The sequence below is a fragment of the Streptomyces sp. NPDC020780 genome, from assembly GCF_044334475.1.
Lineage (GTDB): Bacteria > Actinomycetota > Actinomycetes > Streptomycetales > Streptomycetaceae > Streptomyces.
Map to the genome: position 1 here is coordinate 1 of NZ_JBIRTB010000019.1, position 109,943 is coordinate 109,943.

The 109,943-nt window shown below is 71.9% G+C and carries 91 protein-coding genes, 1 pseudogene and 1 riboswitch; of the genes and pseudogenes, 40 read left to right on the top strand and 52 right to left on the bottom strand.

The annotated features are described in order from the left end of the window. Positions 1-419: 419 nt before the first annotated feature. From ACH4VO_RS28425 to thyX, 3 genes are all read right to left on the bottom strand, one after another. On the bottom strand, positions 420-2,105 hold the full coding sequence (locus ACH4VO_RS28425; protein WP_360994464.1) for a ribonuclease J: 1,686 nt from the start codon (positions 2,103-2,105) through the stop codon (positions 420-422). Between the two features lie 130 nt (positions 2,106-2,235). Beyond that, positions 2,236-3,135: a 4-hydroxy-tetrahydrodipicolinate synthase gene (gene dapA / locus ACH4VO_RS28430; protein ID WP_360994467.1), complete on the bottom strand. Its 900-nt coding sequence runs from the start codon at positions 3,133-3,135 to the stop codon at positions 2,236-2,238. A gap of 151 nt (positions 3,136-3,286) precedes the next feature. Then, positions 3,287-4,024, bottom strand: coding sequence for an FAD-dependent thymidylate synthase (gene thyX, locus ACH4VO_RS28435; RefSeq protein WP_360994470.1), 738 nt, complete (start codon positions 4,022-4,024; stop codon positions 3,287-3,289). 175 nt (positions 4,025-4,199) lie between these two features. Here thyX and ACH4VO_RS28440 point away from each other — a divergent pair, with 175 nt between their 5' ends. Together ACH4VO_RS28440 and ACH4VO_RS28445 are read left to right on the top strand one after the other, a co-directional pair. Continuing rightward, on the top strand, positions 4,200-4,439 hold the full coding sequence (locus ACH4VO_RS28440; protein ID WP_069170374.1) for a hypothetical protein: 240 nt from the start codon (positions 4,200-4,202) through the stop codon (positions 4,437-4,439). A 93-nt stretch (positions 4,440-4,532) separates the two neighbouring features. Then, on the top strand, positions 4,533-5,084 hold the full coding sequence (locus ACH4VO_RS28445) for a hypothetical protein (protein ID WP_360994473.1): 552 nt from the start codon (positions 4,533-4,535) through the stop codon (positions 5,082-5,084). Between the two features lie 50 nt (positions 5,085-5,134). Here ACH4VO_RS28445 and ACH4VO_RS28450 read toward each other — a convergent pair whose 3' ends face one another. The 6 genes from ACH4VO_RS28450 to eccD all read right to left on the bottom strand — a co-directional run bounded on the left by ACH4VO_RS28450 (position 5,135) and on the right by eccD (position 12,185). Next, positions 5,135-5,587 carry a hypothetical protein gene (locus ACH4VO_RS28450; RefSeq protein ID WP_360994476.1) on the bottom strand — a complete coding sequence of 151 codons (453 nt, stop codon included), beginning with the start codon at positions 5,585-5,587 and terminating at the stop codon, positions 5,135-5,137. 13 nt (positions 5,588-5,600) lie between these two features. Continuing rightward, entirely contained in the window at positions 5,601-6,353 is a 753-nt protein-coding gene (gene dapB, locus ACH4VO_RS28455) for a 4-hydroxy-tetrahydrodipicolinate reductase (RefSeq protein ID WP_360994478.1), read from the bottom strand. A gap of 22 nt (positions 6,354-6,375) precedes the next feature. After that, positions 6,376-7,755, bottom strand: a complete 1,380-nt coding sequence (locus tag ACH4VO_RS28460) for a pitrilysin family protein (protein WP_069170378.1) — start codon at positions 7,753-7,755, stop codon at positions 6,376-6,378. Continuing rightward, positions 7,752-9,968: a polyribonucleotide nucleotidyltransferase gene (locus tag ACH4VO_RS28465; protein WP_360994693.1), complete on the bottom strand. Its 2,217-nt coding sequence runs from the start codon at positions 9,966-9,968 to the stop codon at positions 7,752-7,754. Before ACH4VO_RS28465 ends, ACH4VO_RS28460 begins: the two co-directional genes overlap by 4 nt. A gap of 272 nt (positions 9,969-10,240) precedes the next feature. Next, positions 10,241-10,531, bottom strand: a complete 291-nt coding sequence (rpsO, locus tag ACH4VO_RS28470) for a 30S ribosomal protein S15 (RefSeq protein WP_003965855.1) — start codon at positions 10,529-10,531, stop codon at positions 10,241-10,243. A gap of 178 nt (positions 10,532-10,709) precedes the next feature. After that, entirely contained in the window at positions 10,710-12,185 is a 1,476-nt protein-coding gene (gene eccD, locus ACH4VO_RS28475) for a type VII secretion integral membrane protein EccD (RefSeq protein WP_360994482.1), read from the bottom strand. A 186-nt stretch (positions 12,186-12,371) separates the two neighbouring features. Here eccD and eccCa point away from each other — a divergent pair, with 186 nt between their 5' ends. Then, entirely contained in the window at positions 12,372-16,328 is a 3,957-nt protein-coding gene (eccCa, locus tag ACH4VO_RS28480; protein ID WP_360994484.1) for a type VII secretion protein EccCa, read from the top strand. Positions 16,329-16,508: 180 nt separating this feature from the next. After that, positions 16,509-16,742, top strand: coding sequence for a DUF397 domain-containing protein (locus ACH4VO_RS28485; RefSeq protein WP_014048676.1), 234 nt, complete (start codon positions 16,509-16,511; stop codon positions 16,740-16,742). Between the two features lie 78 nt (positions 16,743-16,820). On the opposite strand, the gene ACH4VO_RS28490 is transcribed toward ACH4VO_RS28485, so the two are convergent. From ACH4VO_RS28490 to eccB, 4 genes are all read right to left on the bottom strand, one after another. After that, a complete protein-coding gene (locus ACH4VO_RS28490) occupies positions 16,821-17,126 on the bottom strand; it encodes a WXG100 family type VII secretion target (protein WP_069170383.1) in 306 nt (101 codons plus the stop codon). 56 nt (positions 17,127-17,182) lie between these two features. Beyond that, positions 17,183-17,533 (bottom strand): hypothetical protein, encoded by a 351-nt coding sequence (locus tag ACH4VO_RS28495; RefSeq protein WP_360994488.1) that lies wholly within the window; start codon positions 17,531-17,533, stop codon positions 17,183-17,185. A 225-nt stretch (positions 17,534-17,758) separates the two neighbouring features. Beyond that, a complete protein-coding gene (mycP, locus tag ACH4VO_RS28500) occupies positions 17,759-18,988 on the bottom strand; it encodes a type VII secretion-associated serine protease mycosin (RefSeq protein WP_360994490.1) in 1,230 nt (409 codons plus the stop codon). Between the two features lie 47 nt (positions 18,989-19,035). Continuing rightward, positions 19,036-20,583: a type VII secretion protein EccB gene (eccB, locus tag ACH4VO_RS28505; protein ID WP_360994493.1), complete on the bottom strand. Its 1,548-nt coding sequence runs from the start codon at positions 20,581-20,583 to the stop codon at positions 19,036-19,038. Between the two features lie 227 nt (positions 20,584-20,810). Here eccB and eccE point away from each other — a divergent pair, with 227 nt between their 5' ends. From eccE to ACH4VO_RS28545, 8 genes are all read left to right on the top strand, one after another. Then, positions 20,811-22,160 (top strand): type VII secretion protein EccE, encoded by a 1,350-nt coding sequence (eccE, locus tag ACH4VO_RS28510; protein WP_398441631.1) that lies wholly within the window; start codon positions 20,811-20,813, stop codon positions 22,158-22,160. After that, a complete protein-coding gene (locus tag ACH4VO_RS28515) occupies positions 22,160-22,882 on the top strand; it encodes a hypothetical protein (RefSeq protein ID WP_360994499.1) in 723 nt (240 codons plus the stop codon). The genes eccE and ACH4VO_RS28515 overlap by 1 nt, the downstream gene beginning before the upstream one ends. Before the next feature lie 446 nt (positions 22,883-23,328). Continuing rightward, positions 23,329-26,367: an SCO5717 family growth-regulating ATPase gene (locus ACH4VO_RS28520; RefSeq protein WP_360994502.1), complete on the top strand. Its 3,039-nt coding sequence runs from the start codon at positions 23,329-23,331 to the stop codon at positions 26,365-26,367. Between the two features lie 197 nt (positions 26,368-26,564). Next, positions 26,565-28,442 carry an ABC transporter substrate-binding protein gene (locus ACH4VO_RS28525; RefSeq protein ID WP_360994505.1) on the top strand — a complete coding sequence of 626 codons (1,878 nt, stop codon included), beginning with the start codon at positions 26,565-26,567 and terminating at the stop codon, positions 28,440-28,442. Positions 28,443-28,445: 3 nt separating this feature from the next. After that, positions 28,446-29,537 carry an ABC transporter permease gene (locus ACH4VO_RS28530; protein WP_360994508.1) on the top strand — a complete coding sequence of 364 codons (1,092 nt, stop codon included), beginning with the start codon at positions 28,446-28,448 and terminating at the stop codon, positions 29,535-29,537. Then, positions 29,534-30,457, top strand: a complete 924-nt coding sequence (locus tag ACH4VO_RS28535) for an ABC transporter permease (protein ID WP_360994510.1) — start codon at positions 29,534-29,536, stop codon at positions 30,455-30,457. Before ACH4VO_RS28530 ends, ACH4VO_RS28535 begins: the two co-directional genes overlap by 4 nt. After that, positions 30,454-31,515 carry an ABC transporter ATP-binding protein gene (locus ACH4VO_RS28540; RefSeq protein WP_360994513.1) on the top strand — a complete coding sequence of 354 codons (1,062 nt, stop codon included), beginning with the start codon at positions 30,454-30,456 and terminating at the stop codon, positions 31,513-31,515. Before ACH4VO_RS28535 ends, ACH4VO_RS28540 begins: the two co-directional genes overlap by 4 nt. Then, positions 31,512-32,516: an ABC transporter ATP-binding protein gene (locus tag ACH4VO_RS28545; protein ID WP_360994516.1), complete on the top strand. Its 1,005-nt coding sequence runs from the start codon at positions 31,512-31,514 to the stop codon at positions 32,514-32,516. The genes ACH4VO_RS28540 and ACH4VO_RS28545 overlap by 4 nt, the downstream gene beginning before the upstream one ends. Positions 32,517-32,794: 278 nt before the next feature. Here ACH4VO_RS28545 and ACH4VO_RS28550 read toward each other — a convergent pair whose 3' ends face one another. The 10 genes from ACH4VO_RS28550 to rimP all read right to left on the bottom strand — a co-directional run bounded on the left by ACH4VO_RS28550 (position 32,795) and on the right by rimP (position 46,134). Continuing rightward, positions 32,795-33,910, bottom strand: coding sequence for an XdhC/CoxI family protein (locus tag ACH4VO_RS28550; RefSeq protein WP_360994519.1), 1,116 nt, complete (start codon positions 33,908-33,910; stop codon positions 32,795-32,797). A 236-nt stretch (positions 33,911-34,146) separates the two neighbouring features. After that, positions 34,147-35,100 carry a bifunctional riboflavin kinase/FAD synthetase gene (locus ACH4VO_RS28555; protein WP_360994522.1) on the bottom strand — a complete coding sequence of 318 codons (954 nt, stop codon included), beginning with the start codon at positions 35,098-35,100 and terminating at the stop codon, positions 34,147-34,149. 43 nt (positions 35,101-35,143) lie between these two features. Next, positions 35,144-38,845 (bottom strand): serine protease, encoded by a 3,702-nt coding sequence (locus ACH4VO_RS28560; protein ID WP_360994524.1) that lies wholly within the window; start codon positions 38,843-38,845, stop codon positions 35,144-35,146. Between the two features lie 213 nt (positions 38,846-39,058). Next, complete coding sequence (truB, locus tag ACH4VO_RS28565; protein WP_360994527.1) at positions 39,059-39,964, bottom strand: tRNA pseudouridine(55) synthase TruB; 906 nt, start codon at positions 39,962-39,964, stop codon at positions 39,059-39,061. Next, on the bottom strand, positions 39,961-40,425 hold the full coding sequence (rbfA, locus tag ACH4VO_RS28570) for a 30S ribosome-binding factor RbfA (protein WP_360994530.1): 465 nt from the start codon (positions 40,423-40,425) through the stop codon (positions 39,961-39,963). The genes truB and rbfA overlap by 4 nt, the downstream gene beginning before the upstream one ends. 15 nt (positions 40,426-40,440) lie before the next feature. After that, positions 40,441-40,740 (bottom strand): DUF503 domain-containing protein, encoded by a 300-nt coding sequence (locus tag ACH4VO_RS28575; protein WP_069170401.1) that lies wholly within the window; start codon positions 40,738-40,740, stop codon positions 40,441-40,443. A 171-nt stretch (positions 40,741-40,911) separates the two neighbouring features. After that, entirely contained in the window at positions 40,912-44,022 is a 3,111-nt protein-coding gene (gene infB, locus ACH4VO_RS28580; RefSeq protein WP_360994534.1) for a translation initiation factor IF-2, read from the bottom strand. A gap of 140 nt (positions 44,023-44,162) precedes the next feature. Continuing rightward, the gene (locus ACH4VO_RS28585; RefSeq protein WP_360994537.1) at positions 44,163-44,450 is read right to left on the bottom strand and encodes a YlxR family protein; all 288 of its coding nucleotides are present in this window, start codon (positions 44,448-44,450) and stop codon (positions 44,163-44,165) included. Positions 44,451-44,593: 143 nt separating this feature from the next. Beyond that, entirely contained in the window at positions 44,594-45,634 is a 1,041-nt protein-coding gene (gene nusA, locus ACH4VO_RS28590) for a transcription termination factor NusA (RefSeq protein WP_360994540.1), read from the bottom strand. A 2-nt stretch (positions 45,635-45,636) separates the two neighbouring features. After that, on the bottom strand, positions 45,637-46,134 hold the full coding sequence (gene rimP / locus ACH4VO_RS28595; RefSeq protein ID WP_360994542.1) for a ribosome maturation factor RimP: 498 nt from the start codon (positions 46,132-46,134) through the stop codon (positions 45,637-45,639). Positions 46,135-46,305: 171 nt separating this feature from the next. Between rimP and ACH4VO_RS28600 the strand changes: the two genes are divergently transcribed. From ACH4VO_RS28600 to ACH4VO_RS28610, 3 genes are read left to right on the top strand one after another with little or no spacing between them, the layout of a single operon-like run. Beyond that, positions 46,306-46,830: a hypothetical protein gene (locus ACH4VO_RS28600; protein WP_360994543.1), complete on the top strand. Its 525-nt coding sequence runs from the start codon at positions 46,306-46,308 to the stop codon at positions 46,828-46,830. Further along, on the top strand, positions 46,827-47,330 hold the full coding sequence (locus tag ACH4VO_RS28605; protein WP_360994546.1) for a ferritin-like domain-containing protein: 504 nt from the start codon (positions 46,827-46,829) through the stop codon (positions 47,328-47,330). Before ACH4VO_RS28600 ends, ACH4VO_RS28605 begins: the two co-directional genes overlap by 4 nt. Before the next feature lie 28 nt (positions 47,331-47,358). Continuing rightward, a complete protein-coding gene (locus ACH4VO_RS28610) occupies positions 47,359-48,279 on the top strand; it encodes an aminoglycoside phosphotransferase family protein (protein ID WP_360994549.1) in 921 nt (306 codons plus the stop codon). 71 nt (positions 48,280-48,350) lie between these two features. On the opposite strand, the gene ACH4VO_RS28615 is transcribed toward ACH4VO_RS28610, so the two are convergent. The 11 genes from ACH4VO_RS28615 to ACH4VO_RS28665 form a co-directional block, all read right to left on the bottom strand. Next, positions 48,351-50,051: a proline--tRNA ligase gene (locus ACH4VO_RS28615; RefSeq protein WP_360994552.1), complete on the bottom strand. Its 1,701-nt coding sequence runs from the start codon at positions 50,049-50,051 to the stop codon at positions 48,351-48,353. A gap of 96 nt (positions 50,052-50,147) precedes the next feature. Next, positions 50,148-50,720 carry a GNAT family N-acetyltransferase gene (locus ACH4VO_RS28620; RefSeq protein ID WP_360994555.1) on the bottom strand — a complete coding sequence of 191 codons (573 nt, stop codon included), beginning with the start codon at positions 50,718-50,720 and terminating at the stop codon, positions 50,148-50,150. A gap of 29 nt (positions 50,721-50,749) precedes the next feature. After that, complete coding sequence (locus tag ACH4VO_RS28625) at positions 50,750-51,595, bottom strand: GNAT family N-acetyltransferase (protein WP_360994558.1); 846 nt, start codon at positions 51,593-51,595, stop codon at positions 50,750-50,752. Positions 51,596-52,039: 444 nt separating this feature from the next. Further along, entirely contained in the window at positions 52,040-53,197 is a 1,158-nt protein-coding gene (gene ispG, locus ACH4VO_RS28630) for a flavodoxin-dependent (E)-4-hydroxy-3-methylbut-2-enyl-diphosphate synthase (RefSeq protein ID WP_360994560.1), read from the bottom strand. A 182-nt stretch (positions 53,198-53,379) separates the two neighbouring features. Next, positions 53,380-54,690, bottom strand: coding sequence for a site-2 protease family protein (locus tag ACH4VO_RS28635; protein WP_360994563.1), 1,311 nt, complete (start codon positions 54,688-54,690; stop codon positions 53,380-53,382). Beyond that, positions 54,687-55,949, bottom strand: coding sequence for a 1-deoxy-D-xylulose-5-phosphate reductoisomerase (gene dxr, locus ACH4VO_RS28640; RefSeq protein WP_360994696.1), 1,263 nt, complete (start codon positions 55,947-55,949; stop codon positions 54,687-54,689). The genes ACH4VO_RS28635 and dxr overlap by 4 nt, the downstream gene beginning before the upstream one ends. A gap of 376 nt (positions 55,950-56,325) precedes the next feature. Then, a complete protein-coding gene (gene aroA, locus ACH4VO_RS28645) occupies positions 56,326-57,567 on the bottom strand; it encodes a 3-phosphoshikimate 1-carboxyvinyltransferase (protein WP_360994566.1) in 1,242 nt (413 codons plus the stop codon). Between the two features lie 78 nt (positions 57,568-57,645). Beyond that, a complete protein-coding gene (locus ACH4VO_RS28650) occupies positions 57,646-59,595 on the bottom strand; it encodes an acyl-CoA dehydrogenase family protein (protein ID WP_360994569.1) in 1,950 nt (649 codons plus the stop codon). 183 nt (positions 59,596-59,778) lie between these two features. Beyond that, positions 59,779-61,224 carry an aldehyde dehydrogenase family protein gene (locus tag ACH4VO_RS28655; protein WP_360994571.1) on the bottom strand — a complete coding sequence of 482 codons (1,446 nt, stop codon included), beginning with the start codon at positions 61,222-61,224 and terminating at the stop codon, positions 59,779-59,781. Between the two features lie 153 nt (positions 61,225-61,377). Further along, complete coding sequence (locus ACH4VO_RS28660) at positions 61,378-62,976, bottom strand: PucR family transcriptional regulator (RefSeq protein ID WP_360994574.1); 1,599 nt, start codon at positions 62,974-62,976, stop codon at positions 61,378-61,380. A gap of 103 nt (positions 62,977-63,079) precedes the next feature. Beyond that, a complete protein-coding gene (locus ACH4VO_RS28665) occupies positions 63,080-65,497 on the bottom strand; it encodes an ATP/GTP-binding protein (protein WP_360994577.1) in 2,418 nt (805 codons plus the stop codon). Positions 65,498-65,742: 245 nt separating this feature from the next. Here ACH4VO_RS28665 and gabT point away from each other — a divergent pair, with 245 nt between their 5' ends. After that, a complete protein-coding gene (gabT, locus tag ACH4VO_RS28670; protein WP_360994580.1) occupies positions 65,743-67,083 on the top strand; it encodes a 4-aminobutyrate--2-oxoglutarate transaminase in 1,341 nt (446 codons plus the stop codon). A 411-nt stretch (positions 67,084-67,494) separates the two neighbouring features. Next, positions 67,495-68,046 carry a phosphatase PAP2 family protein gene (locus tag ACH4VO_RS28675; RefSeq protein WP_398441641.1) on the top strand — a complete coding sequence of 184 codons (552 nt, stop codon included), beginning with the start codon at positions 67,495-67,497 and terminating at the stop codon, positions 68,044-68,046. On the opposite strand, the gene ACH4VO_RS28680 is transcribed toward ACH4VO_RS28675, so the two are convergent. From ACH4VO_RS28680 to ACH4VO_RS28715, 8 genes are all read right to left on the bottom strand, one after another. Beyond that, complete coding sequence (locus tag ACH4VO_RS28680; RefSeq protein ID WP_360994583.1) at positions 68,031-69,860, bottom strand: glycoside hydrolase family 18 protein; 1,830 nt, start codon at positions 69,858-69,860, stop codon at positions 68,031-68,033. The genes ACH4VO_RS28675 and ACH4VO_RS28680 overlap by 16 nt on opposite strands. A 99-nt stretch (positions 69,861-69,959) precedes the next feature. Beyond that, a complete protein-coding gene (locus tag ACH4VO_RS28685; protein WP_360994586.1) occupies positions 69,960-70,430 on the bottom strand; it encodes a hypothetical protein in 471 nt (156 codons plus the stop codon). A gap of 130 nt (positions 70,431-70,560) precedes the next feature. Continuing rightward, positions 70,561-71,976, bottom strand: coding sequence for an FAD-dependent oxidoreductase (locus ACH4VO_RS28690; protein ID WP_360994589.1), 1,416 nt, complete (start codon positions 71,974-71,976; stop codon positions 70,561-70,563). A 25-nt stretch (positions 71,977-72,001) separates the two neighbouring features. Continuing rightward, positions 72,002-72,802: an ABC transporter permease gene (locus ACH4VO_RS28695; RefSeq protein ID WP_360994591.1), complete on the bottom strand. Its 801-nt coding sequence runs from the start codon at positions 72,800-72,802 to the stop codon at positions 72,002-72,004. Continuing rightward, positions 72,802-73,731, bottom strand: coding sequence for an ABC transporter permease (locus ACH4VO_RS28700; protein ID WP_360994594.1), 930 nt, complete (start codon positions 73,729-73,731; stop codon positions 72,802-72,804). Before ACH4VO_RS28700 ends, ACH4VO_RS28695 begins: the two co-directional genes overlap by 1 nt. Beyond that, the gene (locus tag ACH4VO_RS28705) at positions 73,728-74,879 is read right to left on the bottom strand and encodes an ABC transporter ATP-binding protein (protein WP_360994597.1); all 1,152 of its coding nucleotides are present in this window, start codon (positions 74,877-74,879) and stop codon (positions 73,728-73,730) included. The genes ACH4VO_RS28700 and ACH4VO_RS28705 overlap by 4 nt, the downstream gene beginning before the upstream one ends. Before the next feature lie 50 nt (positions 74,880-74,929). After that, positions 74,930-76,177: a spermidine/putrescine ABC transporter substrate-binding protein gene (locus ACH4VO_RS28710; protein ID WP_360994600.1), complete on the bottom strand. Its 1,248-nt coding sequence runs from the start codon at positions 76,175-76,177 to the stop codon at positions 74,930-74,932. Between the two features lie 47 nt (positions 76,178-76,224). Continuing rightward, entirely contained in the window at positions 76,225-77,739 is a 1,515-nt protein-coding gene (locus ACH4VO_RS28715; RefSeq protein ID WP_360994603.1) for a gamma-aminobutyraldehyde dehydrogenase, read from the bottom strand. Between the two features lie 202 nt (positions 77,740-77,941). Between ACH4VO_RS28715 and ACH4VO_RS28720 the strand changes: the two genes are divergently transcribed. Next, on the top strand, positions 77,942-78,496 hold the full coding sequence (locus ACH4VO_RS28720; RefSeq protein ID WP_360994606.1) for an NADAR family protein: 555 nt from the start codon (positions 77,942-77,944) through the stop codon (positions 78,494-78,496). A gap of 54 nt (positions 78,497-78,550) precedes the next feature. On the opposite strand, the gene ACH4VO_RS28725 is transcribed toward ACH4VO_RS28720, so the two are convergent. Then, positions 78,551-79,201: a DUF4190 domain-containing protein gene (locus tag ACH4VO_RS28725; RefSeq protein WP_360994609.1), complete on the bottom strand. Its 651-nt coding sequence runs from the start codon at positions 79,199-79,201 to the stop codon at positions 78,551-78,553. 118 nt (positions 79,202-79,319) lie between these two features. Here ACH4VO_RS28725 and ACH4VO_RS28730 point away from each other — a divergent pair, with 118 nt between their 5' ends. Both ACH4VO_RS28730 and ACH4VO_RS28735 read left to right on the top strand, forming a co-directional pair. Then, a complete protein-coding gene (locus ACH4VO_RS28730; protein WP_360994611.1) occupies positions 79,320-80,354 on the top strand; it encodes an adenosine deaminase in 1,035 nt (344 codons plus the stop codon). A gap of 23 nt (positions 80,355-80,377) precedes the next feature. Next, the gene (locus tag ACH4VO_RS28735; RefSeq protein WP_360994614.1) at positions 80,378-81,136 is read left to right on the top strand and encodes a glycerophosphodiester phosphodiesterase; all 759 of its coding nucleotides are present in this window, start codon (positions 80,378-80,380) and stop codon (positions 81,134-81,136) included. A 199-nt stretch (positions 81,137-81,335) separates the two neighbouring features. Here ACH4VO_RS28735 and ACH4VO_RS28740 read toward each other — a convergent pair whose 3' ends face one another. Continuing rightward, positions 81,336-81,875, bottom strand: coding sequence for a hypothetical protein (locus ACH4VO_RS28740; RefSeq protein WP_360994617.1), 540 nt, complete (start codon positions 81,873-81,875; stop codon positions 81,336-81,338). Between the two features lie 128 nt (positions 81,876-82,003). Next, entirely contained in the window at positions 82,004-83,443 is a 1,440-nt protein-coding gene (locus tag ACH4VO_RS28745) for a gamma-aminobutyraldehyde dehydrogenase (RefSeq protein WP_360994620.1), read from the bottom strand. Positions 83,444-83,621: 178 nt separating this feature from the next. On the opposite strand from ACH4VO_RS28745, the gene ACH4VO_RS28750 reads away from it, so the two are divergent. The 5 genes from ACH4VO_RS28750 to ACH4VO_RS28770 all read left to right on the top strand — a co-directional run bounded on the left by ACH4VO_RS28750 (position 83,622) and on the right by ACH4VO_RS28770 (position 88,735). Continuing rightward, positions 83,622-84,113, top strand: coding sequence for an Lrp/AsnC family transcriptional regulator (locus ACH4VO_RS28750; RefSeq protein WP_069170433.1), 492 nt, complete (start codon positions 83,622-83,624; stop codon positions 84,111-84,113). Continuing rightward, positions 84,098-85,477: an aspartate aminotransferase family protein gene (locus tag ACH4VO_RS28755; protein WP_360994623.1), complete on the top strand. Its 1,380-nt coding sequence runs from the start codon at positions 84,098-84,100 to the stop codon at positions 85,475-85,477. The genes ACH4VO_RS28750 and ACH4VO_RS28755 overlap by 16 nt, the downstream gene beginning before the upstream one ends. A gap of 216 nt (positions 85,478-85,693) precedes the next feature. Then, positions 85,694-86,431: an ATP-binding cassette domain-containing protein gene (locus ACH4VO_RS28760; RefSeq protein WP_360994626.1), complete on the top strand. Its 738-nt coding sequence runs from the start codon at positions 85,694-85,696 to the stop codon at positions 86,429-86,431. Continuing rightward, positions 86,413-87,576 carry a hypothetical protein gene (locus ACH4VO_RS28765; RefSeq protein WP_360994628.1) on the top strand — a complete coding sequence of 388 codons (1,164 nt, stop codon included), beginning with the start codon at positions 86,413-86,415 and terminating at the stop codon, positions 87,574-87,576. The genes ACH4VO_RS28760 and ACH4VO_RS28765 overlap by 19 nt, the downstream gene beginning before the upstream one ends. A gap of 34 nt (positions 87,577-87,610) precedes the next feature. After that, positions 87,611-88,735 carry a Rossmann fold nucleotide-binding protein gene (locus tag ACH4VO_RS28770; protein ID WP_360994631.1) on the top strand — a complete coding sequence of 375 codons (1,125 nt, stop codon included), beginning with the start codon at positions 87,611-87,613 and terminating at the stop codon, positions 88,733-88,735. A 140-nt stretch (positions 88,736-88,875) separates the two neighbouring features. Here ACH4VO_RS28770 and ACH4VO_RS28775 read toward each other — a convergent pair whose 3' ends face one another. Beyond that, positions 88,876-90,018, bottom strand: coding sequence for a glycosyltransferase family 4 protein (locus ACH4VO_RS28775; protein WP_360994634.1), 1,143 nt, complete (start codon positions 90,016-90,018; stop codon positions 88,876-88,878). Next, complete coding sequence (locus ACH4VO_RS28780; protein WP_360994637.1) at positions 90,015-91,271, bottom strand: hypothetical protein; 1,257 nt, start codon at positions 91,269-91,271, stop codon at positions 90,015-90,017. Before ACH4VO_RS28780 ends, ACH4VO_RS28775 begins: the two co-directional genes overlap by 4 nt. Before the next feature lie 143 nt (positions 91,272-91,414). Between ACH4VO_RS28780 and ACH4VO_RS28785 the strand changes: the two genes are divergently transcribed. Together ACH4VO_RS28785 and ACH4VO_RS28790 are read left to right on the top strand one after the other, a co-directional pair. After that, the gene (locus ACH4VO_RS28785; RefSeq protein ID WP_360994640.1) at positions 91,415-92,641 is read left to right on the top strand and encodes a sensor histidine kinase; all 1,227 of its coding nucleotides are present in this window, start codon (positions 91,415-91,417) and stop codon (positions 92,639-92,641) included. Beyond that, the gene (locus tag ACH4VO_RS28790) at positions 92,635-93,309 is read left to right on the top strand and encodes a response regulator transcription factor (RefSeq protein ID WP_360994643.1); all 675 of its coding nucleotides are present in this window, start codon (positions 92,635-92,637) and stop codon (positions 93,307-93,309) included. The genes ACH4VO_RS28785 and ACH4VO_RS28790 overlap by 7 nt, the downstream gene beginning before the upstream one ends. Here the strand turns inward: ACH4VO_RS28790 and ACH4VO_RS28795 are convergent. The 5 genes from ACH4VO_RS28795 to ACH4VO_RS28815 all read right to left on the bottom strand — a co-directional run bounded on the left by ACH4VO_RS28795 (position 93,303) and on the right by ACH4VO_RS28815 (position 99,612). Then, the gene (locus tag ACH4VO_RS28795) at positions 93,303-94,331 is read right to left on the bottom strand and encodes an ABC transporter ATP-binding protein (RefSeq protein WP_360994645.1); all 1,029 of its coding nucleotides are present in this window, start codon (positions 94,329-94,331) and stop codon (positions 93,303-93,305) included. The genes ACH4VO_RS28790 and ACH4VO_RS28795 overlap by 7 nt on opposite strands. 2 nt (positions 94,332-94,333) lie before the next feature. Further along, on the bottom strand, positions 94,334-95,947 hold the full coding sequence (locus tag ACH4VO_RS28800; RefSeq protein ID WP_360994648.1) for an iron ABC transporter permease: 1,614 nt from the start codon (positions 95,945-95,947) through the stop codon (positions 94,334-94,336). Between the two features lie 44 nt (positions 95,948-95,991). Continuing rightward, entirely contained in the window at positions 95,992-97,086 is a 1,095-nt protein-coding gene (locus ACH4VO_RS28805; RefSeq protein WP_360994651.1) for a thiamine ABC transporter substrate-binding protein, read from the bottom strand. A 71-nt stretch (positions 97,087-97,157) separates the two neighbouring features. Continuing rightward, a riboswitch (TPP riboswitch) is annotated at positions 97,158-97,274 on the bottom strand. Positions 97,275-97,512: 238 nt separating this feature from the next. Continuing rightward, a complete protein-coding gene (gene rlmN / locus ACH4VO_RS28810; protein WP_360994654.1) occupies positions 97,513-98,619 on the bottom strand; it encodes a 23S rRNA (adenine(2503)-C(2))-methyltransferase RlmN in 1,107 nt (368 codons plus the stop codon). Between the two features lie 171 nt (positions 98,620-98,790). Continuing rightward, on the bottom strand, positions 98,791-99,612 hold the full coding sequence (locus ACH4VO_RS28815; RefSeq protein ID WP_360994657.1) for a methyltransferase domain-containing protein: 822 nt from the start codon (positions 99,610-99,612) through the stop codon (positions 98,791-98,793). Positions 99,613-99,668: 56 nt separating this feature from the next. Between ACH4VO_RS28815 and ACH4VO_RS28820 the strand changes: the two genes are divergently transcribed. The 13 genes and pseudogenes from ACH4VO_RS28820 to ACH4VO_RS28880 all read left to right on the top strand — a co-directional run. Further along, the gene (locus ACH4VO_RS28820) at positions 99,669-100,385 is read left to right on the top strand and encodes a GntR family transcriptional regulator (RefSeq protein WP_360994660.1); all 717 of its coding nucleotides are present in this window, start codon (positions 99,669-99,671) and stop codon (positions 100,383-100,385) included. A 698-nt stretch (positions 100,386-101,083) separates the two neighbouring features. After that, on the top strand, positions 101,084-101,344 hold the full coding sequence (locus ACH4VO_RS28825; RefSeq protein WP_360994663.1) for a DUF6284 family protein: 261 nt from the start codon (positions 101,084-101,086) through the stop codon (positions 101,342-101,344). Further along, positions 101,344-101,640, top strand: coding sequence for a DUF6303 family protein (locus ACH4VO_RS28830; RefSeq protein ID WP_360994666.1), 297 nt, complete (start codon positions 101,344-101,346; stop codon positions 101,638-101,640). The genes ACH4VO_RS28825 and ACH4VO_RS28830 overlap by 1 nt, the downstream gene beginning before the upstream one ends. Beyond that, entirely contained in the window at positions 101,637-101,966 is a 330-nt protein-coding gene (locus ACH4VO_RS28835; RefSeq protein WP_360994669.1) for a hypothetical protein, read from the top strand. Before ACH4VO_RS28830 ends, ACH4VO_RS28835 begins: the two co-directional genes overlap by 4 nt. After that, the gene (locus ACH4VO_RS28840) at positions 101,963-102,964 is read left to right on the top strand and encodes a DUF2637 domain-containing protein (protein WP_360994672.1); all 1,002 of its coding nucleotides are present in this window, start codon (positions 101,963-101,965) and stop codon (positions 102,962-102,964) included. The genes ACH4VO_RS28835 and ACH4VO_RS28840 overlap by 4 nt, the downstream gene beginning before the upstream one ends. Beyond that, complete coding sequence (locus ACH4VO_RS28845; RefSeq protein WP_360994675.1) at positions 102,961-103,308, top strand: RRQRL motif-containing zinc-binding protein; 348 nt, start codon at positions 102,961-102,963, stop codon at positions 103,306-103,308. The genes ACH4VO_RS28840 and ACH4VO_RS28845 overlap by 4 nt, the downstream gene beginning before the upstream one ends. Continuing rightward, complete coding sequence (locus ACH4VO_RS28850; protein WP_360994677.1) at positions 103,305-103,760, top strand: hypothetical protein; 456 nt, start codon at positions 103,305-103,307, stop codon at positions 103,758-103,760. The genes ACH4VO_RS28845 and ACH4VO_RS28850 overlap by 4 nt, the downstream gene beginning before the upstream one ends. 255 nt (positions 103,761-104,015) lie before the next feature. Then, entirely contained in the window at positions 104,016-105,773 is a 1,758-nt protein-coding gene (locus ACH4VO_RS28855; RefSeq protein ID WP_360994680.1) for a MarR family transcriptional regulator, read from the top strand. 100 nt (positions 105,774-105,873) lie between these two features. Further along, the gene (locus tag ACH4VO_RS28860; protein ID WP_360994682.1) at positions 105,874-106,605 is read left to right on the top strand and encodes a DNA methylase; all 732 of its coding nucleotides are present in this window, start codon (positions 105,874-105,876) and stop codon (positions 106,603-106,605) included. Continuing rightward, positions 106,602-107,429, top strand: a complete 828-nt coding sequence (locus tag ACH4VO_RS28865; protein ID WP_360994685.1) for a bifunctional DNA primase/polymerase — start codon at positions 106,602-106,604, stop codon at positions 107,427-107,429. The genes ACH4VO_RS28860 and ACH4VO_RS28865 overlap by 4 nt, the downstream gene beginning before the upstream one ends. A gap of 3 nt (positions 107,430-107,432) precedes the next feature. Then, complete coding sequence (locus ACH4VO_RS28870) at positions 107,433-108,917, top strand: ATP-binding protein (protein WP_360994688.1); 1,485 nt, start codon at positions 107,433-107,435, stop codon at positions 108,915-108,917. Between the two features lie 442 nt (positions 108,918-109,359). Further along, a complete protein-coding gene (locus ACH4VO_RS28875; protein WP_360994690.1) occupies positions 109,360-109,593 on the top strand; it encodes a helix-turn-helix domain-containing protein in 234 nt (77 codons plus the stop codon). Next, positions 109,590-109,889: pseudogene (locus ACH4VO_RS28880) on the top strand (hypothetical protein); the annotation flags it as partial. The gene ACH4VO_RS28875 and the pseudogene ACH4VO_RS28880, both read left to right, overlap by 4 nt. Positions 109,890-109,943: the final 54 nt, after the last annotated feature.

The window sequence follows — 109,943 nt, forward strand, 5'->3', positions numbered from 1 at the left end:
TTGAGTTCTCAAGGAACGGACGCTTCCTTCGGTCCCGTTTCACCGGGGCCCTCCGGGCGCTTCCCTTCGTTCTTGCGTTTCCGACTCTATCAGACCCTTTCGTGTCCGATTCCCGGTCGAAGCGGGTGCGCTTTCCAGTTCCTCGCTTTCGCGTTTCCCTTTCCGGCGATTCCGACTCTACCAGAATCTCTTCGTTCCGTTTCCGGTTCGAATTCGATTCCAGCGGCCTGCGGAGGGCCTTTGCCTTTCGGCGGGGCCGATTTTATCAGAAGTTCTGAGTCGGAATTCCACTCTTGCCCAGGTGCTCCCCGGCGCACACGTGCGCGGGGTGCTTCCCGTTCAGGCGGAGACGTAAACGTACTGGAGCGGGGCTCCCCGATGCAAATCGGGGAGCCCCGCTCCAGGTGCGGCCGTCGGGGTCAGACCTCGACGACGACCGGGAGGATCATCGGGCGCCGGCGGTAGGTGTCGGACACCCACTTGCCCACCGTGCGCCGGACCAGCTGCTGGAGCTGGTGCGGCTCCATCACACCGTCCTGGGCCGACTTGTTGAGGGCTTCCTCGACCTTGGGGACGACAGCCGTGAACGCACCGTCGTCGATGCCCGATCCGCGGGCCTGGATGTGCGGGCCGCCCACGATCTTGCCCGAGGAACTGTCCACCACGATGAAGACCGAGATGATGCCCTCGTCGCCGAGGATGCGGCGGTCCTTGAGCGAGGTCTCCGTGACGTCGCCGACCGAGAGGCCGTCGACGTACACGTAACCCGCCTGAACCTTGCCGACGATCTTGGCCTTGCCGTCGACGAGGTCGACGACGACGCCGTCCTCGGCGATGACGATGTGGTCCTTCGGAACACCGGTCAGGGCTCCGAGTTCGGCGTTCGCCCTGAGGTGGCGCCATTCGCCGTGGACCGGCATCAGGTTCTTCGGCTTGCAGATGTTGTAGAAGTACAGCAGCTCGCCGGCCGACGCGTGACCCGAGACGTGGACCTTGGCGTTGCCCTTGTGGACGACGTTCGCGCCCCAGCGGGTGAGGCCGTTGATCACGCGGTAGACCGCGTTCTCGTTCCCCGGGATCAGGGACGACGCGAGGATCACGGTGTCACCCGGGACGATCCGGATCTGGTGGTCGCGGTTGGCCATGCGGGACAGGGCGGCCATCGGCTCGCCCTGGGAACCCGTGCAGACCAGCACGACCTCGTCGTCGGGCAGGTCGTCGAGCGTCTTCACGTCCACGACGAGACCGGCCGGGACCTTCAGGTAGCCCAGGTCCCGGGCGATGCCCATGTTGCGGACCATGGAACGCCCCACGAAGGCGACCCTGCGGCCGTACTCGTGGGCGGCGTCCAGGATCTGCTGGATGCGGTGGACGTGGCTCGCGAAGCTCGCCACGATGATGCGCTTCTGCGCGTTGGCGAAGACCGTACGCAGGACGTTGGAGATGTCCCTCTCCGGCGGGACGAAGCCGGGGACCTCCGCGTTCGTCGAGTCGGAGAGCAGCAGGTCGATGCCCTCCTCGCTCAGCCGGGCGAACGCGTGCAGGTCGGTGAGGCGGCCGTCCAGCGGGAGCTGGTCCATCTTGAAGTCGCCGGTCGCGACCGCCAGGCCCGCGGGGGTGCGGATGGCGACCGCGAGGGCGTCCGGGATGGAGTGGTTGACCGCGATGAACTCGCAGTCGAAGACGCCGATGCGCTCGCGCTGCCCCTCGGCCACCTCGAGGGTGTAGGGACGGATGCGGTGCTCCTGGAGCTTGGCCTCGATGAGCGCGAGGGTCAGCTTGGAGCCGATGAGCGGGATGTCCGGCTTCAGGCGGAGCAGGAAGGGGACACCGCCGATGTGGTCCTCGTGGCCGTGCGTGAGGACGATGCCCTCGACGTCGTCCAGGCGGTCCCGGATCGTGGTGAAGTCCGGCAGGATCAGGTCGATACCGGGCTGCTCCTCCTCGGGGAAGAGCACACCGCAGTCGACGATGAGCAGGCGGCCGCCGTACTCGAAGACCGTCATGTTGCGGCCGATCTCGCCCAGGCCGCCCAGCGGGGTGACCCGCAGGCCGCCCTTCGGGAGCTTCGGCGGGGTACCGAGTTCAGGATGCGGATGACTCAAAAGACTCTCCTTACCACGCGCGCCACGTACCGCTGAGGGCACGTGGCGCGCATGTCATTCGTGCACTTGCTGTTGTCAGGGGCTGTTCCGGTCGCGAGTCTCCCCGCGTATTCAGTTGTGAAGTCCGTGGTTACAGATGTACCCCGCCGGCGGCGAGATCGATCTTGAGCTGGGCCGTCTCCTGCGCGGTGAGTTCCACCATGGGCAGGCGCAGCGGCCCCGCGGGCAGTCCCTGCAGGGTGAGCGCGGCCTTGGTGGTGATCACACCCTGGGTGCGGAACATGCCGGTGAAGACCGGGAGCAGCTTCTGGTGGATCTCGGTGGCCTTCTGCACGTCGCCCCCCAGGTGCGCCTCCAGGAGCGCGCGCAGCTCTGGCGTGACCACGTGCCCGACGACGGAGACGAAGCCGACCGCCCCCACCGAGAGCAGCGGCAGGTTCAGCATGTCGTCGCCCGAGTACCAGGCGAGGCCGGACTGGGCGATGGCCCAGCTGGCGCGGCCCAGGTCTCCCTTGGCGTCCTTGTTGGCGACGATCCGGGGGTGTTCGGCGAGCCGGACGAGCGTCTCCGTGTCGATCGGCACCCCGCTGCGGCCGGGAATGTCGTAGAGCATGACCGGCAGCCCGGTGGAGTCCGCGATGGCGCCGAAGTGCCGCAGCAGGCCCTCCTGCGGGGGCTTGTTGTAGTACGGGGTGACTGCGAGGAGGCCGTGGGCGCCGGTGCGCTCGGCGGTGCGTGCCAGCTCGATGCTGTGCCGCGTGTCGTTGGTCCCGACGCCGGCCACGACGTGGGCCCGGTCTCCCACGGCTTCGAGGACAGCCCGTACGAGCTGGTCTTTCTCCACGTCGCTGGTGGTCGGGGACTCGCCCGTGGTGCCGTTGACGATCAGGCCGTCATTGCCTGCGTCCACCAGATGGGCGGCGAGCCGCTGGGCGCCGTCGAGGTCGAGAGCGCCGTCCGCCGTGAAGGGCGTGACCATAGCGGTGAGGACCCGCCCGAAGGGGGTCTGCGGAGTGGAGATCGGAGCCATGGGTAACACGCTACTCGTTGCTCGGGGCGCCGGGTCCCCTCGGGGGGACGGAGAGAGGAGCCCGGCACTGCCTGCTCGGGGGTTCAAGCAGTGCCGGGTCCGTTTGATCAGCCTAGATGAACTTCTCGAAACGCCGCAATACGGACACCGCCTACGGGGCTACCCGGCCGTTTTTATTGAAGGCGGCATGAGTGAGCGGCATCAGGGTCTGCCAGTGCTGCTCCATCTGTTCGCCGACCATCTCGATCTCGCGCTGCGGGAAGGACGGGACCTTCGCCAGCTCGTGCTGGGTGCGCAGGCCGAGGAAGTGCATCAGTGAGCGGGCGTTGCACGTGGCGTACATCGTCGAGAACAGGCCCACGGGGAGCACCGCGCGGGCCACCTCACGGGCGACTCCTGCCGCCAGCATCTCCTGGTACGCGTCGTACGCCCGGCGGTAGGACTCCTCCATGACACGGCTGGTGAGCGCGTGCTGCTCCGGGGTGCCCTCGACGAACTCGTATTTGCCGGGGCGGCCCTGCTGGATCAGCTTGCGCGACTCCCCCGGGACGTAGAAGACCGGTTCGAGCTCCCGGTAACGGCCCGATTCCTCGTTGTACGACCAGCCCACGCGGTGCCGCATGAACTCGCGGAACACGAAGATCGGGGCGCTGATGAAGAAAGTCATCGAGTTGTGCTCGAACGGGCTTCCGTGCCGGTCCCGCATCAAGTAGTTGATGAGCCCCTTCGAGCGCTCGGGGTCCTTCGTGACCTCCTCCAGGGACTGCTCACCGGCCGTCGACACACGGGCCGCGAAGAGCACGTCGGAGTCGGTGGCAGCTGATTTCACCAGGTCAACGGTGACATCGCTGCGGAAGTGGGCCTTCGTGGGCTCGGGGGTGTCGGTCACCGGCGGGGGTCCTTCCAATGGCGTCGCTCGTGCGGCGTCCACTCTACGGGCCCCGGAGGGGCGCCTCCGTCAGCGGGAATTCCTGGACGGATCGGCGATTCGGGGCACCGATCGGGCTCTCCGTACGTCTGACTCGGTAGCAGTACCCGTCCCAGAGTTCAAGGAGAGCTTCCTCATGTTCCGCCGGCGTGAATCCGTCCCGTTCTCGTTCGTTGCCGAGGCCGACCGGTTCCGCAGCAATGTCACTCCGCCTCCCCGCGAACGGGCCAGCGTCTCTCAGCTGGCCGGCCGCTCCCTCGTGGGGCTCACCCTCATCGCCGGTTTCGCCGGGGCGCTGCTGTTCGGTGTCCCCGCCCTCGAGACCGGCACGGCGCCCTCCCACGGCCAGACGTCCGAGGCGTCCCAGCACCGCTGACCCGTACGGGGCCCCTGGGGTGGCCGCCCCGGGGGCTGCTCGGTAGCCTCACCGGGCACAGCAATCGAGCGTGCTTGTGAGTGAGGATCAGTCGTGCCCCTGCCCTTCCTGACGGCCGACCGCGCATTCGACGCGGGCGCGGAGGACATCGCGCTGCCGTTCGACGACCACGACAGCTGGCGGCGGCCCTACCGGCCCGGCCCGTGGCGGGTCTCGGCGGCGGCCACCCTGCTGCTGCTGGCGTCCTTCGTGCTGCTCGCGGCAATGATCATCTCGTTGGCCGGATCGCTGTCCGGCGCCACCGCCTGCTTCGCCCTCGCGAGCGTGGCGATCGTCTGCGCGCTGCGGCTGCTGCGCGTGGGCGCGTGGGTCAGCCGGCACGGCGTCCGCCGGGTGGGCTTCCTCCGCACGACCACGGTGCCGTGGGAGCGGACCGCGTCGGTCCGCACGGTCCAGCAGCCGGTGCGGTGGCTCGGCTTCCCGCGCACCGTCCAGGGCCAGGCCCTGATCGTCGTGCGGCGGAACGGCGAGCCGCTGCCGCCGCTGGTCACGGACCACAACGCCGATTTCCTGGCCCGAGCCGAGGCGTTCGAGCGCGCCACCGACACGATCGAGGCCTGGGGCGACGAGTACCGCACCGGCTGACGCCGGACCCACCCCGCGGCAGGACGTACGGCAAGCCGGTACGGCGCCTCTCAGGCCCGTACCGGCTTGTTCGCGTGCAGGGCGATGGCACGCTGCATCGCCCTGCGGGCCCGCGGGGTGTCCCTGGCGTCCTGGTAGGCGACGGCCAGCCTGAACCAGCAGCGCCAGTCGTCCGGGGCGTCCTCGGTCTCCTCGCGCCGCCGTGCGAACACCGCGTCGGCCGAGGCCCGGTCGATACGCCCGGACGGGGTGCGCACCAGCTCGTCGACGGGCAGGCCGCCCTCCGCGTCCAGTTCCGCCGCCAGGGCGTTGGCCCTGCGGACGAACTGGGTGTTCTTCCAGAGGAACCAGACGCCGATGGCCGGCAGGATCAGCACCGCCACGCCGAACGTGACCGTCAGCAGCGTGCTGTGCCGGATGAGCAGGACGCCACGGCTGCCGGCGAGGACGAAGTAGAAGACCAGGACGGCGGCGGTGACGGTGTAGGTGAGCTTTGCGCGCATGGGGGGTGCCCCGTCAGTTCAGGTCGAGGAAGTGTTCCAGGCCGAAGGTGAGGCCGGGAGTGGTCACCACGCGGCGTGTGCCGAGCAGGATGCCCGGCATGAAGCTGCTGTGGTGCAGTGAGTCGTGGCGCAGGGTGAGGGTCTCGCCCTCGCCGCCCAGCAGGACCTCCTGGTGGGCGAGGAGGCCGCGGAGCCGGACCGAGTGGACCGGGACCCCGTCGACGTCCGCGCCCCGGGCGCCGTCCAGCGCCGTGGCGGTGGCGTCCGGCTGCGGGGCGCAGCCGGCCTTCTCGCGGGCGGCGGCGATGATCTGGGCGGTGCGGGTGGCGGTGCCGGAGGGGGCGTCCGCCTTGTTCGGGTGGTGGAGCTCGATGACCTCGACGGACTCGAAGTAACGGGCCGCCTGCTCCGCGAACTTCATGGTGAGGACGGCGCCGATGGAGAAGTTCGGCGCGATGAGCACCCCGGTCCCCGGGGAGCCGGCGAGCCAGGTGTTCAGCCGCGCGAGCCGTTCGTCGGTCCATCCCGTGGTACCGACGACCGCGTGGATGCCGTGGCGGACACAGAAGTCGAGGTTGCCCATCACCGACCCGGGGGTGGTGAGCTCGACGACGGCCTGGGCGCCGGTGTCCGTGAGGGTCTCCAGACCGTCACCGCGGCCGAGTGCGGCCACCAGCTCCATGTCGTCGGCGGCCTCGACGGCTCGCACCGCTTCGGACCCGATGCGTCCCTGGGCGCCGAGAACGGCCACGCGCAGCTTGCTCATGTGCTCTGTTTCCTTACGGGGGTTAGGAGACCGCTTCGTGGAGGCGGTCGGCCTGCTTGTCCTTCAGGGGGCCGATGACCGAGAGCGAGGGCCGGTGTCCGAGGACCTCGGCCGCCACGGCGCGGACCTCGTCGGGGGTGACAGCCGCGATCTTGGCCAGCATGTCGTCGACCGACATCTGCTCGCCCCAGCACAGCTCGCTCTTGCCGATGCGGTTCATCAGCGCGCCCGTGTCCTCCAGGCCGAGGACGGTGGAACCGGCGAGCTGGCCGACGGCGCGACCGATCTCCTCGTCGCCGAGTCCGTCGCTCGCCACCCGGTCGAGCTCGTCACGGCAGATCTTGAGGACGTCGTGCACCTGGCTGGGCCGGCAGCCCGCGTAGACACCGAAGAGCCCGCAGTCGGCGAAGCCCGAGGTGTACGAGTAGACGCTGTAGGCGAGACCGCGCTTCTCCCGTACCTCCTGGAAGAGGCGGGAGCTCATGCCGCCGCCGAGCGCGGTGTTCAGGACACCGAGGGCCCAGCGGCGCTCGTCGGTCCTGGCCAGGCCGGGCATGCCGAGGACGACGTGGGCCTGCTCGGTCCTGCGGTTCAGCAGCTCGACCTTGCCGGCGGTGCGCAGGGTGCGGGTGCCTTCGCGCGGTGCCGTGGGGACGGCGTCGGTGCGGGACAGGGCGCCGGCCCGCTCGAAGGCCCTGCGGACCTGGCGTACGACGGTGGCGTGGTCGACGTTGCCCGCGGCGGCGACGACCAGGTGCGTGGGGTCGTAGTGCTTCTTGTAGAAGCGGGCGATCTGGCCGCGGTTCAGCGCGTTGATCGTGTCGACGGTACCGAGGACCGGGCGGCCCAGCGGGGTGTCGCCGAGCATGGTGTGCGCGAACAGGTCGTGCACGCAGTCACCGGGGTCGTCCTCCGTCATCGCGATCTCCTCGAGGATGACACCGCGCTCGGCGTCGACGTCCTCGGAGGCGATCAGCGAGCCGGTCAGCATGTCGCAGACGACGTCGATGGCCAGCGGCAGGTCGGTGTCCAGGACCCGCGCGTAGTAGCAGGTGTACTCCTTCGCCGTGAAGGCGTTCATCTCGCCGCCGACCGCGTCGATCGCGGACGAGATGTCGAGGGCGCTGCGCTTGGCGGTGCCCTTGAAGAGGAGGTGTTCGAGGTAGTGCGTCGCGCCGTTCAGGGTGGGCGTCTCGTCACGTGAACCGACGTTGGCCCAGATCCCGAAGGTGGCGGAGCGTACGGAGGGCAGGGTCTCGGTGACGACCCGGAGGCCGCCGGGGAGAACGGTGCGGCGCACGGTGCCGATGCCGTTGGTGCCCTTGAGGAGCGTTTGGGTACGGGCGACGGCCCGCCCCTCGGAGGAGGGGCGGGCCGTCGTCACGGAACTACGGGACGTCACTGGGCGGCGTCGTCCTTCTTCTCGTCGGCCTCTTCGCCCTCGACCACGGGGATCAGGGAGAGCTTGCCGCGGGAGTCGATCTCGGCGATCTCGACCTGGACCTTGGCGCCGACGGCGAGCACGTCCTCGACGTTCTCCACGCGCTTGCCACCGGCGAGCTTGCGGATCTGCGAGATGTGCAGCAGACCGTCCTTGCCGGGCATGAGGGAGACGAACGCACCGAAGGTGGTGGTCTTGACGACCGTACCCAGGTAGCGCTCGCCGACCTCCGGCATGGTCGGGTTGGCGATCGCGTTGATCGTGGCGCGGGCGGCCTCAGCCTGCGAGCCCTGCTGGGCACCGATGTAGATGGTGCCGTCGTCCTCGATCGTGATGTCGGCGCCGGTGTCCTCCTGGATCTGGTTGATCATCTTGCCCTTGGGGCCGATGACCTCGCCGATCTTGTCCACCGGGATCTTGACCGTGATGATCCGCGGGGCGTTCGGGGACATCTCGTCCGGGACGTCGATAGCCTCGTTCATGACGTCCAGGATGTGCAGACGCGCGTCACGGGCCTGCTTCAGCGCGGCGGCCAGGACCGAGGCGGGGATGCCGTCGAGCTTGGTGTCGAGCTGGAGCGCGGTCACGAACTGCTTCGTACCGGCGACCTTGAAGTCCATGTCGCCGAAGGCGTCCTCCGCACCGAGGATGTCGGTGAGGGCGACGTAGTGGGTCTTGCCGTCGATCTCCTGGGAGATCAGGCCCATGGCGATACCGGCGACGGCGGCCTTGAGCGGCACACCGGCGTTCAGCAGCGACATGGTGGAAGCGCAGACCGAGCCCATGGACGTCGAGCCGTTGGAGCCCAGCGCCTCGGAGACCTGGCGGATCGCGTAGGGGAACTCCTCGCGCGAGGGCAGCACCGGCATGATGGCGCGCTCGGCGAGCGCGCCGTGGCCGATCTCGCGGCGCTTGGGCGAGCCCACGCGGCCGGTCTCACCGACGGAGTACGGCGGGAAGTTGTAGTTGTGCATGTAGCGCTTGCGGGTCACCGGGGAGAGGGTGTCCAGCTGCTGCTCCATGCGGAGCATGTTGAGGGTGGTGACGCCCAGGATCTGGGTCTCGCCACGCTCGAACAGCGCCGAGCCGTGCACGCGCGGGATGGCCTCGACCTCGGCAGCGAGCGTACGGATGTCCGTGACGCCGCGGCCGTCGATGCGGACCTTGTCCTTGATGACGCGCTCGCGGACCAGCTTCTTGGTCAGCGCGCGGTAGGCACCGGAGATCTCCTTCTCGCGGCCCTCGAAGGCCGGGAGGAGCTTCTCGCCGGCGATCTCCTTGATGCGGTCCAGCTCCGCCTCGCGCTCCTGCTTGCCGGCGATGGTGAGTGCCTTGGCGAGCTCGGTGCTGACGGCGGAGGTGAGCGCCTCCAGGACGTCGTCCTGGTAGTCGAGGAAGACCGGGAACTCGCCGGTGGGCTTGGCGGCCTTGGCGGCGAGGTCGGACTGGGCCGTGCAGAGCGCCTTGATGAAGGGCTTCGCGGCCTCGAGACCGGCGGCGACGACCTCTTCGGTCGGGGCCTCGGCACCGTCCTTGACGAGCTGGATGGTCTTCTCGGTGGCCTCGGCCTCGACCATCATGATCGCGACGTCGCCGTCCTCCAGGACGCGACCGGCGACGACCATGTCGAAGACGGCGTCCTCGAGCTCGGTGTGCGTCGGGAAGGCGACCCACTGGCCCTTGATCAGCGCGACACGGGTGGCGCCGATGGGGCCGGAGAAGGGCAGGCCCGCCAGGATCGTGGAAGCGGAGGCGGCGTTGATCGCGACCACGTCGTACAGGTGGTCGGGGTTGAGCGCCATGATCGTCTCGACGATCTGGATCTCGTTGCGCAGGCCCTTCTTGAAGGAGGGGCGCAGCGGGCGGTCGATCAGGCGGCAGGTGAGGATCGCGTCCTCGGAGGGCCGGCCCTCACGGCGGAAGAAGGAGCCGGGGATCTTGCCGGCCGCGTACTGCCGCTCCTCGACGTCCACCGTGAGGGGGAAGAAGTCGAGCTGGTCCTTGGGCCGCTTGGAAGCGGTGGTGGCCGACAGCACCATGGTGTCGTCGTCCAGGTACGCGACGGCGGAGCCGGCGGCCTGCTTGGCCAGGCGGCCCGTCTCGAAGCGGATGGTGCGGGTGCCGAAGGTGCCGTTGTCGATCACGGCTTCGGCGTAGTGGGTCTCGTTCTCCACTAGTGATTTCTCCATACTCGTCGTCTTTCGTCCTGCCGCCCGTGTGACGGAGGACGGTGCGGAGAAGCGCACCGTGTGTGCGGGCCGGTCTTCGATCGAAGCTCCCGGGGTCACGCCCCGGGGGCCACTACCGAGGACCGGCGGCGGCCGTCAGGCGCCTCTCCTCGTTCTTGGGTTGTGCGTCCAGGTTACTGAGCGGATCCCTGGTCCCGCACGTACAGCAAAGGGAGCGGCCCCCTGGAACCGGGGAACCGCTCCCTCTCACAGCGTGCTTACTTGGCGCCGCCGGCCGCACCACGGCGGATGCCGAGGCGGTCGACGAGCGCGCGGAAACGCTGGATGTCCTTCTTGGCCAGGTACTGAAGGAGGCGGCGACGCTGGCCGACCAGGATCAGCAGACCACGACGGGAGTGGTGGTCGTGCTTGTGCGTCTTGAGGTGCTCCGTCAGGTCCGAGATCCGGCGGGAGAGCATGGCGACCTGGACCTCGGGGGATCCGGTGTCACCCTCCTTCTGGGCGAACTCGGACATGATCTGCTTCTTCGTAGCGGCGTCGAGCGGCACGCATACTCCTCTGGGTGTTCGATGCGCCCACGAGTGCCCCTGGTCTTGACCGCAGGGGAGCTTCCGTGACTCGGAGGCGAAGGTCCGATGAGCGCAGTCCCCAGGGATGATCCGAGAACGCGTACACAAACGGCCACCAGTCAGAGTACCAGCCGTTACGGGCCTCTCTCGACGGGTCTCAGCCGGTCATGGCCCGGGCCCGGGTGTAGACGTCGAGTACGGCCAGGCAGAGCGGGACCAGGGAGAGCAGCAGGGCGCTCTCCGTGAGGTCGAGGAGACGGCCCCAGAACGGGGAGAGGCCCTTGCGCGGGATGATCAGGCCGATCGCGGTGAGCAGGGCCGCGCCTGCCGCGACCGCTGCCGAGAGCCAGATCGTACGGATGTCCAGCGAGCCCCGGTCCCCGTAGCGCACCAGGTCGTACAGCAGGTCGGCCGGCGGGTTGAGCGAGAGGCCGAGCACGAGCAGGGCGATCGCGCCGATGCCGGCCACCAGGACGCAGGCGACCTGCGAGGAGTAGCGGAAGAGGCGGGCGCGCAGCAGCATCGCGAGTCCGGCGGCCAGCGCCAGGACCTGACCCCAGATGTTGTCGGAGAAACCGAGGACCGCGGCGGATCCCACGACCACCGCGGAGCAGCCGCCGACCAGGCCGAGGAGCATCTCGTGGCCACGGCGGGCCTGGGCGGCGATGCGGTCGGCGTCGACGGGCTCCGCCTCGGGTGCGGCGCCGGGCTCGGCGAAGGAGTCGTCGTAGCCGGCGGGCCCGGGGCGGGGGGCGGCGTAGCCGATGGGCAGCCGGGCGAAGCGGGCGGAGAGGCCGGGCAGGAAGGCGACCAGGCCGAGGGCCACGGGGGCGCAGACGGCGGCGGTCCGGGTGGCCGTGGCCTCGGTGAGGATCGCGACGAAGGTGGCGAGGGTCCCGACGGTGGCCAGGAAGGTGGCCGCGACGAAGGGGGCGTCGCCGCTGGGGGTGAGGGCGACCAGGACGACCGAGGCGAGCAGGACGGCGACGCAGCCGAGCAGGAACTGCAGCCGGCCGGGGCCCTGGCCGGCGTCGGGGCCGATGACGCCGGAGCCCGCGATGAGGACGAGGGGCAGTGCGCCGAGGCCGAGGGCGACCGCGGTGGCCCGGTCCGCGTAGACCCGGGCGCGCACGCCCGCGAAGGCGGTCAGCAGCAGGCCCGCGGAGCCGGCGATGATGCCGGGCAGGCTGTGCATGTCGTGCCGTACGGGGTCGGCGAACCAGAGCACGAAGCCCATCAGGACGAGCAGCAGAACGCCGCCCACCAGCCCGGCACCGCGCAGGAGTTCGTCGCTCCACAGGTGGCGGTCGCGGGTGACGGCGGAGGCGACGGCGTCCGAGACGTCGTCGAAGACGGCCGGCGGCAGTGACTGCGCGAAGGGCCGCAGGCTGAGGAGTTCGCCGTCGAGCACCTGCTGCGCGGCGAGTGTGCGGGCGCCGTCCAGGACGGTGCCGTCGCGGCGGACGAGGTGGTAGCCGGTCGGTGTCCCGGCCGCCTGGGTCTGGCCCGTGAGACGCAGGATCTCGGGGTAGACGTCGGCGACGGCGATGTCCTCCGGGAGGGCGACGTCGATCCGGCTGTCGGGTGCCACGACAGTGACGCGGCAGAATCCCGTCGCTGCGGTCGTACTCACGTGTCTGGGTCCCCCTGATTCGCGGTTGCGCACAGTGCGCGCGCCACCCTACCGGGAGGGGGGAAGGTGATCTGCAAGTAGGATCACCGTCGCGCGGATCCGAGTCCGCAGCAAACGCAGCCACGGGGGCGTCGGTGCGGACAGAACCGGCCTTCCGCCCGTCCGTACCGAGGGATTGATGTTCCGGTGAGCCAGATCGTCGTGAAGCGGCCTCCGCGGTCTCTGCCGCCGGAAGTGCCCGCGGAGGAATTGGTGTTGGAGGCTCCTCCCGAACTGCCCCGCGGGCAGCAGGAGGGCATGCTGATGCAGATCCTGCCGGTGCTCGGCATGGGTTCGTCGGTGGTCTTCTTCTTCTCTCCGCAGGCTCCTCCGTTCATGCGGATCATGGGTGTCCTGATGCTGGTCTCGACCGTCGGCATGGTGGTGGCGCAGCTCGTCAGGCACCGCCGCGGTACGCAGGGGCAAATGGGCGATGTCCGACGTGACTACCTGAAGTACCTGGCCCAGACGCGCCGCACGGTGCGCAGGACGGCCCGCACGCAGCGCGATGTGCAGCTCTATCTTCACCCGGCACCGGAGCAGTTGTGGTCGCTGGTGGCCGAGGGCAGCCGGGTCTGGGAGCGGCGCGTCGGCGACAACGACTTCGCCCAGGTGCGGGTGGGTCTGGGTGCGCAGCAGCTGTCGACTCCGCTGGTCGCTCCCGACACGGCTCCGGTGGACGAGCTGGAGCCGATGTGCGCGGGGGCGATGCAGCAGTTCCTGGCAGTGCACGGTTCGCTGGACGGGCTGCCGATGGCCGTGTCGATGCGGGCGTTCTACCACGTGACGGTGTCGGGCCGGCCGGAGTCGGCGCAGTCGGCGGCGCGCGCTCTCGTGGCGCAGCTGGTGACCCTGCACTCCCCCGAGGACCTGATGGTCGCCGTCGTGGCGGCGCCGGGGGCGGTGGCGCGGTGGGACTGGACGAAGTGGCTGCCGCACACGCAGGTGCCGGGACAGGTCGACGGTGCCGGTACGAAGCGGCTGTTCGGCGACGATCTGGGTGAGCTGGAGACGCTGCTGGCGAGTCGGCTGGACGGGCGGCCGCGGTTCGGCCGGGAGAGCCAGCCGGTGCTGGACCAGCCGCACATCGTGGTGGTGCTGGACGGCGGGATGGTGCCGCCCGACTCCCTGTTCGCGGCGGCCGAGGGCCTGCAGGGCGTGACGATCGTCGAGGTGGTGCCGGGCGAGCTCGACGAGCCGCGCGGCGGCCTGTCGGTGGTGGTACGGCCGGGGCTGCTGCGGCTGGAGTCCGGTGCCGGTCTCGCGTACGAGGGTGTGCCGGACAGCCTGTCGCCGGAGGCCGCGGAGGCGCTGGCGCGGCAGCTGGCCCCGCTGCGCACGGGCGGGGGTGACGACGACGAACCGCTGCTGGCCAACCTGGACTTCACGGATCTGCTGAACCTCGGGGACGCGGCCTCGGTCGACGTGGCCCGCACCTGGCGGCCCCGTTCGGTGTCGGAGCGGCTGCGGGTGCCGATCGGTGTGGGCGAGGACGGCCAGCCGGTGATGCTGGACCTCAAGGAGGCCGCGCAGGACGGTATGGGCCCGCACGGGCTGTGTGTGGGCGCGACGGGTTCCGGGAAGTCGGAGCTGCTGCGGACGCTGGTGCTGGGACTCGCGGTCACGCACTCCTCGGAGACGCTGAACTTCGTGCTCGCCGACTTCAAGGGCGGTGCGACGTTCGCCGGGATGTCGCAGATGCCGCACGTGGCGGCGGTCATCACCAACCTCGCGGACGACCTCACCCTCGTCGACCGCATGGGCGACGCGATCCGCGGCGAGCTGCAGCGCCGTCAGGAGCTGCTGCGCTCGGCGGGCAACTACGCGAACATCCACGACTACGAGAAGGCCAGGGCGGCGGGCGCGGCGCTGGAGCCGCTGGCCTCGCTGGTGCTGGTCATCGACGAGTTCTCCGAACTCCTCACGGCCAAGCCGGACTTCATCGACATGTTCATCCAGATCGGCCGCATCGGCCGTTCGCTGGGTGTCCATCTGCTGCTGGCGTCGCAACGCCTGGAGGAGGGCAAGCTGCGGGGGCTGGACACGTACCTCTCCTACCGGGTCGGTCTGCGGACCTTCTCCGCGGCGGAGTCGCGTACGGCGCTGGGGGTGCCGGACGCGTACCACCTTCCGTCGGTGCCGGGGTCGGGCTACCTGAAGTTCGGCACGGACGAGATGACCCGCTTCAAGGCGGCCTACGTGTCGGGGACGTACCGCACGGGCGGTCCCGATCTGTCGGTGGGGCAGCTGCCGATCGAGCGGCGGCCCGCGGTGTTCAGCGCCACCCCTGTGCCCGTCGTCTACGCGGCTCCCGATCCGGCGCAGTCGGCGGCCCGGGCGGCGGCGGACGACGAGGCGCTCGCGGACACGGTGCTGGACGTGATCGTGCGGCGGCTGGAGGGTCAGGGGGTGCCGGCCCACCAGGTGTGGCTGCCGCCGCTGGACCGGGCGCCGACGCTCGACCAGCTGCTGCCGGGGCTCGCGCCGACCGCGGACCGCGGGTTCACGGCGACCGAGTACACCCGGCCCGGTGGGCTCACCGTGCCGCTCGGCCTGATCGACAAGCCGTTCGAGCAGCGGCGTGAGGTGCTGTACCGGGACTTCTCCGGTGCGGCCGGGCACATGCTGGTCGTGGGTGGTCCGCAGTCCGGCAAGTCCACGATGATGCGGGCGCTGATCTCCTCGTTCGCCCTCACCCACACGCCGCACGAGGTGCAGTTCTACGGGCTGGACTTCGGCGGTGGCGGCCTCGTCTCGCTGGCGGAGCTGCCGCATGTGGGCGGCATGGCGTCGCGGCTGGATCCGGAGCGGGTGCGGCGTACGGTCGCGGAGGTGGGGGGTGTGCTCAACCGGCGTGAGGAGTTCTTCCGCGCCCACTCCATCGACTCCATCGCCACCTACCGGCGCAAGCGCGCCCAGGGCGAGCTGCCCGGCGAGGCGTGGGGCGACGTGTTCCTGGTCATCGACGGCTGGGGCGGCTTCCGCACCGAGTACGAGGGGCTGGAGCAGGTCGTCACGGAGATCGCCGCGCGCGGTCTCGGGTACGGCGTCCACGTGGTGATCACCGCGGCCCGTTACATGGAGGTGCGGGCGGCGCTGAAGGACCAGATCCTCGGGCGGCTCGAACTGCGGCTCGGCGACGTCATGGACTCGGAGTTCGACCGCAAGGTCGCGGCGAACGTGCCCACGGGTGTGCCTGGCCGTGGCCAGGTCCCGGAGAAGCTGCACTTCATGGGCGCTCTGCCGCGTATCGACTCCGTCAGCAGCGGCGACGACCTCTCCGAGGGCACCGCCGCGTTCGTCGGGGCCGTGCGGTCGAACTGGGCGGGTCCGGCGGCGCCTTCGGTACGGCTGCTGCCGCGCAAGCTGCCGGCGGACCAGCTGCCGAAGGGCTTCGAGTTCCCGGAGCGGGGCATCGCGATCGGGATCGACGAGACCTCGCTGGAGCCGGTGTTCGTCGACTTCGAGACGGACCCGTTCTTCCTGATCTTCGGCGAGAGCGAGTCCGGCAAGACCAACCTGCTGCGGCTGATCGCCAAGCAGATCGCGGAGCGCTACTCCCCCGACGAGGCGAAGCTGGTCGTCGGCGACTACCGGCGTGCCCTGCTGGGGGCGCTGCCGGAGTCCCATCTGCTGGAGTACGCGCCGATGGCGAGCGCGATGCAGATGCACATGGAGGCGCTCGCGGGGGTGTTCTCCCGGCGCCAGCCGCCGACGGACGTGACACCGCAGCAGCTGCGGGACCGCAGCTGGTGGTCGGGGCCGCAGATCTTCATCGTGGTCGACGACTACGACCTGGTCGCGACGAACGCGGGCAATCCGCTGGCCCCGCTCGCGGAGTACCTGCCGTTCGCCCGGGACACCGGTGTCCGGTTCATCATCGCGCGGAACTCGGCGGGTGCGTCGAGGGCGATGTACGAGGGCTTCATGCAGCGCATCAAGGAACTGGGCGCACAGGGCGTGGTGCTGGCCGGCGACCCGTCCGAGGGCGAGCTGATCGGCTCCGTACGCGGCCACGCGATGCCGCCGGGGCGCGGGTACTTCGCGTCGCGCCGGCGCGGGACGCCGCTGGTGCAGACGGGACGGCTGCCGGAGCAGCACTGAGGTGCCCGCACGGTCCACGGGGCTCCCGCACGCGCTGGGGAGCCCCACGGTCAGGTGTGGGAGGTGCCGATCCGGACGTACTGGCCCCGGGCGTCCGGCGATCCGGGGATAATCAGCGGCCAGGCCGTAAGCACGAACACCCGGCGGTGGGCGCTTCTCCGCCGGAAAGAAAGGCGACCGATGGGCACTCAGCAGGAGAAGGACGAGCTGTACGCACTCGACATCTCGGGGGTGGAGTGGCTGAGCGCCCCCGGCACCGAGGAGGCCGAGGAACGGGTGGAGATCGCGCACCTGCCGGGCGGGGCCGTCGCGATGCGGTCCTCACTGGATCCGGAGACGGTGCTGCGCTACACGGAGGCCGAGTGGCGGGCCTTCGTCCTGGGGGCGCGGGACGGCGAGTTCGACCTGAAGTGACCCGGACCTGAGTTGCCGTCACACGGAAGAGGGACACGCCCCGCGGGCGTGTCCCTCTTCCGTGCGCGGGCGGCCGGGTCAGTACGCCTCGTCGAAGAGGCGCGAGGCCTTGACGTCCGTGGAGCGGTAGCTGTCCTTGCCGTTCTCGATGATCTTCGCCGTCTGCTCGAGACGGTCCTTCATGTGGTCGGCCTTGCCCTTGTACTTGCCCTGGAGGACGACGTACCCGGCGTGGGCGTCACCGTCCCAGGTGTCGGTGACGACCTTCAGGGCGGCGTCCATCTCCTCGAGGTCCTTGATGATGTTGCGCGAGACCACACGGATGCGGTTCGCCATCTCCTGGACGCTCTCGTACTTGACCTTGGTGTTCGGATCTCCGGCCATCTGTCTGCTCCTCCGTGATCAGGCGTGCGGCGTGTGCGTGGGTGCGGCGGCGGGGCTCAGAGGTTGTTGAGCCCGGACGTGTTGCCCGAGGACGCCGACTCCTTCACGGCGGCGAAGGCCGCACGGACCTCGTCGTCGTTGGCGTTGCTGAGGTTCTTGGTCTGGCTCACACCGTTGAGGAGGACCTGCAGCAGGCGGCGGATCTCGTCGTGGTCCTGGTTGATCGCGATCTGTGCGGACGTGAATCCGCCGGCGCCGACACCGGTCCAGCCGGCACTGACGGTGGCGAGGATGTCGGCGAGCTCGCGGGACTGCTTGGAGACCGCCTCGGCCGTCTCGATGATCTTGTTCTTGGCCTGGACGATCGGATCGTCGGCAAGTCCGAAACCGGAACCGGTGTTGCTCATCCGGAAGTCCTCTCTCTCAGTTCCCGGGCCTGCCCGCGGGTCGCGGGCAGGGTTTCGCTGCGCGGGTTCCTAGAAGCGTCCGGCGGCGCTGACGCACCCCGGAACCGGACTCGGCCACTTCTCGTTCCCCCGTCACACACGTGAAGTCCGGTCCCACCCTAGTCATATCGTCAGCTCTCCCCAACCGGACTCCACGGAGAGAGATCCAGTTCACGGAAGGGGCGTTCAACGCGGTGCGCGCCGTCGCCGGACATCCCGGACGACCGTCGCCGTACCGGCCACGACCCCGACCAGGACCGCCGCCAGGGCGAGCGTGTAGGTGGCGTAGCGCTCGCTGCGTTCCTGCGAGGTCTCCGTCATCGCCAGGTGCGCGGGTTCGGGCGCGGGCGCCTTGGGCGGCGCCGGGTCCGGGCGTGCGGCCTGCAGCGGTACGTCGTCCTTGTCGCCCGCCAGCGCCCGTACGGGGTCCACGACGCCCCAGCCGACGTAGGGGTCGTGACCCGTGACGGAGCGTTCGGCGGTCTGCTCGATGCGGGCGACGATCTCGTGGGGCTTCCAGTCCGGGTACTTGGCGACGAGGAGGGCGGCGACCCCCGCGACGTAGGGCGCGGAGAAGCTGGTGCCGTTGTCGGTGCACTGGCCGTTGCCCGGGACGGTGGAGACGATGTCGACGCCCGGAGCGGCGACGCCGACGAATTCACCGGCCTGGGAGAAGGCGGCGCGCTCGTTGTTGCGGTCGGAGGAGGCGACCGCGAGGACGCCGGGGAAGGCGGCCGGGTAGGTCGTCTTCAGCTTGCCGTCCATGCCGTCGTTGCCGGCCGAGGCGACCACGACGATGTCCGCGGCGAGCGCCCTGGCCACGGCCCTGCCCAGCGCCGAGTCCTCGGTGAGCGGCTTGGTGGTGTCCTGGGAGATGTTGATGACGTCGGCACCCTTGGCGATCGCGTGGTCGATCGCGGTGGCCATCGTCGTGTCCTTGCCGCTGTTCTTCTCGTCGTTCTGCCGGATCGGGATGATCGTGGCCTCGGGTGCCAGGCCGACGAAGCCCGTTCCCTCCCGGGGGCGGGCGGCGATGATGCCGGCGACCTTGGTGCCGTGCCCGAGCTCGTCGGTGGTGCCGTCGCTCCTGCCGCCCTTGAGGAGGTTGCGGCCGGCGGAGGTGTCCACGGCCTTCCTGAGCTGCGGGTTGGCGTTGTCCACGCCGGTGTCGATGACCGCGACCCGGACGCCCTCGCCCTTGGTTTCCTGCCAGAGTTCGTCCAGCATGACGCGCTGGAGGGGCCAGGGACGGCCCTCGAACTGCTCCTTCATCGGGAAGGTGCATTCACCGCTGCCGTCGAGGGCCGGGCCCGCCGGAGCGCCCGGTCCCGCTGCGGCGTACGCGCCGGCCGGCCACGCCAGTGCGGCGAGTGCGGCGGTGGCGGCCGTCAGTCCGGCCGTCCTGCGGTCCATCATGTATTCCTCTCCCCCGGGTCCCGCGTGCGTCCCCGTTGTCCGCGCGGTCAGGAGCCCTGGGGCTGGCGGGCGCTGTTGGTGTCGAGCCGGGGGCCCTTGGACAGGAACTCGGACCAGGCGATGGGCACGAGCGAGGGGGTGACCTTCTCGTACCCCAGGCGGATCTGGGCCTGACTGGCCTCGGGCCTGCCGTCCTGGGCCTCCGGCTGGTCCCCGGCGCCGATGTCCGAGCGCTCGGCGTCGCTGTCGCCGTTCGCCTGCACCGCGTACCGCAGTCCCGTGTCGGTCACCAGGAAGAGTGACCCGTCGGGCCTCGTCTGCTTGCCCCGGACCTGGGTGTAGAGCAGGCCGCTGCCGGGGGTGACGTAGGTGCTGGTGCCACCGGCGTTGATGGCGGCGGGGTAGGCGGTGCCCGCCCAGGTGGTCAGGGTCGTGCGCCCCCTGTCGTCGACCTTGCGCAGCACGCTGCACACCGTGTCACGACTGCCGCCACCGCTGGTGGAGTTGACCTGCTCGGCCTTGTGCGCGGGCCAGCGGGCGGCCTGGCCGGCGAAGGTCCGCGTGTCGGGCACGAAGTCCTGCAGGCCGACGGAGCGGGCCTCGCTGTCGAGGTTGAGCGGCGCGGTCTGCGGGGAGTTGATCAGCAGCCAGGCGGTGAACTCGGAGACCGGCTGGACCGTGCCCTCCAGGACGACGTAGAAGGCCGTTCCCTCGCCGGTCCTGGTGCGCAGGACCATGCCGACCTTGTTCTCCTCGGCGGAGAGCTGGCCTTCGATGTGCGCGGGCGCGCCGACCGTACCGGGGATGCGCGGGAAGACGAGCGGGCTGCCCTCGTGCAGGGTGGCGAGCCAGTCGTCGGTGACGGGCTGCGGCCGGCGGCTGCCGACGAGCGCGTTGGTCAGGTGTCCGTCGTCGGTCGCGCTCTCGTCGATGCGGTACTTCGTGCCGCTCGCGTCGACGAGGTAGCGGGCCTCGTCCTGGCCCTGTACGTAGAGGACCTGACCGCCGCTGAGCTGTTTGCCGCCCTCGGTCAGCGCGTTGTCCCGTTCGGCGAAGACGAAGGCCGCCTTCTGCACGGAGTTGCCCTTGCCGCCGGGCTGTTCGCAGACCGCCCACCGCTTCGCGGTGCCCGCGTCCTTCGCCTCGGGAAGCCGGTCGGGGGCGTACGGGATGCCGAGGATCGGACCGCGCGGCGGCTTTCCGGCGTCCAGGATGTCGTCACCGACCTGGACGACGTCGAACTGCTGCGGAGTCAGCAGGAGGCGGGCGGAGGCGAGGTTGAGCACCGGGTGGAGCAGGGTCTTCCTCTCCTTGCCCTTGCCGGTGCTGAGCACGACGTAGCGGGTGGTGGACTTCTTGCCGACGATCACCTTGGTACCCGGCTTGTCCCAGTCCTTGGGCGCGGTGGGCTTGAACATCCCCCACGCCCCGAATCCCGCCATGATCAGCGCACCGACGATCAGGCTCGGGACGACGGCACGCAGCGGGCGCGGGGCGCCCTCCTCCGTGCCGGTGGGCGAGGGTTGGAGGAAGGCGGCCACCGTGCGCTTCTTCGCAAAGGTGTACGCGTTGAGCTCGTCCCGCCGTGATGCCATGAGTGTGTCTGTCTCCCGTGTCTCCCCGCGCGGCCCAGGAGCGTACGCGTCCCCGCCCCCTGTGCCGGACCCCGGACGCCGGACCCTGGTGCCGGACCGGCCCCCTACTATGCCTGCTGATCGCGCGCGCCTGCGGGGCGGGTAGGGTGATCCAGCCGCCGAAGCCCCGGCGGGAGCGGGGCGAGCGGGTGGAGTTGGGGCCTTATGAACGGGGGAATGCCGGAATGATGGCTTCCGCGACACGGACACGTCCGGCCGGGAACACGCAGCCGCCGAGGGGGCCCGGCGCGGGCGGCCCGGGAGGCTCCCGCCGCCGTTCGCGCACCTCCGCCGGCGGCCCGGCCGGTCCCGGCGGCGCTGCCGCACCCCGCCTGAACGGACGTGCCGGACAGATCGGTTCGTTCCGATTGCAACAACTCGTACTGATCGAAATCGCGGCCGCGCTGCTGCTCACGGCCTGGGTGATCGAGCCGCTGCTCCTGGTGCCCGCCGGTGTCGTCGCCGCGGTCCTGGTGCTGCTCGCCGTGGTCCGCAGGCACCGCCGTTCGCTGCCCGAGTGGCTGGGCACCGTCCTCGCGCTCCGGGCCCGCGGCCGCCGTGCGGCCTCCTCGGTGGTGCCCGCAGGCACGGAGCCGGGCCTGGCCCCCGCGGTGGAGTGTGAACCCGCCCTGCGCACGTACTCGTTCAGCGACCGTGACCGGCGCCCGGTCGGGATGATCGGCGACGGTACGTACCTCTCCGCCGTCCTCCAGGTCGAGTCGGACGCCACCGCGCTGCGGCCGGACCGCTCGACCCGCCCCCTCCCGCTGTCCCTCGTACGGGAGGTGCTGGAGGTCGACGGGATCAGGCTGGAATCGGCGCAGATCGTGCAGCACACCCAGCCCGCTCCCGCCCCACACCTCCCGCCGCAGTCGGTGGCCGTACGCAACTACGCGCCGCTGCAGGCCCGGACGGGTTCGCCCGCACTGCGGATCACCTGGATCGCGCTGAAGCTGAACCCCGAGCTCTGCCCCGAGGCGGTGGCCGCCCGCGGCGGCGGGCTCGTGGGGGCGCAGAAGTGCGCGGTACGGGTGGCGGACCAGCTGGCGAGCAGGCTGACCGGGGCCGGCTTCCGCGCCACGGTGCTGACCGAGCAGGAACTGACCTCCGCCGTCGCCACGTCGTCGTGCGTCAGCCCGCTGGCGATGGCCCAGGCCAGCCGTACGGAGACACCCGGTCGCCGCACCGAGGAGACCTCGCGGACCTGGCGCTGCGACGACCGGTGGCACACGAGTTACTGGGTGAGCCGCTGGCCCCACCTGGGCGGCGGCGGCGCCTCGATGCCCCAACTGGTCGCGCTGCTCACCTCGATACCGGCCCTGGCCTCGACGTTCAGCCTGACGCTGGGGCACGGCGACCGTTCGTCCGTCTCGGTCACGGGGCACGTCCGCATCACCGGGCGCAGCGACGAGGAACTCCTCGCGGCCCGTCATGAACTCGAGCGCACCGCGCGCGGTGTCAAGGCGTCGCTGGTACGGCTGGACCGCGAACAACTGCCCGGCGTGCTCGCCACACTGCCGCTCGGGGGTACCCGCTGATGTCCGCCACTTCCCCCACCCGGCCCCGGCTGGGTTTCGGTCTGATCGGACCGCGCCGCGGCCGGCACACGGTCTCGGTCGACGAACTGGCCTCGCTGGCCGTGCCCGTCGGGGACGACGGCACGGTGATCGGTGTGGACGCGGAGGGGCGGCCCGCGGTCCTGGGCATCAACCGGCCCACTCCGTACGAGGTCACGCTGATCGGCGGCCTCTGGACGGCCCAGGTGCTGGCGCTGCGCGCGGCGGCGACGGGAGCCCGGATCGCCGTGGAGACCGGACGGTCGCAGGCCTGGACGAGCCTGGCGCAGGCGGCCGGCGGCGGGCAGCCGTGCATCGCGCTGCACGAGGTGGGGCGGGTTCCGCCGCAGGGAGCTTCGGCCGGGTCCCCCGTGGTCGTGGTGCGCGACTGCGGCATGCGTCCGCCGCGCGGCCGTGTGGTGGCCGGGCCCTGGCAGTCCGTGGTCACGCTGCTGCCCTACCTGAGCCCGGTGGCCCCCCGGCTGATGGAGAAGTCGGCTCTCGTCGGCGTCCAGCGGGTCTCCCCGGACGAGGCGGCGCAGATCGGGCGGATCCTCAACCTGCCGCCCGCGGAGACGCAGGCGCTGTCCACGCTGGCCGACGGGGTCACGCTGTGGTGCGCGGGCGGGGACCGGCAGTTCGTCATGACCCAGGGCACCGACGCCGAGACGGGCCTGCTGGGCAGCGCACGCCGCATGGACTGAGCGGCCTGCGGGACGGTGGTCCGGCAGGTACGGCCCTGGTCGCACGGCACCGGCCCGGTGGGGCCGTGGCCCGGCGCACAGTCCCGGTCGCGCGGGCGCCGGTCCCGTACACGGCGCCGATCGCGCACGGCCGCCGGGACAGAGGCACCGTCGCACGGACCGGGCAGCGATTCGGTGGCGTACGAGCCTTTTTGGCTGCTTCCTTCTGTCGCGGCTGCGGCACCCGGTTCACTTGTGTGCGGCGCCTGACCTACTGGACAGTTCTTCCGGTGCGGTACGGCCTGCCGCACCGCGCCCGATGGCGATTAGGGTGGGTGGGGCGTGGCAGAGGAACCTGCGGGCAGGCACTGCGCGTCGCAAGGGGGAGAGCCGGGCGGACCGGACGACGGGAACGGTCGCCCCCACCCACCACGGCACAAGGGTGCTCGACCACACCAGGAGGCAAAGTGAACGGCGATCGGGACGAGATCCGCGGGGGATGGAACGCGCCCGCCGACGAGTCGTCCGACGCGGAACCCGTCGAGATGACGGGTGAGTTCACCATCGACTACACCCCGCCGGCCTGGTACACGCAGAACGCGTCGGGGGACTCGTCGGGCGGGGCCGGGTCGCACCTGGCGCCCCCGCCGCCGCACGGCGCTCCGCTGGCGCTGCCCGGCCTGCCGGCCGGGGGTGCTTTCGAGCCGAACTGGCCGCCGTCCGTGCCGCCCGCGTCCGCGTCACCGGAGCCGTCCTCCCCGTCGCCGTCCGCGCCTGCCGCGCCGTCCTCCGAGCCCGGGCCTGTGCCGGCCGCCGCTTCTCCGGGTCCGTCCGGACCGGTGGAGCCGGAGGCGGGGAGCGGCCCGGACGCGTACGGCGGCGGTGACCTGGAGAGCGGCGCGACGATGCGGTTCTCACCTGCCGCGCTGAAGCGGGAGATCGCCCAGCGCGAGGCCGCCGGCGCCGCGGGCAGCGCCCCGGCTAGCGCGGCGGCGAACACCCCGGACGCCGCGCCGCCCGGGTCCACCGGTGATTCCGCAGAGGATCCGGCGGCCGGGGAGAACAGTGACGCGGCTGCGTCCGCGACCGTGGACGGGCGCGGCACGAGCGGCCCCGCCGAGCGCGACGAGACGTCCCAGGAGAGCGGGAGCCCGAGCGTCCCGGACGCGGACTCCGTACCGGCCGGCGCGCACGTGGTCCCGGACTCCGCACCGGCCGACGCCGCCGACGGCGCGTCCGGGCCGGAGACCGCACCGCCGGGCGCGTCCGCCCCCGCCGTGCCGGACGCGGATCCGCAGGAAGCGGTGCCCACGGGCACGCCGACGACCGGTGCCGCACCGGCGGAGGCAGCACCGTCCGAGGAGCCCCAGGACGCCGTACCGTCTGACGTGCCGGCGCCGTGGTCTCCCACACCGCCCGCACAAGGCGCCCTTCCGCCACTCCCGCCCGCCTTCCAGCCGGCCGCGCCGCAGCCCAGCATCCCGCAGCCCGCGGCGCACTGGCCCGCGACCCCGCCCGCTCCCGCACCCGCGCCGTCCGCCGAGGCCCAGGGCGGCTACGGATTCCCCCAGGCTCACGCACCCGCACCCGCACCCGCCGCTCCGCTGCCGCCGGCCCAGGCCGACGCACCGGCGCCGCAGGGTGGTTACGGGTTCCCCCAGCAGCCGCAGCAGCAGTTTCCGGCGCAGGGCGGCTACGGATTCCCGCCCGGTCCCCCGCAGGCGGCCCGGCCGGCGCACGCCCCCCAGCCGCGCTTCCCCGCGCAGGGCGCCCCACTCCCCCCGCATGCGCCGTATCCTCCCCAGGTCCCGCAGGCCGCGTCGCCCCCGCAGCAGGCCCTGCCGGCCCCGGGTGCGCCGCAGCTTCCGGCTCCGCAGTCTCCTCAGCAGCCCGACGCCTACCTGCCCCAGCAGCCGGGCCCCCAGGCCCCGCCCGTCGATCCGCGCACGGGGGCGGCCTGGCCCACCCCGGTCACCCATGACCAGCGTGAGCGTTCGGTGCCGGGCGCACCGCTCGGCTACACGGCAGCGGTCGAGCTCTCCTCGGACCGGCTGGTCCGGGGCAAGCAGAAGGCCAGGAGCAGCCGCAACCCGTCCGGCCCCTCCCGGTTCAAGCTGGGCGGCAAGAAGGAGGAGATCGAGCGGCAGCGCAAGCTGGAGCTGATCCGCACGCCGGTACTGACGTGCTACCGGATCGCGGTCATCAGCCTCAAGGGCGGCGTGGGCAAGACCACGACGACCACCGCGCTGGGTTCCACCCTGGCCACCGAGCGGCAGGACAAGATCCTCGCCATCGACGCCAACCCGGACGCCGGCACCCTCGGCCGCCGGGTGCGCCGCGAGACCGGGGCCACCATCCGTGACCTGGTCCAGGCGATCCCGTACCTCAACTCGTACATGGACATCCGCCGCTTCACCTCGCAGGCGCCCTCGGGTCTCGAGATCATCGCCAACGACGTGGACCCGGCGGTCTCCACGACCTTCAACGACGAGGACTACCGGAGGGCCATCGACGTCCTGGGCAAGCAGTACCCGATCATCCTCACCGACTCGGGTACCGGACTGCTCTACAGCGCGATGCGCGGTGTACTCGACCTCGCCGACCAGCTGATCATCATCTCCACACCCTCCGTCGACGGCGCGTCCAGCGCCTCCACCACCCTGGACTGGCTCTCGGCGCACGGTTACGCGGACCTGGTGCAGCGTTCGCTCACGGTCATCTCCGGGGTCCGCGAGACCGGAAAGATGATCAAGGTCGACGACATCGTGCAGCATTTCGAAACACGCTGCCGGGGCGTGGTGGTCGTGCCGTTCGACGAACACCTGTCCGCGGGCGCCGAGGTCGACCTGGACATGATGCGGCCCAAGACGCGCGAGGCCTACTTCAACCTCTCCGCCCTCGTCGCCGAGGACTTCCAGCGGGCCCAGCAGCAGCAAGGGCTGTGGACCTCCGACGGCGGCAGCCCGCCGCCGCAGTTCGCCCCGCCGATGCCGGGTCAGCAGGCCCCGGGGCAGCAGCAGTACGCGCCCCATCAGCACCCCGGACAGCCGTACGGCGACAACCGGCCCTACCCGGGCCAGCCGCAGCCCGGTCAGCCGCAGCAGCCCTACCCGCAGCACTCCCAGCAGCCGTATCCGCAGCAGCCCTACGGAGGCCGGCAGCCCTCGCCACCCCAGCCGGCCGCGCCCGCACAGCCCTACCCGCCGCACCCCGGACCCGGCGCCCAGCACAACGGCTGGCAGCAGAACGGCTGGCAGCAGAACGCGGCACCGCCGAGCCCGGCGCAGCCGCACGGCGGGCAGCCGAACGGGGCTCCGTACAACGGCTGGCAGCAGTCGCCGCCCTCCCAGGCGCAGTCGGGCGCGAACCCGGCCGGACCGCCCTCGGCACCCGCCCACCCCGATGGCCGGGCCCATGAGTCCGACCAGCCCGAACTGCGGGGCCCCGTGCCGCCGGACGGGCGGCAGCAGTACCCTCCGCAGCCGCCGCCAGCGCCTCAGCAGTGAGGCAGTAGAGGTCTGAACCAATGAGGGCCCGCACCGTCCCGACGGTGCGGGCCTTTTTGCATTCCCGCAGCCCACACGCGGTTTGAGCGACCGTTGACGCGACTCGACCGCCGCTGATAGACCTTCGCTTCACCAGCTGGCGAACCAAAGATCTGCCCGCCTTCACCGTGCGAGTCATGACGCGAGGTCCACGTCCTATGGTCACAAGCTTCCCACCACGCTCCTCCCGCCCCCGCCGGCGCGTGCGCATCCTGCTCGCCTCCGGCGCCGCCGCCCTGGCCCTGGCCGCCGGTTCCGTCGTTCCCGGAAACCCGGTCGGTCCCGCCCCGCAGGAAGCACAGGCCGCCGACGGCGGGAAGTCGACACTCACGGTCGCGGTCGCGCAGAGCGTCGACTCCCTGAGCCCCTTCCTGGCGCAGCGGCTGCTCTCCACGAGCATCCACCGGCTGATGTATGACTTCCTGACCAACTACGACGCCAAGGACAGCCACACGGTCCCCGGGCTCGCCACCCGGTGGGAGCCGTCGCCGGACAAGCTGACGTGGACCTACACCATCCGGTCCGACTCCACGTGGTCCGACGGTGAGAAGGCCACCGCCGAGGACGCGGCCTGGACCTTCAACACGATGATGACCGACGCGGGCGCGGCCACGTCGAACGGCAGCTTCGTGGGCAACTTCAAGAAGGTGACCGCTCCGAGCCCGGACAAGCTGGTCATCGAGCTGAAGCAGCCTCAGGCCACGATGACGGCGCTGGACGTGCCCATCGTCCCCAAGCACGTCTGGGAGAAGGTCGGCGACTTCTCGAAGTTCAACAACGACACGAAGTTCCCGATCGTGGGCAACGGCCCGTTCATCCTGACGGACTACAAGGTCGACAGCTATGTGAAGCTGAAGGCCAACAAGGACTTCTGGCGCGGCGCGCCCAAGTTCGACGAGCTGGTCTTCCGGTACTACAAGGACCAGGACGCCGCCGTCGCCGCCCTCCGCAAGGGTGAGGTCTCCTTCGTGGCCGGCAGCCCGAGCCTGACCCCCGCCCAGGCCGCGTCGCTGAAGAGCGCCGACGACATCAAGGTGAACGACGCCCCCGGCCGGCGCTTCTACGCCCTGGCCACCAACCCGGGCGCGCGGACCAAGGACGGTAAGAAGTTCGGCGACGGGCACCCGGCGCTGCTGGACCGGAAGGTACGTCAGGCGCTCTTCACGGCCGTCGACCGCGCGGCCGTCATCGACAAGGTCTTCCAGGGCCACGCGGTCGAGGGCGAGGGCTACATCCCGCCGCGCTACGGCTCGTACTTCTGGCAGCCGTCGCCAGGGCAGAAGCTCGCCTACGACCCGGCGAAGGCCGCCGCCCTCCTCGACGAGGCCGGCTACCGGAAGAACGGGGCGGGCAAGCGGACCGGCAAGGACGGCAGGCCGCTGGACTTCCGCATCCTGTGCCACGCCACGGACCCGAACGACAAGGCGATCGGCAAGTACCTCCAGGAGTGGTGGGGCGACCTCGGGATCGGCCTGAAGGTCGACTGCCGCGACAACGTCTCCGACCCCTGGTACGCGGGCGAGTACGACCTCGCCTTCGACGGCTGGTCCGTCAACCCGGACCCCGACTTCGTGATGTCGATCCACACCTGCGCGGCGCTGCCCGCGAAGGCGAAGGAGTCGGCGGCGACGGACAACTTCATCTGCGACAAGCAGTACGACGAGCTGTACGCCAGGCAGCTGGCGGAGTACGACCCCGCCAAACGGGCTGACCTCGTGAAGCAGATGGAGTCGCGGCTGTACGACACGGGGTACATGAACGTCATGGCGTACCCGAATGCCGTCGAGGCCTACCGCACCGACCAGATCGCGTCGATCACCACGATGCCGTCCGACGCGGGCAACATCTTCGGTCAGGACGGTTACTGGAGCTGGTGGTCGGCGGTTCCGGCCGCCGGCGCGTCGGGCGGTTCGTCCGCCGGCGGCGGCAGCTCCACCGGCGTCCTCGTCGGCGTCGGTATCGCCGTAGTCGTCCTCGCCGGTGGCGGGCTCCTGTTCGCCATGCGTCGTCGTTCCACCGCGGAAGACCGTGAATAGCACATGAGCCCAGAAAGCACTCCCGCGCTCCTGACGGGCGCGGCGGGCGTGGACGCTGTGCAGGCCGACGGTCCGGCTCCGGCCGGGCCGTCGGCCCGCAGTCCGCGTGCCCGCAGCACGACCGCCTACCTCCGTTACGCGGCGGGCAAGCTGGCCGGTGCGGCCGTCTCGCTGTTCGCCGTGCTCGTCACCAGCTTCTTCCTGTTCCGGCTCATCCCCGGCGACCCGGTCAAGCAGATGACCGGCGGCCGTCAGGTCTCCACGGAGCAGATCGCCGCGATGCGCCGGGAGTTCGGCCTGGACCTGCCGCTCTGGCAGCAGTTCACCGACTACTGCGGCAAGGCCCTGACCGGGGACTTCGGTACGTCGTACCAGTTCCACGCCCCTGTCATGGACAAGATCACCGAGGCGCTCCCGGCGACACTCCTGCTCACCGGCACCGCCTTCGTGATCTACACGGCCATCGGCATCTGGCTGGGCGCCAGGTCCGCCTGGCGTAACGGTTCTGCCGGGGACCGCTTCCACACGGCGTTCGCCCTGACGCTGTACTCGGTGCCCTCGTTCTGGCTCGGCCTCCTTCTGATCATCACCCTGTCGGTCGGCATCGGCCCGATCCCCGGTCTCTTCCCGACCGGCGGCATGGAGTCCGGGAACGGGAGCGGCGTGGGCCACGTCGTGGACGTGGCCCACCACCTGGTCCTCCCCGTCGTCACGCTCGTCGCCGTCGAGTACGCGCGCACCCTGCTCGTCATGCGCTCCTCGCTGCTGGACGAGATGGGCAGCGACTACCTGACGACGGCACGGGCCAAGGGGCTGCGCGACGACCTCGTGCGCCGGCGTCACGCCGTGCCGAACGCCATGCTGCCGACGGTGACTCTCCTCTTCGTGAACCTGGGCAACACGGTGGCGGGTGCCATCCTCGTGGAGACGGTGTTCTCCTGGCCGGGCCTGGGCGGCCTCTTCTACCAGGCGCTGAGCGTGCCCGACCTGCCCCTCGTGCAGGCGCTGTTCTTCGTCTTCGCCGCCGCGGTGATCCTGATGAACACGCTCGCCGATGTGATCTATCCGCTGCTCGATCCCCGGGTGGGCCGATGACGACCACGACGACCGACACCGCGCGGACCCCCGGCCCGCGCGCCCTCGCCCGGGCCCGCAGGCGCCGTGCGGCAGCCCGTTTCTGGAGCCAGTACCGCGGCCACCGGGCCGGAGTCGCGGGCCTCGCCGTACTGGTGCTGATCGCGCTGGTCGCGCTGGCCGCCCCGCTGCTGGCGGGCGCCGGTTCGCAGAGCGTCACCGACGCGCCCGGCGGCCCCCTGGAGTCGCCGAGCGGCGCCTTCCCGCTCGGCACCGACCAGTTCGGCCGCAGTCTGCTGGCCCTGCTGGTCTGGGGCACCCGGGTGTCGCTGACCGTCGGCCTGCTCGCCGCCTTCCTCTCGGTGGCGATCGGCACCCTGGTGGGCATCACGGCCGGTCACTTCAAGGGCTGGTACGGGAACGTCGCCATGCGGATCACCGACTGGTTCCTCGTGATGCCGACGCTCGTGCTCGCCATCGCCCTGGCCACCGTGCTCTCGCGGTCCCTGTGGACGACGGTCCTCGCCATCGGCGTGACGACCTGGCCGACGACCGCGCGGCTCGTACGGGCGCAGACGCTGTCCGTCGAGTCCCGCCCCTACATCGAGCGCTCCAAGGCGCTGGGCGGCGGCCACGGCCACATCATGTCCCGGCACGTGCTGCCCAACGTGATGCCGCTGGTGCTCGCGCAGACCACGCTGGTGATCTCCACCGCCATCCTCACCGAGGCGACCCTCGCCTTCCTCGGACTGGGCGATCCCACGATCGTCTCCTGGGGCGGGCTGCTCCAGGACGCCCGGGAGGCCGGAGCGGTCAGCTCCGGCGACTGGTGGTACCTCGCTCCGCCCGGACTCGCCATCGCGGTCGTCGCCCTCGCGTTCACGCTCTGCGGCCGCACCATCGAGTCCGTGCTCAACCCCAAGCTGGGGGTGAACCGTTGACCGCCGTGAAGACGGAGACCGTGCCGGAACGCGGGACCGGGCAGCCGTTGCTCGAAGTCCGCGACCTCCATGTCACCTACGGCTCGGGGCCCCTGGCCGTCCCGGCCGTGCGGGGCGTCGACCTGCGGGTCGACGCGGGGCAGAAGCTCGGCATCGCCGGGGAGTCCGGCTGCGGCAAGTCCACGCTGGCGCTCGCGCTGCTGCGGCTGCTGCCCGCGTCCGCGACCCTGAGGGGCGAGATCCTGCTGGACGGTGAGGACGTCCTCACCATGAAGTGGGGCCGTCTGCGGGCCGTGCGCTGGGCGGGGGCGTCGATCGTCTTCCAGGGCGCCATGCACTCGCTGAACGCCGTGCACCGCATCGGGGACCAGATCGCCGAACCCATCCTGCTGCATCGCCCGTCCACCCCGGCCGCCGCGCGGCGGCGGGCCGGGGAACTGCTCGAGCAGGTGGGGCTTCCCGCGGCGCGGGCCGCCGCCTATCCGCACGAGCTGTCGGGCGGGCAGCGCCAGCGCGTCATGATCGCCATGGCGCTGGCCTGCGACCCGCGGCTGATCATCGCCGACGAGCCGACGACCGCGCTCGACGTGATGATCCAGGCGCAGATCCTGCGGCTGATCGAACGTCTCGTCGTCGACCAGGACCTCGGCCTGATCATGATCAGCCATGACCTGGCCGTCCTCTCCGACACCTGCGACCGCCTCTCGGTCATGTACGCGGGCCGGGTCGTCGAGGAGGGCCCCGCGCGGCAGGTGTACGAGAACGCCCGGCACCCCTACGGAAGCGCCCTGTCGGCCGCCTTCCCCCGCATCGGTGACCTGTCCTCACGGCACGCGCCGCGCGGCCTGCCGGGCGACCCGCCGGACCCGGCCGCCCTGCCGTCCGGCTGTACGTTCCATCCGCGCTGCCCGGTGGCGCTGGACTCCTGCGCCACCGGGGACCAGGAGCTGCGGCACGCCGGCCAGGACCGGCGAGCGGCCTGCGTGCTGGTGGAACCGGGCGCCGTCACGGCACCGGGTCCGCACGGCGGCGCCGAGGAATCGAGGAGCATCTCATGACCACCACCCCTCCCGCGGTCCCGCTGCTCAGCGCCGAGGCCCTGCAGGTCACGTTCCCCGGCCGCCGCGGGGCGGCGCCGGCCCGTGCCGTCGACGGGGTCGACCTCGACATCCGGCCGGGCGAGATCGTCGCCCTGGTCGGGGAGTCGGGCTGCGGCAAGACCACACTGGCCCGCTCCCTGCTGGGCCTCGTACCCCCCACGTCCGGCCGGGTCACCTTCGGCGGGGAGCCGCTCGACTACTCGGGCCGGGCGCTCAAGGCGTACCGCAGGCGGGTGCAGCTGGTGCTCCAGGACCCGAGCGGCTCCCTCAACCCGCGGCACACGGTGTACGAGGCGGTGGCGGAGGGGCTGCGCATCCACGGGTACGCCGGTGACGAGCGTGCGGCCGTGTCCGGTGCGCTGGCGCGGGCGGGGCTGCGGCCTCCGGAGCGGTTCTTCCTGAAGTACCCGCACGAGCTGTCCGGCGGCCAGCGCCAGCGCGTCGTGATCGCGGGCGCGCTGGTCCTGGAGCCGGAGCTCATCGTCGCGGACGAACCGGTGGCCTCGCTCGACGCGTCCGTGCGGGGCGAGATCCTCGCCCTGCTGCTGCGGCTGCGCGAGGAACTGGGCCTGTCGGCACTGGTCGTGACGCACGATCTGGGCCTCGCCTGGAACATCGCGGACCGGGTGGCGGTGATGTACCTGGGCCGCATCGTGGAGACGGGTGACGTGGAGCAGATCCTCACGGCACCCCGTCACCCGTACACCCGGGCACTGCTGTCCGTGCTGCCGGAGGCGGAGGGCGAGCCGGTGATCCTGACGGGCGAGCCGCCGGACCCCTCCAAGGTTCCGTCCGGCTGCCGCTTCCACGTCCGCTGCCAGGTCCTCGCCTCGGGCGAGGCCGAGCGCGCGGGGGTGGCGGACGCGTGCCGTACGAAGGACCTGCCGGTGCTGGAGGGTGGCGCGGAGACGCAGGTGGCGTGCCACTGGGCGGCGGCTTCGGTGGGCGCGGTCTCCTGAGGCGTCGCGACGGGGTCGGTTCCGGGCCGACGGAGTCGGTTCCGGGCCGGAGGCCTTTCCTCCGGGTGCGCTTCCGGGGCCCGCGGACGCGACGAGCCCGGGACCTCCGGCCTCCGACCCCAGGGCTCGGCCCGCCCGCGAGGGGACCCGGACGGCCGCACCGGCGGCGGCCTCCCGGCCGTGGCAGGCAGAATCCACCGGCCCTCGTCCAGGACACGCCGGGCCCCGCCTCCCCCGGCCGGTGCCGGGCCCGTCCGCGAGGTGCTCCGACCGGAAGGTCAGGCCCCGTTCCGCCGGGTCCGGTGGATGGCTCCCGTCAGCTCGCTCAGCGGGCGCCCCGTACCGCCCCAGCGGTGCCGGACGATCTCGGCGGCGATGGACACGGCCGTCTCCTCCGGCGTACGGGCTCCGAGGTCGAGGCCCACAGGTGAGGCGAGGCGTGCCAGGCCCTCCTCGTCCACCCCCGCCTCCCGCAGCCGGGCGATCCGGTCGGCGTGGGTGCGCCTGCTGCCCATGACACCGATGTACGCGGCGGGGGTCCGCAGCGCGGCGACCAGCAGCGGCACGTCGAACTTCGGGTCGTGCGTCAGCACGCAGACGACCGTGCGCGCGTCGACCTCGGTCGAGGCGAGGTAGGTGTGCGGCCACGCGCGGACGACCTCGTCGGCCGTGGGGAACCGCTGCCGGGTCGCGAAGGCCGGGCGGGCGTCGCAGACCGTCACGCGGTAACCGAGGAAGGAACCGATCCGGGCCGTCGCCGCCGCGTGGTCGATGGCCCCGAAGACCAGCATGCGGGGCGCGGGTGCGTACGACTGGACGAAGACGGTCACGTCCTGCATCCGCCGCTCGCCGTGCGGGCCGTAACGGTTCTCCGCCGTGACCCCCTGGGCGAGGAGTCCGCGCGCGTCGTCCGTGACGGCGGCGTCGAGCCCTTCGTCACCGAGTGAGCCGCTGACCCGGTCGGCGAGGACCAGCTGGCGAGCGCCCGCGGCTTTCGCGGGGGCGACCACGGTCGCGACCGCGACGCGCTCCCCGGCGGCCACGAGATCGACGAGTGCGCGCGACCGGTCCCGGTCCGCCGCCGCGACACAGGGCTGGACCAGCACGTCGATCGTCCCGCCGCAGGTCAGCCCCACACCGGACGCCTCGTCATCGCTGATGCCGTAACTGCGCAGCCGCGGGGCGCCGGTGCTGAGCACCTCGGCGGCCACCTCGCACACATCGCTCTCCACGCAGCCCCCGGAGATACTGCCCGCGACCATGCCGTCGGCGCTCACCGCCATCGTCGCGCCCGGCCCGCGCGGCGCACTGCCCCGGACCGCCACGACGGTGGCGAGGGCGTAGGCCGTTCCGTCGGTGTGCCAGTCGCGCAGCTCGGACAGTAGTTCACGCACGGTGCGGGCCTCCCCCGGCTCGTCGAGTCCTTGCTCCGACGATGCCCGGATGCGGGGCTGCGCACCACCTGGCGTGTGTCCCGGACGGAGCGCCGTCAGCCCGGTGGACGGGCCCGGCGGCGTCCGGTACGTGCGACCGCACGGCGGAGGGTCACCCCGATACCGGACGTGCCGGGGCGTCCCGACGCCGCGACGGGTGTGCGTGCCGGGCCCACGGCCGGCCGACGGGAGAGCTTTCAGGCCCGTTCGTAGGCCGCGATCAGCTCACGGGACCGCTTCACGTCGGCGGCCATGGCCACGAGCAGGTCGTCGACCGAGTCGAACTTCAGCATGCCGCGCACGTACGAGAGGAAGTCCACGGCGACGTGCAGCCCGTACAGCTCCAGGCCGACGCGGTCGATCGCGTACGCCTCGACGGTCCGTTCCGTGCCGTCGAACTGGGGGTTGGTGCCCACCGAGATCGCGGCGGGCATCGTTTCGCCGTTCGCCGTGAGCCAGCCGGCGTAGACGCCGTCGGCCGGGATCGCCGTGTGCGGCAGCGTCTCCACGTTCGCCGTCGGGTAGCCCAGCGCGCGGCCGCGCTGCGCACCGCGCACCACGATGCCCTCCACCCGGTGCGGCCGGCCCAGGATCTCGGCGGCCCCCTCGACGTCGCCCCGGGCGATCAGGCGGCGGGTCAGCGTGGAGGAGAACGGCTCGCCGCCGCCCGCCTCACCGCTCACGAAGAGGTCGATGACCTCGACCTCGTAGTCGTACGTGCGGCCGAGCTCGGCCAGCAGATCAACGTTCCCCGCGGCCTTGTGACCGAAGCGGAAGTTCGGCCCCTCGATCACCAGCCGGGCGTGCAGCTTGTCGACGAGCACCTTCACGATGAACTCGGCCGGCGCGAGCTTCGAGAAGTCGGCCGTGAACGGCAGGATCAGCACCGCGTCCACGCCGAGGTCCGCCATCAGCTCGGCGCGCCGGTGGTGCGGGGCGAGCAGCGGCGGATGCGTACCCGGGCGCACGACCTCGCTGGGGTGCGGGTCGAAGGTCACGACGACGGACGGAACGCCCAGCTCACGCGCCCGTTCCACCGCCCGGCCGACGATCAGCTGGTGCCCGCGGTGCACCCCGTCGTAGGAGCCGATGGTGACGACGCTGCGTCCCCAGTCCTCGGGGATGTCCTCCAAGCCACGCCAGCACTGCACTGTGACCGCTCCTCGCCCGAACCTGTGTACGTGTGTGTGTCCCTTACGCAGGTCTAAGACTGCCATGCTCACGTCCCGCCGCCTGCATCGGCACCGTCATCCCCGGCTGCGGACCGTCCAGGGACTCCACCGTGCGCCGGGCACCGGGGCCCACGACCACCGCCCATTCCTGGGGGGCGTCGGCCAGCCACCCGGTGACCAGCGCCGCGAAGCCGGGCACCTCGCGGGCGAGGTCGACGAGCTCGCGGTCGAAGCGCGCGGCCCCCTCGGGCGTCCGTACGAGGAGCGTCCCGGTGCGGTGCACCATGGCCCTCGTGCGCGCTTGCGGGCGCCGCTGCGCACCGGTCGCCGCGGCCCGGAGCAGGGCCGCCAGCACCTCCGGGTCCCGGCCGGTGTCCCGCTCGAAGTCCAGCAGCGCCTCCGTCAGCTCGTCCCGCACCGGCCGGGACACCGCGCTCCCCGGGGCGGAGAACACCCGAGCCAGCGCGGCGCGCACCGGGGGCGGCACGGGAGGCTCCCGCAACAGGCCGGTCACCAGGGGCCGCAGCAGCGCGCGGGCGGCGGGGCCGTGCTCGAGCCGACGTTCCACGTACGCGGCCGCCCGGTCCGCGGCCCCGGCGTCCGGGTGGGTGTCGACGTACTGCCGCAGGAGGCCGGGGGCGTGCAGGGCCAGGGCGGGGGCGTCCATGCCCGCCAGCTCCCGCAGGATGTCGTCGGCGGGTTCCCCGGGCAGCGACAGCCGGGCGTGCAGCGCGGCGAGCACCGGCTCCGGATACTCGGCGAACACCTCGGCCAGCAGGGCCACGGGCAGGCGCGGATCACCGGCGGCGAAGACCCGCAGGGCCTGGGGCAGATGGCGCCCACCGGTCCGCGGGTCCCGGACGAGGAGGGTGAGCGCCTGGGCGTGCAGGACCGCGTCCCCCGGGCGGGCGAGCAGAGTGAGTGCGGCGCCGCGCAGCAGGGCACGGTCGTCCTCCGGGAGGGCGAGGTCCGCGGTCAGCGTGGCGTGGACGGCGGCGGCTGCGCGGCGTTCGGGCCGCTCCTCGTCCCGGGCCCAGCGGTCGACGGCCCGGCAGAGCGCGGACGGCTCGTCCTCGGCGAGGGCGGCGAGGACTTCGGCGGCGCGCCGATGCGCCGTGTCGACGAGCGCCTCCGTCAGGTCGTCGACCGCGAGGTCACGGCGGGCGTACAACAGGGCCTGGGCGGCCGCCGCCACGGTGAGCCGCATCCCCGCGCCGTCCTCGGCGTGCAGCGGGGTCTCGTCGGTGAACCAGCGGCAGAGCAGGGGCTGGACGGCGCGGGGGCAGGCGGTGAGGCGCCGGGCCACGGCGTCGAGGTAGCGCTCCTCCCCGCCGGGGCGCGGGGCACCGTCGGCGGGCACGAGCCGGCGCAGGAGGTCGAGGCGGTCCGCCTCCGGAAGCCGGATGCGCCGCCAGAACCAGGGGCCGAAGGCGGCGTACGGTCCGAGCGCCCCGGGCCCCCGGCCGTCCCGGGAGCGCCGGGTGATCCGGCCGGCGAGCACGCGCAGCACGCCGAGGTAGGGCAGCGCGTCGGGCACGCGCAGCAGGCTCTCACGGAGCAGGTGGGCCGCCCACCAGGCCGCGTCGGCGCGCCGGCCGGACGGGGGGCCGCCCCGGCCGGCCGACAGGCGGTCCATCGCCCCGATCAGGTCGGCCATGCGGTGGGCCGGCGCGGCGCTCCCCCGGCGGCGCTCCAGCAGGAGCATCGCCTGGATCACCGGGCCGATGCGGTGACGCGGTACGGGAAGGTTGCGGGGCTCCGCCGGAGCGCACGGCTCTCCCGGCTCCTCGGGGCCCGCGACGGTCACCGGGCCCGTCAGCTCCGCCGGGCGCACCCGCCCGGCCGTCGGCGGCCGCACCGGCACCGCGGGGCCCGCCCGGTCCGGCGCGGCGAGTGACCACGCCGCCGTGTCCTGCCCGCCCGGCCCGTCCTGCCCCGGCCCGTCCTCCGCGTGCCAGCGGTGGACCAGCGACCGCAGCGCGGCGTCCAGATCCAGGTGGGCGCCCTGCAGCCAGTCGCCCAGCTCCTCGTCGGCGAAGCGGTATCCGGCACCCGCCGGGACCAGCAGGCCCTCGGTGAGGACGGCCGAGGCCCACCCCGTACGCCACGGGAAGATCTCCTCGAAGGCCGCCCTGTCCAGCTCACCCTGGCCGGGCCCGAGGCAGCGCCGGGCCGCCTCGTGGACCCGGCCGGCCACCTTCGCCGCCAGTCTGCGGACGGCCGTCCCCCGCAGCCGGGGTTCGGCCTGGGCCCCGACGCGGACGGCGATCCGCACACACGTGAGGTCCAGGTGGGCGGAGAAGACCTCTTCCGTGCCCGGCCGGCCGGGAACGTCGGGCGGCAGCGCCTCCCGGACCCCGGCGAGCAGGCGCAGCGTGAGGGGGTGCCGGTCGTGTCCGGGTGCGAGCATCCCCGGCGGGATGCCGTACCGCTCCCTGGCCCGTTCGGCCTGCGCGGCGGTCAGGTCGCCGAGCCGGACGGCGGGCGGCAGCCCCCGGGCGGGCCGCTCCGGGACGTGCAGAGCGCCGGGGGGATACAGGGCCCCCGCGGTCTCCCAGTGTTCGGGGCGGCAGGCGACGACCATCCGCGCACCGTGGGAGCGAAGCCACCCGGCCGTCCCCCCGGTCCACGCGACGAGCCGGTGGGCGAGCAGCGGCGGCATCTCCTCCGGTCCGTCCACCACGACCAGCAGCGGGTTGCCGGACGCGGCGGCGAGGGCGGCGACCCGCTCGGGGGTGGCCGTCGTCATGTCGCCCGGTGCGCCGGCGGCGGCGACGATCCGCGCGGAGCGGCGGAGCACCCGTGCCATCGCGTCGGCCACGCAGGTGTCCTCGGCCAGCAGGTCGGCCCCGCGCAGCCAGAGCGTGAGCGCGGGTACGGCGCCGCGGGCCCGGCGGGCGGCCAGCTCGGCCAGCTCGGTGGTGCGGCCCGTCCCGGGCCCGCCGACCAGACCGAGCACGGAGCCCGTAGCCGTGTCGAAGGCAGTGAACTCGGCACCGACGTGCGGGCGTTCCACCGGCTCCACACCGTCCGGACGCCCCGGGTGGCCGAGCGACGTGGCGGTCAGCTGCAGTGCTCCGGCGAGGTTGAGATCGCCTCCGTACCCGGGGACGCTGTGGGCGTTGCGCCGCAGCAGCTCGTCCAGTGGCCCGTGGCCCGCCCCGGCGGTGATCGGCACCGCGAGCCCGGCAGCGTCGTGCCCGGCGCGCAGCGCGGTGGAGAGGACCCCGAGGACGGCACCCGTGCGCGGATCGGTCACCGGTCCGCCGACGGCTGCCCCGCCCGAGCGCACCGCGTCGCGCCCGTCCGTGCCGAGGGCGAGCTCGAGCGCCGCCCCCAGCGCGTGGTCGCGCCCACCCTCCGTGTACGTGGCCGGCGTCGTCCCGAGCACCCGCGCCTCCCGCAGACCGTGGGCGGCGATCCGCACGTACGTGCCCGTCTCGATCCGGTCGCGTACGGCGATGGGGAGCGGTTCCACGTCCAGGATCCCGGGCCCGCCGGTGCGGAGCAGGGCGAGGCCGGACTCCGGCAGGGCGGTGATGTCGTCGGGGCCGAGGGCGCGGCTGCGGCCGTCCGCCGTGTGCAGCACCACGCCCGCGGCCGGGGCGACGGCCTGATGGCAGGTGAGTACCGTGCCGCGGTCGTCCGCGACGAACCCGGTCCCCCGCGGCCGGCCGGCCCCGTCGCAGATCCTCACCAGTGTCGACCGGTCCCCGCTGCCCATGCATAGACGGTAGGTCCCGGATGATCGGCACGCGTAACGTGCACGGCGAACGCGCCCCCCACACACCCCCCAGTCACTCCGAGCGCCCGTCCAATGGGGTGAAAGCGCCGGTATTCCTGGACAGGGATGGCGGACGGAGGGGAATCGTGGAGCGGGCATCGGGGGGACTGCCCGCTCCACGGTGGGGCGGCTGTACGGGGCTGGCGTCAGGCGTCAGGCGAAGACGGCGAGGCTCTTGGCCTTGCCCTTCTGCTCCTCGACCAGCACGAGGAACGTCCCGTCGGGCCCGAAGACCGCGACCGGCCCCGGCGGACACGTCGGCATGTCCAGCCGTACACCGTTGAGCAGCAGCCTGGCCCGCTTCTCGTCCACGTCCCACCGGGGGAACGCGGAGGCGGCCGCCTCGGCCACCGGCATCACGGTCAGCTCCTGCTGGTGCTGCTCCAGCGTCCTGGCGGCGTCGAGCCCGTACGGGCCGACCCGGGTGCGCCGCAGCGCGGTCAGATGCCCACCGACGCCGAGCCCGGCGCCGAGGTCCCGGGCCAGCGCCCGGATGTACGTCCCCGAGGAGCAGACGACCGAGACGACCAGGTCGACCACGGGCGTGCCGTCCTCGGCGACGGCCTCGCGGACGTCGTAGACGCGGAAGGAGGAAATGGTCACCGGGCGGGCCGGGATCTCGAACTCCTCGCCGCCCCGCACCCGGGCGTACGAACGCTTGCCGTCGATCTTGATGGCGCTGACCTTGGACGGCACCTGCATGATCGCGCCCGTCAGCGCGGCGACCCCGGCGTCGATGCCCTCGCGCGTCACGCCCGAGGCGTCGGTGGACGAGGTGATCTCGCCCTCCGCGTCGTCGGTGACGGTGTCCTGACCGAGCCGGATCGTACCGAGGTACTCCTTCTCGGTCAGTGCGAGATGGCCGAGCAGCTTGGTCGCCCTCTCGACGCCGAGCACCAGGACGCCGGTGGCCATCGGGTCCAGCGTGCCGGCGTGGCCGACCCTGCGGGTGCGGGCGATACCGCGCATCTTGGCCACGACGTCATGCGAAGTGAAGCCGGACGGCTTGTCGACGATGACAAGGCCGTCCGGCGTCCTGTTCTGCTTGTTCTGCGTCATGCGGACGGCGAACCCTCGTCGTTCTCGTCGGACTCGTCGTCCTCGGGCTTGCGGTACGGGTCCGCGTCACCGGCGTAGGCAGCGCCGGAGGACGCCTCGCGGACCTTGGCGTCCGAGGCGCGTGCCCGGTCGAGCAGGTCCTCGATCGCCTTGGCGTTGTCCGGCAGGGCGTCCGCCACGAAGGACAGGGTGGGCGTGAACTTCGTCCCCGCCGCCGCGCCGACCGCCGAGCGCAGGACGCCCTTGGCGCTCTCCAGACCGGCGGCCGCGCTCGCCCGCTCCTCGTCGTCGCCGTAGACCGTGTAGAAGACCGTGGCCTCCCGCAGGTCGCCGGTGACACGGGTGTCCGTGATGGTCACGTGCGTTCCCAGACGCGGGTCCTTGATACCGCGCTGCAGTTTCTCGGCGACCACCACCTGGATGAGGTCCGCCAGTTTCTTTGCCCGCGCGTTGTCGGCCACTGGTCCGTCTCCTTCTTAGCCATCGTCTTCGTCGCTGTGCAGCCGCCGTCGTACGGACAGCAGCTCCACCTCAGGCCGGTTCGCGATCATGCGTTCGCACCGGTCGAGTACGTCTGTGAGGTGTCCGGTGTCCCCGGAGACCACGGCAAGACCGATCTCGGCCCTGCGGTAGAGGTCCTGGTCGCCCGTCTCCGCGACGCTCACCCCGAACCTGCGGTGGATCTCGGCGACGATCGGGCGGACGACGGAGCGTTTCTCCTTCAGCGACCGTACGTCGCCGAGGAGCAGGTCGAAGGACAGAGTCCCCACATACATGTGTGTCCGGATGTCCCGCCGGTTCGGGGTCGTGTCCCCGCCATCGCTTGGCGGGGACACCAGAACCGTACACGGAACGGCCGGGGCCGATCGACGGAAATACGACCCGTCGACCGGCCCCGACCTCCTCGAAGGAGGGACCGGGAGTCACCCCCCGGCCCTCCCCGTGGATCAGCCTCGCGGCTTCTCGCGCATCTCGTACGTCGCGATGACGTCGTCGATCTTGATGTCGTTGAAGTTCCCGAGGTTGATACCGCCCTCGAAGCCTTCGCGGATCTCGGTGACGTCGTCCTTGAAGCGTCGCAGACCGGAGATGTTGAGGTTCTCCGCGATGACCTTGCCATCGCGCAGCAGGCGCGCCTTGGTGTTGCGCTTGACCTCGCCGGAGCGGACCAGCACACCGGCGATGTTGCCCAGCTTGGACGAGCGGAAGATCTCGCGGATCTCCGCCGTGCCGAGCTCGACCTCTTCGTACTCCGGCTTGAGCATGCCCTTGAGGGCCGCCTCGATCTCTTCGATCGCCTGGTAGATGACCGAGTAGTACCGGACGTCCACGCCCTCGCGCTCGGCCATCTGCTCGGCACGCCCTGCGGCGCGCACGTTGAAGCCGATCACGATGGCGTCGGAACCGGTCGCCAGGTTGATGTCCGACTCGGTGACCGCACCCACACCGCGGTGCAGGACCCGGATGTCGACCTCTTCACCGACGTCGAGCTGGAGCAGCGAGGACTCGAGAGCCTCCACCGAACCGGACGCGTCGCCCTTGATGATGAGGTTGAGCTCCTGGACCAGACCGGCCTTGAGCGCCTCGTCCAGGTTCTCCAGGGAGAACCGGACGCCCTTGCGGGCGAAGTTGGCGTTGCGCTCACGGGCGGCACGCTTCTCGGCGATCTGACGGGCCGTACGGTCCTCGTCGACGACCAGGAAGTTGTCGCCGGCACCCGGCACGTTGGTGAGACCCAGTACCAGGACGGGGGTCGAGGGACCCGCTTCCTGGACGTTGTTGCCGTTGTCGTCGAGCATCGCCCGGACACGGCCGTACGCGTCGCCGACGACCATCGTGTCACCGATGCGCAGCGTGCCGCGCTGGACGAGGACGGTCGAGACGGCACCGCGGCCGCGGTCGAGGTGGGACTCGATCGCAATACCCTGCGCGTCCTGCTCCGGGTTGGCCCGCAGGTCGAGCGAGGCGTCGGCGGTGAGGACGACGGCCTCCAGCAGTGCCTCGATGTTGAGGCCCTGCTTGGCGGAGATGTCGACGAACATCGTGTCGCCGCCGTACTCCTCGGCCACCAGACCGAACTCGGTGAGCTGACCGCGCACCTTGGTCGGGTCGGCACCCTCGACGTCGATCTTGTTGACCGCGACCACGATCGGCACGTCGGCCGCCTTGGCGTGGTTCAGCGCCTCGATCGTCTGGGGCATCACACCGTCGTTCGCCGCCACCACGAGGATCGCGATGTCGGTGGACTTCGCACCACGGGCACGCATGGCGGTGAACGCCTCGTGACCCGGGGTGTCGATGAAGGTGATACGGCGGTCCTCGCCGTTGACCTCGGAGGAGACCTGGTACGCACCGATGTGCTGCGTGATACCGCCGGCCTCGCCCGCGACGACGTTCGTCTTGCGGATCGCGTCCAGCAGCCGGGTCTTACCGTGGTCGACGTGACCCATGACGGTCACGACCGGCGGGCGGGAGACCAGGGCCTCCTCGCCACCCTCGTCCTCGCCGAACTCGATGTCGAAGGACTCGAGCAGCTCGCGGTCCTCCTCCTCGGGGCTGACGATCTCGAGGACGTAGTTCATCTCGTCGGCGAGAAGCTTCAGCGTCTCGTCGGAGACGGACTGCGTCGCGGTGACCATCTCGCCGAGGTTCATCATCACGGCGACGAGCGACGCCGGGTTGGCGTTGATCTTCTCCGCGAAGTCGGTGAGGGAGGCACCGCGCGACAGCCGGACGGCCTGTCCGTTGCCGCGGGGCAGCATGACGCCGCCGACCGACGGGGCCTGCATGGCCTCGTACTCCTGGCGCCTCTGCCGCTTCGACTTACGGCCACGACGCGCGGGACCGCCGGGACGGCCGAACGCACCCTGTGTGCCACCACGGGCACCCGGGCCGCCGGGACGTCCACCGAAGCCGGGACGGCCGCCGAAGCCACCGCCACCGCCGGGACGGCCTGCGCCGCCACCGCCACCGGGACCACCGGGACGGCCTGCGAAGCCGCCACCGCCGCCACCAGGACCGGCCGGACGGCCTGCGAAGCCGCCGCCACCGGGACGACCGCCGCCGCCACCGGGGCGACCGCCGCCGGCACCGGGACCACGGCCGCCGCCACCGGGGCCACCGCCGGGACGCGGACCCGCGGCGGGACGCTGCGGCATCATGCCCGGGTTCGGACGGTTACCCGAGGGGGCACCGCCCGGACGGGGGGCCTGCGGGCGGGGCATGCCGCCGGGGGAAGGACGTGCGCCACCCTGACCCTGCGGGCGCGGGGCGCCGCCGGGACCACCCTGCGGGCGCGGGGCGCCGGGGCGCTCCTGACCGCCGCCGGGGCGCGGGGCACCGCCGGGACGGGGCGCCTGGGGGCGCGCCATACCGGTGGAGCCGCCGGAGGTGAAGGGGTTGTTGCCCGGACGGGGTCCGGCCGGACGGGAGCCGCCAGGTCGCGGTGCGCCCTGGCCGGCGGGACGTGCGGGTCGCTCGCCGCCACGCTCGCCACCACGGCCGCCGTCGCGCTGGCCACCGTCACGGCCGCCGTCACGCTGACCGCCGGCCGGAGCCGGACGGGCGGGGCGGGGACCCGGGGTGGCACCCGCGGGACGCGGGGCCTGCTGGGGTGCGGCCGGCTGCTGGGCCGGGGCCGGCGCCGAGAACTCGGCGGCGGGCACCGGAGTGACCGGGGCCGGCTTCGGCGCGGGCTTCGGGCCCGGACGCGGGCCGACGGAGGGTGCCGCGGGGGTGCTGCTCGCCGGGGTCTCGGCCGCGGCCGGCTTGGGGGCCGGTGCGCCGGGCTTCGGGGCAGCGGGACGTGCCGCAGCGGCCGGGGAGGGCGCTGCGGGCTTCGCGGGCGCGGCCTTGCGAGGCGCGCCAGGCTTCGCAGCGGACTTGCCGGCGTTGCCGCCGGGCCCCTGCAGTGCGTCGGTCAACTTGCGTACAACCGGCGCCTCGATCGTCGAGGACGCCGAACGGACGAATTCACCGAGTTCTTGGAGCTTGGCCATGACGACCTTGCTCTCGACGCCGAACTCCTTGGCGAGTTCGTATACCCGGACCTTAGCCACTTCGCTCCTTTTAGGTCCGGGTTACCGCCGGACCGTCGCTACTTCATGGGCGTACTCATCGCGTACTCATCGAGTGCTCATCGCAATCTCGACCTACTTCCAACTCGCGAGGTACCTGACCGCACGGGGACCCGTGCCGTTCACTTTTCCTGCTGTGTCACCCGCTCGACGAACCGCTGCAGTGCCGCGGTGCCGAACGGCCCCTTGGCCTTGAAGGCCCGGGGGAATGCCCGGCGGCGGACCGCCAGGTCGAGACAGACGGAGGCGGGGTGCAGATGCGCACCCCGGCCGGGCAGCGTACCGCGTGGATCAGGGACGACCTCTCCCTCGTCCACCACGGTGCGCAGCAGTTCGCTCTTGGCCGCCCGCTCCCGGCATCCCACACAGGTTCGCTCGGGGCAAGCGCGGGCGTGCGTCCGGCCAGACACGGCTAAGTCTACCTCCCCGCACCGACCTCACCCCTGCGGGGCAGAAATCGAACGGATGTTGTCGTGATCTCAGCGGCATCGCGCCTCGATCTATTCCTTCGTACCCTCCCCGGGGCAGGCCGCCCCGGGGTCCGGCGTCCGGGTCAGCCGCGCTCCGCGCGCTCCCGGGCACGCTCGGCCCGCTCGCGGTCGGCCGTCTCCCGCTCGGCGTCGGTCTCGGTGTCCGGGCGGATGTCGATGCGCCAGCCGGTGAGCCGGGCGGCGAGGCGGGCGTTCTGGCCCTCCTTGCCGATGGCCAGCGACAGCTGGTAGTCGGGGACCGTGACCCGGGCGGAACGGGCGCCGAGGTCCACGACCTCCACCTTGCTCACCCGGGCGGGTGACAGTGCGTTGGCCACCATCTCGGCGGGGTCGTCGGACCAGTCCACGATGTCGATCTTCTCGCCGTGCAGCTCCGCCATGACGTTGCGCACACGGCTGCCCATCGGGCCGATGCAGGCGCCCTTGGGGTTCAGGCCGGCGCGGGTGGAGCGTACGGCGATCTTGGTGCGGTGGCCGGCCTCGCGTGCGATGGCCTCGATGACGACCGAGCCGTCCGCGATCTCCGGGACCTCCAGCGCGAAGAGCTTCTTCACCAGGTTCGGGTGGGTGCGTGACAGCGTCACGGAGGGGCCGCGCACACCCTTGGCCACCCGGACGACGTAGGTGCGCAGCCGCAGGCCGTGGGTGTACTCCTCGCCCGGCACCTGCTCCTGGACCGGCAGGATCGCCTCCAGCTTGCCGATGTCGACCAGGACGTTCTTCGGGTCCTTGCCCTGCTGGACGACGCCGGTGACGACGTCGCCCTCGTGGCCCGCGTACTCGCCGAACGTCCGGTCGTCCTCGGCGTCGCGCAGCCGCTGCAGGATGACCTGCTTGGCAGTGGTCGCGGCGATACGGCCGAAACCGGACGGGGTGTCGTCGAACTCCTTGGGCTCCTGGCCTTCCTCGAGGTCGGCCGGGTCCTCCTTCGCCCACACCGTGACGTGGCCGCCGGCGTCCAGCTCCACCCGCGCACGGCGGTGGCTGCCCTCGGTGCGGTGGTACGCGATGAGGAGGGCCGACTCGATCGCCCCGACGAGCACGTCGAAGGGGATCTCCTTGTCCTGCGCCAAGCCCTTCAGAAGCTTCACATCGATGTCCACGGCTACGCCTCCTCTTCCTTCTTGTCCTTGCGGTTGAATTCGATCTCCACGCGGGCCTTGGCGATGTCACCGAAGGCCACGCGGCGCGCCGTGGGCTTGCGGCCCTTGACGCCCGGCACCTCGAGGTCCAGTCCCTCGTCGTCGACCCCGAGGATGCGGGCGACCAGTTCCCCGCCGTCGTTGAGCGTCAGTCCGGCCAGCCGGCCGATGGCCCGTACGTAGTGGCGGTGCTCGGTCAACGGGCGCTCCGCGCCCGGAGAGCTCACTTCCAGGACGTACTCGCCCTCGCCCATCGCGTCGGTCGCGTCGAGCGTCTCGGAGAGGGTGCGGCTCAGCTCGGCACAGGCGTCGAGCTCCACGCCGTCCTCGGAGTCCACCACGACCCGCAGCACCCGGCGGCGGCCTGCCCGGGAGACCTCGATCTCCTCGAGGTCCAGCTCATTGGCGCTGACGAGCGGTTCGAGCAGCCCGCGCAGCCTCTCGCTCTCGGTGGTGCTCATCCGGGTGACTCCTCGGCCGCGTGTGCTGTTGTGGGGATCGTCGCGTGTCAGGTCAAAGGGTATCCGGTCCGCAGGGGTGTTGCCGTCCGCCTCCTGCCCGGACGCGGGTACGCTCGCCTGCAGTGATCACTTCGCGACAGAAACCGTCATAATGCGGCCCGAAGGAGACAAGTGCGGCGCACGGGGACGACGCGCAGGGGTGCGTTGACGACGACGGGAGCGCTCGCCCTGGGCGCGGTACTGACCGGTTGCGGCGACGGCGGGGAGGCGGAGGACCGGCGGAAACCGGTCGGCGCCGATGCCCGGACGGCCTCGGTCCGGGACCGGAAGGCGCTCCGGGCGGCCGCCGCCCGCGCCAGCGCCGCACTGCTCACCCGGTACGAACGGGTCGCGTCCGCCCACCCGGCGACGGCGGCCGGTCTCGCGCCCCTGAGCGCCGCCGTGCGCGAGCACGCCACGGCACTGGGCGCGCCCGCGAAGGCCGCCCCGCCCGCGCCCGGCGACCCGGCGCCCGCCGGCGACGCGAGGACGGCGCTCAGGGAACTGGCCGCCGCGGAACGGGCCCTGGCCGACGACCGCGCCAGGACCCTGCTGGACGCCGAACCGGAACTGGCCCGCCTGCTGGCCTCGATCGCCGCGGCCGGTGCCGTCCACGCGTACCTGCTGACCGAACTGGCCAAGGAGACCTCGTCATGACGCAAGGGGCCGGACAGGACGCCGACGCGTCGGGGCCGCTGCGCGCCGCCCAGGCCGCACTCGCCGCCGAGCACGCCGCTGTGTACGGGTACGGTGCGCTGGGCGGCCGTCTGGAGGGCGCCCGGCGCGCCGACGCGGCCGCCGCCCACGCCGGGCACCGGGCGCGGCGTGACGCGCTGGTGCGGACGGTGGGCGGCCTGGGAGGCAGGCCCGTGGCGGCGGACGCGGCGTACGCCCTGCCGTTCGCGGTGCGCGACCCGGCGAGCGCCATGCGGCTCGCCGCCGTACTGGAGGACCGGGTCGCGGGCGTCTACTCCGACCTCGTACGGGCAGCCCGGGGTCCGCTCAGGCAGGAGGCCGCGGGGGCGCTGCGGGAGGCCGCCGTGCGCGCCGTGCGCTGGCGCGGCAGCGGCGTAGCCTTTCCGGGGCTGGCCGAGAAGGCCGGAGCACATCCGCCGGACACCACGGCGGAGGCAGGCGCCGCCGGCGTCACGCCCTGAAACAGCCGTGAAAGGGAACAAGGCAGGTATGGGTTTCGAACCGCCGCAGCGTCTGGTGCGCGCGCTCGGCGAGACGTACGGGGAAGCGGCCGCCGCCGACTGGCTGGGCAGGCTCCCCGCGCTCACCGGGGAAGCACTGTCGGCGGTGGGACACGACGTCGCCGTGGACCGGGTGGTCGCGCCCGGCGGACGCAGCAGCCTCGTCCTCCTGGTGCACCACCGGGACGGCACACCCGCCGTGTTGAAGATCGCGCCCGCCGGTGCCGCCCCCGCCCTGGAACGGGCGGCTCTCACGCAGTGGGACGGCTGGGGCGCGGTGCGGCTCCTGGCGTCCGGGGACGGCGCGGTGCCCGAGGGCGCCCTGCTGCTGGAGCGGCTGCACCACGAGGTGTCCCTGCGCTCCCTGCCCGATGCCAAGGCCCTGCTGGAGGCGGCGGGCACGGTGCGGCGCCTGTGGGTCGAGCCCCCGCCCGGTCATCCCTACGAGTCCGTCGAGGAGCGCACCGGCCGGCAGGCCGGGCCGATGCTGGCCGCCGCCGCGGCTGATCCGGCGCTGGAGACCCTGGTCTCCGAGGCCCTGGCGGCCCGCGCGGAACTGGTCGCGTACGCCCCGGAACTCCTACTGCTGCACGGCAACTTCCGGCAGAGCAAGGTGCTCCTGGGCGAACGGTCCCCGTGGCTCGCGGTCGGCCCGGAGCCCCTGGTGGGCGAGCGCGCGTACGACCTCGCGCGGCTCGTACGCGACCGGGTCGAGGACCTGATCGCCTCGCCCGGCGGTGCGGCGACCGCCCGCCGCCGGATCAGGAAGCTCGCGGACTCCCTGGAGGTGGACCAGGCGCGGCTGCGCGGCTGGACGCTGTTCCGGGCCGTGGAGTCCGGCACACGCGCGCTGGCGGCGGGCCGCCGCCAGGACGGCGAACTCTCGCTGGAGTTCGCGGGCTGGCTCTGAGAGGGCGAGTCCGGACCGTCCGTCATGGCGGAGGCCCCCACGCGAGCGCGTGGGGGCCTCCGCCGTCCGGTTCAGACCCGGGCGGTCAGGCGGGCGACCGCCTCGTCGACGGTGAGCTCCTCGCGCTCGCCCGTGCGACGGTCCTTCAGCTCCAGGACGCCCTCGGCGGAGCGGCGGCCAGCGACGAGGATCTTCGGGATGCCGATCAGCTCGGCGTCGGTGAACTTCACACCGGGCGAGACGCCCGCGCGGTCGTCGACCATGACCCGGACACCGGCGGCGTTCAGCTTCTCGGCCACGTCGAGGGCCAGTTCCGTCTGGAGCACCTTGCCCGCGGCGACGACGTGGACGTCGGCCGGCGCGACCTCGCGGGGCCAGCACAGGCCCTGCTCGTCCGCGGTCTGCTCGGCCAGCGCGGCCACGGCGCGCGAGACGCCGATGCCGTAGGAGCCCATGGTGACGCGGACGGGCTTGCCCTGCTGGCCGAGGACGTCGAGGGCGAAGATGTCGGCGTACTTGCGGCCCAGCTGGAAGATGTGGCCGATCTCGATCGCGCGGTCCACCTGGAGCCCGGCGCCGCAGTTGGGGCAGGGGTCGCCCGCCTCGACGACGACGACGTCGAGGTAGTCGTCGACCTCGAAGTCCCGGCCCGCGACGACGTTCTTCGCGTGCGTGTTCTCCTTGTTGGCGCCGGTGATCCAGGCGGTGCCGGGGGCGACGCGGGGGTCGGCGATGTAGCGGACCTTCTCCAGGCCCTGCGGGCCGACGTAGCCGCGCACCAGGTCGGGGCGGCCCACGAAGTCCTCGGCGGTGACCAGCTCGACGACGGCCGGGGCGAGGTGCTCGCCGAGCTTGCCGAGGTCGACCTCACGGTCGCCGGGCACGCCCACGGCCACGATCTCGCCGTCGACCTTGACCAGGAGGTTCTTCAGGGTGGCGGAGGCCGGGACACCGAGGTGGGCAGCGAGGGTCTCGATGGTGGGGGTGTCGGGGGTGTCGAGCTCCTCGACGGGGCCGGCCGCCGAGGCGTCCGCTGCGGTGGCCTTGTAGGTCACGGCCTCGGTGTTGGCGGCGTAGTCGCAGTTCGGGCAGTCGACGAAGGTGTCCTCGCCGGCGGGCGCCGGGGCGAGGAACTCCTCGGAGGCGGAGCCGCCCATGGCTCCGGAGACGGCCGAGACGATGCGGTGGTCGAGGCCGAGGCGCTCGAAGATCCGGATGTAGGCGGCGCGGTGCAGCTGGTACGCCTCGACGAGGCCCTCGTCCGTGGTGTCGAAGGAGTACGAGTCCTTCATCTGGAACTCGCGGCCGCGCAGCACACCGGCGCGGGGGCGGGCCTCGTCGCGGTACTTGGTCTGGATCTGGTAGAGGATCACGGGCAGGTCCTTGTAGGACGAGCACATGTCCTTGACGACCTGGGTGAAGATCTCCTCGTGGGTGGGGCCGAGGAGGTAGTCGCTGCCCTTGCGGTCCTGGAGCCTGAACAGCAGGTCGCCGTACTCGTCGTACCGGCCGCTGGCCTCGTAGGGCTCCTTGGGCAGCAGCGCGGGCAGCAGCACCTCCTGGCCGCCGATGGCGTCCATCTCCTCGCGGACGACGCGGGTGACGTTCTCCAGGACCTTCTTGCCGAGCGGGAGCCAGGTCCAGATGCCGGCTGCGGTGCGACGTACGTATCCGGCCCGGACGAGGAGCTTGTGGTTGAGCGTCTCGGCGTCCGCCGGGTCGTCGCGCAGTGTCTTGATCATCAATCGGGACATGCGCTGGACCTGGGCCATGATGAACTCCTGCTCGCAAGGGTGATGGCCCGAGGTTAGCCGGGCGCCCCGCGCGGGCGGAAATCCATATCGCCCGGCGCCGGGGTGAAGGGGCGCTCAGCGGCGGAGCGGAAGGGGCGCGCCCATCACCGCGTACGGCTTCGGGGCTCCGGGGAAGAGCACCTGCCGGGCCAGGTCCTGGTAGCCGAGCGACCGGTACAGGTCCCGGGCCGGGCTGTCGGTGTCGATCGCGGAGAGGATGGAACGGGGCTGGTCGACGGCGTCCGTGATGGTGGTGATCAGGTTCCGGCCGATGCCGCGCTGCTGGAAGTCCGGGTGGACGTGGAGTTCGGTGATCACGAACGAGTCGTCGAGCCAGGCCTGCGAGCCGGTGGCGCGGAGGTACGGCTCGACGACCGTGGACCACCAGTGGGCACGGTCGTTCGGGAGCCCGTAGACGAACCCGACGAGCCGTCCGGCGGCGGTGGTCGCGCCGAGGGCTCGGGCCCGCGGGTGGTCGAGGTGTCTGAGGACGATATGGCGGCGCACGTCGATCTCGTCCTGGGTGAGGCCGAAGGCGCGGGCCTGCACGTCCAGCGCCTCGTCGACACGGGCGGCGAGGTCGATCGGTCCGACCAGGATGCCGGGGGCCCCGGAGCCCCTGGGGGATGCGGGGGTTGCTGCTGCCATGCCGGAACCCTACTGGCCGGGTCCCGCGGTCAGAACAGCACGCTCATGAACGCACCGGTCTCCCGGAAGCCGACGCGGCTGTAGGCCCTGCGTGCCGCGGTGTTGTAGTCGTTCACGTACAGGCTGACGACGGGGGCCACATCGGCCAGCGCGTACCGCAGGACGGCCGCCATGCCGCTCTCGGAGAGACCGCGCCCGCGGTGCGCGGGTGCGACCCAGACGCCCTGGATCTGGCAGGCGCGGGAGGTCGCGGCGCCGATCTCCGCCTTGAAGACGACCTCGCCGTCCTCTATGCGGGCGAAGGAGCGGCCGGCGGCGATCAGCTCGGCGACCCGCGCCTGGTAGAGCAGCCCGCCGTCACCGGCCAGCGGGGAGATGCCGACCTCCTCGGTGAACATGGCCACGCAGGCGGGCATGAGGATGTCCATCTCGTCCTTGCGGACCCGGCGTACGAGGGGGTCGGGCGCGACCTCGGCGGAGGGGCTCTCGGTGACCATGAGCGGCTGGTTCGGCCTGACCTCGCGGGCCGGCCCCCAGCTCGGTTCGAGCAGGCGCCACAGCTGGGCGGTCGGGCCGGCCGGGCCGACGATGGACGAGCAGCGGCGGCCGGCCCGCCGGGCCCGGTCGGCGAAGCCCCTGACGGCTTCCGGTGTGGCGCAGATCGGGACCAGGTTGGCGCCGGAGTAGCAGAGCGACGTCAGCCGTCCGTCGGCGTACCAGCCCCACATCTCGCCGCCCAGGCGCCAGGGGTCGAGCCCGGCGATCTGCACGCGGGACGTCACGAACGCGTTGTCCACGGGTTCGCTCTCGAGAATGGCGAGCGCGGCGGGGAGCTCGCCGGGGTCGAGGACCCGGGTAGTGGTCTGCGTCAACACTAGGGGGCCTCACCATACGGTCTGCTGATTTCCGCACTGTACCGAACAAGCCTGGACGACGCCGCCCGCGAGGGTGACATCCTCCCCGTACACGGCGGTGACCTGCGGGACGGGTACGGGACGCCCACGACGGTGACCCGGGAGACGGGCACCGGCTCCGGACACAGCGGTGCCCCGCGGGACGGGGACGGAAGGCACACCGCGGTGACCCGTGAGGCGGACACGGCCCGCGCGCACGACGGTGCCCCTGAGACCGGCACCGGCACGGACACGGCGATGACCCGTGGGACGGGGAGGGAAGACGCGCAGCGGGAGCCCCATGACGGGCACGGCACGCGCCCACGACGGTGACCCGAGCCCGGCACCGGCTCCGGACACAGCGGTGCCCCGCGGGACCGTGGGTGGATCTCGGGGTCCTGCGGGGCACCGTAGGGCAGGGAGAAGTCAGCCCGCGATCGAGACCTGGGGCTCGCCGGAGGCGATGCCGTCCTTCTCCATCTGCTCGGCGATCTTCAGGGCCTCCTCGATGAGGGTCTCCACGATCTTCGACTCCGGGACGGTCTTGATGACCTCGCCCTTCACGAAGATCTGGCCCTTGCCGTTGCCCGAGGCCACCCCCAGATCGGCCTCACGGGCCTCACCGGGACCGTTCACGACACAGCCCATCACGGCGACGCGCAGCGGGACCTCCATGCCCTCCAGGCCCGCGCTCACCTCGTCCGCGAGCTTGTACACATCCACCTGCGCCCGCCCGCAGGACGGGCACGACACGATCTCCAGACGCCGCTGCTTCAGATTCAGCGCCTCGAGGATCTGCAGACCGACCTTGACCTCCTCCGCCGGCGGAGCCGACAGCGAGACCCGGATCGTGTCCCCGATCCCCTCCGACAGCAGCGCCCCGAACGCCACCGCGGACTTGATCGTCCCCTGGAACGCCGGACCGGCCTCCGTCACACCGAGGTGCAGCGGGTAGTCGGACTGCGCGGCCAGCTGACGGTAGGCGTTCACCATCACGACCGGGTCGTTGTGCTTCACCGAGATCTTGATGTCCCGGAACCCGTGCTCCTCGAACAGCGACGCCTCCCACAGCGCCGACTCCACCAGCGCCTCCGGCGTCGCCTTGCCGTACTTCCTCAGCAGCCGCGCGTCCAGCGAGCCCGCGTTCACGCCGATCCGGATCGGCGTGCCCGCGTCCCCCGCGGCCTTCGCGATCTCCTTGACCTTGTCGTCGAACTGCTTGATGTTCCCCGGGTTCACCCGCACCGCCGCGCATCCCGCGTCGATCGCCGCGAACACGTACTTCGGCTGGAAGTGGATGTCCGCGATCACCGGGATCTGCGACTTCCTCGCGATCGTCGCCAGCGCGTCCGCGTCGTCCTGGGTCGGACACGCCACCCGCACGATCTGGCACCCCGACGCCGTCAGCTCCGCGATCTGCTGCAACGTCGCACCGATGTCCGACGTACGCGTCGTCGTCATCGACTGCACCGACACCGGTGCGTCCCCACCGACCGCCACCGACCCGACCTGGATCTGACGGCTGACCCGTCGGTCGGCGAGCTTGGTCGGAACGGCCGGCATTCCGAGAGAAATCGCAGTCATGCGCTGAGCATCCCCAAGGTGTGGATCGGTGTGGATCGAGGTCCCGAGAAGGGCGGACTCCGGGTTTCGAGGTTACGGCACCGGAGGAAATCCGGGCGCACCACCGTCCTCGGAACCGCCGCTTGGCGGGCGGCCGGACGCCATCCGTGTGACCGGCCGCTTCCCGTGGAACGGGTGAGACGTCAGGTGATCTTCACCGGGTTCACGATGTCCGCGACGAGGACGAGGAGCGTGAAGCAGATGAAGACGCCGGCGACGACGTAGGCGACCGGCATGAGCTTGGCCACGTCGAACGGGCCGGGGTCGGGCCGCCGGAAGACCCGGGCCACGGTGCGGCGCAGCGATTCCCAGAGCGCGCCGGCGATGTGCCCGCCGTCCAGCGGCAGCAGGGGCAGCATGTTGAAGAGGAACAGCGAGAGGTTGAAGCCGGCCAGCAGGAACAGCATCATCGCGATCTGGTTCTGCGCCGGGACGTCGAGGTTCATCACCTCGCCGCCGATCCTGGCCGCGCCCACCACGCCGACCGGCGAGTCGTCGGCGCGCTCGCCGTCGCTGAACGCCGCGTTCCACAGGTCGGGGATCTTGGAGGGCAGGGCGATGATCGAATCGACGCCGTTCTCGATCATGTCCCCCATGCGGACGACCGAGTCGCCGAAGGACAGCGGAAGGATCTCCGTCTTGGCGGCAAAGCCGAGGTAGCCGGCGCTGACGTACTTGCCGGGGACGACCTCGCCGTCGGAGTTCTTCTCGGCGACGGCGTTCTTCTTGAGTACGGCGTTCAGGGTCTGTTCCCGGCCGTCCCGCCGCACGGTGATGGTGGCCGGGCCGATGGTCTGCCGGATCCTGTCCGAGAGGGTGGCCCAGTCGTCGATCCGCTGTCCGTCGAAGGCGACGATCGTGTCGCCCTCGCGGAGCCCGGCGGCCCGGGCGGGCGAGACCGGGTCGGAGGCCTTGCAGGCGTCGCGCTTCTCGCTCTGCGCGATCACGCACTTCTGGACGCCCGCGACCTCGGTGGTCTGGGTCTGGAAACCGAAGGTCATCGCCACGCCCATGAAGATCGCGACGGCGAGCACCAGGTTCATGAAGGGCCCGGCGAACATCACGATCACGCGCTTCCAGGGCTTGCGCGTGTAGAAGAGGCGTGAGTCGTCGCCCGGCTGCAGTTCCTCGAAGGCGGCCGACCTGGCGTCCTCGATCATGCCCCGCCAGGGTGAGGTGGAGCGTGCTTCGAGCCTGCCGTCGGGACCGGGCGGGAACATGCCGATCATCCGGATGTAGCCGCCCGCCGGGATGGCCTTGATGCCGTACTCGGTGTCGCCCCGCTTCCGCGACCAGATCGTCGGACCGAAGCCGACCATGTACTGGGGCACCCGGATGCCGAAGAGCTTGGCGGTCGAGAGGTGGCCGAGTTCGTGCCAGGCAATCGAGAACAGCAGACCCACGGCGAAGATGGCGATCCCCAGGACCGTCATCAGGATCGTCGTCATACTCATGCGTGCGCCTCCGCTGTCGCTTCCGCCGAGAGCTCCCGGGCCCGGGACCGGGCCCAGGTCTCCGCTTCGAGGACGTCCGCGACCGTCAGTGAAGTTCCCGTGGCAGGGGTGCCGTGTTCGGCCACCACCGTGGTGACCGTATCCATGATGCCGTTGAAAGGCAGCCGTCCCGCCAGGAACGCCTCCACGCACTCCTCGTTGGCGGCGTTGAACACCGCCGGGGCGGTGCCGCCCAGCGCACCCACGTGCCGTGCGAGCCCGACGGAGGGGAACGCCTCGGTGTCCAACGGGAAGAACTCCCAGCTGGAGGCCGTCGTCCAGTCGAAAGCGGGTGCAGCGTCCGGGACCCTCTCGGGCCAGCCCAGACCGATGGCGATGGGGCCCCGCATGTCGGGCGGGGTCGCCTGGGCGAGGGTGGAGCCGTCGGTGAACTCCACCATCGAGTGAACGTACGACTGGGGGTGGACCACGACCTCGATGCGGTCGAACGGGATGTCGTAGAGGAGGTGCGCCTCGATGACTTCCAGGCCCTTGTTGACGAGCGTCGCCGAATTGACCGTGATGACGGGGCCCATCGCCCACGTGGGGTGCGCCAGGGCCTGCTCGCGGGTCACGTCGGCCAGCTCGCTCCGGGTGCGTCCGCGGAACGGCCCGCCGGAGGCGGTCACGACGAGCTTGCGCACGTCGGCGCGGGTACCCGCGGCGAGCGCCTGGAACAGCGCGGCGTGCTCGGAGTCGACCGGGATGATCTGCCCGGGGGCGGCCAGGCCCTTCACCAGCGGGCCGCCGACGATCAGCGACTCCTTGTTGGCGAGGGCGAGGGTGCGGCCCGCCCTCAGCGCGGCGAGCGTGGGGGCGAGACCGATCGAGCCGGTGATGCCGTTCAGCACGGTGTGGCAGTCGCTCGCCGCGAGTTCCGCGGCGGCGTCGGGGCCGGCCAGGACGGCGGGGAGCGGTTCCCCCGCTCCGTAACGCTCGCGCAGGGCCTCGCGCAGGGCGGGGGCCTTGTCCGGGTCGGCGACCGCCACGGTCCGCACCCGCAGCCGCCGTGCCTGGTCGGCGAGGAGGCCGACCCGGCCTCCCGCGGCGGAGAGCGCGGTGACGCGGAAGCGGTCGGGGTTGCGGAGCACCAGGTCGATGGCCTGGGTGCCGATGGACCCGGTGGAGCCGAGGATCACCAGATCCCGGCGGCCTTGCGCGGCGTCGAAGACGAGATGCGGGTCGGCGAGGGGTGCGGGGCTGTCGCTCATGGGCCCCATTGTCGCCGCACCGGCTGTGCGCGAGGACACGGCGTCCCGGTCGGCACGTACGTCAGGCGCGGCCGGCACGCGATCTCCTCCACCGCGGGGCCGTCACCTCCTGCGGGATGCCCGCCGGTGTCCTTCGTGCCCGGGATCTCCCCGCGGAAGGCGAGCGTGGTGGCGCCGGACCGCAGGACGGTGGGGTACTGGTACGGCTTCAGCTCCCCCTCCCGTGGAGGACGGCCGGACGGTATGCCGCGGCCACGTGGGCCCCGTCCGCGGAGGCGGGCTGCGGGGCGGGCTCCTCCTGGCGGCACTTCGCCCGTGCGACGGCCCGTTCCCGGGTCAGGCCCCGGCGGGTCCCGCGGCCCGCACCGCCGGGGAGCGCGGGTCCCTACCGGCCGGCGCTCCCGGCCGCGAACCGCCCGAACTCCCCGTGGAAGTCCGGGAACGTCTTGCGTACGCAGCCCGGGTCGTCGTAGCTCATGCCGGGCGCGCGCAGCCCCGCGACCGCGAACGACATGACGATGCGGTGGTCGCCGTGCGTGGCGATCTCGGTGGGGCGCGGGGTGCCGGGGTGGATCTCGATCCAGTCGTGGCCGGTGCGCACGGTGATGCCCATGTTGCGCAGGTTCTCGGCACAGGCCTCCAGGCGGTCGCACTCCTTCACCCGGGTGTTGGCGACGTCCTCGATGCGTACCGGGGAGGAGGCGAACGGCGCGATCGCGGCGAGGGTGGGCATCGTGTCGGAGATGTCACGCATGTTGACGGTGAGGCCCGAGAGCCTGCCGGACGACCGCACGGTCGTGGCCGCGGCCGTGGTGCGCACCTCGGCTCCCATGCGGCGCAGCACCTCGGTGAAGCGCAGGTCGCCCTGGAGCGCGCCGGTACCGAGGCCGGGGACGGTGACCTCGCGACCGGTGAGGGCCGCGGCCGCGAAGAAGTACGAGGCGGTGGAGGCGTCGGGCTCGACGGCGTAGGTGGTGGCGCGGTAGCCGGTGGGCGCGACGGTGAAGGTGTTCCCCTCCCGGACGACGTCGGCACCGAAGCCGCGCATCATGGCGAGGGTGATCTCGATGTACGGCGCCGAGACCAGTTCGGTGACGTCGATCCGGAGCCCCTCGGCGGTGAGCGGTCCGAGCATGAGCAGGGCGGTGAGGTACTGGGACGACTCCCCCGCGTCCAGGGTGAGTTCGCCGCCCTTCACGCCGGACGCCTCGATGCGCAGCGGGTGGTGGCCCTCGGCTCCCTCGTGGCGCAGGTCGACGCCGAGGGTGCGCAGGGCCTCGGTGAGCGGGGCCAGGGGCCGGCGGCGCATCTGGGCGGAGGCGTCGAAGCGGTAACTGCCGGTGGCCGCGGCGGCGGCGAGCGTCGGCAGGAAGCGGGCGGTGGTGGCCCCGTCCCGGCAGTGGACCTCGGCCTCGTTGACGGCGGGGCCGGCGGGGCGACCTTCGATGTGCCAGCGGTCCGGCTCCCGTGCCACTGCGTATCCGAGGCGGGTCAGGCCTTCGGTGAACCCCTCGGTGTCGTCCGAGTGCAGGGGCCGCAGGAGGGTGGTGGTGCCGTCCGCCGCGGCGGCCAGGAACAGGGCGCGGGCGGTGACGGACTTGGAGCCGGGGATGTGGATGACGGTCACGGGCGCCCATCCTGCCGTGCGGCGGCCACGTCTGCGGGGCACGTCCAGGCAGTGGACGCGCCCCGCGTGGGCGGCGGTTCAGCGGATGGGGCGGTGGACGTTCTCCCCGGTGGCCGGGCCGGGGGTGGCGTCGGCGATCCAGGGGCCTTCGCCGCTGGGGTCGAGGACGCCCTCCTCGAGCCAGGTGTAGGTGCCCGACAGGACGCCGTCGACCACGCGCCGGTCGATGTCGTCGGTGTTGGACCACAGCCGGTTGAAGAGTTCCTCGACGCGGATGCGGGACTGCCGGCAGAAGACGTCGGCGAGTTGGTAGGCCTCGCGGCCGTGGTCGTCGCCCGCGCGCAGGTGTTCGGCGCGGACGCAGGCGGCGCTCATGGCGAAGAGTTCGGCGCCGATGTCGACGATCCGGCCGAGGAAGCCCTGCTTGGTCTCCATGCGGCCCTGCCAGCGGGACATGGCGTAGAAGGTCGAGCGGGCGAGTTTGCGGGCCGAGCGTTCGACGTAGCGCAGGTGGGTGGAGAGGTCGGGGTGCCCGGGTACGCGGAACTCGCCGTAGGAGCTGGGGAGCTGTCCCGGTCCGCTGACCAGCTTCGGGAGCCAGCGTGCGTAGAAACCGGCGGCGTTGGCGCCCGCCCTGGCTTTGTCGGAAAGCGGCTTGTCCGGGTCGATGATGTCCCCGGCGACCTTGAGGTGGGCGTCGACGGCCTCACGGGCGATCAGCAGGTGCATGATCTCCGTGGAGCCCTCGAAGATCCGGTTGATCCTCATGTCGCGGAGCATCTGCTCGGCGGGGACGGCGCGTTCGCCGCGGGCGGCGAGCGAGGCGGCGGTCTCGAAGCCGCGTCCGCCGCGGATCTGGACCAGCTCGTCGGAGATCAGCCAGCCCATCTCGGAGCCGTACAGCTTGGCGAGGGCCGCCTCGATGCGGATGTCGTTGCGGCTCTCGTCGGCCATCTGCGAGGAGAGGTCGACGACCGCCTCCAGGGCGAAGGTGGTCGCTGCGATGAAGGAGATCTTCGCGCCGACCGCCTCGTGCCGGGCGACCGCTCTGCCCCACTGCTCGCGCGCCGCCGACCACTCGCGGGCGATCTTCAGGGACCACTTGCCGACGCCCACGCACATGGCGGGCAGCGAGAGGCGGCCGGTGTTGAGCGTGGTCAGGGCGATCTTGAGACCGGCGCCCTCGGGGCCGATCCGGTTGGCGGCGGGCACCCGCACCCCGTGGAAGCGGGTCACGCCGTTCTCGATGCCGCGCAGGCCCATGAAGGCGTTGCGGTGCTCCACCGTGATGCCTGGCGAGTCCGCCTCGACGACGAAGGCCGTGATGCCGCCTTTGTGGCCCGCGGACTCCGGGACCCGGGCCATGACGACGAGCAGGTCGGCGACGACGCCGTTGGTGGTCCAGAGCTTCACACCGTCCAGGACGTAGTCTCCCTCGCTGTCCGGCACGGCCGTGGTCGCGAGCCTGGCCGGGTCGGAGCCGACATCGGGCTCGGTGAGGAGGAAGGCCGAGATGTCGGTGCGGGCGAGGCGGGGCAGGAAGGCGTCCTTCTGCTCCTGGGTGCCGAACATCTTCAGCGGCTGGGGGACGCCGATGGACTGGTGGGCGGAGAGCAGGGCGCCGATCGAGGGACTGGCGGAACCGGCCAGCGCCAGGGCCTTGTTGTAGTAGACCTGGGTCAGCCCCAGGCCTCCGTACCGGGTGTCGATCTTCATGCCGAGCGCGCCGAGCTCCTTGAGGCCGTTCACCACCTCGTCGGGGATCCTGGCCTCGCGCTCGATGAGGGCGCCGTCGACCCGGGTCTCGCAGAAGTCGCGCAGCCGGGCGAGGAAGGCCTCGCCGCGCCGTACGTCGTCGGCGGCGGGCGCCGGGTGGGGGTGGATCAGGTCGAGCCGGAAGCGGCCGAGGAAGAGCTCCTTGGCGAAACTCGGCTTGCGCCAGTCCTGTTCGCGGGCGGCCTCGGCCACCTGCCGCGCTTCGCGCTCGGTGACTCTGGGGGCCTGGGGGGTGTCGGATGGGGCGGACATGAGGGCTCACCTCGCCGCGAGTCGGGGTAGGGGTCGGGCCGTACGCGTGCCGATCGGTACCACCTGTCCGTATCTACCCGATCCACGCCGCCCCCACCACCCTGCGAGAGGCCCCCGCGGGGGTACGGAAGCGGCCGGAGCCCCCGCACAGCGGGCTCCGGCCGGTCCGTTCGCGGGGCGTGGCTACAGGGCCAGGCCGGTGAGGACGAGGACCCGCTCGTAGGTGTAGTCCTCCATCGCGTAGCGCACGCCCTCGCGGCCCACTCCGGACTGCTTGGCGCCGCCGTAGGGCATCTGGTCGGCGCGGTAGGAGGGGACGTCGCCGATGACCACGCCGCCGACCTCCAGGGCGCGGTGGGCGCGGAAGGCGGTCTGCAGGTCGTGGGTGAAGACACCGGCCTGCAGGCCGTACGGGGAGTCGTTGACGGCGGCGAACGCCTCGGCCTCGCCGTCGGTCCGCTGTACGTACATGACCGGGCCGAAGACCTCCTCGCGGGCGATCTTCGCGGTGCCGGGAAGGTCGGCGAGGACCGTCGGGGCGTAGGTGGCGCCGTCGCGCCGGCCACCGGTGAGCAGCTCGGCGCCGGCCGCCACGGCCTCGTCGACCCAGGACTCGACGCGGCGTGCGGCGTCCTCGCTGACGAGCGGGCCGACGTCGGTGGCCGCGTCGGAGGGGTCGCCCGTCACCAGCGCCTCGACCGCGGCGACGATCTTCGGGACGAGCCGGTCGTACACGGAGGCGTCGGCGATGACGCGCTGTACCGAGATGCAGGACTGGCCGCCCTGGTAGTTGGAGAAGGTCGCGATGCGGGACGCGGCCCAGTCCAGGTCCTGCTCGGAGGAGTAGTCGCCGAGGACGACCGCCGCGCCGTTGCCGCCGAGCTCCAGGGTGCAGTGCTTGCGGGGCACCGACTCCATGATCGAGTAGCCGACGGGTCCGGAACCGGTGAAGGAGATGACCGGCAGCCGCTCGTCCCGGACGAGGGCGGGCATCTTGTCGTTGGGCACGGTCAGGACGGACCAGGAGCCGGCCGGGAGGTCGGTCTCGGCCAGCAGTTCGCCGAGGATCAGGGCCGAGATCGGGGTGGCCGGTGCGGGCTTGAGGATGATCGGCGCACCGACGGCGATGGCCGGGGCGACCTTGTGGGCGCTCAGGTTGAGCGGGAAGTTGAAGGGCGCGATGCCGAGGACGGGGCCGCGCGGGAAGCGCCGGGTCAACCCGAGCCGGCCGGTGCCGCCGGCGTCCGTGTCCAGCCGCTGGGCGTCCCCGCCGTTGAAGCGACGGGCCTCCTCGGCGGCGAAGCGGAAGACGGAGACGGCCCGGCCGACCTCGCCGCGCGCCCACTTGACGGGCTTGCCGTTCTCGGCGGAGATCAGCTGGGCGATCTCCTCGGTGCGCTCCGCGAGCCGTCGCACGACGTGGTCGAGGGCGGCGGCGCGGACGTGCGCCGGGGTCGCGGCGAACTCCTCGCGGACCGCGTACGCGGCGGCGACGGCCTCCTCGACCTGGGCGTCGGTCGGCACGGAGACGGTGCCGACGAGGCGGCCGTCCCAGGAGTTGGTGACGTCGAAGCTGTCCTCGCCGGTGGCCTGGCGGCCGGCGAGCCAGAAGGCGTGGGTGGAAGTCATGGTGGTTCCGGCCCTTCGGGGTGGTGAACGAGGATCGCGGGCACCACGCAGGTGCTCCGGGCCCCACGGTAGGGGGGCCGCGCCCGGATGGCGTTTGTCCGGTGTGGAGCGGAGCCGGGGCCCGATGCGCCGCTTTGGCGGGGGCGGGGGCGCTCAGCCGCCCGCGGGGCCCGAGGAGGAGGCGGCCGTCGTCTTCAGCGCCAGCCAGAGCTCCATGCGGACGTCCGGATCGTCCAGCGAACGGCCCAGGATCTCCTCCACGCGCCGCATCCGGTAGCGCAGGGTGTGGCGGTGGACGCCCAGGTCGGCGGCGGCGGCGTCCCACTGGCCGTGGTGGGAGAGCCAGGCGCGCAGGGAGGCGACCAGATCGCCCCTGCCCTTGGCGTCGTGCTCGCTCAGGGGGCGCAGGACGCCGTCGGCGAAAGCCCGTACGGCGTCGTCGGCGAGGAGCGGCAGGAGCGAACCCGCCGCGAGTTCCTCGTGCTCGACCAGGGCCCTGCCCCGCCGGCGGGCGACCGAGAGGGCCTGTTCGGCCTGTTTGTACGCCGCGGAGACCGCGCTCGGCCCGGCGGGCGCGGACAGCCCGACGACCACGTCGCCGTCGTCGGCCCCGGTCTCGCGGGCCGGGCGTCCGTCCTGCGCCTGCGCGTACGCCGCGCACGCCGCGACGGCCGCACCGCCGTCCGCGGCCAGGACCACGAGGCGGTCCCCCTCGGGCACCGTCAGCAACGTCTCGCCGGACCGGGCGGCGGCGGCCTCCATCGCCTCGGCGAGCGGCTGGGGCACGGCGGGGGCGGCCGGGGCGGGCGTCTCGGCGATCAGGAGCCGGAAGGGGGCGTCGAGCAGGCCGCCGTACAGGTCCCCCGCGACGGCCCTGGCGTGGTCGGACTGCCCGGCCAGCAGCATCCGCAGCACCGCGGCGCCCAGGCGCTGCTCCGCGCCCTGGAGCGAGCGGGAGCGGGCCGTGGTCAGGGTCAGCAGGGCGACCGCCGAGTGCACCGCGTACCGCTCGGCGGTGCCGGGGGCCGAGACCGTACCCACGGCCAGCGCGCCGCGGAGCCCGCGGCCGGTGCCCAGCGACTGGATCTCGACCCGGTCACTGTCGCCGGTGGCGGTGCCGACGACGACGCTGGCGGGGGCCGGCCGGTCCCGCAGGCGTTCCACGTCGGGGGTCAGGCGGGCGGCGCGGCGGGCCGCCCAGTCGGGGGCGGCGGCCACGACGGCGCCCGAGGTGTCGTACAGCGCGGCCCAGCCGTCGACCTGGGCGGCGAGCCGGGCGAGCAGTCCGGCGGGGCCGTCCCCGGCGAGCGCGGCCCGGGTCAGGTCGCGCTGGGCCTCGAAGCCGGCCGTGACCGCGCGGTACTGGTCGGCGGCGATCGCCGCCGACACGGCCTTGCTGATGGCGATGAAGGGCGTGCGCCGGGGCACTTCGAGCAGGGGCAGCCCCGCCTCGTCCGCGGCGTCGACCAGCGCGGCCGGGATGTCGTCGTAGGTGACGCCGACGGCGAACCCGAGCCCGGCGACCTTGGCGCCGGCCAGCCGCCGTACGTACCGGCGCATCGCCGCGGGGTCCTCGGCGTCGAGGTTGGTCGCGGTGACGAGGAGCAGCTCACCGCCGTCCATGTACGGGACGGGGTCGGCGAGCTCGCTGGCGTGGGCCCAGCGCACCGGGGTGTCGAGCCGGTCCTGCCCCGCGCGGACCGTGAGCTTGAGCGCGGAGTGCTGGACGAGCGAGGCGAGGGTGAGGGGCATGGGACCGCCGGAACTCTGGGAGTCGACTGCGCCGTCCCGTACAGACGGCCACCTCCGATTCTGCCAGGGAGGCAGGGTGCGCACGGCCGGCGCACGCCGGTTCTCAGCCGCCCAGGTCGACCAGGAGCGGCGGTGCGTGCTCGCCGTCCACCGTCGTCAGGGACAGCACCGCGTGTCCGGCGGGCAGCTCGTAGGCGAGCGCGGAGGCGGACCAGCGCTCGCGTTCGACCCGCCGCACGGTGACGGCCTCGGTGGTCACGGCCTTGCCGGTGGCCATCCGCCGCAGCGCGTGCAGGGCACGGGTGAGCGGCTGGTCGGCGAAGACGGTGTGCTCGGCCACCTCGCGGACGTCGACCCATTCCTTGCCCCAGGCCTCCGCGAACCGGCGGCCGTCCCAGGTGGTGATGCCGGAGAAGATCATCCCGCAGCCCACCGCGCCGAGCAGGGCGGAGTGCAGTTCCTCGGGTACGTCGTCGACGGTGCGCAGCACCAGGACGGCGCCGGCGTTGACGGACCGCAGCCGCCGCAGCCCACGCACGGTCTGCGCGGTCAGGGTGTTCGTCGCGTCGTCCAGCACGAGGCAGGTGAAGAGCGAGCGGTCGGCGCGGGCCGCGGCCATCGCGTTGAACTGGGCGAGGACGAGCCTGGCCAGCACCCGGGACGCCCCGGCGTGGGCGCGTTCGGGAAGGTCGATCCGGACCCGGAGCGGGTGCTGTTCGAGGGAGCGCAGGGAGAAGGGCCGGGCCTGGGGGCCGGTGGCGAAGAAGCCGGCGAAGGCCGGGCGGTCGAGCAGGGCGACCCGGTCCGCGAGGACCGCGGCGACATCGCCCGCCGTGCCCGCCTGCCGGGCCCGGGCGTCCAGTTCGCGCAGCATGGCGTCGTGGCCGCCTCCCCGCAGTGCCCGCACCAGCGAGGTGAGGGCCTCCTCGCCGCCGGCGAGGAGTTCGCGCAGTTCCGGTACGGCCGGGAAGTGCCCGTGGACGGCTCGGTAGGGGCCGAGCACCTGGCCGAGGGCCAGCGCCGCGCGGCGGCTGTCGAGGCCGGGAACGTCCCCGGCGAGCCCTTCCGCGAGGGTGGCCGCCGCCTCGTCGGGGTCCTCGGCGCCCCCGTACAGGTCGAAGTCGTACACCGAGGAGGCGTCGCCGGGCTTCACGACGACGTCGTAGGCGTCGTCCGGGCCGAGAGGGGTCCCCGCAGCGCAGACGGCGAGGACGGCCGACCGGCCCGCGAGCGCCTGGAGAGCCAGCGTCTCGACGACGGGGCGCACCAGCCGGGCCGTCTTGCCCGCACCGGAGGGCCCGACCGCCAGCAGGGAGGTGCCGAGGACGGCCGGGTCGAGGGCCGCGCCGGAGCCCCGGCGGTCGTAGGGGTTGCGCTCGTCGTCCACGCAGCGTCCGACCCGGACCTGCCCCGCCAGCAGATCGTGCCGGGCGGCCCGTACGGGGATGTCCCGGTTGCCCGAGGGGTGCAGGAAAGCGTCAGGGCCTTCCCGCACGACCGCCGCGGCGAAGGCCTCCGGGCGGCCCGGGGAGGTACGGGCGCGTGTCCAGGCGTGGTCGAGGCGTACGCAGTCGACGTCGTTCATGCGGCCGGCGCTCACGGCCGCGCCGAGGATGTCGGCCGCCTCCGTGAGACCCGAGGCGCGGAGCTCCGGCCACCTCGCGCGGCCGCTGCCGGGGTGGGCGGGGCGGGGAGCGGAGCCCACGGGCGAGTCCGCCGTCCCGCCCTCGCGGGCCTCGCGGATCCCGGCGCGCCACCGGCCGGCCCGCGCGAAGGGCCACACGGTCCCCACCGCGATCACGGCGTAGGCGCCGTAGGCGACCAGGGCCGCGAGGTACTTGTTGCCGCCCCCCTGGAGCCAGTCGCTCACGAGGTACATCACGGCGTCGACGAGCGGGACGTAGCCGCTCCAGACGGCCCAGAGCGCGAGGAGGGCTCCGGCGCCGGACAGGACCAGCCGCACCCGACCCAGGTGCGGGCCGGCGTGGTGGCGGACGAGTCCGGCCCAGTTGCCCAGCCGGGCGGCCCACAGCCCCGCCAGGAGGACCAGCGCCTGCAGGTACAGGGTCTGCAGGGAGTTGGCGGCCGGCGGTACGTAATCGGCGCGCAGCCGGTCGAAGGCCCACCAGTCCCCCGGGGTGAAGACCATGAACGGCACGTTCACGTAGGGGATCCGGAAGTCCATGAGCAGGCCCCAGAAGACCAGCCAGAGCGCCAGGGTGGCCAGGGGGCCGAGCAGGGACGGGTTCGGCGGCTTCCGGGGCGGCCGGGGTACGTAGGCGTACCGCCAGACGCCCGGGTCGGTGGCGGGGCGGTCGGCGTTCAGCCACTCCTCGGTGGAGGGCCCGGCGCCGGGGGGACCGACGGGCCTCGGCGGGGCCGCGGGGGGAGCGGGTACCGGCGGGGCCGCGGGCGGGGGTACCGCCGGACGGGGCACCCCGTACCGGGGCGCGCCGGGGGGACCGCCCTGGCCCGGCGGGCCGCTCGCGCCCCTCGCGTCACGCATGTCGTCGCTCTTCATGAACCGCCGCCCCCTGACCAGCCGGGTCCCGCCTTCTGCACCCGTCAATCTAGTGCCAGGGCACGGTGAGTTCAGCAAAGCGGCCGGACGGCGCGTGACCCGTCCCCCGTCGCCCGCGCCGGGCCACCTGTCCGCGGCGGACAAGGAAACACGCCCACCACTCCCGATCGGAGCATGACCCCGGCCCGCACCCGCCCCTAGCCTGCACAGGAGAGAAGCGTCCGGAACACCCCCAGGAGCCCCGCATGTCCCCCATCCCGCAGGAGCGCCGCGTCGTCACCGCCATTCCCGGCCCGAAGTCGGTCGAGCTGCAGGCTCGCCGTGTCGCGGCGGTCGCCGCGGGCGTGGGATCCACCCTGCCGGTGTTCACCGCCCGGGCGGGCGGCGGCATCATCGAGGACGTGGACGGCAACCGGCTGATCGACTTCGGCTCCGGCATCGCCGTGACCTCGGTCGGCGCCTCAGCCGAGGCGGTCGTACGCCGCGCGTCGGCGCAGCTCGCCGACTTCACCCACACCTGTTTCATGGTCACGCCGTACGAGGGGTACGTCGAGGTCTGCGAGCAGCTCGCGGAGCTGACCCCGGGCGACCACGCCAAGAAGTCCGCGCTGTTCAACTCGGGCGCCGAGGCCGTCGAGAACGCCGTGAAGATCGCCCGCGCGTGGACCAGGCGCACCGCGGTCGTCGTCTTCGACCACGGCTACCACGGCCGGACCAACCTCACGATGGCGCTGACCGCCAAGAACATGCCGTACAAGCAGGGCTTCGGCCCGTTCGCGCCCGAGGTCTACCGCGTCCCGGTGGCGTACGGCTACCGCTGGCCGACCGGCGCAGAGAACGCCGGCGCGGAGGCGTCCGCCCAGGCCATCGACGAGATCACCAAGCAGATCGGCGCGGACAACGTCGCGGCGATCATCATCGAGCCGGTGCTCGGCGAGGGCGGGTTCATCGAGCCGGCCAAGGGCTTCCTGCCGGCCATCGCGCAGTTCGCCAAGGACAACGGCATCGTCTTCGTCGCGGACGAGATCCAGTCCGGCTTCTGCCGCACCGGCCAGTGGTTCGCGTGCGAGGACGAGGGCATCGTCCCGGACCTGATCACGACGGCCAAGGGCATCGCGGGCGGCCTCCCGCTCTCCGCCGTGACCGGCCGCGCCGAGATCATGGACGCCGCCCACGCCGGCGGCCTCGGCGGTACGTACGGCGGCAACCCGGTGGCCTGCGCGGGCGCGCTCGGCGCCATCGAGACGATGCGCGAACTGGACCTGAACGCCAGGGCCAGGCGCATCGAGGAGATCATGAAGGGCCGCCTCGCCGAGATGCGGGCGAAGCTCCCGAACGGCGACATCATCGGGGACATCCGCGGCCGGGGTGCCATGATCGCGATCGAGCTGGTGAAGTCCGGCACGAAGGACCCCGACGCCGCCGCCGCCGGGGCGCTCGCCAAGGCCTGTCACGCCGAGGGGCTGCTGGTGCTGACCTGCGGCACGTACGGCAACGTCCTGCGCTTCCTGCCGCCGCTGGTCATCGGCGAGGACCTGCTCGGCGAGGGCCTCGACATCCTCGAGCAGGCATTCGCCCGGCTCTGATCCGTGCGAACGGGCCGGGAGGGCCTCAGGCGTTTTCGGGGGCAATGACCGGTGTCCGCGTGAGGGCCTGTGAAGAAGGTGTGCGGGGGCGATGGCGGGTTACCTTTGCCGCTGTCGGTCCCCCTTCCCCCTGACGTACGGTCTTCCCAGATGAGAGAAACACCCCGCCCGCAGGAGACTGCGGGCGATACCGGGCCGGAGCTTCCCCGGCACCGTCCCGGTAGTGCCCTGGCGCACACCACTGGAGCTTCGGGCTCCGGAACTCCTCACCGATCGGATGGCCGCCCGCCCCACACCCCCCGGGGCGCGCGGCACACCGGTCCGACCGGCCACCCCGGAACACTCCCCCCTGTTCCCCGGTGGCCGGTTCTTCTCGTTTCCCGGATCTCCGCGCTCCTGGCGGTCTTCGCCGTGCTGACCTGGCAGGTGCTGGCCGACGGCCCGCTCCTCGGACCCGACGAACGGCTGGGCCTCGCCCTGGCCGGACGCGGTCCCGCCCGGCTCGCCGACCTCTTCGCCGATCTCGGCAATCCGCAGGTCGCCGGCAGCGTCCTGGCGTGCGCGGCCGTCCTGGCCTGGTTCCGTGGCGCACGCCGCCCGGCGGCGTGCGCCGTCCTGGCCATGGCGGCGGTGCCCGCGCTGGTCGTGCCCCTCAAGCTGTGGACGGACCGCCAGGGCCCGCTGACCGAGGCGACCGGCTACTACCCCTCGGGCCACACGACCACGGCGGCGGTGGCGTACGGGGCGGCGGCACTGCTGCTGGCGCCGTACCTGAGGCGGCCGTGGGTGACGCTCGTCGCCGCCGCCTCACTGACGGCGGCGACGAGCGTCGGTCTGGTACTGCGTGGCTACCACTGGCCGCTGGACGTGGTGGCCGGCTGGTGCCTGAGCGCTGTGGTGCTGCTCGTGCTGCGGGCCGGCGCGAGGACCGGCCGGGCCCTGAGCGGTCAGCCTCCGAAGTAGGCGTCGAAGTTCTTCGAGAACTCCCAGTTGTTGTACCGGTCCCAGTTGACGGACCAGGTCATCAGCCCGCGCAGTGCGGGCCAGGTGCCGTGTGTCCGGTAGGAGCCGCAGTCCGTCTTCTTCGTCAGGCAGTTGAGGGCCTTGGTGACCTCGGCGGGTGAGGTGTGGCCGTTGCCCGCCTGGGTGGACGCCGGAAGTCCGATGGCGACCTGTTCCGGGCGCAGGGCCGGGAAGACCCTCGTCGCGTCCCCCGCGACCGGGAAGCCGGTCAGCAGCATGTCGGTCATGGCGATGTGGAAGTCGGCGCCGCCCATGGAGTGGTACTGGTTGTCCAGGCCCATGATGGAGCCCGAGTTGTAGTCCTGGACGTGCAGGAGCGTCAGGTCGTCGCGCAGGGCGTGGATGACCGGGAGATAGGCACCCGCGCGCGGGTCCTGGCCGCCCCAGGGGCCGGAGCCGTAGTACTGGTAGCCGAGCTGCACGAAGAAGGTCTCGGGCGCCATGGTGAGCACGAAGCCGGCACCGTACTTCGCCTTGAGGGCCTTCACCGCCGAGATCAGGTTGACGACCACGGGTGTCGTCGGGCTGCGGAAGTCGGTGTCCCCGGTGTTCAGCGAGAGCGAGTGGCCCTCGAAGTCGATGTCGAGTCCGTCGAGGCCGTAGGTGTCGATGATGCGGGACACGGAGGAGACGAAGGCGTCGCGGGCGGCGGTGGTCGAGAGCTGCACCTGGCCGTTCTGGCCGCCGATGGAGATCAGTACCTTCTTGCCGGCGGCCTGCTTGGCCTTGACGGCGGCCTTGAACTCCGCCTCGCTCTCCACACCCGGGCACTCCGCGGCGGGACAGAGCGAGAAGCGGATGTCCCCCGAGGTGACGGAGGTGGGCTCGCCGAAGGCGAGGTTGATGACGTCCCACGAGTCGGGCACGTCGGCCATCCGCGTGTAGCCGGAGCCGTTGGCGAAGCTGGAGTGCAGGTAGCCGACGAGCGCGTGGGCCGGGAGGCCGGCGTCGCCGCCGCCCCCTCCGCCGCCCGTCGCCGTGGTGACGCCGACGGCGGCGGACCGGGCGGACTCCCCCGCCGCGTTCACGGCGGTGACCTGGAAGCTGTAGGCGGTCGACGCCGCCAGCCCCGTGACGGTCGCCGAGGTCCCGGTGGTGGTGAGGACCTTCGCGCCGTCACGGTAGACGTGGTAGCCCGTCGCCCCGGGCGAGGCCGTCCAGGACAGCGGGACGGAGGACGAGGTGGCGGTGCCGGCCCGCAGCCCGGTGGGGGCGGCGGGGACGACGACCAAGTCACCGCCCGGGCCGGTCAGGGTGAGGTCGTCGGCGTGGTAGGCGGGGGTGCCGTACCAGCCGTGGGTGTAGACGGTCACCGAGGTGGTCGCAGGGCCGGTCGTGAAGGTGGTGCGGAGCTGCGTGTACGTACCGGCGGACGGGGTCCACGTGGAGACGTCGGTGGTACCGGTGCCGGACGCCCCGAGGTAGACGTAACCGCCCTGGACCCACGCGGCGAGCGTGTACGTGGACCCCGGTCTCACCGCCACGGTCTGGGAGCACCTGGCGTTGTCACTGCCGGCCGGGGTCGCCTTGAGGGCCGACGTCCCGCTGTGTACGGGGCTGCCGACGACGGCGCCGCTGCCGCCCGTACAGCTCCAGCCGTCCAGGCCCTCCTCGAAGCCGCCGTTGCGCGCGAGGTCGGCATCGGCCGCGCCGGCGGCCGGCGTGGAGGCGACCAGACCGCCGGCGGTGAGCAGTACCGCCGAGAGGGCGGCCAGAAGTCCGGAAAAGCGGACGCGTGGTCCGGTACGTTCCACAACAGCCTCCGTACGAGGGGGGAATGGGGGCGGGGAGTGAGTGGGGTCGCGCACAACTTGGTCCAGACCAATCGAGTTGTCAAGACCTCTGGCAGCGCCTCACCTCTTCTCGCCCCCACCCCCACGGGCTCCCCGTACGGCCGCGGCCTCGTGCATCGCCAGCTCCAGGACGACCGCGTCGGTGAGCGTCCCCGAGCCGTCCGGCGGGATCAGCCACCGCACCCCGCCGACCGTGCGGCCCGGGTAGGGAACCACGATCCAGGTGCCCTGACCTGCGCCGCGAACCCCGGAACCGAGCCAGTGGGCGGCCGTACCCGGAGGTACGAAGAAGCCCATGCGGTCCTCGCCGAAGTCGGCGAGGACCGGGCCCGGCCGGTCCAGCAGGCGGGTGAGCACGTCGAGTGTCGGATAGCCCAGCTCCCCCGGGAGGATCAGTACGTCCCAGCGCTTCCCCGCGGGCAGCAGCGCGATGCCCTGCGGGTCACGCTCCCACTCCCCTCGGCAGACCTCCGGATCCGGTGCCGCCGACGCCAGCCACCGGACCGCTGCTCCCGCCTCCGTGCCGGTCATGACCGCCTCCTCTTCCCGTGGGCACCGGCGGATTCCGCCGGTGTGTACACGGGAGAGAGGGAGCCGGGCCCGGATCATGACGCGGGTCCGGCCTCCCACCCACTGTGAGCCGGGTCACGCGGGGCGGCGGTCAGCTGTCGAAGCCCAGCCCCATCCGGTCCATGGCCCGCAGCCACAGATTGCGGTGCCCGCCGTTGCTGTCGGCCCGCGCGAGGGACCTCTTGGTGAGTTCGATGCCCGCCCAGGCGAACGGCTCGGGCGGAAAAGGCATCGGCCTGGAGCGGACCATGTCGAGCGCGGTCCGCTCGGTTTCCCGGCCCGCGAGGAGATCGAGCATCACCTCCGCCCCGAAGCGCGTGGCGCCGACCCCCAGGCCCGTGTATCCGGCGGCGTAGGCGACCCGGCCGCGGCGGGCCGTTCCGAAGAAGGCGGAGAAACGGGAGCAGGTGTCGATCGCACCGCCCCAGGAATGGGTGAAACGCACGCCGTCGAGCTGGGGAAAACACTCGAAGAACTGCCCGGCGAGTTTCAGGAACGTCTCCGGCCGCTGGTCCAGGGAGGAATCCAGCCGGCCGCCGTACGGATAGACGGCGTCGTATCCGCCCCACAGGATGCGGTTGTCCGCGGAGAGCCGGAAGTAGTGGAACTGATTGGCACTGTCACCCAGTCCCTGACGGTTGTGCCAGCCGATGGAGGCGAGCCGGGCGGCGTCCAGCGGCTCGGTCATCAGCGCGTAGTCGTACACCGGCACGGTGTACGGGCGGACGCGTTTGACCAGGGAGGGGAACACGTTCGTGCCGAGTGCCACGTCGCGGGAGAAGACCCTGCCGTACGGGGTGCGTACCGCCGTCCCGGCCCCGGAACCGGCGATCTCCAGGCCCCGGGTGTGCTCGTAGATCCTTACGCCCGCCTCCAGGCAGGCCCGCTTCAGCCCCCAGGCGAGCTTGGCCGGGTGCAGCATGGCGACGCCCCGCCGGTCCCACAGACCACCCAGGAAGGTCGGTGAGTCGACTTCGGCCCGCACCTCGTCCCGGTCCAGGAACTCCAGTCCGGTGAGGCCGGCGTCCGCGGCCCGCCGGTGCCAGGCCCGCAGTTCGTCCAGCTCGTGGGGCCGGGTGGCCACATCGAGCTCGCCGGTGCGCTCGAAGTCGCAGTCGATGCCGTAGCGGGCGACGGCCTCCTCGATGGCGTCGAGGTTCCGCGCGCCCAGCTCCTCCAGTCTGCCGATCTCCCGCGGCCAGCGCTCCAGCCCGTTGGCGGCGCCGTGGGTCAGCGAGGCGGCGCAGAATCCGCCGTTGCGCCCGGAGGCGGCCCATCCGACCTCGTGCCCTTCGATGAGGACGACGTCGCGGCCGGGGTCCCGCTCCTTGGCGAGCAGCGCGGTCCACAGCCCGCTGTAGCCGCCGCCGACGACCAGGAGATCGCACCGCTCGTCCCGGGTGAGGGCGGGCAGCGGGTCGGGCTTCCCCGGGTCGTCGAGCCAGTAGGAGAGGGGGCGTGCGTCGGAGAGTGCGCGGGCGGCGGTACGCATGGCGTCGGGTGCCATGGTTTCCAACTCCTTCGGGGCTTGCCTATTTTCCTGGGCTCTTCCGCCGGTGGGCGACGAGCTGTCCGACGAGCACCACGGTCACGGCAATGGCGAACATGGCCGTGCCGATGACGTTGATCTGCACGGGTGTTCCGCGCTGCGCGGACCCCCAGACGAACATGGGGAAGGTCACCGTGGAGCCCGCGTTGAAATTGGTGATGATGAAATCGTCGAAGGAGAGCGCGAAGGCGAGCAGCGCCCCCGCGGCTATCCCGGGTGCGGCGATCGGCAGGGTGACGCGCAGGAACGTCTGCACGGGACCGGCGTACAGGTCGCGGGCCGCTTCCTCGAGCCGGGGGTCCATCGACATCACACGCGCCTTGACGGCCGTCACGACGAAGCTGAGGCAGAACATGATGTGCGCGATCAATACGGTCCAGAAGCCCAGCTGAGCACCCATGTTGAGGAACAGGGTGAGCAGCGAGGCGGCCATGACGACCTCGGGCATCGCCATCGGCAGGAAGATCAGCGAGTTGATCGCGCCGCGCGCCCGGAAGCGGTAGCGCACCAGCGCGAAGGCGATCATCGTGCCGAGCACGGTCGCGCCGAGGGTCGCCCACACGGCGATCCGCAGCGAGAGCGAGAGCGAACCGCAGAGGTCGGCGACCCCGCAGGGGTCCTTCCAGGCGTCCAGCGAGAACCGCCGCCAGGCGTAGTTGAAGCGACCGTTGGGCTTGTTGAAGGAGAACACCATCACGACGATGTTCGGCAGGATCATGTACGCGAGGGTCAGCAGCCCCGCGATCACGACGGCGTTCCGGCGGAGCAGGCGCAGTACGGGCATCAGACCAGGTCCTCCGTACCGGAGCGGCGGATGTAGACGGTGACCGCGAACAGGACGACCGCCATGAGGATGAAGGAGAGGGCGGCCGCCGTCGGGTAGTCCAGGACCCGCAGGAACTGGGTCTGGATGACGCTGCCCACCATCTTGGTGTCGGTGGAGCCGAGCAGTTCCGCGTTCACGTAGTCACCGCTGGCGGGGATGAAGGTGAGCAGGGTGCCCGAGACCACGCCGGGCATGGACAGCGGGAACGTCACCTTGCGGAAGGTGGTGGCGGGGGTGGCGTACAGGTCGCCCGCCGCCTCGTGCAGCCGGCCGTCGATGCGCTCCAGCGAGGTGTAGAGCGGCAGGATCATGAACGGCAGGAAGTTGTAGGTGAGTCCGCACACGACGGCCATCGGGGTGGCCAGGACCCGGTCGCCCTCGGTCCAGCCGAGCCAGCTCGTGACGTCCAGGACGTGCAGCGTGTTCAGGACGTCGACGACCGTGCCGCCGTCCGCGAGGATCGTCTTCCAGGCGAGGGTGCGGATCAGGAAGCTGGTGAAGAACGGCGCGATGACCAGGACCAGGACCAGGTTGCGCGCACGGCCCGCCTTGAAGGCGATCAGGTAGGCGAGCGGGTAGCCGAGCAGCAGGCACAGGACCGTGGCGGTGCCCGCGTACAGCAGGGACCTGACGAACTGCGGGTAGTAGTCGGCGAGGGCGTCCCAGTACGTCCGGACGTGCCAGGTGACCTCGAAGCCCTTCTCCAGGGAGCCGGTCTGTACGGAGGTCGACGCCTGGTAGACCATCGGCAGCGCGAAGAAGACGAGCAGCCACAGGATGCCGGGGAGCAGCAGCCAGTACGGGACGAGCCGCTTGCGCGTCGACGGCTTGCGGATCTCGGGCCCGGTGGAGGCGGGGGGCGCCGGGGGCGCACCGGTGACGCTCACGCCGCGTCCTCCACGCTTTCCACGCCCGCCGCGATGTCCTGGTCCGCGTCCAGGCCGAAGGTGTGGGCCGGGTTCCAGTGCAGGACGACCTCGGCTCCGGGCGTGAGTCCCGCGCGGTGCTCGACGTTCTGCTCGTAGCACTGCAGGGCCGTGCCGGCCGGGCTCTCGACGACGTACTGCGTGGAGACGCCGATGAAGCTGGAGTCGACGATCCGTCCGGTGACGCGGTTGCGGCCGGCGGCTATCGTGCCGGCCTCGTCGGCGCGGGTGAGGGAGAGCTTCTCGGGGCGTACGCCGAGGAGCAGCCGGCCGCCGCGTGCCGTCGGAGCGGAGCACCGGCCGGCGGGCAGCCGCAGGGTGCCGCCGCCGGCCGAGACGGTGATGTCGGTGCCCGCGGAGACGACCTCGGCCTCGATGAGGTTGGAGGTGCCGAGGAAGTTCGCCACGAAGGTGGTCTGCGGGTTCTCGTAGAGATCAGCGGGGGCGCCCAGCTGTTCGACCCGGCCGCCGTTCATCACCGCGACGGTGTCGGCCATGGTCATGGCCTCCTCCTGGTCGTGGGTGACGTGGATGAAGGTGATGCCGACCTCGGTCTGGATGCGTTTGAGTTCGAGCTGCATCTGGCGGCGCAGTTTGAGGTCGAGGGCGCCGAGCGGCTCGTCCAGCAGGAGCACCTGGGGGTGGTTGATGAGCGCGCGGGCCACGGCGACGCGCTGTTGCTGGCCGCCGGAGAGCTGGTGCGGTCGGCGGCGGGCGAAGTCGCCGAGCTGGACGAGGTCGAGCATCTCGCCGACCTGCTTCTTCACCGACTTCACGCCGCGGCGGCGCAGTCCGAAGGCGATGTTCTCGGTGACGTCCAGGTGCGGGAAGAGGGCGTAGCTCTGGAAGACGGTGTTGACGGGCCGTCTGTACGGGGGGAGGTCGGTGATGTCGCTGCCGCCCAGCGAGACCGTGCCGGTGGTGGCGTCCTCCAGGCCGGCGATCATCCGCAGGGTGGTGGTCTTGCCGCAGCCGGACGCGCCGAGCAGGGCGAAGAAGGAGCCTTGCGGGACGGTGAGGTCGAGGGGGTGCACGGCGGTGAAGGCGCCGTAGGTCTTGCTGATCCCGGTGAGTCGGACGTCGCCGCCCGCTGTCTGCTGCTGTGTCATGGGTCGCGGTCCCAGTGGTGTCGGGGGAGTTCGGGGAGGGGACGGGCCGGTCAGGCGCCGATGAGCTTGGCGAACTTCTCCTCGTACGCCGTCTCTTCCTCGGCACTGAGCGAGCGGAAGGCGTGCGACTTCGCGGCCATCGCCCTGTCCGGGAGGATCAGGGTGTTGGCCGCCATGGACTCGTCGATCTTCGCGAGTTCACCGGCGACCCCGTCGACCGGGCAGACGTAGTTGATGTACGCGGCGAGCTGGGCGGCGACCGGGGGCTCGTAGTAGTAGTCGATGAGCTTCTCGGCGTTGGTCTTGTGCCGGGCCCTGGCCGGCACCAGCATGTTGTCGCTGGAGGTGATGTAACCGGCGGCCGGGATGCTGAACTTGATGTCGGGGTTGTCGGCCTGGAGCTGGATGATGTCGCCGGCCCAGGCGACGCAGGCCGCGATGTCGCCCTTGCTGAGGTCCGCGGTGTAGTCGTTGCCGGTGAAGCGGCGGATCTGCTTCTTGTCGACGCCCTTCTGGATCCGGCCTATCGCCGCGTCGTAGTCGGCGTCGGTGAACGAGCCGGGGTCCTTGCCCATGTCGAGGAGCGTCATGCCGACCGAGTCGCGCATCTCGGAGAGGAAGGAGACCCTGCCCTTGAGCTTCGGGTCGTCCAGGAGTTGGGTGACGGAGTCGACCTTGCGGCCGCCGGTCGCCTTCGCGTTGTAGGCGATGACGGTCGGGATGCCGGTCCAGGGGTAGGAGTAGGCGCGTCCGGGGTCCCAGTCGGGGGTGCGGAACTGGGCGGACAGGTTGGCGAAGGCGTGCGGCAGGTTGGCCGGGTCGAGCTTCTGCGCCCAGCCGAGCCGGATGATGCGGGCGGCCAGCCAGTCGGTGACGATGATGAGGTCGCGGCCGGTGTCCTGACCGGCCGCGAGCTGCGGCTTGATCTTCCCGAAGAACTCGACGTTGTCGTTGATGTCCTCGGTGTACTTGACCGCTATCCCGGTGCGTTTCGTGAACGCCTCCAGCGTGGGACGGCTCTTCTCGTCCTCGCTGACGTCCATGTACTCGGTCCAGTTGGAGAAGTTGATCCTCTTCTCCGCTGCCGAGTGGTCGTCCGACGCCGCGGCGTCGCCTTCCCGCTTCGCGGGCGGGATGCCGCACGCGCTCAGCGTGCCGAGACCACCGAGTGCGAGGGCGCCCATGCCCGACGCGCGAAGGAGTGAGCGGCGGGTGAGTGCGCCCCTGCCGCCTGTCGTGCTTCGCCTCATGGCCGCGAGTTGCGGTGCGGAGAGGCGCTCGGGCTCGTACTGCTCCATACGCGTTGCCCTTCCGGGTGGGTGGGGCCGCCGGGCGGCGGCCGTTGCTATCGGTCCCCGAAGACGGTGCGGTGCCAGTCCTTCCTGGCCACCGCGGTGTTGTCGTACATGACGTGCTTCACCTGCGTGTACTCCTCGAAGGAGTACGCCGACATGTCCTTGCCGAATCCGCTGGCCCGGAATCCGCCGTGCGGCATCTCGCTGATGATCGGGATGTGGTCGTTGATCCACACGCAGCCGGCCGCGATCTCCCGCGTGGCGCGGTTGGCCCGGTACAGGTCGCGGCTCCAGGCGGAGGCGGCGAGTCCGTAGGGGGTGTCGTTGGCGAGGCGGATCCCCTCGTCGTCGGTGTCGAAGGGCAGCACCACCAGGACGGGGCCGAAGATCTCGGAGCTGACGATCTCGCTGTCCTGGGCGGCGCCCGTGACGAGGGTCGGCCGGTAGTAGGCGCCGTCCGCGAGTGCCCCGCCGGGTGCCTCGCCGCCGGTGACGACCGTGGCGTAGGCGCGGGCCCGTTCGACGAAACCGGCGACCCGGTCGCGGTGCGGGTGGCTGATCAGCGGGCCGAGGTCGGTCGACGGGTCGAGGGGGTCGCCCAGGCGCACGGTCTCCATCAGGGCGGCGACACCGGTCACGAAGGCGTCGTACAGCGGGCGCTGGACGTAGGCGCGGGTGGCGGCCGTGCAGTCCTGGCCGGTGTTGATGAGCGCTCCGGCGACCGCTCCGTTGACCGCGGCGTCGAGGTCGGCGTCGTCGAACACGAGGAACGGCGCCTTGCCGCCGAGTTCCAGGTGGAGGCGCTTGACGGTGGAGGTGGCGATCTCGGCGACGCGCTTGCCCACGGCGGTGGAGCCGGTGAAGGAGGTCATCACGACGTCGGGGTGGCCGACGAGGTGTTCGCCCGCGTCCTTCCCGGCGCCCGAGACGATGTTGATCACGCCGTCCGGGATACCTGCCAGGGTGGCGGCCTGCGCGAACATCAGCGAGGTGAGCGGGGTGATCTCCGCAGGCTTCAGCACGACGGTGTTGCCCGCCGCGACGGCGGGGAGGATCTTCCAGGCGGCCATCTGCAGCGGGTAGTTCCAGGGAGCGATGGAGCCGATGACGCCGATGGCCTCGCGGCGTACGTAGGAGGTGTGGTCGCCGCTGTACTCGGCGGCCGACCTGCCTTCCAGGTGACGGGCGGCGCCCGCGAAGAACGCGGCGTTGTCGACCGTGCCCGGCACGTCGAACTCGGTGGCGAGCTTGACGGGCTTGCCGCACTGGAGCGTCTCGGCGTACGCCAGGTCGTCCGCCTGCTCGGCGAGCACGGCGGCGAACCGGTGCAGCAGCGCGGACCGCTCGGCGGGTGTGGCGCCGGACCAGCCGGGAAACGCGTCGCGGGCGGCGAGGACGGCGGCGTCGACATCGGCCGTGCCCGCCAGTTCGTAGCGGTACACCGGCTGTCCGGTGGCCGGGTTCACCACCTCCTGGTGGCGCCCCGAGGTGCCGGGGCGCAGCCGGCCGGCGATGTACTGCGCGCCCTCGGCGAAGCGGTCCTGCACGTGGAAACCGTTGCCCATCACGCTCTCCTCCGCCGTCCCGTGACCACGGGCGGCGTAGCTCTGTCTCGAATTGATTGCCGATCCTGACAGAGAGGCCTGTCCGCAACAAGTGATTCCGTTGTTGCCTTTTGGTTACGCGACGGAATCTGTCGACCATGTGTCGCGTGGCTACGGAAAACCCGGTACGGACTGTCCGTGGCGGATGCCAGACTCGGCTGCCATGGGACCGGAACTCAGGGATGCTCTCGTGGCGCGGACGGCACGCGGCGACCAGGTGAAGTACCTGCCGTTCTGGGGGCACCGCCCCCGGCCGGACGGCAGGCTCTCGGAGAGCTGTCTCAGCCAGTGGTGGCCGTCGCCGTTCACGGTCGGCGGGGTCACCTACGCCTCGGCCGAGCACTGGATGATGGCCGGCAAGGCACGGCTCTTCGGTGACGCGGAGGCCGCGGAGCGGGCCGTCGCGGCGAGCAGTCCGGCAGCCGCCAAGAAGGTGGGCCGGCTCGTCCGGGACTTCGACGAGGACGTGTGGGTGCGGGAGCGGTACGCCCTGGTGGTGGCGGGCAGCGTCCACAAGTTCGGCCAGGACCCGGCGCTGCGCGCCTATCTGACCGGCACCGGGGAGCGGGTGCTCGTCGAGGCGAGTCCGCTGGACCGGATCTGGGGCATCGGGCTCGGCAAGGACGATCCGCGGACGGCCGACCCGGCCGCCTGGCGGGGGCTGAACCTGCTGGGCTTCGCACTCATGGAGGCGCGGGCGCGGCTGCGCGCGGTATGAGACGGCCCGGGGCGGGGGTTTCTCCCCCGTCCCGGGCGGTGTCCTCGGAGCGGGTCAGCGCGTGGCGCCGACGACCAGGGACGTGGCGTACGGGTCGTCGTACTCGAAGTCGCTGCCACCCTCGTCGTTGGCGATCGCCCAGATCAGGAAACCGAGGAAGATCGCGCTGATCACGATCGACACCGCTCCCAGGATGATGCCGGCGAGCGCCATGCCCCCGTTGGTCGCCTCGCCCCGCTTGGCACGGCCGCGGCCGATGATGCCGAAGATCAGCGCGAGGATGCCGAGGATGATCCCGAAGCCCCACATGCAGAAGCCGACGACGGCGATGATGCCGAGCACCATGGCGGCTACCCCGAGGCCGTTGGCGGGCGCGGGCCCCCAGGCCGGCTGGCCGCCGTAGCCGGGGTAGCCCGGATAGCCGTACTGCCCCCCGGGCGCCCCGGGGCCGTTCGGGGCGACGGGGGGCGCGGGGACGGGCGGCGCGGAAGCGGCCGGCTGGGGCGGGCCGAAGCCTCCGGCCGCCCCGGGTATCGGCCCGGTGCCCGGGTCCGCGCCCGGCAGGGACGTGACGGTCGGCTGGTCGTGCACGGCCGGCGGACGGGCGTCGGCCGGCGACTTGCCGAGGTCCACCCTGCTCTCCGGTGGCGCCCACGGATCGCGCGGCGCGGCCCCGCCTCCTGGCTGCTCTGTGTTGTCTGACATGGGCCTCCCCCATCGTGGTTCCGCCATGCTACGGCCCGGGGTCGGGCCGCGGAGTCACCCCTACGATGATCGGTGCAGCCGGGCCGCCCGGCCGAGATACGAGACCCGGGAGAATCCGATGAACGCTCTGCACCCCTTCGTCGCGGGGCTGCCCAAGGCCGAGCTCCACGTCCACCACGTCGGTTCCGCCTCGCCGCGCATCGTCGCCGAACTGGCGGCCCGCCACCCCGACTCCAAGGTCCCCACGGACCCGGAGGCCTTGACGGACTTCTTCACCTTCACGGACTTCGGGCACTTCATCGACGTCTACCTCTCGGTGGTGGACCTGGTCCGCACGCCCGAGGACGTCCGGCTGCTGACCTTCGAGATCGCCCGGGACATGGCCCGGCAGAACATCCGGTACGCGGAGCTGACGGTCACCCCGTTCAGCTCGACCCGCAGGGGGATCCCGGAGCAGGGCTTCATGGAGGCCATCGAGGACGCCCGCACGTCCGCCGAGGCCGAACTCGGCGTCGTCCTGCGCTGGTGCTTCGACATCCCGGGCGAGGCGGGCCTGGAGGCAGCCGAGGAGACCACCCGCCTCGCGGTGGACCTGCGGCCCGAGGGACTCGTCTCCTTCGGCCTCGGCGGGCCCGAGATCGGGGTGGACCGGCCGCAGTTCAAGCCGTACTTCGACCGGGCGATCGCCGAGGGCCTGCACTCCGTCCCGCACGCCGGGGAGACCACCGGCCCGCAGACCGTCTGGGACGCGCTGACCGCGCTGCGCGCCGAGCGCATCGGCCACGGCACCAGCTCGGCCCAGGACCCGCGGCTGCTGGAGCACCTCGCCGAGCACCGCATCGCGCTGGAGGTCTGCCCTACGTCGAACATCGCCACCCGTGCCGTCACCGACCTGGACCTGCACCCGGTGAAGGAGATGGCAAAGGCCGGCGTCCTCGTCACGATCAACAGCGACGACCCGCCGATGTTCGGGACCGACCTGAACAACGAGTACGTGGTCGCGGCACGGCTGCTCGGCCTCGACGAGCGCGGCGTCGCCGGCCTCGCGAAGAACGCCGTGGAGGCGTCGTTCCTCGACCCGGCCGGCAAGCGGGCCCTGGCCGCCGAGATCGACACGTACACGGCGAACTGGCTGGAGGGTCCCGGCCGATGACCCCGGCTGGCCACAATGACCCCATGGACAACTCCGTCACCGTCGTGGCCCACCGCGGCGACCCCTACCGCGCCCGGGAGAACACGCTCCCCTCGATCCGGTCCGCCGTCGAACGGGGGGCGGACGCGGTCGAGATCGACGTCCGCGTGACCCGCGACGGGGTGCCGGTGCTCCTCCACGACTCCACCCTGGAGCGCCTGTGGGGGCACGAGGTCCGTCTGGACCGGCTCGGCCACCGTGAGCTGACCGAGATGACCCGGGGCGGCGTGCCCACGCTGCGCGACGCGCTGCTGGCGACGGACGGCCACCGGATCATGGTCGACCTGCCCGGCTCCACGGACGCGTCGGTACGCCGGATCGTCGACGTGGTGCACGAGTGCGGGGCTGCCGGGAGGGCGTACTACTGCGCCGACACGCAAGCCATGCTCCGGGTGCGCGCCGCCGACCCGGCCGCCGAGATCGCCCTGACCTGGACGACGCCGGCCCCTCCTCGCCCGGTACTCCTCGCGGCCGTGCGGCCGCGCTGGCTGAACTACCGGTTCGGGCTGGTGGGTCGCGAACTGACGGACCGGGTCCACCGCGACGGGCTGCTGGTCTCCGCCTGGACCGCCGACACCAAGCGCACGATGCGCCGGCTGCTGTCGTACGGTGTCGACTCCATCACCACCAACCGCGTCGACGCACTGCGCTCGGTGCTCGACCGCGGCGCGCGACCCGCGGTTCCCGGCCGGCGCCGGCGCCCGGTCCGTCCGGCAGCAGATCCGGTGCCCGACCGTCCGTGATGCCTCGCCCGGCGCCCCGGGAGGGGACGTGAGCGAGCCCGGCCCACCGCGCGGACCCGCCCCCGCCCGCACACGGTCGGACGCCGCCCGGCACGCGCGGGTGTGGAGCCACCGGCCGGGCGGCGAGGACATCCCCGCCTCCGGCAGCCCGGTGGCCACGTAGTCGACGTTCCGGAGGTGGCGCCCGGGAAGGCCTGGGTCAGACCGCGGGGACGGGTGCGGGCGGGTCGGCCGGCGCCCCCTCCAACGACTCCAGGCGCTTGATCATGCGCCGCACGACGAGCAGCGGGATGACGCCGAAGACCCCGAACGACATGTCGATGACGGACCACCAGAATGGGATGTCCCGGATCGGCCCGCAGATCAGGGCCAGCGGGATGATCCCGGCGCAGGCGATCATCCCGAACTCGACGACCCAGATGTTGCGGACCGGATCGCGGTAGGGCCCGTGGAAGGCGACCGCGATGACCAGGTGGGCGAAGGCCAGCCAGTCGGTGCCGTACAGCACGAAGGGGTACCGCGCGTCGGCCTCGTCGAGACCGGTGCGGACCCGGGTGATCCACTCGGCGAGGGCGGGGAAGTGCTCGGGCACGGGAGAGGCGGAGGAGTTCATCAGGTCCTCGGCCCAGCGGAGTTCGTGGACCAGCGGGAAGGCGGTCAGCCCGCTCAGGACCAGGCAGACGATGAAGACGGCCAGCCACACGCGTATGCGCCTCAGAAGGGCGCCTCGCTCGCTCATGCCCGCAGCGTACGCCCCACATGAACACGTTCAACTCCGGGGGTGACGGCGGCCGTTCGGCCCTCGTCCCGGCGCACGGGAACGGCCCCGGGCAGGAGCCCGGGGCCGTCCGTCTGCGGGGCGGCCCGTCAGCCGTCCAGCGACGTCATGACGTGCTTGATCCGCGTGTAGTCCTCGAAGCCGTACGCGGAGAGGTCCTTGCCGTAGCCGGACTTCTTGAAACCGCCGTGCGGCATCTCGGCGACGAGCATGATGTGGGTGTTGATCCACACACAGCCGAAGTCGAGGTTCTTGGACATCCGCATCGCGCGGGCGTGGTCCTTCGTCCAGACCGACGAGGCCAGTGCGTACTCCACGCCGTTGGCGTAGGCGAGCGCCTGGGCCTCGTCCGTGAAGGACTGCACCGTGATGACGGGGCCGAAGACCTCGTGCTGGATGATCTCGTCGTCCTGCTGGAGACCGGAGACGACGGTCGGGGCGTAGAAGTACCCCTTGTCACCGACCCGGTGGCCGCCCGCCTCGACCTTGGCGTGCGCCGGGAGCCGCTCGATGAACCCGCTGACCTGGGCCAGCTGGTTGGCGTTGTTGAGCGGCCCGTAGAGCACGCCCTCCTCGTCCGGCGCACCCGTCTTCGTGTCGGCCGCCGCCTTGGCGAGGGCGGTGACGAACTCGTCGTGGACCGACTCGTGCACCAGGACGCGGGTGGCGGCCGTGCAGTCCTGGCCGGCGTTGAAGTAGCCGGCGCCGGAGATGCCCTCGACGGCCTTGGGGATGTCGGCGTCCTCGAAGACGACGACCGGGGCCTTGCCGCCGAGCTCCAGGTGGACGCGCTTGAGGTCCTTGGCCGCGGACCCGGCCACCTCCATGCCGGCCCGTACGGAGCCGGTGATGGAGGCCATCGCCGGGGTCGGGTGCTCGACCATGGCGCGGCCCGTGTCACGGTCACCGCAGATGACGTTGAAGACGCCCTTGGGCAGGATCTGCCCGATGATCTCCGCGATCAGCACGGTCGACGCCGGGGTGGTGTCGGACGGCTTGATGACGACGGTGTTGCCCGCGGCGAGCGCCGGGGCGAACTTCCAGACGGCCATCATCATCGGGTAGTTCCACGGGGCGACCTGGGCGCAGACGCCCACCGGCTCACGGCGCACGATGGAGGTCAGGCCCTCCATGTACTCGCCGGCCGAGCGGCCCTCCAGCAGCCGGGCGGCGCCCGCGAAGAAGCGGATCTGGTCCACCATCGGCGGGACCTCTTCGGTACGGGTGAGCTCCAGCGGCTTGCCGGTGTTCTCCGACTCCGCCGCGATGAGGTCCTCCGCCCGCTCCTCGAACGCGTCCGCGATCTTCAGCAGCGCCTTCTGGCGGTCGGCGGGCGTCACGTCGCGCCACGCGGGGAAGGCGGCCGCGGCGGCTTCCATGGCGGCGTCGACGTCGGCCTGTCCGGAGAGCGGCGAGGTCGCGTAGACCTCTTCCGTCACCGGGTTGACCACGTCGATGGTCCGCCCGTCCGCGGCGTCCCGGAACTCTCCGTTGATGTAGTTGCGCAGACGGCGCACCTCGGTGGTCACAACCACCCCTCCTGTCGGCTGTCCGATGAGTGAGACACCCCAGCCTAGACGGTCCGGTGACGCTTTCGACATACCCGCCGCTCAGTCACTTCGGATTCAGTGTGAAAAAGACCCCCGGACAACGAATTTCATTGAATCAGGGTTGCCAGACAGACGAGTACCGAGGCAGAGTGGGGACGTGGCCAGTCGTAGCGCAGACTCCAGGACCGGGAACGGATCGTCACCAGCGGTCGATGCCGTCTCCCTCGCGATCATCGAGCAGCTCCAGGAGGACGGACGCCGTCCGTACGCCGCGATCGGCAAGGCCGTCGGCCTCTCCGAAGCGGCTGTACGCCAGCGCGTGCAGAAGCTGCTCGACCAGGGCGTGATGCAGATCGTCGCCGTCACCGACCCGCTCACCGTGGGCCTGCGGCGCCAGGCGATGGTCGGCATCAACGTCGAGGGCGACCTCGACCCGGTGGCCGAGGCTCTGGCGGCCATGGCCGAGTGCGAGTACGTGGTGATGACCGCGGGCTCGTTCGACCTGATGGTGGAGATCGTCTGCGAGGACGACGACCACCTGCTGGAGACGATCAACAAACGCATCCGGGCCATTCCCGGAGTGCGCTCCACCGAGAGCTTCGTCTACCTCAAGCTCAAGAAGCAGACCTACATGTGGGGAACCCGATAGCCGTGAGCAAGGACCTCAGCCGAACCGCGTACGACCACCTGTGGATGCACTTCACCCGCATGTCGGACTACGAGAACGCGCCCGTTCCCACCATCGTGCGTGGCGAGGGCACCTACATCTACGACGACCAGGGCAAGCGCTACCTCGACGGCCTCTCCGGCCTGTTCGTGGTCAACGCGGGCCACGGCCGTCACGAGCTCGCCGAGACGGCGTACAAGCAGGCGCAGGAGCTGGCCTTCTTCCCGGTGTGGTCCTACGCCCACCCGAAGGCCGTCGAGCTCGCCGAGCGGCTCGCCGACTACGCCCCGGGCGACCTGAACAAGGTCTTCTTCACCACCGGCGGCGGCGAGGCCGTCGAGACGGCGTGGAAGCTGGCGAAGCAATACTTCAAGCTCACGGGCAAGCCGACCAAGTACAAGGTCATCTCGCGTGCGGTCGCCTACCACGGCACCCCGCAGGGCGCGCTGTCCATCACCGGTCTGCCGGGCCTCAAGGCGCCGTTCGAACCACTGGTCCCCGGCGCGCACAAGGTGCCGAACACCAACATCTACCGCGCCCCGCTCTTCGGTGACGACCCGGAGGCCTTCGGCCGCTGGGCCGCCGACCAGATCGAGCAGGAGATCCTCTTCGAGGGCGCCGACACCGTCGCCGCGGTCTTCCTCGAGCCCGTGCAGAACGCCGGCGGCTGCTTCCCGCCGCCGCCCGGGTACTTCCAGCGCGTGCGCGAGATATGCGACAAGTACGACGTACTGCTGGTCTCCGACGAGGTCATCTGCGCCTTCGGCCGCCTCGGCACGATGTTCGCCTGCGACAAGTTCGGCTACGTACCGGACATGATCACCTGCGCCAAGGGCATGACCTCGGGCTACTCCCCCATCGGCGCCTGCATCATCTCCGACCGGCTGGCCGAGCCGTTCTACGAGGGAGGCAACACCTTCCTGCACGGCTACACCTTCGGCGGCCACCCGGTCTCCGCCGCGGTCGGTCTCGCCAACCTCGACATCTTCGAGCGCGAGGGCCTCAACCAGCACGTCCTCGACAACGAGAACGCCTTCCTCACCACGCTGCAGAAGCTGCACGACCTGCCGATCGTCGGCGACGTGCGCGGCAACGGCTTCTTCTACGGCATCGAGCTGGTCAAGGACAAGGCCACCAAGGAGACGTTCACCGACGAGGAGACCGAGCGCGTCCTGTACGGCTTCCTCTCCAAGGCGCTGTACGACCACGGCCTCTACTGCCGGGCCGACGACCGCGGCGACCCGGTCGTCCAGCTCGCGCCGCCGCTGATCTCCGACCAGTCGACCTTCGACGAGATCGAGGGCATCCTGCGGACCGTCCTGACAGAGGCCTGGACGAAGCTCTGACCGGCGCTCCGGGGTCGCCCGCACGGCTCCCGGAAGTCATTTCATACGGTCCACCGCGGCCCGAATGCACCCGTCCGAGTGAGAAGGGGAGCGTCCGGGCCGCGTGCTGTACCGACACCCCGGTCCTACTACCTAGCGTGCCCTGTGACCCATCGGCCTTGTCTTCGTTCCCCCGTACGGGGGATGTGAGATCTGATCCGAACCGAGGTGTACGCCATGGTTGCCCCGCCGGACAACGACGTGCTCTGGGCACGTTCCCTGCAGCACTCCCACAACGGATCGCCGGGGCTCGGCGGTGTGTCCCTCGGTGTCCGCGACGGCGAGATCCTCGCCGTGACGGGACCCCGCGGGAGCGGGAAGACGACGCTCCTGCACTGCCTCTCCGGCCAGCTCGTGCCCCAGGAGGGCGAGGTCTGGTTCAACAGCGTCCCCGTGCACACCATGGGCCCGCGGATGCGCGAACAGCTGCGTCGCGACCGCTTCGGCTGGATCGCCGCCGAGCCCCAGCTCGTACCGGAGCTGACCACCTGGGAGAACGCCGCCCTGCCGCTGCTGCTGCGCGGCGTCTCCCACCGGGCGGCGAAGAAGGCGGCCACCGAGTGGCTGGAGCGCCTCGACATCGGTCCGCTCGCCAAGAAGCGTCCGCACGCCCTGCTGCAGGCCCAGCGCCAGCGGATCTCCGTCGCCCGCGCCCTGACCGCCTCACCGACGGTGATCTTCGCCGACGAGCCGACCGCCTCGCTGCACCGGGCTGAGCGCGCACTGCTGCTGCGCACCCTGACCACTGCGGCCCGGTCCCACGGCATCACGGTCGTACTCGCCACCCACGACCCGGAGATCGCCACCCTCGCCGACCGCACGGTCGCCCTGCTGGACGGCCGCCGCGTCACCACCGTCGCCCTGCCCGCCGCGTCCGATACGGAAGGCCGCTCGGCGTGCTCGCTCTCCGTCTGACCCGCGGTTCCCACCCCCTGGTCCTGGTCCGGCGGCTGCTCCTCGCCTCGGCGTCGGCGGGGGTCGGCTTCCTGCTCCTGTGCACCCTCGGGTACGCGTCCGGGCATCCGGCGCACGCCTCGGACTCGGTGCTGCGGCTGCTGTGGTGCGCGGTGCCGCTGGCCGCGACCGTCCAGCTCGCGGTCGCGGTCGCCCGCACGGATCCGAGCACCCGACCGCGCCCCGGGATCTTCGCCGCCGGGCTCGGGCCGGTGCGGCTGTCCGTCCTCGCGGCGGCCTCGACCGCGGTGTCCACCACACTCGGCTCGGTGGTGGCGCTGCTCTTCTTCCTGCACCTGCGGGGGGACCTGACGGGGCTGCCGTTCGACGGCGGCGCGGCCGAGTTCCTGGGCGCGGGGACGCCGTTGCCGCTCGCGGCGGCGCTCACGCTGCTGGCCCTGGTGCCGCTGACCTCGGCCGTGGCCGGTGGACTCGCCCTGCGCTCCCGGCCGGCCGCCCCGTCCGAGGCCCAGGCAACCGAGGAGGAGCTCGCCCCGGCCCCGGTGCCCACGGGGCTGCCGTGGGGGGTGGCGCTCACGGCGGCCGGGCTGGCCGTCGAGGCGTACGCCGGCCGCGGGACGCCGGGCAGCGCCTTCCCGCTGCCCGGGCGACTGGACTCCACCCCGGCGAGCGTGCTGGCGGGCTGGGTCCTCACCGCGATCGGCCTGGCCATGGCGGGGCCCGGCCTCACCTACCTGTGCGGGCGGCTGCTGCAGGCGGTGCGCCCCGGGGCCGTACGCCTCCTGGCGGGCCGGGTGCTGATGGACGAGGCGTGCCGGATCGGGCGCCCGCTCGGCGTCGTCTGCGCGGTGCTGTCGGGCGTGATCGCGGCCACGGCCCTGTACACGGACGGGCCGCGCCCCTTCGGACCGCTCACCACGCTCGGCGCCGTACTCGTCCTCGGCTGCTCGACGGCGACGCTGCTGACCACGGCGCTGGAGGCGAAGCAGTCCCGGGCCCGGACCGCCGAGTCCCTGCTGCGGCTCGGCGCCCCGGCCGCCGTGCTGCGCTCCGCCACCGCCCTGCGCGCGCTGGTGCTGTTGGCCGTCTTCGCCCCACTGACCTGGGCGATCGCGGAGCTGGCGGCCCTTCCGCTGACGGGGTGACAGCCCGCCGGCGGAAGGTCCGTAGCATGACGGCGTGGAGATACCGGACGAGAACACCTACGCACCCGGCGTCGAGATCGAGACGCTCGCCGCATTCGACCTGGCCGTCGCCGCCGGGAGTCTCGCCGGTCACCGGATCCAGGCCGTCGACCTGACGGACCGTGGCGCCGCCCTGCTCGCGACCGACACCCGGGGCGCCGTCTTCCTCGGCTGCCGGATGGACGCCGGCGCGGAGGCCAAGGTACGGGCGGACGGGGCCTTCGTCTTCCCGCCGGTGCCCGGTCTGCCCTTCGACCCGTACCGCGGCCTGCTGTACACCCCCGAAGCCCTGTACGAGGGACTGGCCGAGGGCGGTTACGAGGTGACGCCGGACGCGCTCGCCTACCGCTGGTTCCGGCGGACCGGTACGGACGGCGACGTCTTCTCCTCGATGCTGCGGGCACTGCACGACGACGCGGTCTCCGACGCGCTGGACGAACACCTCGCCGGGGCCCGGGTGGTGGGCGTGATGGGTGGTCATGCCATGGCACGCGGTACGGAGGCCTACCGGGGCGCGGCCGTGCTCGGCAGGGAACTGACCCGCGCCGGCCTGACGGTCGCCACGGGCGGGGGCCCCGGCGCGATGGAGGCCGCCAACCTCGGCGCCCACTCCGCCCCGCACTCCGACGCGATGCTGGCCAAGGCCTGCGAGATCCTCGCCGGCGTACCGTCGTTCAGCCCCTCGGTCACCGACTGGGCGCAGGCCGCCTTCGCCGTACGGGAGCGCTGGCCGGAGGGCGGTTCGTCGGTCGCGATCCCGACGTGGTTCTACGGGCACGAGCCGCCGAACGCCTTCGCCGGCCACATCGCCAAGTACTTCGCGAACGCCGTGCGCGAGGACGGGCTGCTGGCCCGCTCGACGGCGGGCGTCATCTTCCTGCCCGGCGCGGCCGGGACCGTGCAGGAGATATTCGACAACGCGACGCCGAACTACTACGAGTCGCGGTCCGCGCCCACGCCGATGGTGCTGGTGGGCCGCTCGCACTGGACGGAGAAGCTGCCGGCCTGGCCGCTGCTGAGCGCCCTGGCCGCGGGCCGGGCGATGGAGTCGCGTATCGCCCTCGTCGACACGGTGGAGGAGGCCCCGGCGGCGCTCACCCGGCTGACCCGGGAGGGGTGACCGGCTGACCGGCTGCGCGGACGGTGACCGGGGACGGCTGACCGGCTGAACGCGTGGTGCAGGGCGGCGCGTTGTCGATGCCCTCGCGCGGTAACCCCACCCACGGCCCCTGTGTCTCCGGCCGTCCCCGTGCCCAGGTCTCACGCGCCGAGGAGAGCCGCCAGCCGGTCGTACGTCCCGTCCCACCCCCACGCGGCACGCACCCATTCCCAGCCCCGCTCGCCCATGGCCGCCGCCTCCGCCGGGTCCCGCAGGAGCCCGGCGAGCAGGGCCGCGATCGCGGGCACGTCCCGGCCGTCCACGACGTGGCCCGTCTCCCCCTCCCGCACGGCGTCGGGTGCCCCGCCCGAGTCCCCGGCCAGGACCGGGAGTTCGGCAGCGGCCGCCTCTAGGAACACGATGCCCAGGCCCTCCACCTCCAGCCCGCCGCGGCGGGTGCGGCAGGGCATCGCGAAGACGTCGGCCGCCGCGAAGAAGCCGGGCATCGCGCTGTGCGGCTGCCCGCCGGCCAGGACGACGGCGTCCCCGCCTCCGGTGGCCTCGGCCAGCCGTCGCAGGGAGCGCGCGGAGGACCCGTCGCCGACCAGCAGGAGCACCGTGCCGGGTACGGCGCGCCGCACCGCCGGCAGGGCGCGGATCAGCATGTCCTGGCCCTTGCGGGGCACGAGCCGGGCGGCGCAGAGGATCACCGGCCCGTCGCCCAGTCCGTACCGGGCGCGCACCCCCGCGGGGTCGCCTCCGCGCCGGGCCGGGGCGGCGAACGCGTCGCTGTCGACGCCCGGCACCAGGCGCACCATGCGGCGGGCGGCGACCGGCCCGAGCGCGGCGGCGATGGGCGCGCGCGTGGCGGCACCGAGGTAGGTGACCGTGTCGGTCCGGGCTCCGATCCGGCGCAGGAGTGCGCGTGTGCCGGGTGTCCGGGCCCACCACACCTCGTGACCGTGGGTGGTGGCGACGATCCGCCGTATCCCGGCCTCCTGGCGCAGCCGGTCCGCCATGAGGCCGAGCGGCGCGGCGGCCCCGAACCACACGCTGTCGCAGCGGTGGTGGCGGGCGAGCGCCACCGCCCGGGCGGCCACCCGTGCGGTGGGCAGGAGCGTGCCGGACGGGTCGCGGATCACGGGGTAGGGGAGGGCCGCGTCGTGGCCGGCGGCCCCGGGCTCGGACGAGGTGTACACCACGACGGAATCGGCGGGGAAGCGGCGGGTCATCGCGTGGACGAAGGTCTCGATGCCACCCTGGCGCGGCGGGAAGTCGTTGGTGACGACGAGGGTACGGGTCATGGGAGGTCCTTCCGCGCCGGAGCGGGCCGGTGGCCGGCCGCCGCCCACACCGCGAGCGTCAGCGGATAGACGAGGTAGCCGAACCGGCTGGCCGGCATGAAGACGACGGCCAGGGACAGTCCGAGCGCGACCCGCAGCGCGGCGGCGGGTCCGGTCGCCGGTGGCCGTACGAACAGGGACACGGCCATCAGCAGGGCGCTCGCGGCGAGGAGGGCGAGCGCGATGCCACGGCCCGCGGGTACGTGGGCGGCGAGAAGGTGACCGGGCAGGGGACTCGCCGCGGCGGACACGGTGTCGGTCAGGCCGAGCGGGAAGGCGACGACATGGGTGGTGAAGACCCCGGGATCACGCAGGGCGACCGGGAGGACCGGTACGGCGGCCGTGAGCAGGGCGAGCGCGCCGCAGCGCAGTGCCGCACCCGGGCCGCTCCCCCGGGCTGCCGGGTCGTCCTGACTGCCCCTGCGGTTCACCGCCAGCAGCGCCAGGGCCACCGGTAGCGCGGGCCAGGCGGTCCACTTGAGGGCGGCGGCGAGTCCGAGCGCGAACCCCGCACTCCCCGCCGCGCCCCGCCCTGCCCGGGCCAGCCCCAGACACATCAGGCCGACGACGGGCAGGTCGACACCGCCGACGGCGAGTGGCAGTGCGAGGACCGGGCAGGCGGCGAGCCACAGCAGCGGCAGCCCACGCGCGGAGAGGGCCAGCGCGCCGAAGAAGGCGGCCCCCGTCCACAGGCGCGGATCGGTGAGGGGCCCGGTGCCTGCCAGGGCCTGCGGCAGCCCGAAGACGGCCATGCCCGGCAGGTAGGGGTCGAAGTCCGCCGCCACACCGGGGTGCGGGGTGTACGGGCTGCCGGTGGACAGCAGCAGTCCGGCCGAGCGCGCGACGACGGCGACCTCCGACTGCGCCCGGCCCACGGTGAGGAGGATCAGCAGGGGCAGTACCGCCGCCCCCGCGGCGGCCACGGTGAGCACCGTGGCGCCGCGGCCCGTGCGGCCGTTCCGCACGGTGAGCCAGGCCGCCGCCGTGTAGCCGGCCGCACCCACCACCCCCCACACGCGGTGCGGGGTGAGCGTGGAGAGACCCGCGAGAGTCAGTGCCGCCACCGCGCAGGCGGTCCACCACCACGGGCCGTTCAGCGCCTCCTCGTACTGCCGCAGACGGGAGGCGCAACCGCCCGCCCTCCCGCCCCGGATGCCCGTTGCCGCCCGGGGCCGTCCCCGGGCGGGCGGACCGTGAACTGCCGCTTCGCCCATGCGATGGAGGCTAGAAAAGCCCTGGTCACAGGGCGTCACACCAGGATGCGGTCTTCCACGTCAACCCGTGGCATGACAACGCTCGGGGATCTCCACCCCTGCGCCGACGCGGTAACGGCCCACCGTGCCGAACAATGCGTCTCATGAGCGGGACGACCACTGAGGCGGGCAGCGCCCTGGCCGGGCGGGTACGGCAACGGATGCGCGGCTGGGCCGCGGCGCCCGGGTATCCCTGGTGGACCGGGGGCACCCTGACCGCGTTCGCCGTCGTGGAACTGGCCCTCGTGCCGGGCTCGGCGGTCACGGCGTTCGGCGTGCTGATCTGCACGGCGTCCCTGATGTGGCGCCGCTCCCACCCCGCCGTCGGCTTCCTGGCCGTCGGCGGGTCGCTGCTCAGCTTCGGGACCGACGGCAACATGGCGTACGCCACCCTCGCGGGCGCCCTCATGGGCAGTTACACACTGGGACGGCACCGGGTGCAGCATCCGGCGCTGCTGGTGATCTGCGGGGCCCTGGCGTCGCTCACCGTGAACCTGGTGCACATCGACCGCTGGACGCGCGCGGGCTCACCCGGTCTGCCCGTGCTCCAGGGCGGTGACCGGTTCACTCTCGGGCTGTACGCGGAGACGCTGGTGCTGACGGTGATCATTCTGGGGGCCGTGAGCATGGGGGACGCGGTACGGGCCCGGGAGGAGACCCGGCACGAACGGGCGGCCGCGCAGTCGAGGCTGCTCGCGATGGAGCGCCGCCAGGCGGCGGAGGCGGAACGAACGGCCATAGCAAGGGAGTTGCACGACATGATCGCGCACTCGGTCTCCATGATCGCGGTGCAGGCCGAGAGCGCCACGTACACCACCCCGGGACTGTCCGAACCGGCGCGGGACGCCTTTCAGCAGATCGCCGGGACCGCCCGGTCCTCCATGGCGGAACTGCGCCGCCTGCTGGGGGTGCTGCGCACGGGCGCCGAGACCGCGGCGCTGCGGGTCCCCCAGCCGTCGCTGGCCGGACTGGAGGAACTGGTGGAGCAGCACCGCACGGTGGGCGGGTCGGCCGAACTGCACGTCTTCGGCGAGCGGACGGCGCTGCCCGCCTCCTGGGAGCTGTCGGCGTACCGGATCGTGCAGGAGGCTCTGACGAACGCGCGCCGCCACGCGCCCGGGGCGCACACCCGGGTGGAGATCGGCTACCGGCACGGCCTGCTGTCGGTCCGTGTGAGCGACGACGGCCCGGGCCCGTCCGCCGCGGAGCCGGACGGCCGGGGCCACGGGCTGGTGGGCATGGGTGAGCGGGCCGCGCTGCTGGGCGGCCGGCTCACCGCGGGCAGGGGGCCGGCCGGCGGCTTCCTCGTCGAGGCGGAACTGCCGTGGTGATCCGCGTGCTCGTGGCCGACGACCAGGCCGTCGTCCGGACGGGGTTCGTCGGGCTGCTCGGCACCCAGCCCGACATCGAGGTGGTCGCCGAGGCCGAAGACGGCGCCGAGGCCATCCGATGCGCCGCCGAACTCCGCCCGGATCTGGCGCTGTTGGACATACGGATGCCCGGGGTGAACGGCATAGAGGCGGCGCGCGAGATCGTCGCGGCGTCCGGCGGCGCCACCAAGGCCCTGATGCTGACGACGTTCGGCCTCGACGCGTACGTGTACGACGCCCTGGCCGCCGGGGCCGGCGGCTTCCTCCTCAAGGACGCGACCTTTCCGGAACTGCTGCACGCGGTACGGGTGGTGGCGGGCGGACACGCGCTGCTCGCGCCCGAGATCACGAAACGTCTGATCGCCGAGTTCGTGCGGCACCGGCCCGGCCCGGCGCACCCGCGTGATGTGGCGGGCCTCACCGCGCGCGAGGTGGAGGTCCTCCTGCTCATCGCCCGCGGCCTGTCCAACACGGACATCGCCGGCCGGCTGGCCATCACGGACCACACCGTCAAGACGCACATCAACCGGCTGTTCGCGAAGATGGGGCTGCGGGACCGCGCTCAGGCGGTGATCCTGGCGTACGAACGGGGTCTGGTGGTCGCGGGCGGGGAGAACCACCGTCACTGACCGGCCGGGGGCAGCACCACGGTCTCCGCCACGTCGAAGGTGACTCCCACCGCGGCCCCCTCGTCCGGCGTGTCCCGCAGACCGCACTCCGCCTCCAGGGCGGGTCCGTCGCCGGGGTGCAGCACGACGGTCACATGGTGGCCGCGGAAGGTGCGTACTCCGACGGTGCAGCGCAGTCCGTCCTCCGGGCCGCCGATCCGCACCCCGCCCGGCCGGACCAGCAGCTCGCCCGGGCCCTGGGGGGAGCCGCCGGGTACCGGCACCTTGCCCCAGGCCGTGTCGGCGGTCCGGCCGGTGACGGTCGCGTCCACCACGTTGTCGAAGCCGAGGAACCGGGCGACGAAGGCGGACGCGGGTTGCTGCCACACCTCCAGCGGGGTCCCCGCCTGGGCGATCCGGCCGTCCCGCATGACCACCACCCGGTCGGCGAGCGCGAAGGCCTCGCCCTGGTCGTGGGTGACGGCGAGCACCGTCGTGCCCAGCCGGCCGAAGAGGGTGCGCAGTTCGACCACCAGCCGTTCGCGCAGGCTCCGGTCCAGCTGGCCCAGCGGCTCGTCCAGCATCAGCAGCTTCGGGCGGGGCGCCAGCGCCCGGGCCAGGGCGACCCGCTGCTGTTCGCCACCGGACAGGGCGGCGACGGCCCGCCGCCCTGCTCCGGGGAGGCCGACCAGGTCCAGGAGTTCGTCCGCCCTGCGGTCCCGCTCGGCGCGGGAGACTCCGTGCATCCGCAGCCCGAAGGCGACGTTCGCGCCGGCGTCCCGGTGCGGGAACAGCTGGTGGTCCTGGAACATCAGCCCGAGCCCGCGCCGGTGCACGGGCACGGGGGCCTGGTCGGCACCGTCCAGGAGCACCCGCCCGCCGTCCAGTCCCTGCAGTCCGGCGACGGCCCGCAGCAGCGTCGACTTTCCGCTGCCGCTGGGTCCCAGCACACAGACGATCTCGTGGTCGGCGACCTCCAGGTCCACGGCGTCCAGCGCGGTACGCCCGCCGAACCTGACCGTGGCCGACTCCACTGCCAGCATCTCTAGAACTCCCCGGATCGGTCGGTGCGGATACGTTCGAGTACGAGCAGCGACACCGCGCAGACGAGCATCAGAATGGTGCTGAGGGCCATCGCCTGCCCGTAGTTGAGCTCCCCGGACCGCCCCAGCAGCCTCGCCACCGCCACGGGCAGGGTGGGGTTGTCCGGACGGGCGATGAAGACGGTCGCCCCGAACTCCCCGAGTGACACGGCGAACGCGAATCCCGCGGCCACCAGGAGTGCCCGGCGCACCAGCGGCAGGTCCACCTCGCGCCAGGCCCGCAGCGGTGAGGCGCCGAGCACCGCGGCCGCCTCACGCAGCCGTTCGTCCACCGCGCGCAGGACGGGCAGCATGGTCCGTACGACGAACGGGACGCCGACCAGCGCCTGGGCCAGCGGTACGAGGATCCAGGACGTGCGCAGGTCGAGGGGCGGTTTGTCGAGGGTGATCAGGAAGCCGAAGCCGACGGTGACCGCCGACACCCCCAGCGGAAGCATGAGCAGCGCGTCGAAACCACGCACCAGCCGCCCCGCCCGCCGGGTGAGGGCCGCGGCGGCCAGGCCGCCGATCAGGAGGGCGATGAGGGTCGCGACCAGGGCGTAGCGCAGGGAGTTGCCGATGGCGTCGAGCGGGGGGACGAGGAAGGTGGAGCCGCCGGCCTCGGCGGACTGCAGCGCACGGTAGAAGCCGAGACCGTAACCTCCGGACGTGTCCAGCGAGCGTTCCACCAGCACACCGAGCGGCAGCAGGATGAGGAGGAGCACGGTCAGCAGCACACCGCCGAGCAGAGCCCGCTGGCCTGCCCCGCGCGGGGGCCGGGCGGTGGTCGCCGGATCGACCAGCTTCAGGGCCGTCTCCCTGTGCCGTACCGTCCACGCGTGCAGCGCGAGGACGGAGCCGACCGCCGCGAACTGCACCAGGGTCAGCACGGCGGCCGTCGGCAGGTCGAGCAGCTGCGCGGTCTGCCGGTAGATCTCCACCTCCAGCGTGGAGTAGGCGGGGCCGCCGAGGATCTGGACGACTCCGAAGGAGGTGAACGTGAAGAGGAAGACCATCAGGGCGGCGGCGGCCACGGCCGGGGCCAGCGCGGGGAGGGTCACCCGCCGCCAGGCGGCCAGGCGTCCGGCGCCGAGCACCCGTGCGGCCTCCTCCTGGCGGGGGTCGAGCTGGGACCACAGGCCGCCCACGGTCCGTACGACGACCGCGTAGTTGAAGAACACGTGTGCGAGCAGAATCGCCCAGACGGTGGTGTCGAGCCGGATGCCCCACAACTCGTCGAGGAACCCGCCGCGCCCCAGCAGCGCCAGGAAGGCCGTGCCCACGACGACGGTCGGCAGGACGAAGGGCACGGTCACCACGGCCCGCAGCAGTTGTTTGCCGGGGAAGTCGAACCGGGCGAAGACGTAGGCACCGGGCAGCGCGAGCAGGAGGGTAAGCGCCGTCGAGGCGAGGGCCTGCCAGGTGGTGAACCGGAGGACGTCGAGGATGTCCGGCCGGTTCAGTACCTCACCGACCCGGCCGAACTGCCAGACGCCGTCCGCCTTCAGCCCCCGGCCGACGATCGCGACGACCGGGTAGGCGAAGAACAGCGCGAAGAACGCGGCGGGCAGGGTCATGAGGCCGAGCCGCACCGCGTTTCCCCTCCACGAGGGACGCGCGGTTACTTCACGACGAGCGAGGACCACGACCGGACCCACTGCTCACGGTTCTTGGCGATCTTCTCCGGGGAGACCGTCGCCGGCTTGCCGACCTGCGCGCCGAACCTCGTGAAGAGTTCCGGCAGTTTCGCGTCCGCGGCGACCGGGTTGACGAACATGGTGAGCGGCATGTCCTCCTGGAACCGCTTGCTGATCAGGAAGTCCAGCAGCGCCTTGCCGCCCGCCTCGTTCTTCGCGCCGTCCAGCAGCCCGGCGAACTCGATCTGGCGGAAACAGGTGCCGGTGGCGACACCGGTCGGGGCCTCGGTGGGCCGCGGTTCGGCGTACAGCACCTCGACGGGCGGGCTGGAGGCGTAGGAGACGACGAGCGGCCGGTCCGCCTTGGCCTTCCTGCCGCCCGCGGAGCCGGAGAACTCCTCGTTGTAGGCCTGCTCCCAGCCGTCGACGACCTTGACGCCGTTGTTCTTCAGCTTCTTCCAGTAGTCCTGGTAGCCGGTCTCGCCGTGGGCGGCGACGGTACCCAGGAGGAAGCCGAGGCCGGGCGAGGAGGTCGCGGCGTTCTCCGTGACGAGGAGGTTCTTGTACGCGGGCTTCAGCAGGTCGTCGAAGGTCTTCGGCGGGTCGAGCTTCTTGTCGGCGAAGTACTTCTTGTCGTAGTTCACGCAGACGTCCCCGGTGTCGACGGGCGTGACCCGGTGCTTGTCCCGGTCGAGCCGGGTGGCGGCGGCGACACGGTCGAGGCCCTTGGCCTCGTACGGGGTGAACAGGCCGTTGTCCAGGGCGCGGGAGAGCAGTGTGTTGTCGACGCCGAAGAACACGTCGCCGCGGGGGGAACCCTTGGTCAGGATCTCCTGGTTGAGCGCGGCTCCGGCGTCGCCGCTCTTCAGCACCTTTACCTTGTAGCCGGTCTCCTCGGTGAACGCCTTCAGGACGGCGTCCGAGGCGTTGAACGAGTCATGGCTGACCAGGGTGACGGTCTTCGAACCGGCCCCCGGGTCACCGGAAGCCTTATCGTCGGCGTCCCCGCAGCCCGCGAGCACGGTGACCCCGAGAGCTGCGGCGAGCGCCGTCGCCGCGTACCGCGTGGTGGTGTTCATATGATTCCTCCTGGAGATGACCAGGAAGAGACGCGGCCCTGCCCGCTCCGTGAGCGGGCAGGGCGCAACAGCTTGAGTAAAGTCCGAACTTCCTACCCGGAATGACCCGGGCGAGGTTCAGAGGGTCTGCGGCCGACCTGTCCTCGGTGCCGCACTCTCAGCGCTGTGGCGCTCCCCTGTCGGAATATGAAGTTGATGTCCGGAACAGGCTACACCGGCCGGATCACGCTCCCCCGGCCGGATGACACCCTGCCGACCGGATCACGGCCTGCCGGCCGCCCGGGTCCGGCGCGCCCCGCCCTGCGGAGCCCGCACGCCCGCCCGGCCGGATCGGTCGCGCGCCCATCGGCCCGCCGGCCCGTCACCCCACCCGGCCCGCCGGTACACGCCCGCGGCTGCTCCGGGCGGGCTGCTCCGCTCCGCGTCTCAGCGCTCGGCGGCCGCCAGCTGTCCGCAGGCCCCGTCGATCTCCTGGCCCCGTGTGTCACGGACCGTGACCGGTACGCCATGGGCCGCGATGGCCTCGACGAACGCCTTTTCGTCCTCGGGCCGCGAGGCGGTCCACTTCGAGCCGGGCGTCGGGTTCAGCGGGATCAGGTTGACGTGCACCCGCTTGCCCTTGAGCAGCCGGCCGAGCCGGTCGCCCCGCCAGGCCTGGTCGTTGATGTCGCGGATCAGCGCGTACTCGATGGAGATACGGCGGCCTGACTTCTCCGCGTACTCCCAGGCCGCGTCCAGGACCTCCCGGACCTTCCACCGCGTGTTCACGGGGACGAGCGTGTCGCGCAGCTCGTCGTCGGGGGCGTGCAGGGAGACGGCGAGGCGGCACTTGAAGCCCTCGTCGGCGAAGCGCAGCATGGCAGGCACCAGGCCCACCGTGGAGACGGTGATCCCCCGCTGGGAGAGTCCGAGCCCGTCCGGCTCCGGGTCGGTCAGCCGGCGGATCGCCCCGACCACCCGCTTGTAGTTCGCCAGGGGCTCGCCCATGCCCATGAAGACGATGTTGGACAGCCGTGCAGGTCCGCCCGGAACCTCTCCGTCGCGCAGGGCCCGCATCCCGTCGACGATCTGGTGGACGATCTCCGCGGTCGACAGATTACGGTCGAGGCCCGCCTGCCCGGTCGCGCAGAACGGGCAGTTCATCCCGCACCCCGCCTGGGACGAGATGCACATGGTCACCCGGTCCGGATACCGCATGAGGACGGACTCGACGAGCGTCCCGTCGTGCAGCTTCCAGAGCGTCTTGCGGGTGGTGTCGTCGTCACAGCTGATGTGGCGCACCACGGACATCAGGTCGGGGAACATCGCCTCGGCGAGCTTGTCCCGCGATCCGGCCGGGATGTCGGTCCACTCCGCCGGGTCGTGCGCGTACCGCGCGAAGTAGTGCTGCGACAGCTGCTTGGCGCGGAAGGGCTTCTCGCCGATCGCGGCGACTGCTTCCTTGCGCTCGTCGGGCGTGAGGTCGGCGAGGTGCCGCGGCGGCCTCTTGGCTCCGCGGGGCGCGACGAAAGTGAGTTCTCCGGGCTTTGGCATGGTTCATCCAGTGTCGCAGACACGCCGAGGTGCCCCGGGTCGTCGCCCAGCTCAGCGGCGACCCGGGCGGGCCGGTGCCGGTCATTGATGGTGGTTGTAGGTCGTCGTCGGCGGCCCTTCGACGGCCCACAGACGGCCCGGCCCCATGGCCTCGTCCGCAGGTCAGGGCCGTCAGTCGCCGTTGCCGGCGGGAACCGTACCGACGGCCAAGAGGTGCGAGCTGGCGGCGAGGAGTTCCGGGTACGGCTCTGCCATGCGGGCCGCGTCCATGGCTGAGGCGATCAGCTCATCCGTGGGACCTTCGCCCGGCTGCTGCTCTGCCGCCTTCACCAGCGACCAGGCCGGGCCCTCGATGCCGAAGACCTGCACGTTCTCAAGCCCGGAGGCGACCAGCTCCGTCACCAGCTCTTCGGCCCGGTGGAAGTACGACAGGGTGAACCCCCGCGATCCGTCGTAGACCGCCGTCTCCAGAATCTTGGAGACGGAGTTGTGAATCCGCTCGGTGTGCAGGTGGGCGTACGTGACGTGTTCGAAGAGCGACGCATAGCGATTGATCGCGGCGGCGGCGATCAGTCCGCCGGGCTTGGCCACGCGGGAGGCTTCCGCCAGCGCCCGTTGCCGGTCGGCCGGGTCGGGCAGGTGGTAGAGCGGCCCGAGGAGTTGCACAACGTCGAAAGTGTCGTCCGGGTCGGGCAGATCGCGCGCGTCGCCGACCACAGCCGGGCACACCACCGACGCGGTCTCAACGTGACGGGGCACAGGATCCACCAGGGCGACGTCGTAGCCGTCCTTCACCAGCCATTCAGCGTGAATCCCAGTCCCCCCGCCCACGTCGAGCACGCGCGCCGGCGCGGGGGGCAGAAAGCGTCGGAGGAGTTCCTGAGTTCTGACCAGTTCCATCCGACCGTCTGCCGAGCTGCGCAGGCGGCTGTCCTCGTTGACCGTCTCGCCATAGAACCGCATCACGGAGGGAGCCAATTCGAGATTCGACATGGTCGCAGTATCGTGTGTACCGGTGGACCAGTCCAGCGCAGGAAATAGGGGAAGCCATGGCAGTCCTGAAGTACGAAGAGATCGCAGAGTTCCTGCGCGCCCGCATCGCCGCTGGTGAGATCGCGCCCGGGGACACAATTCCGTCGGGCCGAGAACTGGCCGAGCAGTGGGATGTGTCACGCGCCACCGCGATCAAGGCTGTCGATGTGCTGCGAAACGACGGCGTGGTCGTGGCCAAGCAGGGAACCGGGTTCGTGGTTACGGAGACGCCCGTTGCACGCCCCGCCGGCGCTCGCCGCGCCGGGTCGGCGCGCATCTTGGGCGGGATGCCGTTCTTGCGCGTCGGTGAGCCCGACTGGGCGGAACCCCCTGCCCGCGTTGCCGCCGCCCTTGGCCTCGCACCCGGAGTGAAGGCGCTCCGGCGCGTTCGCGTGCTCCAGCTCCCGGACGGAACACCGAATAGCTGCGTTGAAGCGTGGTTCCCGCCGGAGGTAGCGGAGGTCTCGCCGCGCCTGGCAGATACCGCCCCGATCGCAGAAGGGACGACGCGATATGTCCGACGTCAGACCGGACGGGGCCCGGCAGAAGGCGTGGACGTAACCACAGTGCGCGGCGCGTCGGAGGCGGACGCGGACCGCCTGGGGGTACAGGAGGGGACGCCGGTAGCTGTGCTGCTGCACACCGCGTACGACGAGCAGGGGAAGCCGCTGGTCTGCGAGGAAGGCGTCACACCGTCCTCACTGTTCGAACAGGTCGACACCTACGCAATGTAGGCAGAAAGCGGCAAACGAAACTGCTGGACCGGTCCACCGGTTCAGCTTTTTTACTGCCTAGAAATGCCACCCCACCTGCACTTTCTGTCTCCGCGACACAATGAAGCGTGACCCCATCACTTGACTGGACCGGTCCACCGGTCCAGTCTCTTGGTTGTGGCCATCGCCCGATCCGGAACTTCCGGAAAGGGCGATGGGCCACGCAGAAGGGGCCTTCTTTGGGCTGCTTCGACTTGCACGAACGCAGAGGGCGGGGACGCTGCAATCCCGCTAAAGGCCAGGTAGGACGCAATGGGCTTCGGCCCGACTGGCGAGGTGGCCCGGCGACCGCGAGCAACGGCCGGAGAGTGGGGACGCGGTCCCCCTTGCAGTGCATATCCCCTGTTCAGCGGCATGAAGGAGTCGTCAAGTGAGTCAGTTACATATCCGAGCGCTCCCGTGACAGGCCGGTAGGGCAGCGCCGTTCCGCCCTCGCGCGTCAGACCCCACGGGGTCTGCGGGCGGCCGGTCATCTTCCACGCCGATTCGCGGCGGCTCTCGCCGCGCCGGTTGCCTCCTCCGCCCGTCCGGCCCGCCCCTTGCGGGCGGTGTCGTACGGGTGGAGCTGAGGGGAGCCGGATGGTTCCGACGGCGAGACCCCCGGGGTGGCACCCCCGGGGGTCTCTGTGAGCCGTTCCTGTATGAGAGGGACTGACCCAATGAAGAGCATCGCAGCACTTCACGCGGCCGTTACCGCCGCCGCCGCGTTCGACGGTGAGCCGTCGGCTGCTGAGCTGGACGCGATCGACCGGGAGATGCCGCTCATCCGGGCGGAGGTCGCCCTGCTGGACGCGCAGATCATGACGATCGACCGGACGCCGACGGAGCTGGACGAGCGGCGTATCCGCCGGGCCCGCCGGCGGGTGCTGGCCGCCCGCCGGGCCCTGGCGAACACCGCCACCGCTGGGGAGGTGGCGTGATGGCGCTGCTGCCCGAAGCCCGCATGGTCCTGGACGCGTCCGGGACCTGGAAGCTGTTCGTCCTGACCGGCTACGAGCCGCAAGAGTGGCCGGTGCACGGCTTCAACCGCACCGAGCCCGTCCCGACCGTCCCCGAGCGCGTGGCCGCCTTGGCCGCTCTCGGCTATGCGGCCCGGGACGGGGCCGAGTGGAAGTGGGACACCACCACCGGGCGGCGCCGGCGGCTGTTCACCAAGATCCCCGTCCGACCGCTGGCCGACCGCTCCCCTGTGACATCGTCGGGCGGTGCGGCATGAGTACGCCGACGATGAGCGGGCTGTCCGCTGCTGTCACCGTCCTGGCGTCCCTGATGGCCCGATTCCCGGACCTGCCGGCCGTCGATGTCCGCGTCTCCACCGTCTTCCCGGAGCGGCTGGAGCTGTCGGCGCACGACGACCTGGCCGTGTTCGAAACGTGGCGTGAGGCCCTGGGCATCGACGCCGGGACGGTTGTTCACGGCGTTCAGAGCGGCGGGGCCACCCGCGTCCTGGAGGCTCACGCCGTGTTCACGGGGGCCCGGCTGCGCCTGGTCGGCTACTCCGAGATCCCGGCGCCCGTGGCGGGTGTGGGGGTGGCGTCGTGAACGCTGTTCAGATCCGTTCAGCGGAACGCGCCTTGTCGGTCGGGACGTGGCTGATCGTGGGCGGGGCGATGCTGTTCTCCATCCTCACGGTCACGCCGCTGATGGAGCGGCACAGCCCGAAGGGGTGGGAGTGGACGGCCCCGATCCTGCCGCTTGTCGTGGACGCGGCGGTGGTCATCGTGGTCCGCCTGGACTCGGTCCTGGCCTCTCTGGGCGGGCACGGTGGCCGGTGGCCCATCGCTCTGCGGTGGATGACCGGCGGCATGACCCTGGCCCTGAACGTGGCCGACTCCGCATTGAAGAAGGACCTGGTCGGGGCCGCTGTCCACGCGGTCGCGCCACTGCTTCTGATCGTCACCGCAGAGACCGGACTCGCCTACCGGCGGGCCATCACCGCCGCCCAGAGCGCCCGCGAAGCCCAGCTCAAGGCCGAACGGGCAGAGCGCGAGCAGGCCGCCAACGAGCGCCGCGAAGCGCAGGAGCGGCGGCAGCGTGAGGAGCGGGAGCACGCGGCGATGTTGGCGCGTGAGCAGCGTGAGCATGAGGCGCTGATCGCCCGTGAGCAGACCGCCCGGGAAGAGGCGGTGCGGCGGGAGGAGCGCGAGCGGGCGGAGGCACGGGAGCGTGCTGAGCGTGAAACTCGTGAACGCCGTGAGCGCGAGCGTGAACAGCAGCAGGCTGAGCGTGAACGCCTCGAACGCGAGGCCGCCCAGCGCCGCGAGCTGGAGGCGCGGGAGCGGGATGCTCGTGAGCGCCGTGAGCGTGAGCGTGAACAGCAGCGGGCCGAGCGTGAGCGCCAAGCGCTGCTGGAGGCCGGGCCCGCTGTGGAGAAGCAGGACGAGGTACGGGCGCGGGCCACAGTTCGTGCCGCGTTCGGGGCTGGGCTGTCCATCCGGCAGGCGGCCGAGCTGTGCGGCTGGTCCACCGGTTGGGTGACCGCCCGCTACCAGGAGCACCGCGACGGTGCCGGGCTCGTCCTTGAGGGCGCGTCGTCGTGAGCACGCTGCCCTGCTACCGGTGGCGGCTCGCCCCGGACGGGTTGGCCACTCGCCGTCAGCTCCGCGCGCTGGGGTTGCGGCCGGGTGGCCAGGACGTCGTCGCAGAAGTCCACCGGCCCCGGCGTCGCCGTGGGCCGCTGGTCGCCTACCTCTACCGCGTCGACCGGGCCAAGCCCGTACGCCCCATGACCCCGGCCCGCACCGCCGCACTCGCTGCGGCGATGCTCGCCCGCCGCACCTGCCCCACCTGCCGGACCGATGCCGGGTACTGCATCCCGCGCTCGCTCGGCATGTGCGTCACCTGCCACGACACCCCGTCGAACCGGAAGGACACGCCCCCATGATCCCCGACATACACGTCCTACCGAGCTGGCCCACCGCAACGGCCACCCCCACCACCGGCACGGTGCAGCTCCACGCCGAGCGGGCCGGGACCGTCGTCTACGTCCCCGGCCCGGACGGGAGCATGGTGGCCGTGCTCCGCGAGCACCTGCCCACCACCCCCGCCGCCCACCCGCCGCGTGACCTGACCCCCCTGCCGTTGTTCGACCCGCGCGCCCAGCGCATCGCCGCCGGCGGACTGCTGGCCAGCGGTGCCGGGTGGGGCACCGGTCAGCTCCTGCTGGGGGCCGGTCAGCTCGTGAGCGCCGCCGCCGGTCTCGGGTCGCTCGTGATGTGGGCCGCCATCGCCGTAGTCGCCTCCCGCATCGCCCCCACCGTCCTCGGTGCCGGGCGGCCCGCGACGGTCCACAACACCACCGTTCACAACCGGTGGTTCGGCCGCTCCACCCACTGAAACCGCCCAGCGCCCCACAGAGCGATCGGGCCCCCTTCCGGGTGGGCTGAGACCCCCCGCACCGTGTTCGGCCGCCAGGACCCCCGTAGCGACGCAGGGTGACGGAAGTTTCCCGTCTCGCGCGCACACGCGTAGGGGCCCCTGTCGGAAACCGGGAAACCGGAAACTCCATCACCGCGCGTACACACACCCGCGTGTGAGGGCGGGCCATGCCGGGCCCGCCCCCACCGACTCATAGCCCTTGGAGAGGAACCCGTGAGTCACCCATCAGCCTGGCAGACCCACCGCCAGTACGCAGCCACCGCCGCCCGCTGGACCGCCGACCGCTGGTCCAAGGAATCCGTCCGCCGCCGCACCCTGCGCGCCGACCGCAAGCCCCTCGTCCGCGACGCGCGGCGGGCGCTCGCCAACGCGAGGGCGATGGACCCCAACGGCATCACCACCGCCGTCCACACCGCCGAACGCGCCCTGGCGACCACGAAGCGGTCGGTACCCGACCCGCTGTGGCTGTTCGCGTCCAAGGGCGTCATCGTCGCCGCCGTCGGCGCGTACATCGGCCTGCCCCTCGTGCCCGGCCGGGTGTGGGCGTGGTCGGCGCTCGCGGTGACCGTGGCCGCCGTCGGCGCGATCGTCTGGGCCGTCACACACCGGCCGCCCGCGCCGGACATCGAACCGACCGCCGAGGAAAAGGCGTTGATGAAGCGGCTGCAGCCCGAGCACTGGCGCGAGCACGCCGAACAGCGCGGCCTGTCCGGCACGCTCACCGCCCGCCCCGTGCTCACCGAGTCCGGCATCGTCTGCACGATCCGTCTCGACGGCACCTGGACCGCGACCAAGCTCCGTGGTGCCGAGGACCATGTCCGGTCGCTGCTCGGTGCCCGCACCGATCTCCGCATGCAGATCAAGGCGGGGAAGAAGGGCGGGTGGGCCGACCTCATCATCCGCACTCGGTCGGCCGGTGACGGGATCGACCTGTCGGGCTGGGAGCCTGGGGCCCCGTGGGGCATCGACACGGTGACCGGTGAGCCGGTCATGGTGCCGCTCGGCCGCCGGATGCTCGTGGCCGGCGCGTCCGGGTCGGGCAAGTCGTGGTCCACCCGGGCCATGCTCGGTGAAGCCTCCGAGTACGCCGATCACCGCCTGATCCTGTTCGACATGAAGCGGGTGGAGGGGCTGAACTGGAACCACCGGGCCCGGGTCGGGGTCACCCCGGACGAGATCCTGACCATCTCCGACGAGCTGGTGGCCGAGATGGACGACCGGCTCAAGCTGGTGCCGCGCGGCCGGGACACCATCGCCATCAGCACCACCCGACCCCGCATCACCGTGTTCGTGGACGAGGGCGGAGAGCTGATCTCGGCCGCCAAGGACAAGGCGTACGTGCGGATCATGGAGAACCTGCGGACCCTGGCCCGCATGGGTCGGGCCGCCGAGATCATCATCATCTGGGCCACCCAGAAGCCCACCATGTCCGGCGAGGGTCACGGCATCGACTCCCAGGTCACCGCACAGATCACCGTGCGGGCGAGCCTGTACCTGTCCACCTCCGGCGAGTCCATGAACGTCTTCGGCTCCGACGCCATCGAGAAGGGATGGCACGCCCACGAACTCCCCGAAGTCGGCCACGCCCTGCTCCGGATCGGCGCCAAGGGCAAACAGCACGCCATCCGCACCCGGGCGTTCTCCCCCGCCGACGTCATCGCCCTGCCCGCCCGGCCCATCTGGACCAGAGCCACCACGGCGAGCACCACGCCCCCGGCCGCAACGCTCACCCTCGTGAAGCCCCCGGCCCCCGCCGTACCGGCGCCGGGGCCGGTCGCCGCTCTGGCCACCGGAAGTGTGGACGACCGCGTGCTGACGGCGCTTCGCTCCGGGGCTGCCCGTCAGGCCGACATCGTCACCGCCACCGGGCTCCCCAAGGGCACGGTGTCCAAGGCCGTCAAGCGCCTCACCCTCGCAGGGCACATCAGCCGCACCCCCGACGGCGCGCTCAGCACCGACCGCGCCGCCTGACCCGCCCCCAGGCACGACCGAGGGCGGCCCCCGTCTCACGCCAATGATCCGGGGCCGCCCTCGTCTGCCAGCACTTCTCACAGAACTGGAGACACTCAGCATGACCCAACCCACCCCCATCCGGCGAGTACCTGGCCACCGGCCGCTGCTGCTGGACCTGTTCTGCTGCGCCGGCGGCGCCGGAACCGGCTACCACCGCGCCGGATTCGACGTCATCGGCGTCGACATCGTCGACCGACCGAACTACCCCTTCACGTTCGTGCGGGCCGAAGCGCTCGAATACCTCGCCGCCCTGATCGCGTCCGGGGAGATCCGCCGGTTCACGGCGGTGCACTCCTCCCCGCCCTGCCAGGCCGGATGCGCGCTCACCGTCGGCACCAACGCATCGCAGGGCTGGGGCGGTAACCATCACGACCTCGTCGCCCCGACCCGGATGCTGCTGGAGCGGACCGGGCTGCCGTACGTCATCGAGCAGCCCAACGGCCGCGCCGAAATCCGCAAAGACCTCTCCCTGTGCGGGGAGATGTTCGGGCTCGGCGTCCTGCGCCACCGCAACTTCGAGCTGGGCGGCTGGACCATCACCCGGCCCGCCCACCCGGAGCACCGGGGGTACGTGCGCGGCTACCGGCACGGCGTCTACCGGGACGGGCCCTACGTCGCCGCCTACGGGTCCGGCGGGGGCAAGGCCACCGTCCCGGAGATGCAGGAAGCCATGGGCATCACGTGGACCGACGTCCGCGAGGAACTGACCGAGGCCATTCCCCCGGCGTTTGCCGAGCACATCGACCACGCCCTCCTCACCGCGATCCGCCCCATGGAGGTGGCAGCGTGAACACCCACCTTCACACCGCCCTCGCCCTGGCCGCCCGGGGCGTGCCCGTCATGCCGCTGCGGGCGGGCAAGGTCCCGTTCGGGAACTGCTCCACCTGCCGTGACAACGCCTGCGGCGGCCGGCCGAACATGAAGACCCCCGGCCCCTGCACCTGCCCCCGCCTCTGCCACGCATGGGCCGCCGCCACCACAGACCCCGCTGTTATCACCGGGGCCGCGTGGTCGACGGCGTGGACGCAAGCCGCGGCTGTTGCCTATCACCCCGGCGGCATCGGGCTGACCGTGGTCGACCTGGACCACGCAGACGCGGTCGACTGGGCCCGCCGGACGCTCCCCACCACGCGGACGGTGCCGACCACGCGGGGCGAGCACTGGATTTACCAGGGAGCCATGTCCTCCGCGAACGATGTGCGGGACGGGGTCGACGTCAAGTCGACCCTGGTCTACGCCCGGTGGCTCGGACCCGGCACCGGCACCATGACCGCCCTGCCCGACGCCGTACGCGCCCTGATCGTCAAGAAGCCGTCCCCGGTCCAACCCGTCACCGCGCCCGTTCCGGCCGGGGGCGGGGAATGCCGCCACCGCACCCCCGCCTACCTGGAACGCGGCATCGCCATGGCCGAGAAGCGGATCACCGCCGCGACGAGCGGTGTGCACGCCACGGTCTACCGCACATTCCTCGCCGTGCTCTCCGCCCACGGGCGGTGCGGGTGCCTCACCGACTCCCACGCCGCCCGGCTCTTCACCGCCGCGCAGACCAAGGGCGAGAGCCCCCGGCACTGCACGGACGCCTGGACCAACGCCCGCACCGCACTGGGGATGTGAGCCATGTCCGAGGACGAGAAGAACCCGGCGCGTGAGGTCATCAGCGACTACGCGCAGTCCCACTTCCGGTACTTCCGCACCGCCGACGGCACCGTCTACGCCCAGAAGAACGGCCACCCCGTGGCCCGGCCGATCCGGTCGCAGGGGACGACGGGCAGCCACCGGCAGGAACTCATGGTCGGCATGTTCCGCGACGGGGTCGGCGTCTTCAACGGCACCGCCCTTAAGGAGGCACTGGACTTGATCGAGGCATTGGCGATGACCGAGACCACCCAGGCCGTTCACATCCGCGTGGCCCCCGGCTTCGACGGGGCCACCTGGCTCGACCTCGGCCGCGCCGACGGGCAGTCGGTCCGTATCCACCCCACCGGGTGGGAGATCACGGTTCCCGACCCGCGAGAGGTGTGCTGGCGACGTACTCAGCTCACCGGGGAACTGCCCCTGCCGGCCAAGGACACCGACGGCAAGGGCATCGACCTCCTGATGCGGCTGTGCAACTTCGCCAACGCCGAAACCGAATGCTTGGCCATCGCGTGGCTGATCGGCTGCCTCGGTCCCGGTGTGCCCGTCCCGGCCCCGTTCCTCACCGGCCCGCAGGGCGCGGGGAAGTCCACGGGTGGGCGGATGCTGGTGCGGATCGTGGAAGGCATGAGCGGGGACCTGCGCCGGGCACCGAAGGACGAAGAGAACCTGATCGCGGCCGTGGCCGCCGGATGGGTCACCGCCCTGGACAACCTCTCCCACATGACGCCGGACCTGTCCGACGCCATGTGCTGCATCGTCACCGGAGCCGAGAGCGTGAAGCGCGCCCTGTTCACGGACGGGGACGTGCACCGGGCCCGCTACCGCCGCCCGCTGCTCCTGACCGGGATCGACGTCGGCGTCATCCGCCCGGACCTCGCGGAACGGCTCCTGCCGCTGCGGCTGGAGCGTCCCACCGTCCGGCGCACCGAAGCGGAGCTGTGGGCGGAGTACGAGGAGGTGCTGCCCGTGGTCCTCGGTTCGCTCCTCGACCTCACCGTCAAGGTGCGGGCCGCGCAGGCGGAGACCCCGACGGATCTGCGGATGGCGGACTTCGCCCACCTCTGCGCCCAACTCGACGTGGCCACCGGGCTCGGGGCGCTGCCGGCGTACCGGGCGAGCGTGGACGACCTGAACGACGACGTCATCGAGGGCGACCTGCTCGCGCAGACCGTCCTGCAGCACGCCGAAACCCTCGACCCCGGCGGCGAGCAGCGGATGACGTCCACGGAATGGCTGAACGTCCTCAGCCGCCTCTACAGCGGTGAGGAGCTGCGGCCCCTGCCGAAGGGGTGGCCGACCACGAGCAAGGTGCTCTCCGACCGGCTCAAGCGCCTGCAACCCACCCTCGCCGCCCGGGGCGTCCTCATCGACACCGGGCGCACCAAAGCGGGCCGCTACCTCGAAATGACCCGCCGCCCCGGCCCGCCGCCCCCCGAGCAGCCGGAGCAGTCGGCCGCGTTCTGACCCCACAGGCTGCACTCGGGGACAAGCAAGAGGAGCACCCCGCCACGCCGCCGGGTGCTCCTCTTGTTCTTCGGCGGCCTTGCCGCCCCATGAAGGCGTGCCCATCGGGCTCCTCACTTCGCCCGAAGGATCACCGCCACTACTACAGACACCCCTCCCTTTTTCCTAAGTAGGGAAGGTCTGCGTCACCTGCGTCACCGGGGACGGAAAACGGCCCCCCACCTGCACGGGAAGGGGTGACGCAGACGGCGAATCCTGCGTCACCCCTGCGTCACCCGCGTCACCCCCGCGTCACCCGGTGACGCAGGAGGTGACGCACGGGTGACGCACACCTGATCCGCTGCGTCACCCAAAAACGCAGGTCAGAGGCCCGGATGACGCGGGTGACGCGGTGACGCAGAAAGTCACACCTCGGACAACCACGCCGCCCCCTGGAGATCCCGTGGCACCGAAACCCGACCCCCGCGCCACCCTCCGGGGCGGCCTCCCCGACCGCTACCTCACCCCCGATGACATCGCCGAAATCTTCGAGGTGCCCAAAGAGACCGTCTACGCCTGGCGCAAGAAGCAGATCGGCCCGCCCGGCTTCCGCATCGGCAAGCACATCCGCTACGACCCCGCCGAAGTACTCGCGCACGTCACTCACCTCAAGAACGTCGACCGCGAAGCGGCCTGACCCATCACCCGCAGGGGCGCGACCACCACTGGTCGCGCCCCTGCCGCATCCCCGACAGGAGCACCACTTTGGCCGGCCACATCCAAGACCGCTGGTACAAAACCGAACCGGGACCCAACGGCGAGCCCCGTCGTGCCAAGAGCGACCGATACGGCACCGGACTCCGCTACCGCGCCCGCTACATCGGCCCCGACGGCACCGAGAAGTCCAAGTCCTTCCCGGACCGACAGAAGCGACTTGCCGAAATCTGGCTAACCTCGATCTTTCGTGACGGTCCGCCGACGGAGTCGGTGGACCGTTTTCGTGCTGTGGGCTGAGGGCGGGCAGGGCGAGGGCCCGAGTGTCGTCTC

Coding starts and splice junctions, on each gene's coding strand:
- ACH4VO_RS28850 (WP_360994677.1), top strand. CDS start 103,305: ATGATCCCCGACATACACGTCCTACCGAGCTGGCCCACCGCAACGGCC.
- ACH4VO_RS28485 (WP_014048676.1), top strand. CDS start 16,509: ATGGGCACTCAGCAGGAGAAGGACGAGCTGTACGCACTCGACATCTCG.
- ACH4VO_RS28830 (WP_360994666.1), top strand. CDS start 101,344: ATGGCGCTGCTGCCCGAAGCCCGCATGGTCCTGGACGCGTCCGGGACC.
- ACH4VO_RS28820 (WP_360994660.1), top strand. CDS start 99,669: ATGGCAGTCCTGAAGTACGAAGAGATCGCAGAGTTCCTGCGCGCCCGC.
- eccB (WP_360994493.1), bottom strand. CDS start 20,583: ATGGCATCACGGCGGGACGAGCTCAACGCGTACACCTTTGCGAAGAAG.
- eccE (WP_398441631.1), top strand. CDS start 20,811: ATGGCTTCCGCGACACGGACACGTCCGGCCGGGAACACGCAGCCGCCG.
- ACH4VO_RS28665 (WP_360994577.1), bottom strand. CDS start 65,497: ATGAAGAGCGACGACATGCGTGACGCGAGGGGCGCGAGCGGCCCGCCG.
- ACH4VO_RS28440 (WP_069170374.1), top strand. CDS start 4,200: ATGTTCCGCCGGCGTGAATCCGTCCCGTTCTCGTTCGTTGCCGAGGCC.
- ACH4VO_RS28605 (WP_360994546.1), top strand. CDS start 46,827: ATGACGCAAGGGGCCGGACAGGACGCCGACGCGTCGGGGCCGCTGCGC.
- ACH4VO_RS28495 (WP_360994488.1), bottom strand. CDS start 17,533: ATGAGCAACACCGGTTCCGGTTTCGGACTTGCCGACGATCCGATCGTC.
- ACH4VO_RS28525 (WP_360994505.1), top strand. CDS start 26,565: ATGGTCACAAGCTTCCCACCACGCTCCTCCCGCCCCCGCCGGCGCGTG.
- ACH4VO_RS28775 (WP_360994634.1), bottom strand. CDS start 90,018: ATGACCCGTACCCTCGTCGTCACCAACGACTTCCCGCCGCGCCAGGGT.
- ACH4VO_RS28650 (WP_360994569.1), bottom strand. CDS start 59,595: ATGTCCGCCCCATCCGACACCCCCCAGGCCCCCAGAGTCACCGAGCGC.
- ACH4VO_RS28655 (WP_360994571.1), bottom strand. CDS start 61,224: ATGACTTCCACCCACGCCTTCTGGCTCGCCGGCCGCCAGGCCACCGGC.
- ACH4VO_RS28690 (WP_360994589.1), bottom strand. CDS start 71,976: ATGGCACCCGACGCCATGCGTACCGCCGCCCGCGCACTCTCCGACGCA.
- ACH4VO_RS28805 (WP_360994651.1), bottom strand. CDS start 97,086: ATGAACACCACCACGCGGTACGCGGCGACGGCGCTCGCCGCAGCTCTC.
- ACH4VO_RS28575 (WP_069170401.1), bottom strand. CDS start 40,740: ATGTATGTGGGGACTCTGTCCTTCGACCTGCTCCTCGGCGACGTACGG.
- rlmN (WP_360994654.1), bottom strand. CDS start 98,619: ATGCCAAAGCCCGGAGAACTCACTTTCGTCGCGCCCCGCGGAGCCAAG.
- ACH4VO_RS28825 (WP_360994663.1), top strand. CDS start 101,084: ATGAAGAGCATCGCAGCACTTCACGCGGCCGTTACCGCCGCCGCCGCG.
- ACH4VO_RS28795 (WP_360994645.1), bottom strand. CDS start 94,331: ATGCTGGCAGTGGAGTCGGCCACGGTCAGGTTCGGCGGGCGTACCGCG.
- mycP (WP_360994490.1), bottom strand. CDS start 18,988: ATGATGGACCGCAGGACGGCCGGACTGACGGCCGCCACCGCCGCACTC.
- dapB (WP_360994478.1), bottom strand. CDS start 6,353: ATGAGCAAGCTGCGCGTGGCCGTTCTCGGCGCCCAGGGACGCATCGGG.
- ACH4VO_RS28635 (WP_360994563.1), bottom strand. CDS start 54,690: ATGAGTATGACGACGATCCTGATGACGGTCCTGGGGATCGCCATCTTC.
- rimP (WP_360994542.1), bottom strand. CDS start 46,134: ATGAGCACCACCGAGAGCGAGAGGCTGCGCGGGCTGCTCGAACCGCTC.
- ACH4VO_RS28705 (WP_360994597.1), bottom strand. CDS start 74,879: ATGACACAGCAGCAGACAGCGGGCGGCGACGTCCGACTCACCGGGATC.
- ACH4VO_RS28735 (WP_360994614.1), top strand. CDS start 80,378: ATGGACAACTCCGTCACCGTCGTGGCCCACCGCGGCGACCCCTACCGC.
- ACH4VO_RS28615 (WP_360994552.1), bottom strand. CDS start 50,051: ATGGCCCAGGTCCAGCGCATGTCCCGATTGATGATCAAGACACTGCGC.
- ACH4VO_RS28685 (WP_360994586.1), bottom strand. CDS start 70,430: ATGACCGGCACGGAGGCGGGAGCAGCGGTCCGGTGGCTGGCGTCGGCG.
- ACH4VO_RS28720 (WP_360994606.1), top strand. CDS start 77,942: ATGGGACCGGAACTCAGGGATGCTCTCGTGGCGCGGACGGCACGCGGC.
- ACH4VO_RS28560 (WP_360994524.1), bottom strand. CDS start 38,845: ATGGGCAGCGGGGACCGGTCGACACTGGTGAGGATCTGCGACGGGGCC.
- gabT (WP_360994580.1), top strand. CDS start 65,743: ATGTCCCCCATCCCGCAGGAGCGCCGCGTCGTCACCGCCATTCCCGGC.
- ACH4VO_RS28450 (WP_360994476.1), bottom strand. CDS start 5,587: ATGCGCGCAAAGCTCACCTACACCGTCACCGCCGCCGTCCTGGTCTTC.
- ACH4VO_RS28490 (WP_069170383.1), bottom strand. CDS start 17,126: ATGGCCGGAGATCCGAACACCAAGGTCAAGTACGAGAGCGTCCAGGAG.
- ACH4VO_RS28710 (WP_360994600.1), bottom strand. CDS start 76,177: ATGGAGCAGTACGAGCCCGAGCGCCTCTCCGCACCGCAACTCGCGGCC.
- dxr (WP_360994696.1), bottom strand. CDS start 55,949: ATGGGGCCCATGAGCGACAGCCCCGCACCCCTCGCCGACCCGCATCTC.
- ACH4VO_RS28660 (WP_360994574.1), bottom strand. CDS start 62,976: ATGCCCCTCACCCTCGCCTCGCTCGTCCAGCACTCCGCGCTCAAGCTC.
- dapA (WP_360994467.1), bottom strand. CDS start 3,135: ATGGCTCCGATCTCCACTCCGCAGACCCCCTTCGGGCGGGTCCTCACC.
- ACH4VO_RS28780 (WP_360994637.1), bottom strand. CDS start 91,271: ATGGGCGAAGCGGCAGTTCACGGTCCGCCCGCCCGGGGACGGCCCCGG.
- ACH4VO_RS28725 (WP_360994609.1), bottom strand. CDS start 79,201: ATGTCAGACAACACAGAGCAGCCAGGAGGCGGGGCCGCGCCGCGCGAT.
- ACH4VO_RS28695 (WP_360994591.1), bottom strand. CDS start 72,802: ATGCCCGTACTGCGCCTGCTCCGCCGGAACGCCGTCGTGATCGCGGGG.
- ACH4VO_RS28515 (WP_360994499.1), top strand. CDS start 22,160: ATGTCCGCCACTTCCCCCACCCGGCCCCGGCTGGGTTTCGGTCTGATC.
- truB (WP_360994527.1), bottom strand. CDS start 39,964: ATGACGCAGAACAAGCAGAACAGGACGCCGGACGGCCTTGTCATCGTC.
- ACH4VO_RS28835 (WP_360994669.1), top strand. CDS start 101,637: ATGAGTACGCCGACGATGAGCGGGCTGTCCGCTGCTGTCACCGTCCTG.
- ACH4VO_RS28530 (WP_360994508.1), top strand. CDS start 28,446: ATGAGCCCAGAAAGCACTCCCGCGCTCCTGACGGGCGCGGCGGGCGTG.
- ACH4VO_RS28800 (WP_360994648.1), bottom strand. CDS start 95,947: ATGACCCTGCCCGCCGCGTTCTTCGCGCTGTTCTTCGCCTACCCGGTC.
- ACH4VO_RS28740 (WP_360994617.1), bottom strand. CDS start 81,875: ATGAGCGAGCGAGGCGCCCTTCTGAGGCGCATACGCGTGTGGCTGGCC.
- ACH4VO_RS28620 (WP_360994555.1), bottom strand. CDS start 50,720: ATGGCAGCAGCAACCCCCGCATCCCCCAGGGGCTCCGGGGCCCCCGGC.
- ACH4VO_RS28815 (WP_360994657.1), bottom strand. CDS start 99,612: ATGTCGAATCTCGAATTGGCTCCCTCCGTGATGCGGTTCTATGGCGAG.
- ispG (WP_360994560.1), bottom strand. CDS start 53,197: ATGACTGCGATTTCTCTCGGAATGCCGGCCGTTCCGACCAAGCTCGCC.
- ACH4VO_RS28545 (WP_360994516.1), top strand. CDS start 31,512: ATGACCACCACCCCTCCCGCGGTCCCGCTGCTCAGCGCCGAGGCCCTG.
- ACH4VO_RS28715 (WP_360994603.1), bottom strand. CDS start 77,739: ATGGGCAACGGTTTCCACGTGCAGGACCGCTTCGCCGAGGGCGCGCAG.
- ACH4VO_RS28870 (WP_360994688.1), top strand. CDS start 107,433: ATGTCCGAGGACGAGAAGAACCCGGCGCGTGAGGTCATCAGCGACTAC.
- ACH4VO_RS28760 (WP_360994626.1), top strand. CDS start 85,694: ATGGTTGCCCCGCCGGACAACGACGTGCTCTGGGCACGTTCCCTGCAG.
- ACH4VO_RS28860 (WP_360994682.1), top strand. CDS start 105,874: ATGACCCAACCCACCCCCATCCGGCGAGTACCTGGCCACCGGCCGCTG.
- ACH4VO_RS28610 (WP_360994549.1), top strand. CDS start 47,359: ATGGGTTTCGAACCGCCGCAGCGTCTGGTGCGCGCGCTCGGCGAGACG.
- ACH4VO_RS28535 (WP_360994510.1), top strand. CDS start 29,534: ATGACGACCACGACGACCGACACCGCGCGGACCCCCGGCCCGCGCGCC.
- ACH4VO_RS28730 (WP_360994611.1), top strand. CDS start 79,320: ATGAACGCTCTGCACCCCTTCGTCGCGGGGCTGCCCAAGGCCGAGCTC.
- ACH4VO_RS28785 (WP_360994640.1), top strand. CDS start 91,415: ATGAGCGGGACGACCACTGAGGCGGGCAGCGCCCTGGCCGGGCGGGTA.